The organism is Quadrisphaera setariae, assembly GCF_008041935.1.
In the GTDB taxonomy this organism is placed as follows: domain Bacteria; phylum Actinomycetota; class Actinomycetes; order Actinomycetales; family Quadrisphaeraceae; genus Quadrisphaera; species Quadrisphaera setariae.
Map to the genome: position 1 here is coordinate 570,833 of NZ_VKAC01000001.1, position 113,493 is coordinate 684,325.

A 113,493-nucleotide genomic window follows, 5' to 3' on the forward strand; every position below is an offset into this window, starting at 1 on the left:
ACCACTTCTGCATCGTCGACGAGGTCGACTCCATCCTCATCGACGAGGCCCGCACCCCGCTGATCATCTCCGGCCCGTCGCAGGGCGACGCCTCGAAGTGGTTCGCCGAGTTCGCGCGGATCGTGCGCCGGCTGGAGCGCGAGGTCGACTACGAGGTCGACGAGAAGAAGCGCACCGTCGGCATCCTCGAGCCGGGCATCGAGAAGGTCGAGGACCAGCTCGGCATCGAGAACCTCTACGACTCGGTGAACACGCCCTACGTCGGCTACATCAACAACGCGGTGAAGGCCAAGGAGCTCTTCAAGCGCGACAAGGACTACGTCGTCGCCGACGGCGAGGTGCTCATCGTGGACGAGCACACCGGCCGCATCCTCGCCGGGCGCCGCTACAACGAGGGCATGCACCAGGCGATCGAGGCCAAGGAGGGCGTCGAGGTCAAGGCCGAGAACCAGACCCTCGCCACGATCACGCTGCAGAACTACTTCCGCCTCTACGACAAGCTGTCGGGGATGACCGGCACGGCCACCACCGAGGCCGCCGAGTTCCACGGCACCTACAAGCTCGGCGTGGTGCCGATCCCCACCAACAAGCCGGTGGCCCGCACCGACCAGCCCGACCTCGTCTACAAGACCGAGGTGGCGAAGTTCGACGCCGTGGTCGAGGACATCGCCGAGCGCCACGGGACCGGGCAGCCGGTGCTGGTGGGCACCACGAGCGTGGCCAAGAGCGAGTACCTCTCCCAGCAGCTGGTGAAGAAGGGCATCCCCCACGAGGTGCTCAACGCCAAGCAGCACGCGCGGGAGGCGGCCATCGTGGCGATGGCCGGTCGGGCCGGCGCCGTCACCGTGGCCACCAACATGGCCGGCCGCGGCACCGACATCATGCTCGGCGGCAACGCCGAGTTCCTCGCCGTGGCGGAGCTGTCCGAGCGCGGTCTCGACCCCGTCGAGGACGCCGAGGCCTACGACGCCGCCTGGCCCGAGGCGCTGCAGCGCGCGAAGGACGCCGTGGCCGCCGACGCCGCGAAGGTCACCGAGCTGGGCGGCCTGTACGTGCTCGGCACGGAGCGGCACGAGTCGCGCCGCATCGACAACCAGCTCCGCGGCCGCTCCGGCCGCCAGGGCGACCCGGGCGAGTCCCGCTTCTACCTGTCCATGGCCGACGACCTCATGCGCCTGTTCAACTCGGGGCTGGCGGAGTCCATGCTGACCCGCGCCGGCATCCCCGACGACGTGCCGCTGGAGTCGAAGCTCGTCAGCCGCGCCATCCAGAGCGCGCAGAGCCAGGTGGAGTCCCGCAACTTCGAGATCCGCAAGAACGTCCTCAAGTACGACGACGTCCTCAACCGCCAGCGCGAGGTCATCTACGCCGAGCGCCGCCGCGTGCTCGAGGGCGAGGACCTCCACGAGCAGGTGGGCCACTTCGTCCGCGACGTGGTCACCGGCTACGTCACCTCGGCGACGTCGGACGGCTTCGCCGAGGACTGGGACCTCGACCAGCTCTGGCAGGCCCTCAAGACCCTGTACCCGGTGTCCATCACCGTCGCCGACGTCGAGCAGGAGGCCGGGGGCCGCTCAGCGGTGACGCAGCAGATGCTCCTGGAGGAGCTGGTCTCCGACGCCGAGCAGCAGTTCCTCGAGCGCGAGCGCACCCTGGGGCCGGCCGTCGTCCGCGAGCTGGAGCGCCGGGTGGTCCTCAGCGTGCTCGACCGGAAGTGGCGCGAGCACCTCTACGAGATGGACTACCTGCAGGAGGGCATCTCGCTGCGCGCGATGGCCCAGCGCGACCCGCTGGTCGAGTACCAGCGCGAGGGCTTCCTGCTCTTCCAGGCGATGCTCGAGGGCATCAAGGAGGAGTCGGTCGGGTACGTCTTCAACCTCGAGGTGCAGGTCCCGGCGGAGCCGGTCCGCGACGACGAGGCAGCGGTGGCCGGCGAGCAGGCTCCGGCCCTCGTGGCTCCCGGCCTCGAGGGCGGCGGGGCTCCGCAGCAGCTGCAGTACACGGCGCCGTCCGCTGACGGCGACGTCGAGGTCACCGGCGGACCCACCGCCGAGGGCGGTAGCCGCCGCGAGCGGCGCGCCCGCAAGAAGGCCTGAGCCGGGAGGCAGCGGCCTCCCCGCTCCTCGCGCCACGCCCGCCCTCCGGACCGGCTGCTGCACCGTCGGTCAGCCGATCTGGAGGGCGGTGACGCGCCAGCGACCGTCCACGCCCTCCAGGCGCAGTGCGGCTGCGCGCACGCGCTCACCGTCGCGCACCACGACCGCCGCCTCGACGACGTCGTCGCGCGGGCAGCTGACGAGGACCCTGCGGACCACGGCCCGCGTGTGCCGGCGACGTCCACGGACCCGCTGCGCCAGCGCTGCTCGCTGCTGCAGACCGGCGTAGACGTCAGCGGTGAGCCAGCGCAGCAGCTGCGCGGCGGGTCGGGTCCCAGCGAGGACCTCGACGGCGGCGACCACCAGCCCGGCGCACAGGGGCTCCGGGTCGGGCAGGGAGGAGGACGCCGTCGGGCGGGGGGCGACCGCCGGGTCGACGCCGCGCGGGAGCCGCCCGTCCAGCACCAGCGGCAGCACCCCCTGCAGGGCGATGACCGGGGGACGACGGCGCTCGACGGGAGCCCCGAGCGCCTTCGGCTCCGACCGCGGTGCAGGGACGACGCGCAGCGCGGGCAGCGGTGCCGCGGGCACTGCGAGGTCGTCGGTGAGGGGTGTCGCTGCGCTGGAGGTGCTCACGGCGCCACCAGCCGCTGGCCGGGACGCAGGTGGTCGGGGTCGGAGCCGATGACGGCGCGGTTGGCGGCGTACCAGCGGGGCCACGCGGCGGCCACGGCTGCGCGGGTGCTGCCGGCGGGCAGGTTGCGGGCGGCGATGGACCACAGGGTGTCGCCGCTGCGGACCACCACCTCGGTGGTCGTGCGGCCCGTGGCCGGGACCTGGCTCGTCCTGGGCGGTGCGGTCGAGGTCTGTGCGGTCGAGGTCTGTGCGGTCGAGGTCTGTGAGCTCGGGGTCTGTGAGCTCGGGGTCTGTGAGCTCGGGGTCTGTGGGTTCGAGGCCTCGGCAGCACGGGGACCCGTGCCCGGACGAGCGGCCGGAGCGCTGGTCGCGGGAGCCGTCGTCGAGGTGGCGGGTGCCGGGGCGGACGTGGTGGTCGGACTGCTGCTCGGGGTGGTGGCCGGCTCGCTCGACGTGCGGCTCGTCGAGGGCCAGCTGAGCCCGCTGGCGCTCGCCGCCGCGGCAGGAGCGGGGCGGCTGCCGGCGAAGGCGGGAGCGCTGACCCCGCCGAGCACCGCGGCTCCCACGGCCGCGGCGATCAGGCGCCGAAGCAGCAGCGGGGTGGTGGCGTCGGCGACGGCGCGCAGGGCGGCCCCGGTCCTCCCGGTGGTGCCGAGCAGCACGGCGCCCACGGCGGCCGCCGACCCGGCGCACCACACGAGGAGCACCGTGCCCAGTGCCAGTCCCGCCAGGGCGGCGACGGCGGAGTCCAGGTCGGCTGGGACGTGGTCGAGGTCGCGCAGGGCCTCGACGGCCAGGAGTCCGCCCGTGGCGCCGAGCAGTGCGACGGACCCTGACGTCAGCAGCGTCGCCATCGGCCTGGGTGTCGCCCTCATGCGCTTGCCTTCGTTTGATGCAGTTTGCTGTTGTTCGGTGCCATGTGCGGATCATGCACGAGCGCTGGCGGCCGATCGTGGAACGGAGGGCTCCCTGTGGACGGCGTCCACCGCGAGGAGCAGCGCCCCTACCGTGGGCTCATGCGCTGGGACGCTCTGTTCGCCGACCTGGAGGCCCAGCTCGTCGCCGCCGACGACGACGTCGCGGCCATGCACGCCGAGCGCGTGCGCGCCGAGGTCGCCGGCGTGGAGCTGCGGGACAGGCTGCGCGCTGCCCTGGGGCAGCGCGTGGCGCTGCGGCTGGCCGGCGGCGAGCGCGTCGACGGCGCGCTGCGGGCGGCGGGCCCCGACTGGCTGCTCGTCGAGGAGGTAGCGGGGGAGGCCCTCGTCGCGCTGCCGGCCGTGGTGCTCGCCGAGGGGCTGACGAGGTCGCTCGCGGCCCCCGCGGGCGCCGTCGAGGGTCGGCTCGGGCTGGCTGCGGCCCTGCGCGGCGTGGCGCGAGACCGGTCAGCCGTGCGGATCTGGCTGCGCGCCGAAGGGAGCGGTGTGCTGACCGGCACGGTGGACAGGGTGGGGGCGGACCACCTCGACCTGGCCCGTCACGCCGTGGACGAGGCGAGGCGCGCGGGTGCCGTGCGCGGCGTCGTCACGGTGCCGCTGCCGGCCCTGGCCTGCCTGCGGCGCTCAGCGACCTGACGGGCGGCAGGCGCGCGTCAACTGCGCAGCGCGTCCTCGTGCAGCGCCTCGACGTCGCCGAGGTCCGACTGCGAGGCCACGAGGGCGCGCGTCTCGGCGTACTTGCCCTGGATGTAGTCCTCCAGGACCGAGATCTCCACGCGCCACTGGCCGCGGCCGCCCACCTTGATGGCGGGCAGCTCGCCGCTGCGCACCAGCGCGTACGCCTGCGCCGCCGACACCTGGAGGGTGTCGGCCACGTCGGCGAGGGTCATGAAGCGCGCGGCCACCTCCGGATGGTCCCACGCCAGGAGCTTCCCGCGGCCTCGGTCCCCGGGTGATCACCCGCAGTGACCAGGCGCTGCCGGCTGTGGCGTCTCCCTCCGGAGAGACGCAGGCGAGATCATCCGGTCGGGGGCGGTCGCCACCCGGACGGAGCGATCCGGCGTGCACGTCCTCGGATCCGCGACCAGCCGGCTGCCACGCTCCGTGACGTCCCTCCCGTCTCTTCCCCCGCCAGGAGCCGCCATGGCCGCCACCCGCCCGACAGCGCTCACCCCGGCCTCGCCGCCTGCGGCCCGCCTTCGCGCTCCGTCGTGGCGCGACCCGCGCCTCGTCGTCGGCCTGCTGCTCGTGCTGGCCTCGGTGCTGGCCGGCGCCAGGGTGGTCTCCGCGGCGGACAGCACGGTGCCGGTGTGGGTGGCGGCCAGCACCCTGGTGCCGGGCCAGGAGATCACCGCCGCCGACCTGCGCGCGGTCCGCGTCCACCTCGAGGGTGGCACCGGCGGCTACCTCCCGGCGGACGAGCGGGCTCCGCAGGGCGCCGTCGCCCTGCGGGAGGTCACCTCCGGTGACCTGCTGCCGCGCAGCGCGGTCGGCAGCGCCTCCGCTCTCGCCACCCGCCCCGTGGGCCTGCCGGTCACCGGTCCGCTGCCCTCCGGCCTGGTCGCCGGGGCGCTCGTGGACGTCTGGGTGACGCCCGCCCCCGCGCGGCTCGGCGCCAGCCCGGTCACCGCAGCCGGCACCTCCACCACCACCGGTGCTGGTGCGCAGGGCGCCAGCGGACCCCACCAGCTCGCCACGAGCGCGGTGGTGCACGAGGTCGTCACCGACGGGGGGTCCTTCGCCACCGGTCGCGGCGGTCTGGTGCAGGTGGACCTGCCGCCCGCCCAGCTGCAGCAGGCGCTGCAGGCCCTCGCGGCCGAGGCGACGGTCTCGCTGGTGCTCGTGCCCGGCTCGTCCCCGGCGGGCCGCTGAGTGTCCGCCGTCCCGCGCCGCGGCCCGTCGCCGCTGCCGCTGCTCACCGCTGTGCCCGGGCCCGAGGAGGCGCAGCTCGTCGCGGCCCTGGGCCGCACCCCCGGTGTCTCGGTGGTCCGCCGCTGCGCGGACCTCGGCGAGCTCCTCTCCGCCAGCGCCGCCGGCCACGGCCGCGCCGCGCTGGTCTCCGCGGACCTGCACCGGCTCGACCGCGAGGCGCTGGCCCGCCTCGAGGCGCAGGGCACGGCCGTGGTCGGGGTCCTGCCCGCCACGGGCGAGGGGGCTGCAGCCGCCCGCCTGGTGGCGCTCGGCGTGGGCCGGCACGTCGCTGCCGGTGCCTCCGGCGAGGAGGTGGCTGCAGCGGTCACCGCCGCTGTCGCCCGCCTCCTCGTGGGCCGCGCCGCCCCGGGCGGCCCTGCGCCCTCCGCCTCGACCAGCACCCGGGACGCTCCTCCGGCCGGGTCCGGCGCCGCCCCCGTACCCGCCCCCGCGCCGGTCCCCACCGCCGAGCGGGTGCGCCCCGACTCCGCGGGCGCGGCCGGCGCGTCCTCCCTCGGCGCGGCCGAGGACGACGACGAGCTGGCCGAGGTGCCGCTGCCGGAGCGGCCCGGGCGCCTCGTCGCCGTCTGGGGCGCCCCCGGAGCCCCGGGCCGTACGACCGTCGCGGTCTCGCTGGCCGCGGAGCTGGCGGCGCTGGGCGAGCGGGTGCTCCTGGTGGACGCCGACACCTGGGCCGCCAGCACCGCCCAGGTGCTCGGCCTGCTGGACGAGACGGCCGGCGTCGCCGCCGCCTGCCGCGCCGCCGCGGCCGGCACCCTCACCCCGGGACGGCTGCTGCAGCTCGCACCCGAGGCCCTTCCGCGGGTGTCGGTGCTCACCGGGCTGCCGCGCGCTGAGCGCTGGCACGAGCTGGGAGCCGCCGCCCTCGAGGAGCTGTGGTCCACCTGCCGCTCAGCTGCCCCCTGGACCGTGGTCGACTGCGCCGCACCGCTCGAGCAGGACGAGGAGCTGGTCCTCGACACCGCCGCTCCCCGCCGCAACGCGGCGACCACCACCGCGCTGGCGGCCGCCGACGAGGTGCTCGTGGTGGGCCAGGCCGACCCCGTGGGACTGCAGCGGCTCGTCCGTGCCCTCGGCGACCTCGCCGAGGCCCAGCCGGACGTCGTCGAGCGGCGCCGCACCGTGGTCACCAAGGTCCGCTCCGCGGCCGTCGGGCACGGACCCGCCGCCCGCGTCCAGGAGGCGCTGGCCCGGTACGCCGGGGTGCGCGACGCCGTGCTCGTCCCCGACGACCGCGCCGCCTGCGACACCGCCCTGCTCACCGGCCGCACGCTGCGCGAGTCCGCCCCCGGGTCACCCGCCCGCGCCGCGCTCGCGGCGCTCGCCGCCCAGCTGGTGGGCGCCTGCCGCGAGGAGGGGAGCACTGGCACCCGGACCGGCGGTGGCGCGGCCCCTGCGCGCACCCGGCGCCGCGGGTGGGCCAGGATGCGCGGGTGAGCCCCTCCCTCGGCAGCCCTCCCGAGCGCGTCTACGCCGCCCTGCGGCCGGACCAGCTCGCCGAGTGCCTGCGCAGCGGGCGCCTGCCCGCCGACGCGCCGGTGCACGCCGTCACGCCCGCACTGCGGGAGCACTACACCGAGGGCGACGCCGAGGAGCTCGAGCTCGCGGCGATGCTCGACGCCGCCGACTCCTCGCTGCGCCTCCTCGCTGACGGTCCGGCCCGGGCCGACGGGGGTGGCGGTGGAGCGCCGGGCCGGGTGGTCGCCCGCCGGCTGGTCCTCGCCGCTGACGTCCCCGGCAGCGTGGTCTCGCCCCGGCCGGTCGGTGACGGCGACCCCGCCGAGGCCCTCTCCCGCGTGGAGCTGGCGCAGCCGCTGCAGGTGTCCGCCGTCGTCAGCGCGCACGTCGACGAGGCGGAGGCCGTCGCCGACGTGTCCGCCGCGGCCGCGGCGCTGCCTGCCGCTGACGCCGGCGACGACGACGCCGCCTTCGCGGTCGACGGCGCGCAGGGGCACGACCTGCTCTGGTACGACGCCACCGAGCTGGAGGCGCTGGCCGACGAGCTCGGCTGACCCACCGGGTCAGCCGGGCCGGTCGGCAGATCAACCGGTCGGCAGATCGGCCGGTCGGCCGGTCGGCTCAGGCCAGCAGCTGGCCGATCTCGCGCTCCTGGTCGCGCAGGGCGCGCACGACCGGCTCCTCGGCCGCCCGCTCGATCTTGCCGCCCAGCAGCGGGACCGCCGCTGTCAGCGTGCCGCTCACGGAGTGCTCCGTGTGCACCCCGCGGCCGGGCACCACCCCCGTGCGCACCGGCCGCAGCCCCGTCGTGGCCGTCGCGGTCACGGGCGCACCCGGCACCTGCAGCTCCGTCGTGCCGGTGCGCGAGCCGTCAGCGGCCGGGGCCTCCCACGTGTCGACCTGGCGCAGCCGCATCGAGGCGCCCACGAAGCGGCGGGCCATCTCGGGCAGCTCGTCGGTGGGCAGCACGCGCTCGATGGTCACCACGAAGCGTCCCTCGGGTCCGCCCTGGACGTCCACCTCGTGCGACAGCGCGTCGCTGGCGGTCAGCAGCCGGTCCAGCACGGCGGGGTCCGCCAGGAGCTGCGCCACCCGCTGCGGGTCGCCGGGGTAGCGGAGCAGGACGTCGAGGCGCACGGCCCCACCGTAGGCCCGGTGCCGCGGACCGCCCGCCCTGAGCACCCGCGGGCTGCCTCTAGGGTTGTCGGGTGCCGACCCTGAGCTCTCTCGTGCGCAGGCTGGGAGTCCTCGACGCCGCTGACGAGGAGTGGCTGCACCTGCTCGTCGGCGACTGGCAGATGCTCTCGGACCTGTCCTTCGCCGACCTGCTGCTGTGGGTGCCGGACCGCGAGGGCGGCTTCGTCGTCGTCGCCCACTGCCGCCCCAGCACCGGCGTCACCGTCCACGACGAGGACGTCGTGGGAACGCACATCGCCCCCGGCCAGCGCGAGCAGGTCGACAGGGCCTTCGCCGAGGCGCGCATCTGCCGCGACCACGACCCGGAGTGGCTGGACGGCTCCCCGGTGCGCGAGGAGACGGTGCCGGTGGTGCGCCAGGGCCGCGTCATCGCGGTGATGTCGCGCGACACGAGCCTGTCGGTGCCGCGCGCCCCCTCGCGGCTGGAGCGCAACTACCTGCAGTGCGCCGACGCCCTGGCGCGCATGGTCTCCGAGGGCACGTTCCCCCACCAGGGGGCCCCCACGGGCACCCGCCGCGGCGCCCCGCGCGTCGGCGACGGCCTGGTCCGCCTCGACGTGGAGGGCGTGGTGGTCTACGCCAGCCCCAACGCCCGCTCCGACTACCGCCGCCTGGGCTTCACCGGAGACCTCGTCGGCAGGTCGCTGGCCGAGGTCACCGCCAGCTGCCTGGACAGCACCCACCAGGTGGACGAGACGCTGCCGCTGGTGGTCACCGGTCGCGCCCCGTGGCGCTGCGACGTGGAGTCGCGCCAGGCCGCGCTGTCGCTGCGCGCGGTGCCGCTGCTGGAGGAGGGCGTGCGCACGGGCGCGCTGGTGCTGTGCCGCGACGTCACCGAGCTGCGCCGCCGCGAGCAGGAGCTGCTCACCAAGGACGCCACCATCCGGGAGATCCACCACCGGGTGAAGAACAACCTGCAGACCGTGTCGGCCCTGCTGCGGCTGCAGACGCGCCGCATCGAGTCCGACGCGGGGCGTGCGGCCCTCGAGGAGGCGATGCGGCGCGTCAGCACCATCGCGCTGGTCCACGAGACGCTCTCGGCGGGGTTCGAGGAGGTCGTCGAGTTCGACGACGTCATGGAGCGCGGTCTCCAGCTCATCGTCAGCCTGGCCGCCAGCCACGGAGCGGCCAGCGTCCGGCGCATCGGCACCTTCGGGCAGGTGGGTGCCGAGGACGCGACGGCCCTCGCGCTGGTGCTCACCGAGCTGGTCACCAACGCCGTGGAGCACGGACTTCGCGGCGGCGACGGACGGGTGGAGGTGCGCGCCGAGCGCGACGGCACCGCCCTGGTGGCCACCGTCGCCGACGACGGTGCCGGCCTGCCCGAGGACTTCTCCCCGCACGCCGGCGGGCTGGGGTCGCAGATCGTGCAGGCGCTCGTGCAGGGCGAGCTGCGCGGCAGCATCGTGTGGCGCAACCGTCCCGACGGCGGCGCGGAGGCCGTGGTCAACGCCGAGCTGCACGAGCCCCGCGGGGACCGCGCAGCCGCCTCGGCCGCTGTGTGAGCACGTGACGAGCGCCGTGACGACGACGAAGGGCCGCCCCCAGCAGGGGACGGCCCTTCGTGCAGGCGCTGCGCGCGCCCGGCGTCGCGTGCCGCGGGGGGCTGGTTCAGCCGGCGCGGCGGGCGCGGGCGGTGCGGCGCTTGAGCGCGCGGCGCTCGTCCTCGGAGAGGCCGCCCCAGACGCCGGAGTCCTGACCGTTCTCGAGCGCCCACTTCAGGCAGGTCTCCACGACGTCGCAACGCCGGCAGATGGCCTTCGCCTCCTCGATCTGCAGCAGGGCCGGGCCCGTGTTGCCGATCGGGAAGAACAGCTCGGGGTCTTCCTCGAGGCACGCTGAGCGGTGCCGCCAGTCCATCAGTGAGCTCCTCAGTGGATCGGGGTCTCGTCCGGTCGCTCCGCTCTTGTGAAGCGGTTCACGAGTCCGAACACGTATATGGGGCGCTCAGTGGCGCCCCGTCCGCAGGTATCGTCACAGAGTCCGCTGCGTTGCACAAGGGTCAACTGCGGCGAGTCACTCGCGGGGTGTCGGGTTCTGGTACAGGTCGTGCGCGGAACATCATCGGGACGTCTCGTGCTCTGATCTGACCAACGGTGGAGCACCCCGGAGTGTTCCGCCAACCGGGAACCGATCTCGGCAGCGCTCCGGCGGGCGGACCGCCGGGCGAGCACGGGGAGGGTGGACGCGTGACGAGCGGGAAGCGGCCCACGGCGCTGGTCGTGGCCGTGGAGGCGGTCGCCGTGGAGGTGGTCGCGCTGGCCGCCGTCGTGGTCTTCTACGGCATCGAGCTGACGCGCGCCGAGGACCCCACCGGAGCAGTCGCCACGGCCGTCCTCCTGGCCGCACTCGCCGTCGGGCTGGCGCTGTGCGCCCGGGCGCTGCTCGCCGGCCGTCGCTGGGCGCGTGCGCCGCTGCTCACCTGGCAGCTGTTCCAGGTGGTGCTCACCGCACCGCTGTTCCTGCGGCCGCAGTGGCCGGTGGCAGCGGTGTTCGTGCTCGTGGCCGTCGCGGCCGGCGTGTGCCTGGCGTCGCGGCCGCTGTCGGTGTGGGTCGGCGACGACGACGCGGAACCGCCCGTCCACTGACACCGGGGACCGCCCGGGCCCGCGGGCGCGGCTCAGCCCTGGGCGCCGTCGCCCAGCTCGGCGCGCATGGTCGCCAGCGTCCGCGTCAGCAGCCGCGAGACGTGCATCTGGGAGATGCCGACCTCCTCGGCGATCTGCGACTGCGACATCCCGCGCACGAACCGCAGCGCGATGATCCGCCGCTCCCGCGCGGGCAGCCGCGCCAGCAGGGGGCGCAGGGCCTCGCGGTCCTCCACCACCCGCAGCGCCTCGTCGTCGGTGGCGAGCCAGGCGCCGGGGGCGTCGACCTCGCCGGTGTCCAGCGGCACCGTCGTGTACGCACCGGCCGACTCCATGCCCTCCAGCACGGCGTCCTCGTCCACCTGCGCCCGCTCGGCCAGCTCGGAGACGGTGGGCGCGCGTCCCAGCTCCTGCGTCAGCTCGGTGCGGGCGTCGGCGAGCGTGCGGGAGAGCTCCTGCAGGCGGCGCGGCACGCGCACCGCCCACCCCCGGTCGCGGAAGTGCCGGCGGATCTCGCCGAGCACGGTCGGCACGGCGAACGCCGAGAACGGCACGCCGCGCTCGGGGTCGTAGCGGTCCACGGCCTTGAGCAGCCCGATGGTGCCGACCTGCACGAGGTCGTCCATGGGCTCGCCGCGGTCGGCGTAGCGCCGCGCCAGGTGGCGCACCAGCGGCAGGTGCGACTCCACCACGCGGTTGCGCAGCGCCGTGCGCCGCGGGTCGTCCTCGGCCATCCGGGACAGCTCCAGGAGCTCCGGCGGCAGGTCGGGGTGGGGGCCGGGGTTCTGCTCGGGCACGGCCGCCCGCACCACCGACGAGGGGGAGCCCTCGGATCCCTGAGCGCTCACGGCGGTGCCGCGCTACCCGCGTCCGGGTCCGTCGTGGCGCAGCCGGATCCAGTGGCGCCCGGCGTCGTCCCGGCCGGTCTCCAGACCGCTGACCAGCGCCTCCAGCACCGCCCACGCGAAGCTGTCGCGACCCGGCAGCGTCTGCGCCGGCCCGCTGACCTGCACCTTCATACCCGGGGCCACCAGCTCGAAGACGGCCGTCAGCACCGGTGCCGAGGCGTCGGGCGCTGCGCCGGGCTCGACGGCGTGCAGGTCGGGTGAGCCGTCCAGCGCCTGCGGGCCCAGCACCAGCGCGCACGCCTCGTCGACGGCGATGCGCAGGTCCTCGATCTCGTCGATGGTGAGGTCGAGCCGCGCGGCGAGCCCGGCCGTCGCCGTCCGCAGCACCGACAGGTACTCCGGGGCGGCGGGCACCACCAGCTCGACCCGGTCACCGGACGAGGCCGTCGGGGCCACCTGGGCCGCCTGTGGCGACGCGGCTGCGGGGGCGCTGGCGGGCCGGTCTGCTGGAGCTGTCACGCCGTCGCCTCCTCGGATCGGCTCGCGCAGCCCATGACTGCACCGCGTCGTCGTCGTGTCGTCGAGGTCGTCATCGTCGCACCCGTCCTCAGGGGCGCGCAGGTGGGCCGCGCCAGCCGCCAGCGCCACGTCGACGGGTGGGCCGTCGGAGCAGACCGGCTGAGCGGGCCTGCTGATCAGCTCGGCACGCTGCCGGACGCCGCGAGCGCCTCCAGCTCGGGGCCGGCGAGGCGCCAGCGCGTCCACTCCTCCAGCGGCTGGGCGCCGATGGCGGTGTAGACGGCCTGCGCGGGGGTGTTCCAGTCCAGCACCGACCACTCCAGCCGGCGGTGCCCGGCCGCCACGGCATCGGCGGCGAGGGCGGACAGCAGCGCCCGGCCCAGCCCCAGACCGCGGTGCTGGGGCCTGACGAAGAGGTCCTCCAGCCAGGTGCCGTGGCGACCCGTCCACGTGGAGTAGGTGGTGAAGGAGATCGCCGTGCCGGCCACGACCCACGTCTCGCCCTCGAGGACCTCGGCCACCAGGGCCCGCACGCGCGGGTCGGGGCCGAACAGCGCGGCGCGCAGGTCGTCCGGGGTGGCCTCCACCGCGTCGGGCTCGCGCTCGTAGACCGCCAGCTGGCGGATGAGGCCGTCGATGGCCTCCACGTCCGCCGGTCCGGCCCAGCGGACCCTCGTCCTCGGTGCCACGCGTCCTCCGTCGTGCCCTGGTCGTGCCCTGGTCGTGCCCTGGTCGTGCCCTGGTCGTGCCCTGGTCGTGCTCGGGCCGGTCCCGCTGGCGGGTGCCGTCTTCCCGTGGGAGGAACCGTAGAGGGCGGCGGGCGGCGTCTCACGCAGACCGCCCCCGGCGCGTCGCCCCCGGCTCGCCGACGTGGCCTCTCGCATCAGGGCAGGGCGAGCTGGACGACGACGAGAGCGCCCGACCGGACCAGGCTCGCCCTTCCGCGTGGCCCGCCGCGCACCACGGGGGCCCGGGCGCCCACCACCTCTGCGTCTCCGGGGGCGAGCGGGTGCAGGAGCAGGCCGGTGCGGTGGCGGCGCAGCGCCGCTGCCAGCCCCCGGTGAGTGGGCAGCAGGCCGCTCGTGCCCGCCGCCACGACGGCGCACGCGGGCCCGTCGCCGTCGGCGAGGTCGAGGAGGAGGGCCTCCAGCGGGCTGCCGAGCAGCAGCTCGGCGTCGTCGACGAGCACGAGCGGTGCGGGCGCGGGTCGGGACGGCGGCGCGGCAGCCGCTGCGAGAGCGGCGAGCAGGGCCCGGCCTGCGGCGGTGTCCGTCCCGGTCACCACGGGGACGCCCCCGGCGGCGGTCGTCGTGCGCGGGGCGCTCGTCGTGCCGGCGGTGATGGGCAGGGGCAGGCGCGGCTGCACCAGGACGCACGGCCGACCTGCAGCTGCGGCCTGGGCGGCGAGCAGACGCAGCGCGCTGGACCTGCCGGAGCCCGGTGGCCCCACCACCAGGGCGCCCGAGCCGGCTGCGAGGGGGATCTCCGTGGGAGCGGCCCGCAGGCCACCGAGACCCACGACGGGTGAGGCGGCGCCCGAGGAGGGAGCGGAGGACGGGGCGAGCGCGCGCAGCTCGGCCAGCGCCAGGTAGCTCGGCAGCGCACCGAGCCGCACCGCGCCGTCGGGGCTGGGCAGCCCCGGGCGAGGTGCCGCTGGGACCAGGGCCCCGGGGCGGAGCAGGTCTGGGTCGAGCAGGGCCAGCTGGACCTCCCGCAGCGGCCCCGGGCGCAGGCGCAGCGCCCGCCCCGGCGGCCAGTGGACCGGCGTCGCCGCCGACGGGACCCCGGCCAGCACCGCGGCCGTGCGGTCCGCGGGCGCCAGCAGCAGCACCTCCCGCACGCTCGCCAGCGCGCGCGACGTCAGCGAGGCGGCGTCGCAGGTGAGGAGCACGGGGGCGCCGGCGGTGACGAGACCTGCCAGCAGGTCGGCTGCGGCCTCCGCCTCGTGGCGCTGGCCGGCGGCGGCGCGCCCGGCCAGCACGCGGTCGGCGGCGTCGACGAGCAGCAGCGGCCGGGGCCCGCACGCACCGTTCCGGCGGCTGCGGGGCACGTCGGTGAGGTGCTGCAGGACGCGCAGGAGGTGCTCGCCGTCATCGGGGTCGACGGTGCTCGCGACCTGCGGCAGCGCAGCCAGGTCCGCCACCTCGGCCGGGTCGCCCACCACGTGGACCTCGCCGGTGCTCGCCGCCGCGACCCAGCGCAGGGCGGCGGTGCGCCCCGAACCCGGACCTCCGCACACCGCCAGCGGCGCGGTGGCGTCCCAGCGCAGCACCCGCTGGGCGGGCACCTCGGGTTCGTCCAGCAGGCCGAGCGCCGTGCCCGCGGCGTCGGGCTGGTCGTCGTCGGCATCGCCGTCCTGGGCGTCGTGCGGGTGGCGCCAGGGCAGCAGGTCGGGCAGGGGCGGCAGCCACGGGGAGCTGACCCGGGGCCGCCCGGCCGCGGCTGTCCGCAGCGACGCCACGAGCAGCGGCACCTCGTCCACGGCCTCCCCTCCCGGCGGAACCACCTGACCCACCGCCAGCACGCGCACCGGAACGGATGGCGGGCGCACCAGCGACGCCACCTGGACCGCCTCCAGCCCGCCGCCGCCGCGGCGCACCAGGGCTGCCCCCGGTCGGTCCGGCGGCAGCGCAGCAGCGCCCGGGTCGTCCAGGACGTCGAGGGAGTCCGGGGCGTCGCGCACCCGCAGGGCGATGCGCAGGTTGGTGTTGGCCCTCGCATCCGGGCTCACCGCTCCCGCCGGGCGCTGCGTGGCCAGCACCAGGTGCACCCCCAGCGACCGCCCGACGGTCGCCAGGCGCACCAGGCCCGGCACGAGGTCCGGGACCTCGTCCACCAGCACCCGCACCTCGTCCACCACCACGAGCAGCCGCGGCAGCAGCCGTGCGCCGTCGACGCGGCAGCGCAGCAGCTCCGCCCTGTCCGCCACCCCGTGCTCGGCCAGCACCCGCTCGCGGCGGCGCACCTCGGCGGACAGGGACGTGAGCGCCCGCTGGGCCAGGTGCTCGTCGAGGTCGGTGACGCAGCCCGCCAGGTGCGGCAGGCTCTTCAGCCGCCCCGCTGTGGCGCCGCCCTTGTAGTCGACCAGCACCACCGACAGCTCCTCCGGCGGCACCGCCACCGCCAGCGCCAGCAGCCACGCCACGAGCAGCGAGCTCTTGCCCGCCCCCGTGGTGCCCGCGACCAGCGCGTGCGGGCCGTCGCGGTCGAGGTCGAGCACCCACGGACCCCCACTGGCGCGCACGCCGACGGCCACCGCGAGGTCCCGCCCCCGCGGCCCGTCCCACCCCCGCGCCACCGCTCGCGGGTCCAGGGCGTCCAGGCCTGCCGCCCCCTCCAGGACCTCGGTCAGCGGAGGTGACGCCGGCGCGACCTGCCCCTCGGCGCTCGCGGCGGGACGCAGCGGTGCCAGTGCCCGGGCGAGGCGCTCCGCCCGCTCCTGCGTGAGGAGGTCGGTGACGAGGGCCGTCGTCGTACCCGCGGTCGACCAGGTGGCGGCGCCGCCGCTGTCCACCAGCAGGACGGCGTCCGGCGCACCCGCACTGCGCCCGCCCTCACCACCGGGCAGGACGACGACGGTGGTGCCCGCCCCCGTGGACGTCCACGAGCCGTCCAGGCAGTCCTGGCCGTCGCCCACGGCCACGCGGGCGACGGCGCCACCGCGGTCGTGGCCGCCCTGGCCGTCCCGACCTCCAGCGGTGGTCCCGGCGCCCGGCGGCAGGACGTGGGGGAGCCAGCGCGCCCAGCGCCACGGCCCCGGGACCGCGGGCAGGACCAGCTCGAGGCGGTCGGGGCCGTGCAGCACCGCCAGCTGGCAGACGAGGGCACGCGCCGCGGCGTGCGCGGCCTCGGCGTCGCCGCGCACCTCCACGCGCCGCAGTCCGCCGAGGTCGACCACCAGGGGACCCGCCTCGTGCTCGATCGGGCTCGGCGCGCCACCACCGTCGTCGTCCTCGGCAACGTCGCGCACCACCACACCGCTCGGCACCCGAGCCGTGCCCAGCCGGACCCTCAGGGCGCCGCCGGCGGAGCGCGGCTCCGCGGGACGGGACCACAGCAGCGGGTCCCGTGCCTCCACCAGGGCGAGCAGGGCGCCTGCAGCGGGGTGCAGCAGCTCCAGCGCGGAGCGCTCGCGGACCAGGGCCCGTTCGGCGCGTGCGTGGTGCCGGCGCACCGCATCGCGGTGGTCGGCCAGGGCGCGCACGTGGTCGCGGCGGCGGCGCCGCCGGTCTCCGGCGGCCGTCACGAGGGCCACCAGGGGGCCGGTGGTCGCCAGGAGCAGCGCCACCGGCGACCACAGGAGCGCCAGCGGCACCGCGACGAGGGCGGGGGCGAGCACCGCCGCCCAGGCCACCGGGGTCCCAGCTCTGGGCTGCGGTGGCTCAGGGAGCACCACCTCCACAGTATCCGGCGCCTCCTCGGCCGCAGGGACCTCGGAGGCGCCGAGCACGAGACGTCCGTGGCCGTCGGGTGTCGCGGGAGGGGGCGGCGGCAGCCCTGGGCCGGGAGCGGCCACCACCTGGAGCACGCCCGCGCCCACCTGCAGGAGCGCCCCCGGTGCCAGGACGGTCCACGCCTCGCCCAGGAGACGTCCGTCCAGGCGGGTGCCGTTGGCCGAGCCGGCGTCCCGCACGCGGGTGCCCGCCGGCGTGCGGTCGAGCTCGACGTGGCGCCGTGAGGCGGTCGGGTCGGTCAGGGCCACGAGCCCACCCGCGTCACGGCCGACCCAGGACCTGCCGAGCGGAACCCGGGCGCTGGAACCGGCGTCGGGCCCTGAGAGCACGCGCAGCGCGCCCCCGGGGGACGGCGCAGCAGCGGCGCTCTCGTCGTCGTCGCCCAGCACCAGTCGCGCCCCCCGCACCAGCGGTGGCGCCCCCAGCGGTGCGTCGTCCGCCACGCACGCCCCGCCGACCAGCACGCGAGCCGCTCCCAGTCCGCCGAGCCCCGCCGCAGCGGCCAGCTGGGGCAGCACCTCGCGCAGCGGCGTGCCGGCGGGGGCTTCCACGACGACGTCGGCGCCGGGGCCGCAGCACCCGGCGCCACCGGCGGTCAGCTCCAGGCGCACCCGTCGACCCTGCACCGTCGGGAGCTGGTCGCGCTGGGCGCTGCCCGCGGCCTGTGGACGACCGGTCCGCTACGCCGCTGACGTCCCGTTTCGTGGCGCAGTGTCACGGTTGCGTCCGATCCACCCCGATGTGCGGGGTCGCCGTGATCACGGTGAGTGATCACCCGTCGTCTCTCGGTCGGGGGACGCCCGGCTCGGGCGTGACCCGTCACCCGCACGCCTGCGGTCGTCGCGCCGACCTGCCTAGCGTCCGCTGCACGCCGTCCTGGGAGCCGCGCGCCGCCGGGGACGGCGTCGCGCTGCATGGGGCTGCGTCGCTCCGCGACGCAGCGCCAGGCGGACCAGCCGACGGGTCAGCACGACGAGCAGCAGGAGGAGGACGGACGTGGAAGCCACCGCGATCGTCGAGGACGAGGTCCGCGAGCTGGTGCGCCGCCGCGCCCTCGACCCCGCAGCTGACGCCGAGGTGGTGCGCCGCCTCGTCGAGGAGGTCGTCGCCGACTACGACGAGCGGTCCCTGCTGGGCGTCCTGCCCGGCCTCGTCGACCGCAGCGGCACCGTCCGCGCCGTCGTCGACGCCGTGGCCGGCCTCGGCCCGCTGCAGGTCCACCTCGACGACCCCGAGGTCGAGGAGATCTGGATCAACGAGCCCGGCAAGGTCTTCGTCGCCCGCGGCGGCCGCTCCGAGCTCACCACCACCATCCTCACCGAGGCCGCCGTCCACGACCTCGTCGAGCGGATGCTGCGCACCACCGGCCGCCGCCTCGACCTCAGCTCGCCGTTCGTCGACGCCGCCCTGCCGTCCGGCGCGCGCCTGCACGTGGCCATCCCCGACGTCACCCGCCGCCACTGGGCGGTGAACATCCGCAAGTTCGTGGTGAAGGCCTCCCGCACCGAGCACCTCGTGCAGCTGGGCACCCTGACGGCGAGCTGCGCGGCCTTCCTCGACGCCGCCGTCGCGTCGGGCCTCAACGTGCTGGTCGCCGGCGGCACGCAGGCCGGCAAGACGACGATGCTCAACTGCCTGTCGGGTGCCATCCCCTCCCGCGAGCGCGTCATCACGGTCGAGGAGGTCTTCGAGCTGGCCTTCCACGGCCGGGACGTGGTCGGCCTGCAGTGCCGCCAGCCCAGCCTGGAGGGCACCGGGGAGATCACGCTGCGCCGCCTGGTGAAGGAGGCGCTGCGGATGCGCCCGGACCGCCTGGTGGTGGGGGAGGTGCGCCAGGCGGAGAGCCTGGACCTGCTCATCGCGCTGAACAGCGGTCTTCCCGGCATGGCCACCGTGCACGCCAACAGCGCCCGCGAGGCCGTCACCAAGCTGTGCACGCTGCCCCTGCTGGCGGGCCCGAACGTCACGGCGGACTTCGTCGTCCCGACGGTGGCCTCCGCGGTGGACCTCGTGGTGCACGTGGCGCTGGAGGCCGACGGCCGCCGCCGCGTCCGCGAGGTGCTGGCGGTGCCCGGCCGCGTCGAGGGCGGTGTCATCGAGACGGGCACGGTCTTCGGCACCGTGCTCGACGGCGGCAGCCCGCGTCTGGTGCGGGGCACCGGGAGCGCACCGCACGAGGAGCGCTTCGCCCGCGCCGGCTTCGACCTGACCGCCCTGCTGCGCCCGGAGGCCTGAGTGGGCGCGCTGACCGGGCTCCTGCTGGGGGCTGGCCTCTTCTGCCTCTGGTGGGCCTGCTGGGTGGACGCCCAGGACGACGACGCGACCGGGGACCGTCCCGGGCTGCGCGACCGCGCCGAGGACCTCCTGGGCAGCGCCGGCCTGACGGGACTGCCGCCGGCGGCGCTGCCCACGGCCTGCGCCGCGACCGCGCTGGCCGTGGCGGTGGCGGCCCTGCTGGTGTCCGGCTCCGCGGTGCTGGCGCTGCTGCTCGGCGCCGGCGCCTCCTGGGGGCCGGTGGCCCTCCTGCGCGCCCGTGCGCGCAGCCGCGCCGCCGCCGTGCGGGAGCTGTGGCCCGACGCCGTCGACCACCTGGCCTCCGGCGTGCGCGCAGGGCTGTCCCTGCCCGAGGCCCTCGCCGCGCTCGCGGTGCACGGCCCGGAACCGCTGCGCCCCGCGTTCGCCGACTTCGCCGACGACCACCGCGCCACCGGCCGCTTCCTGCCCGCCCTGGACCGGCTCAAGGAGGCGCTGGCCGACCCGGTGGCCGACCGCGTGGTCGAGGCGCTGCGCCTGACCCGCGAGGTCGGCGGCAGCGACCTGGGCCGGGTGCTGCGCTCGCTGTCCGCGTTCCTGCGCGACGACGCCCGCACCCGCGGGGAGCTGCTGGCCCGGCAGAGCTGGACCGTGGCCACCGCGCGCCTCGCCGTCGCCGCACCGTGGGTGGTCCTGCTCCTGCTGTGCACCCGGCCCGGGACGGTGGACGCGTTCCGCGAGCCCGCGGGCGCGCTGGTCATCGGCGCGGGGGCGGCGTGCTGCGTCCTCGCCTACGTGGTCATGCGTCGCGTCGGGCGGCTGCCCGAGGACGAGCGGGTGCTCCGGTGAGCGCGGTGCTGGGTCCTCTGGTGGGTCCGCAGCTGAGCCCCCTGGGGGCCGGGCTGGGCCTGCTGGCGGGTGCGGGGCTGTGGCTGGTGCTGCTGGGCGTGCCGGCGTGGGCGCGGCCCTCCCTGGACGCCCGCCTGGCCCCGCACCTGGCGGACCGGCCGCGCGGGTCGCGGCTGCTCGCACCCGGCCGGGCGCCTGCAGGGGTGCTGGCGCGCCTGCTCGGCACCGCGCCCGGCGGTCTGCTCGCCCCGCTGGCCCGCGCGGCCGCGCGGCGCTCCCCGAGCACCGCCGCCGTCTCGCGGCGCCTGCTGCAGGCCGGCAGCGCCACCACGGTGGAGCACTACCGCGCCGAGCAGGTGGTGTGGGGAGCCCTGGGCGGCGCGGCGGGGCTGCTGCTCGCGCTCGGCGTGGTCGCCCGGGGCGGTCCGCTGCTCGCCGCGGTGCTCCTGGTGCCCACCGGTGTGCTCGGCGGGGTGCTGGGCCGGGACCAGGCGCTCGGACGCGCGGTGCGCCGCCGCGAGGAGCGCCTCCTGGCCGAGCTCCCCACCGTCGCGGAGCTGCTCGCGCTCGCCGTCGGCGCCGGTGAGGGCGCCGTCGGTGCGCTCCACAGGGTCGCTCGCACCTGCCGCGGGGAGCTGTCGGCGGAGCTGGGCGCCACCCTCGCCGACGCCCGCTCGGGCACCCCGCTGGTGGCGGCGCTGGCGCGGATGGGGGAGCGCACCTCCGCGGAGCCGCTCACCCGCTTCGTGGACGGCATCGCCGTGGCCGTGGAGCGCGGCTCGCCGCTGGCCGACGTCCTCGCCGCGCAGGCCCAGGACGTGCGCCAGCTCGCCCGTCGCCGGCTCGTGGAGGCCGGAGGCCGCAAGGAGCTGGCCATGATCGTCCCGGTGGTGTTCCTCGTGCTCCCGGTGACCGTCGTCTTCGCCGTCTACCCCGGTCTGGCCGTCCTGAGGATGTCGCCCTGACCCGGCCCTGACCTCGACCCGCCCCGCTCACCCCCTCGAGAACCCGCAGAGAACCACGGAGGACCCGATGTCCCGCCTCACCGCCCTGCTCCTGACCGCCCTCACCGCCGCCTCGGCCACCTCCGCGACCGCTCTGGCGCGGCCCGCCGACCGCGAGCGCGGTGACGTGCCCGGCTGGGTGCTCGTCACCGTCATGACGGCCGGCATCGTCGTCGGGCTCGCGGCGGTGGCCCAGCCGATGCTCGTCCAGATGTTCCAGAGCGCCATCTCCGCCGTGACGGTCAAGTGAGGCGGCCTCCGGCCGCCGGTCCTCCCCGCGCCCAGAACCCCTCCGGGAACTGCTCCGAGGCGCCTCGCGGCGACGCGGGCGCCGCCGTCGCCGAGTCCGTCATGGTGATGGCGCTCGTCTCGGTCCTCTTCGCCGGTCTGCTCCAGCTGGGTCTCGCGCTCCACCTGCGCGGGACGCTGGTCGACTGCGTCGGCGAGGGCGCCCGCTTCGGGGCCCTGGCCGACCGGACGCCCGCCGACGGCGCCGAGCGCGCCCGCGAGCTGGTCCGCGCCTCGCTGCCGGCGAGCTACGCCGACACCGTCACTGCTGCCGAGGTCCACCGCGGCGGCCTCGACGTGGTGGAGGTCACCGCCACCGTCCCGCTGCCGCTGGTCGGCTGGTTCGGCGGCGGCACCATGACGGTGCGCGGGCACGGGCTCGTGGAGGTGCTCCCGTGAGGCGGCTCCGGGCCGGCCTGCGCCGTGCTGCTCCGCGCTGTGCCCGCGGTGACGGCGGCAGCGCCTCGGTGGAGTTCATCGCGCTGGCGCTGCTCCTGCTCGTGCCCGTCGCCTACCTCGTCATGACCCTCGCCAGGGTGCAGGCCGGCGCGTACGCCGCCTCCGCGGGTGCCCGCTCCGCCGCTCGGGCCTACGTGACCGCGGCCCAGGCCGCCGAGGCGCCCGGGCGGGCGGAGGCCGCGCTGGCCCTGGCGCTCACCGACCAGGGCTTCACCCCCGCCGACGCCACCGCGGCCACCTCCTGCGAGGCCACCGGCTGCTTCGCGCCCGACGCCGCCGTCGTCGTGACGGTCCGGGTGGACGTCCCGCTGCCGTTCGTCCCGCCGCTCCTGCGCGCCGCCGTACCCGCTCGGGTGCCCGTGGAGGCCACCGGCACCGCGGTGGTCGACAGGTTCGCGGCCCTGCCCGCGACGAGGACGACGACGGGCGCGGGCCGGTGAGGCCGGTGCGGCGCGCCCGGCGGGCTGCCGCCGCGGTGGGGGACGACGGCTCGGTGACGCCGCTCGTCGTGGCCGACGCTCTCGTCGTCGTCGCCCTCGTGCTCGTCGGAGCCGCGGCCACCGAGCTGCACCTCGCCCGCACCCACCTGCTGTCCGTGGCCGACTCCGCCGCGCTCGACGCCGCGGACGCCCTCGACGAGGCCGCCTACTACCGCGACGGCGTGGTGCCCGGCCAGGGCGTGCCCCTCGACGACGCCGGCGTGCGGCGCAGCGCCGCGGACCTGCTGGCTCGCACGCCCCACCCGGCAGACCTCCTCGGACTGGCCGTGGTCGCCCCGACCGGCACCCCCGACGGCCTGACCGCCGAGGTGACCCTCGCCGCCAGCGTCAGGCCGGCGCTGCTGCCGGCGTGGGTCGGTGACGGAGTCACCGTGCCGCTGGAGGTGACCTCCCGCGCCCGCCAGGGCCTGGTCCTGCCCTGACCTGGCACGTCCCTGGGAAGCCCCCTGGGACGACGGAGCGCCCGCCCCCACGCGGGGAGCGGGCGCTGGCGCCGGTCGGCGAGCCGGCTGGTCAGCTGGCGGCGGACTGGTACTGCTCGAGCACCGTCTTGGGGATGCGACCGCGGGCCGGGACGGCCACGCCGTTGGCCGAGGCCCACGCGCGGACGGCCTTGGCGTCGTAGTCGGCGCCGCCGGAGGCGGAGGCGGAGCCGGAGCTGCGCGGGCTGCTGGCGCGGCGCGCGGTGCCGCCGCTCGCCTTGCGGGCCACCGAGAGGTAGGGCTCCAGCGCGGCCTCGAGCTTCTTCTGGTTGTCCTCGGAGAGGTCGATCTCGTAGGTGGCGCCCCACAGGCCGAACTTGACGGTCTCGGCGTCCGAGGAGCCGTCGAGGTCGTCGGTGATGTGGGTGATGGTCTTGGTGGCCATGCCGTCTCTCTCGCGAAGGGCTGGGAAGTGCAGCGTCCGCCGCGAGGAGGACGTGCGCAGCATTTATCGCACATCCGGTGATGAATTCGCAATGCGAGCGCGCCGTGTCACCGGATTGGCGGCGATTTCCCAGTGACGAGCGGCATCGCGGAGCTCCGGCACTCGCGAATCTCAGGAGACTTCCGAGTCCTCCAGGTCCTCCTCGGCGAACTCCGGCAGGAAGTCCGACAGCACCTGCACCGCCGGGACCACGCCGCCCAGCTGGCACATGACGCCGATCCCGCCGAACCACACCCGGTGGATGAGCACGTACTCCGGAGGCAGGTTGACCTTGAGGTTGATCGTCCACTCGGGGCGCTCGCGGTCGTTCACGTGCTTGAACAGCGACTGCAGCCACGCCCTGTCGAAGCGGAACTCCTCGTGGCGCAGCGGCTCCACGAAAGGGCTGAGGTAGTCGAGCAGCTGGTCGGGGTCCACCTGGATGCGCTCGCGGATGAAGCCCTCGTCGCGCAGCCCCTCGGCCACCGTCTCGGAATCGCCGTCGAGAGCGGCCCCCAGGAGCCGGCCGATGGCCGGTGGCATTCCGTGCGGAAGGCGGTTCACCGCGCCGAAGTCGAGGATTCCGAAACGACCGTCAGGGGTGAGGCGGAAGTTGCCCGGGTGCGGGTCGGCGTGCAGCAGCCCGGCCCGCGCCGGGCCCAGCAGGAGCACCTCCAGGTAGCGGCGCGCCGCCAGGTCGCGCTGCTCCTGCGTGCCGTCGGCGATGACCTTCGACAGCGGCACCCCGTCGAGCCACTCGCTGACCAGCACGCGGCCGGTGGCCATGACGACCGCCGGGACGACCACCTCGTCATCGTCGGCGAAGGCGTCCGCGAACGCCTGCTGCGACGCTCCCTCGGCGCGGTAGTCGAGCTCCTCGGCCACCCGCTCGCGCAGCTCGGCGATGATCGGGCCGACCTCCATGCCGGGGATCCACCCCGCCGCGACGCGGACGAGCCGTCCCACCTGGTCGAGGTCCCCCAGCAGCGCGTCCCCGGCGCCGGGGTACTGCACCTTGACCGCGACCTGCCGACCGTCCGACCACACCGCCCGGTGCACCTGCCCCACGGACGCGGCAGCGGCGGGCTTCTCCTCGAAGCTCGTGAACAGCGAGCGCCAGCCCGGTCCCAGCTCGGCGGCGAGCACGGCGCGGACCGTGGCGGCCGGCATGGGGGGAGCGGCGTCCTGCAGCTTGGTGAGCGCCGCGCGGTACGGGCCCGCCTGCTCCTCGGGCAGGGCCGCCTCGAGCACCGACAGCGCCTGCCCGACCTTCATGGCGCCGCCCTTGAGCTGACCGAGCACCTTGAAGACCTGCTCCGCGGTGGCCTGCTGCACCGAGGCCTGCACGTCGGCCTGCGAGCGGCCGCCCAGCCGGCGCCCCAGCCCCACCGCCTGGCGCCCTGCGAACGCGGCGGGCAGCTGGGCCAGCCGCAGGCCCCTGCTCAGGGAGCCACGAGGGATCGCGCCTCCCCGGCGGGCGCCGCGCTCGTCGTCGTCCTCCGCGGGGCCGTCCGGCTGGCGGTCCAGGGGGTCCTCGGCGGGTGCGTCCACCCCGCCATCCTGCGACGGCTCCCCGACTCTCGCAGCGGGGGACCGATCACGGCTGACCGGCCCCCTGCCACCCGCCCGCCCACCGAGCCGGCCGCCTCGCCGGTCAGAGGAGCGCTGGCGCCCCACCGGCCCAGCCGTCGCTCAGCCCCTCACCCAGGTCGTCGGCCCAGGTGCAGCCGCAGGCGGGGTGCGCCGACCAGGGCCGCACCCCCAGCGCACCGGTGAGGTCGAGCTCCACGGTCGCGTCGAGAGCGGCCGGGTCGTGCCCGAGCAGCTGTGCCACCGCCTGCTGCACCGCCACCGCGGCGGCCAGCGCCGCCAGGTGCGGGGGTTCCGGCCGGAGCGGCCCTCCCGGCGGCGCGGCCAGCTGGGGCAGCAGGCGCGGCCACTCCGGGTCGCGGTCGGTGCGGTGCAGGTCCAGGCAGCGCAGGCACGCCCCGGCACCGGGGCGCACGAGAGGTCCCACCACGGCGGAGGTGCCCAGCTGCAGCACTCCCAGGTGCGGCACGCCCTCGCGCACCAGCGGGTCGGCGCGCCGGGCGTCGTGGGCCCCGGAGGCCACGAGGACGACGACGTCGGGGCGCACCGGTCCGGTGTTCGGCGGCCGTGTGCGCACGGCCGGGTGGTGGTGCGCCAGGGCGCGAGCGGTGGCGGCCCCGCGGGACAGGTCGAGGTCGCCCGCGCAGAACGCGCCCGGCCCCACGTCGGCCCCCGTCACGGGGGCCTCGTCCTCGACGAGCACGGTGCCCGTCCCGGCGGCCGCCAGGCCGAGGGCCACGGCCCGCCCGGTGGGGGAGGCGCCCACGACGACGGCGCACGCCCGAGCGAGCCGACCCGACGAGGCCGCCGGCGCGCTGCGGCGGGCGTCGGCGGCGCGCGGGGCGGAGTCGTCCAGGGCGCCGGCGGAGGCGAGGGCGTCGACCAGGGCGCGCGTGCGCTGGGGCGTCCCCCCGCGCAGGGCGGCGAGGCGCTGGAGCGAGGTCGGGTCGGCGCCAGCGGTCAGCGCGTCGACCACCAGCTCGTCAGCGGCGGTGAGGCCCTCCAGCACGTGGGCGCCGGTGCCCACACCGAGCTGGAGCCGGCCGGGGGAGCGCCACGCGGTGAGGAGCCCGGGGCGCAGGCGCAGGGGAGTCGTGCCGGTCACGGTGCGAGCGTGGCACCGACGGGCCCTGCGCCGCTGGCGCCGTCCACAGGGGAGCGGCGCCAGCGGGGCGGTGCAGGAGGGCTCAGGCCTTGCCGAGGATGCGGTTGAGGTTGGTGCCGCAGACGGGGCACTTCGCCTTGGCCATGCGACGGCCGTTGGTCTCCACCACACCGCCCTCGGCGTCGCGCTTCTCCTTGCACTTCACGCAGTAGAACGAACCCGAGTAGGTCTCGGCCACGGGGGCCTCCTCGTGTCTGGGCCCGGGCGGGGCCCGGACCGGTGGTGCGGTCCGCGCCACCGTAGCGGCTGGTCCGGACACCACCGGCGGAACAGAAGAGTCCTCCGGCCGAGGAGCCGTGCCGCCTTCCCCTGCGGTGGGCTCCTCGACCGGAGGACTGGTGATGACGGTAGGGCCGCCAGCAGGCACCGTCAACGCGGAGACGCCCGTCTGGCCCTGTCCGCCCCGGACCGGCGGTCACGCTCCGTGGTGATCGGTGGCCCCTCGTGAGGTGCTCGCCCACCAGGCGCCCGTGCGCGGTCGCGGCCTCGCCGACCGGGGCCCCACGAGGGTGTCGTGGCCGGTGGAGAGCCCCTCGGGGCAGTAGCGTTGGTCCATGGCGGCGCAGGGGGCGCGAGTGGCCGGGGGTGACCCTGTGCCCGTCCCCGCGCGCTCGGAGGCCCCCGCCCTCCCTCCCGTGGAGGTGCGCCGCAGCGCCCGCCGCCGACGCACCGTGACCGCCTTCCGCGACGGCGGCACCGTGGTGGTCTGCATCCCGGCGGGGTTCACCCGTGCGCAGGAGCGCGTCTGGGTGGACCGGATGGTCACCAAGCTCGCCGCGCAGGACCAGCGCCGCCGCCCCAGCGACGACGCCCTCGCCCGGCGCGCCGCCGAGCTGAGCGCCCGCTACCTCGGGGGCCGCGCACGACCCTCCAGCGTCCGGTGGGTGGCCAACCAGACCACCCGCTGGGGCTCCACCACCACCGCTGACGGCACCATCCGCCTGTCCGACCGGCTGCAGGGCATGCCCTCCTGGGTGGTCGACTACGTGCTCGTCCACGAGCTGGCCCACCTGCTCGAGCACGGCCACGGCGACCGCTTCTGGGAGCTCGTGGAGGCCTACCCGCGCACCGAGCGGGCCCGCGGCTACCTGGAGGGGTTCGCCACCGCGCGCGACCTGCCCATCGCTGACGTCGACGACGGCGCAGACCCCGCCGCGCAGCTGCCCGGCTGACGGGTCCGGGGTCCGCCGGTCGGGCCCCGGTCCTCGGCCCGCCGCGGGTGACCGAGGTCAGGTCCGGGACTGACCGTGGTCAGGTGCGGTGGACTGGTCCTGGGCCGACGCCTCCGCACCTGACCGAGGTCACGTGCGGTGCGAGGCTGGTGCGGTGGTGACCACCGACGCAGCCCACCAGTCCGACCAGCTCGACGCCGAGCACGTGCGGACCGCCGCCGCGGCGGCCGCTGACTGGCTCGAGGCCCGGCGCGACCACCTGCGCGTGCCGGGCGTGCAGGCGGCGCTGTCGCTGCGCGGGGAGCTGCTGCTGAGCACCGCGTCGGGCGTGGCGGACGAGGGGACCGGCGAGCCGCTGCGCACCGACCACCTCTTCCGGGTGGCCTCCCACTCCAAGGCCTTCGCGGCCACCCTCGTGCTGCGGCTGGCGGACGCCGGGGCGCTGTCCCTCGAAGACCGGCTCGGCCGGTGGGTGCCCGAGCTCGCCGCCGCCGGGAGCCCCGCCGCGACCGTGCCGCTGCGGGCGCTGCTGGAGCACACGGCGGGCCTGGCGCGCGACAGCGTCGAGGGGGCCGGCCACGGCGACGCCGACCACTGGCAGGGCGAGCGCCCCTTCCCCGACCGCGCCGAGCTCGTGGCGGTGCTGTCCGCGCCCGGCGTCGCCGTCCTGGGGGTCTACGAGCGGTTCAAGTACTCCAACCTCGGCTACGCCGCGCTCGGACTCGTGCTCGAGGCGGTGACCGGGCGACCGTGGGCCGAGCTGGTGCGCACCGAGCTGCTGGAGCCGCTCGGCCTGCGCCGCACGGAGCCGACGTGGGTGCCCGAGCGCGCCGCCGAGCACGCCAGCGGTCACGCCCTGCTGGCCCTCGGCGGTGCGCGCCGGCCCGTGCGCTGGGAGTCCCTCACCGCCGACGCCCGCGCCATGGACGCCGCCACCGGCGTGTCCAGCACCGCCGAGGACCTCGTCCGGTGGGCCACCGCCCACTGCGACGCCCCGGCCACCGCCCGCCGGGTGCGCCAGGACCCCGACGACGAGCGCCCGGTCCTGCCGGCCCACCTGCGCCGCCTGGCGCGGCAGGGCGCCTGGGCCACCGACGACCCCAGCGGTGGCGGTCCCGCCGCCAGCGGTGACGAGTACGGCCTGGGCTGGCAGCGGCTGACCGCCGGCGGGCGCCGCACCGTCGGCCACGGCGGGGGCTTCTTCGGGCACGCGACCCGCACCGCCTTCGACCCGGTCACGGGCCTGGCGGTGGCCGTGTGCACCAACGCCGTCGACGGGCCGGCGCTGCCGCTGGCACGCGGCGTGCTGCGGCTCGTGGAGCTCGCCACCACCGGCACCCCCGACCCGGCCGCCGCGCGGCCCGGAGCGCTGGAGCGCTTCACCGGGCGCTTCGCGTCGCAGTGGGGCGTGCTCGACGTGGTCCGCCTCGGAGACCGGCTGGTGGCGCTCGACCCGGCAGCCGACCTCCCCGGTCCCAGCGCCGAGCTGCGGGTCGCCTCTGACGACGCGCTGCTCGTGACGGCCGCGCCGGGCTTCGCCGCCCCGGGGGAGCTGCTGCGGTACGCCTTCGACGTCGACGGCCGCGCCGCGGCCGTGCGCGGCGCCGGTGGCATCACGCACCGCCCCGTCTCCCGCCCCTGAGCCCCTCCGAACCGCAGCCGGGCGCGCGGCTGCGGTTAGGACCCCTCCGGGACCGCGCCCGGGCGCCCGGCTGCGGGGACGGGGGGACCGGAGGTCAGGCCCGCAGGAGCGCTGAGGCCAGCGCCAGCCGCGGGGGCAGGTCGGGCGCGGTGCCGTCGGGCAGGTCGTCCACGGCGAACCACGCCAGCCCCTCGCTCTCCTCGGAGACCACCAGCGGTGAGCCGTCGGGCACCACGAACACGTGCGCGACGTCGAGGTGCGCGGTGCACCGGCCGTACGAGGTGGCCAGCTCGTGGCGCTGCACGTCGAGGGGCATCCCTCCGAGCGCCAGCTCCAGCAGCCCGCCCAGGCCCGTCTCCTCCGCCGCCTCCCGACGCGCCGCCGCCGCGAACGAGGCGTCGCCGGGCTCGAGGTGGCCGCCGGGCTGCAGCCACATCCCCAGGCGGCGGTGGGCCACCAGGGCAGTCCGTCGACCTGACCGCTCGAAGACGAACGCCGTGGTGGTGAGGTGCTCGGACGTGCCGTCGCGGTCGAGCGCGCTGCCCGCGAAGGACCCTCCGGACCCGCTTCCGCCGTGCCCGGGGAAGCGGGCCAGGCGCTCGCGGAGCACCTCGCGCAGCGCCGCCTGGGCGGCGTCGCGCGGGTGCACCGCGGCGAGCTCGGCGTCGGCCTGCTCCGGAGTCATCGGTCGAGGGTCATCGAGACGTCACCGGGCCGGGCCGCCCGGCTCGTCGTCCCGGGTCTCCTCGGGGCGGGGGTCGTCGTCGCGGGCCTCCTCGCCGCGCAGCAGCGCCTCGAGCGCGGCGTCGACGTCGGCCGATGCGGCCTCGGCGTCGCTGCGCCGGGTGGCGAAGCCGTCGGGGTCGTCGAGGTCCGCGGCGGTGGGCAGCAGGTCGGGGTGGGCCCACACGGCGTCCCGCCCGTCCGAGCCGCGGGCGGCCTCCACCGCCTCCCACAGGCGCGAGGCCTCTCGCAGCCGGCGCGGGCGGAGCTCCAGGCCCACCAGGCCCGCCATGACGTGCTCGGCCGGCCCGCCGACGGCGCGGCGGCGGCGCACGGCCTCCCGCAGCGCCGCGCTGCTCGGCAGCGTGGACCTGGTGGCGAGGTCCACGACGTGGTCGACCCAGCCCTCCACGAGCGCCAGCGCCGTCTCCAGCCGCTCCAGCGCCGCCTGCTGCGCGGGGGTCTTCTCCGGCTCGAGCATCCCCGAGCCGAGAGCCTCCTGCAGGGCGGTCGGGTCGGAGGGGTCGATGCTGCGCACGGCCTCCTCGATCCGGCTGGTGTCCAGGGTGATGCCGCGGGCGTAGGCCTCCACCGTGCCGAGCAGGTGGCCGCGCAGCCACGGCACGCCGGCGAACAGGCGCGCGTGCGCGGCCTCGCGGGCCGCGAGGAAGAGGCGCACCTCGCCGGCGGGCACGCCCAGGCCGTCGGCGAACGCCGCGACGCCCGTCGGCAGGAGGGCGGTGGTGCTGCCGGCCACCAGCGGGATGCCGACGTCGGTGGCCGAGACGACCTCGCGGCTCAGCCCCCCGACCGCCTGGCCCAGCTGGGCGCCGAAGACGGTGCCGCCGATCGAGCGCATCACCGACGACGCGCCGGCGACCATGCCGCGGGCCTCCTCGGGCACCTGCTCGGACATGGCGGAGGCGACCGCGTCGGCGACGTGGGCGGCCACCGGCTCGGCCAGGCGCTTCCAGGTGGGCAGGGTGGCCTCCACCCACTCCGAGCGCGACCACGCACGACCGGCCGCGGCGGCGGAGGTGAGGTCGGTGACCGGGTCGAGCCACAGGTCGGCGAGGCGCAGCGCCTCGGAGACCTCCCGCTCCTCGGCGGAGCTGGGGGTCGGGTCACCGTCGGCCACCGCGGCCTGGCGAGCGACGTCGTGGGCCAGCTGCCAGTTCACGGGGCCGTCTCCGGCCGAGGCCATGAGCTGCTGGACGGCGGCCATCGCCTGGGCCATGGCCTGGGGGTCCTTCTGGAGCTGCTCGAAGAGCTGCGCCGGGTCGATGCCGCCGGCGCCGCCCGGGCCTCCCAGCCCCCCGGCCAGACCGCCCAGGCCACCGAGCCCGCCGGGGAGCCCTCCGGCGCCTCCGGGCAGGCCGCCGCCGAGGGCGGAGAACAGCTGGGACAGCGGGTCGGTCGGGCCGTCGGAGCCACCGGCGGGACCGCCACCGGGGCGCTCGCCCTTCGCGCCCTCCTCCGGGTCCTCGTCGGGACGAGGGGGCGGCGGGGTCTCGGGCACCGGGTCCTCCAACCGCGCGTGAGGGGGAGCCGAGGGCGGTGCGGCGGCCGCCGCCGGGGCGAGGCGGCAGGATGTGCCTGACGCCGTCTGCCCCCACGGTACCCAGGGGCGGCGGACGGCGACCGCCCCGGAGTGACGCTCGCAGCGAACGCACGGCGCACGCCCACCGGTCGTGCGGCGGACCCGCCGGGCGGGCGGCGGTGGGGGCTCGGTCGGAGCTCGCAGCAGCAGGGAACGGCGGAGGAGCGCGAGTGGCGGACCTGGTCGACGGCGGGGCAGCGGTCCCGCTGTCCCTGGACGGCCACGTGGTGGTCACGGGCGCGCAGACCCCCGCCGGGCGGGCGCTCGCCCGCAGGCTCGCGGCGGCGGGCGCCGTCGTCGTCGCGCTCGAGGACTCCCCGGGCGCCCCCGCGGCCCGGGTGGAGGACGACCACGAGAGCCCCGCCGACGACGACGGCGCCCACCGGCCGCTGCGCGTCGCCGTGGACCTCACCGCCCCCGACGTGCTCCCCGCCATGTCCGGGGGCCCTGCGGGTGCACCGGTGGTGACCGGTGCACCGGCCGCGGTGGTGCACGTGGCCCTCGACAGCGACCTGCGCGCCGCGCTGGCCGCACCCGCCGCCCGGCGGCGCGAGCGGGCGGAGGCGTCGGTGCGGGCCGTGGTCACGGCGGCAGCGGCGGCGGGGTCGGGTCGCCTGGTGCTCGTGAGCAGCGCGATGGTGCACGGGGCGCTCCCGGACGCGCCGGTGCCGCTGCCTGACGACGCCCCGCTGCTGGCGGCCCCCGACGACGGCCTCGTGGGGGACCTGCTGGCCGTGGAGGACGTGTGGGAGCGCGCCGCGCGGGCGCTCCCGGGCGTGCCGACGGCGGTGCTGAGGCCCGCGGCCGTGGTGGGGCCCGGCGTGGACACGGTGGTGACGCGCTCCTTCGAGGTGCCGCGGCTGCTGGCGCTGCGCGAGCGGGCCCCGGTGTGGCAGTTCTGCCACGTCGACGACCTCGCCGACGCCGTCGCCGTCGTGCTGGCCGAGGGGTTGAGCGGGGCGCTGGGCGCCGGCGCCGAGGGGGTGCTGCCGCACGAGGCGCTGGAGAGGTCCTCCGGGCTGCGCTCGGTGGAGCTGCCGGCGCGGCTGGCGCACGCGACGGCGGAGCGGCTGGCGCGGCTGGGCCTGCTGCCGACGCCCGCCGGTGACCTCGCGTACGTGGTGCACCCGTGGGCGGTGTCGTCGGAGCGGCTGCGCGCGGCGGGGTGGCGCCCGGCGCGCACCAACGAGGAGTGCCTGGCCGTGCTGCTGGAGGGCGTCGCCGAGCGCCGCTCGGGCCGCCGCAGCGCGGCGGGCGGTCCCCGGCTGCCGCGCGAGGCCGCCCTGGGCGCCGCCGGTGCCGCGGGAGCCGCCGTGGCGGTGGTCGCCACGGCCGCGGTGCTGCGCCAGGCGCGGTCGCGGCGGGGGCGGTGATCCGCCGGTGAGCGAGCCGCGTCCGGAGGAGCCGGTCGAGGAGCCGGCCGAGGAGCGCGGCGCCGAGCCGGACGACGCGGACGACCTGCCCCCGGCGACGCGGGCGCAGGTGCGCGCGTCGGCGCGTGCGGTCGCCGCGCTGGTCTGCGGCGCCGCGTCCGTCGCCCTGGTCTCGGTGGTCGCCCTGCTGCCGGTGCCGTTCGCCGTGGAGGGCCCCGGGCCCGTGCGCGACGTCCTGTCCGGCGAGGGCGACCAGCGCCTGATCACCATCACCGGCGCGCAGACCTACCCGACCACGGGCTCGCTCGACCTCACCACCGTCAGCGTCCGCGGCGGCCCGGGCCGCTCCCTCGACCTGGGCGGCCAGGTGGCCGCCTGGCTCGACGACGACAGCGCCGTGCTGCCGGAGGCCGCGCTGTTCCCGCCCGGGGCCACGGAGCAGCAGGTCGACGAGAGCAACGCCGCGGCGTTCACCGACTCCCAGCAGTCGGCGACCGTCGCGGCGCTCACCGAGCTCGGCTACGACGTGCCCGTGCAGGTGGTCGTCACCGACGTCGTCGACAGCTCCGGGGCGGCCGGGAAGCTGCGCGACGGCGACGTCGTCACCGCCGTCGACGGCGGCGCCGTCACCGACGCCGCGGTGCTGCGCGACGCCGTGAGGGCGGTGGGGGTCGGGAAGGACGCCGACGTGCGCGTGGAGCGCGACGGGAGGGCGGTGGACGTCGCGGTCCCGGTGGGGGCGGGGCAGGACGGCTCGCCCGTCCTGGGCGTGCTGGTGCGCGAGCGCGCCGAGCCGCCCGTGGACGTGAAGATCGCCGTCGACCAGATCGGCGGGCCCAGCGCCGGCATGGTGTTCGCCCTCGGCGTCGTGGACCTGCTGACCCCGGGAGACATGACCGGCGGGAAGCGGTTCGCGGGCACGGGCACCATCGACTCCGCCGGGACCGTCGGCGCCATCGGCGGGATCCGGCAGAAGCTGCTCGGGGCGCGCGCCGCCGGCGCGGAGGTCTTCCTCGCCCCGCAGGCGAACTGCGGCGAGGTGACCGGGCACGTCCCGGACGGGCTGCGGGTGGTGGCGGTGTCCACGCTCGCGGACGCTCGGCGTGCGGTGGAGGAGCTCGGGAAGGGGCAGGGCCAGGACCTGCCCGGCTGCTCCTGACTCCCCGGCGTCCGCAGCACCGAGCACCTCCCAGCGACCCCGAGAGCCGTTCTCAGCGAGCCGTGACCCTCCTGTGATGCGAGGACGGGCCTCTGCGGCGGAGGGGGCCAGGTGGCCGTGCGACGATCGGACCCCGCCCCGAGCCGCCCGTCGCAGGTCTGACGGGCTTGATGGAGGAAGAGCCCGGTGACGTCGCCACCGCCCCGCCCACCACGACCGGGCGCGCCCGGCACGCCTCGGGGGGGCCCGCAGCGGCGCCGCCCTCTCGTGCCCGTGCTCGTCGGCGTCGCCGTCCTGGTGCTGCTCGTCAGCCTGGTCGCGTCCGTGGCCACCGAGGTCCTCTGGTTCAACCAGCTCGGCTTCAGCAGGGTCTACCTGACCCAGCTGGCCCTGCGCGTGGGCCTGTTCGTCGTGGCCGGCGCGCTCATGGCCGCCGCCGTGGTGGTGAGCATGACGCTCGCCTACAAGCACCGGCCCGTCTACGCGCCCGTGCCCGGGCCCGCCGCAAGCCTCGACAGGTACCGCGAGGGCCTGGAGCCGCTGCGCCGCGTGCTCACCGTGGTGCTCCCGCTGCTGCTCGGCCTGTTCGCCGGGTCCGCCGCGTCCAGCCGGTGGGAGACCGTGCTGCTGTGGTGGAACCGCACCTCGTTCGGCCAGGTCGACCCCGTGTTCGGCCACGACATCGGCCTGTACGTCTTCACCATCCCGTTCGTGCGCTTCGCCGTCGGGCTGCTCACGGCGGTCGTGCTGCTGGCGGGCATCGCCGGCGCCATCACGCTGTACCTGTACGGCGCGCTGCGCCTGTCCGGCCCCGGTGCTCGCACCACGGTGGCCGCCCGCGTGCAACTGGCCTCCACCGCAGCGGTGCTCGTGGGCCTGCAGGCCGTCAGCTACTGGCTCGACAGGTACTCCACGCTCACCAACACCCACGTCCGCTTCGCGGGCGCCAGCTACACCGACGTGGCCGTGGTGGTGCCCGCTCGCGGCATCCTCGCGATCGCCGCGGTCATCTGCGCGGTCCTCTTCGTCGTCACCGCCGTGCGCGGCGGCTGGCGCTTCCCGGCTGCGGGCGTGGGCCTGCTCGTCGTCGTCGCCGTGGTGGCCGCGGGCATCGTGCCGGCGGTGGTCCAGCGCGTGCAGGTGGTGCCCAACGAGGCCCGCGTCGAGGCGCCGTACATCGAGGACAACATCCGGGCCACGCGGGCGGCGTTCGGCCTCGACGGCACCGACGTCACCCAGTACGACCCGGCGCAGACGGCGGCCCCCGGTGCGCTGTCCGCGGACGCCGGCACCACCGCGAGCATCCGCATCATGGACCCCGCCGTGGTGAGCCCCACCTTCGGCCAGAACCAGCAGGTCAGGAACTTCTACCAGTTCGCCAGCCCGCTGGACGTCGACCGGTACGCCATCGAGGGTCGCGACCAGGACGTCGTGGTGGCCCTGCGCGAGCTCAACCTCAACAACGTCGGCAACCAGTCGTGGGTCAACACCCGCACCCAGTACACGCACGGGTACGGCCTCGTGGCTGCAGCCGGCAACCAGCAGGGCACCAACGGCCTGCCCGACTACCTCGAGGGCGGCATCCCCAGCACCGGCTCGCTGCCGGAGTACGAGCCGCGCATCTACTTCGGGGAGTACAGCCCGGAGTACTCCATCGTCGGAGGCCCGGCGGCCGCGCCGGGCGACGGCAACGAGATCGACTACCCCACCGAGAGCGGCGAGGCCCGCTACACGTTCCAGGGGAGCGGCGGACCCGGCGTGGGCAACATCGTGGAGCGGGCGCTGTACGCGATCAAGTTCCGCGACGCCAACATCCTCCTGTCCAGCGCCATCAACCCCCAGAGCCAGATCCTCTACGACCGCAACCCCCGCGAGCGGGTGCAGAAGGTCGCGCCGTTCCTCACCCTCGACGGCGACCCGTACCCGACGATCGTCGGCGACCGGATCAAGTGGGTCGTCGACGGCTACACCACGTCGGAGGAGTACCCCTACTCCCAGCCGCAGGTGCTGCAGGACGCCACGCAGGACACGCTCACCACCCCCACCGGCACCATCGCCGCCCTGCCCCCCAACCAGGTCAACTACCTGCGCAACTCCGTCAAGGCGACGGTGGACGCCTACGACGGCAGCGTGGAGCTGTACGCGTGGGACGAGTCCGACCCGGTCCTGCGCGCCTGGCAGAAGGCCTTCCCCGACGCCGTGAAGCCGCTGCAGCAGATGTCGGGCGACCTCATGGCGCACGTGCGCTACCCCGAGGACCTCTTCAAGGTCCAGCGCACCGTGCTGTCCAGCTACCACGTGACCGACCCGGGCTCGTTCTTCTCCCAGCAGGACTTCTGGCGCGTCCCCGACGACCCGACGCGCCAGGGGACGGCCCCCGGCGGCGGCACGGAGGCCGCAGCGCAGCCGCCGTACTACCTGACGCTGCAGATGCCCGGCCAGGGCGAGGAGGCGTTCTCGCTGACCTCGACCTACATCCCCCGGAGCCAGCAGGGACAGGCGGGGCGCAACATCCTCACCGGCTTCCTCGCTGTGGACGCCGACGCCGGCTCCACGGACGGGCAGAAGAAGCCCGGTTACGGGCAGCTCCGCCTCCTGCAGATGCCGACCGACGGCACCGTGGAGGGTCCCGGCCAGGTGCAGGCGGACATCAACTCCAACACCGAGATCTCCCAGGAGCTGAACCTGCTGCGGCAGGGAGGCACCGAGGTCATCAACGGCAACCTGCTGACGCTGCCCGTCGGTGACGGCCTCCTCTACGTGCAGCCGGTCTACATCCGCTCCACCGGAGAGACGTCCTACCCGGTGCTGCGCCGGGTGATCACCTCCTTCGGAGACCAGATCGGCTTCGCCCCCACCCTCGACGAGGCGCTGGACGAGGTCTTCGGCGGCAACTCCGGGGTGACCGGTCCGGATGCCGGGCAGGGCTCGGGCGACCAGCCCGCGCCGGGTGCCTCGGGGTCGCCGGGAGCCTCGCCGAGCCAGGGCACCTCGCCCTCGCAGGCGCCGAGCAGCAGCGCCACCGGGGCACCAGTGCCCGAGAGCGTCCGCGCGGCGCTGCAGGAGGCCGTGGCCGCCGAGGGCGAGGCGCAGCGCGCCTTGCAGAACGGCGACTTCGCCGCGTACGGGCAGGCGCAGGCGAAGCTCAAGGCGGCGCTCGACAAGGCGGTGGCCGCTGAGGCGGCCGCCACCGCCTCGCCGTCGGCGACACCCGCCGGCTGAGCCGGTCGAGCACCTCCGCGTGCACCCGAACGGGCCCCCTCGGCAGCTGCCGAGGGGGCCCGTTTGGTTCTCCGCCAGGGGTCGGGTAATGTTCTGTTCACCGACGCGGGGTGGAGCAGCTCGGTAGCTCGCTGGGCTCATAACCCAGAGGCCGCAGGTTCAAATCCTGCCCCCGCTACTCCTGACGAAGGCCGCCGATCCTCTGGATCGGCGGCCTTCGTGCTGTTCGGGCTCCCTCACCTGCGGAACCCGGTACCGGTCCGTCCCGGGAGGTCCCGTGTCCGGTGAGCACCCCTGGCGCTGGCGGCTGGCCGCAGCGGCGTTCGCGTTCTGGGCCACGATGCTCGGCACCACGCTGCCGACCCCGCTCTACGGCCTCTACACGCAGCGCCTCGGGCTGTCCGCCCTGCTGCAGACCACCGTCTTCGCCGCCTACGCCCTCGGCGTGGTCGCCGCGCTCGTCGCCGCCGGGCAGGCCAGCGACAGGTTCGGCCGGCGCCCGGTGCTGGCCGTCGGCCTGGGCTTCGCCGCGGCGTCCGCCGTCGTCTTCCTCCTGCCGCCGACGGTGCCGGGGCTGCTGCTCGGGCGGGTGCTGTCGGGGGTGTCCGCGGGCCTGTTCACCGGTGCCGCGACCGCGCTCGTCTCCGAGCTGGCACCCCCTCGCTCGGCCCGCGCCGCCTCCCTCGTGGCCACCGCCGCCAACATCGGCGGGCTCGGCTCCGGGCCGCTGCTCGCCGGCGCCGTGGCCCAGCTCGACTGGGCCCCGCTGGTGGTGCCCTACGCGGTGCACCTCGCGCTGCTGGCGCTGGCCGGGGCCGCGCTCGTCGTCGTCCCCGAGACCGTCAGCGGACCGGTGGGGGAGCGCCCCGCCTGGCGCCCGCTGCGACCGGCCGTGCCGAGCCGGGCGCGGGCGGCGTTCGTGCCGGCGGCCGTGAGCGGCTTCGCGGGGTTCGCCTGCCTCGGGCTGTACTCCGCGGCGGAGCCGCGCGTGCTGGGCCAGCTGCTGGACGTCAGCGCCCCGCTCGCCGCCGGAGCCGTGGCAGCGCTCATCTTCGCGGCCTCGGTGGGCGGCCAGGTCGCCACGGCGCGCCTGGCGCCCGCGAGCGTGCTCCCCGCCGGCTGCGCCGCCCTCCTGGCGGGCACCGCTCTGCTCGCGGCGAGCCTCGAGCTGGTCTCGCTGCCGCTGCTCCTGCTCGCCACCGCGGTGCTCGGTGCGGCGCAGGGCGCGTGCTTCCGCGCCGGGGTGGCCGAGGTGGGTGCGGCGGCACCGCCGCAGCGCCGGGCGGAGGTGGTCTCCACGCTGTTCGTCGTCTTCTACGTCGCCATCTCCGTGCCCGTGGTGGGGGTCGGGGCCCTGGCCGACTCCGCGGGGCTGCGCGTCGCCGTGCTCGCCCTGGCAGGGCTCGCGGGCGGGCTCGCGGCGGCCGCCCTCGTCCTGCTGCTCGTGCGCCGCCGCCGGACCGCGGTGACGCAGGGGTAGGGGACGCGCGGCCGCAGGGAGGGCGGAAGGGGCTTGACCCGCCCCGCCGGGTGTCCCTACGGTGATCGACGTCGGTCATGAGTGGCAGCGGCAAGCCCTGGCTCGCTGTCCAGCAACCCCCCTCCGCGGCGGGGTGCTCCAGGTGAAGACCGGGCAGGACGCAGCCGCGATCCTGTCAGCGCGAGGTCCCCCAGAGGGACGAGACAGGAGCTCCCCATGAGCCTTCCTCCCCGCACGTCCGAGGTCCTCACCCGCAGGCTCGTCGTCGACCTGGGCCGGACGTCGTCCACGCGCTGTCGCGCCTGACGACGCCACCGAGCCCTCCCCCCGACGACCACCCTCCCGGCGCCCCCGCGTGCGCCCCGACGACCTCCGGAGCACCCGATGACCCTCCTCGACGACGCCCTGTCCAGCACGTCCTCCCGCACGGCGCCCACCTCGACCGCGTCGACCGCGTCGACCGCCGGCACGGGCCCGGTCCGCAGCGGCCGGCCCGCGGTCGGCCACCTCATCGCCGGCGCCGAGCACTGGCGCACGTCACCCCGCCCCTCCGACGCCGCGGGCTGGCTCCTGCGCGCCGAGGACGTCGCCGCGCAGCTGCGCCGCGGCGCCGTCGAGCGCGACCGCGCCGGCGGGCACCCCCGCGAGGAGGTCGACCTGCTCAAGGCCTCCGGCCTGGTCACCCTCCTCGGCCCGGCCGAGCACGGCGGAGCCGCCCAGAGCTGGGAGACCGCCCTGCGCGTGGTGCGGACCGTGGCCCGCGGCGACGGCTCGATCGGGCAGCTCCTCGGCTACCACTACCTGTGGGCGTGGGCGGCGAGGCTGGTCGGCACCGAGGAGCAGATCACCGCGGTCGAGCAGCTGTACACGGCAGGGGAGCTGCTCTTCGGCGGAGCCGTCAACCCCCGCGACGGCGACCTCGTCATCACCGAGGACGGCGACGAGCTCGTCTTCCACGGCCGCAAGTCGTTCTCCACCGGTGGCGTGGTCTCCGACCTCACCGTGCTCGAGGGCGTCGTCGACGGCACGGACACCCACGTCTTCGCGATCGTGCCGACCGACCAGCCCGGCATCGTCTTCAACGACGACTGGGACAACCTCGGGCAGCGGCTCACCGAGAGCGGCTCGGTGCGGGTCGACGGGGTCCGCGTGCCCTGGGCGGCCGCGGCCGGGTTCGTCGACGGGGTGTTCCAGCCGCTGACGTACAACACGCTCAACGTGCCGACCATCCAGGTCGTCTTCGCCAACTTCTACCTGGGCATCGCCCAGGGTGCCCTGCAGCGGGCCGCGGAGTACACCCGCACCACCACCCGCGCCTGGCCGTACGGCGGTGACGACAAGGAGTCCGCCACGCAGGAGTGGTACGTGCTGGAGGGCTACGGCGAGCTCGCCACGAAGCTGTGGGCCGACGAGGCCCTGCTCGACGCCGTGGGCGCCGAGGCGAGCGCGGTGCTCCACGCACCGCGCGAGGGGCTCACCGAGCGTCGCCGCGGTGAGCTGGCGGTCCGCATCGCGGCCGCCAAGGTCCGCACCGTCGACGACGGCCTGGAGGTGGCCACCAAGGTGTTCGAGCTGACCGGAGCCCGGGCCAGCGCCAACGCCGTCGGGCTGGACGTGCACTGGCGCAACCTGCGCACCCACAGCCTCCACGACCCGCTGCCGTACAAGAAGCGGGAGGTGGGGGGCTTCGTGCTGCTCGACGAGGTGCCCGAGCCGACCTGGTACACGTGACCTGCTGACCGCGCTCGTCGTCGTCCTGGGCCGTCCCCGGGGGACTCAGGACGACGACGAGCGTCAGCGCCGCTGCAGCAGCCCCAGCACCTCGTCGTGCAGCAGCCCGTTGGTGGCCACCGCGTTGCCGCCGTGCGGACCGTCCTCACCGGCCAGCGACGTGAACCGGCCGCCCGCCTCGGTCACCACCGGGACGAGCGCGGCCATGTCGTACAGCTCCAGCTCGGGCTCGCAGGCGATGTCCGCGGCGCCCTCGGCCACCAGGACGTAGCTCCAGAAGTCGCCGTAGCCGCGGGTGCGCCACACCTTCTTGGTGAGGTCCAGGAAGCCCTCCAGCCGGCCCGCCTCCTCCCACTCCCAGATCTCGGAGTGCGACAGGCTCGCGTCCGACAGGGCGGCGACCCTGGACACCTGCAGCCGCTTCGCCGAGCTCAGCCGCGGCCCGGTGTACGCGCCGGTGCCCTGCGCCGCCCACCAGCGCCGGTTCAGCGCCGGGGCGGACACCACGCCGAGCACGGGCACACCGTCGTCGAGGAGGGCGATGAGCGTGGCCCACACGGGTACTCCGCGCACGAAGTTCTTGGTGCCGTCGATCGGGTCGACCACCCACTGGCGCCCCGAGGAGCCCTTCGAGACCCCGCTCTCCTCGCCCACGAAGCCGTCGCGGCTGCGGGTGCGGCTCAGCTGCGACCTGACGATCTCCTCCGCCGCCCTGTCGGCGTCGGTGACGGGGGTCAGGTCGGGCTTCGTGTCGACCACGAGGTCGCGGGCCTTGAAGCGGGTGGTGGTGAGGTTGTCCACGGCGTCGGCGATGACGTGCGCGAGCCTCAGGTCGTCGTCATAACCGGGCACACCTCGCACCGTATCGGTCGCTCCTACCCTGGGTGACGTGGTCCCCGCACCTCACGGCAGCTCGAGCGGCAGCACCGACGGCGCCATCGGCGAACCGCTGCAGCAGGCCCTGGCCGCTCGGGAGAAGGTGCTGCGCGCCTTCCTGGACGCCGACGGGCGCCTGACCTCCATCCCCGTCAAGCGCGCGAAGCGCCTCGTGGTGCTCGACCTCATCGCCAGGGTCTTCGAGCCGGGGGAGCGCTACCCCGAGCTGGAGGTCAACGCGCTCCTGCGGGCCTTCCACGACGACGTCGCCGCACTGCGCCGCTACCTCGTCGACGAGGGCTTCCTCGACAGGGCCGACGGCGTCTACTGGCGCACCGGCGGTTCGGTCGACCTCTGACCCCTCGCCGTGGTCGTGGACTTCCCGAGCGCTTTCCAGTCGTGATCATGGACCTCCGGAACAGGATCGGGGGGTGCCGCTCCAGCCGTACGCCGCCAGCACCGCCCGACGCGCCCGCCAGGTGACCGCCGACGTCGCCGTCCTGGTCTGGGCGGTGGTCTGCGCGGGCACGGGCGTGGTGGTCCACGGCGCCGTCGCCGCCCTCGCCGACCCGGCGCGGTCCCTGTCGAGCGGGGCCGGGGGGCTGCGCGACCAGCTGGGCGGGGCTGCCGACGCCGCGGGGCGCGTCCCGCTGGTGGGCGACCGGCTGTCGGCCCCGCTCGACGGTGCCAGCGGCTCCGCGGGCGACCTCGCCACCGCCGGCGCCGACCTGGCGACGACGATCGACCACCTGGCCGCCGTGCTGGGCCTCGCGGTCGCGGTGCTCCCCGTGCTGCTGGTGGTGGCGCTGTGGCTGCCGGTCAGGCTCCGCTTTGCGCGCCGGGCGGGCGCCGCGCGGGCCTGGCTCGAGGGCGACGCAGCCACCTCCGCCTCGACCGGGCGCAGCCGCACCGAGCTGCTCGCCTGGCGCGCCCTGGCCAGCCAGCCGCTCTCGGCGCTGGCCGCCGTCAGTCCCGACCCCCTCGCCGACGTCCGCGGCGGGGACCCGCGCACCACGGCGGCGCTGGCCGCGCTGGAGCGCCGCTCGCTGGGCCTGGCCCCCTGAGCGGGAGCGGAGGGTGTTCTGGAAGTCCACGACCACGGTCGGTCAGCGGAGGTCGGCCTCCCCGGAGCGGCTGCGCAGCAGGCGCCGCAGCGAGTCCAGGCGCGCCGGGCCGGCCTCCCCGGCCGCCCCGGAGGCCACGTAGGCGTCGAGCGCGCACCCGGTGCTCTCGGCGTCGTCGTGGGTGCACCCGCGCGGGCAGTCGGCCGTGCCGGGCTCCAGGTCGCTGAAGGCGCGCAGCAGGCGCTCCGGCGTGAGGTGGGCCAGCCCGAAGCTGCGCACGCCGGGGGTGTCCACCACCCAGCCGACGCGCCGGCCCGAGGCGTCGCGCAGCGACAGGGCCACGGCCGAGCTGGACGTGTGCCGACCCCGCCCCGTGTTCTCGTTGACGGTGCCCGTGGCCCGGCCCGCGCCGGGCACGAGCGCGTTGACCAGCGTCGACTTCCCCACGCCGGAGGGGCCGACGAGCACGCTCTCGTGGCCGGTCAGCCGCTCGCGCACGGCGTCCACGCCCTCCAGCGCGCGCGTGCCGTCCTCCAGCACCCGGCGGCGCACCACGAGGACGGGCACGTCGAGCGCCGACCACGCGGCCAGCGCCTCGGCGGGGTCGCCGAGGTCGGCCTTGGTGAGCACGAGCACCGGCTGCAGCCCGCCGTCGTAGGCGGCGGCCAGGCACCTGTCGACCATGCGCTGCACCGGTGCCGGGTCGGCCACGGCCGTCACCACGAGCAGCTGGTCGGCGTTCCCGACGAGCACCCGCTCGACCGGGTCGGTGTCGTCGGCGGTGCGCCGCAGCACCGAGCTGCGCTCCTCGATCCGCACGATGCGGGCGAGGGCGTCCACCTCGCCGCTGGTGTCGCCGACCACGCCCACGCGGTCGCCCACCGCGATGCCCGCCCGCCCCAGCTCACGGGCCCGCATCGCGACCACCTCGCGCTCGCCTCTGCCCCCGGACCCCTCGGCTCCTTCATCGACAAGGGTGGTGATGCGGCCCCTGTCGATGGTGAGCACGCGCGCCGGCACGGCGTCGGCGTGGTCGGGACGGTCCTTGGTGCGCGGTCGCGAGCCGCGCCGGTTGGGCCTGACCCGCACGTCGCGCTCGTCGTACCCGGAGGCGCGCCGGCGCTCGTCGCCCATCTGCCTGTCGGAGCGTCCGGCCATCAGCCCGCGAGCATCCCCGTCCACAGGCCCGGGAAGTCGGGCAGCGTCTTGGCGGTGGTGCCCACGTCGAGGACGACGACGCCGGGCACGGCCAGCCCGAGCACGGCCGCCGCCGTCGCCATCCGGTGGTCGCCGTAGGTGGAGAACCTGCCGCCGTGCAGCGGGCGCGGCCGGATGAGCAGGCCGTCCTCCGTCTCGGAGACGTCGCCGCCGAGGGCGTTGAGCTCGGTGGCCAGGGCCGCCAGCCGGTCGGTCTCGTGCCCGCGCAGGTGCGCGATGCCCCGCAGGCGCGTGGGGGTGTCGGCGAGGGCCGCCACGGCGGCCAGCACGGGGGTGAGCTCGCCGACGTCGTGCAGGTCGGCGTCGATGCCCGAGACGCCGTCCCCGCCGCGCACGGTGAGGCCCTCGGGGGTGAGGTCGACGTCGGCGCCCATCTCGTCGAGCAGGTCGCGCAGCGCGTCGCCGGCCTGCGTGGTGCGCTGGGGCCAGCCCGGCACCGTGACGCGGCCGCCCGTCACCAGGGCGGCGGCCAGGAACGGCGCGGCGTTGGACAGGTCGGGCTCGACGTCCACGTCGAGGGCGCCCACGCGTCCGGGCGCCACCCGCCAGCGGGTCCCCGAGGCGCCCCCGGTGGTGGCGAGGTCGGACTCGACCTCCACGCCGGCGTCGCGCAGCACCTGCTGGGTCATGACCAGGTGCGGCGCGCTCGGGACGGGCTCGCCCTCGTGCACCACCTCGACGCCGGCGTCGCTGCGCGCCGCCGCCAGCAGCAGGGCGGAGACGAACTGGCTGGAGGCGCTGGCGTCCATGACCGTGCGACCGCCGGGCAGGTGGCCGGTGCCGCGCACGGTGAAGGGCATGAGGCCGCGGCCGTCGTCGTCGACGCGGGCACCGAGGTCGCGCAGGGCGCCGAGCAGGGGAGCCATGGGGCGGGTGCGGGCGTGCGGGTCTCCGTCGAACGTCGTGCCGCCCGAGGCCAGCGCCGCCACCGGCGGCAGGAAGCGCATGACCGTTCCCGCCAGGCCGCAGTCGAGCGGGCCGGCACCGCGCAGGGCTCCGGGCTCCACCCGCCAGCCGGGGACCTCGGTGGGGTCGCTCGCGGGGACGTCGCTGACGCGCGCCCCCAGCGAGGCCACCGCCGCCGCCATGAGCAGCGTGTCGCGCGAGCGCAGCGGAGCGCGCAGCTCCGAGGGGCCCTCCGCGAGGGCCGCCAGCACGAGGTAGCGGTTGGTCAGCGACTTCGAGCCCGGGAGGCGGACGTCGGCGTCGACGGGGGCCTCGCTCAGGGGCGCCGCCCAGTCGAGGGGGGCGCCGCCCGTGCTGGTCGCGGTGCTGGTCGTCGTGCTGGCGGAGGGGCTCATCACCGCCGAGCCTACGGCGCGGCCGGTGCCCTCGGCCACGAGCGAGCGGCCGCGCGGGTGGGGGAGGGGCCAGGGACGACGACGGGCCGGCCCCCGCGGCGCTGCGCGGGAGCCGGCCCGTCGGCCGGAGGGGTCGGCGTCGGGTCAGTCGAGGGCCTTGTGCAGCCTCTTCTGGGCGCGCTGAGCGCTCTTGCGCGCCTTCTTCTGCGCCCGCTTGGCCGAGGCGGAGCCCGCGGCGGTGGCGACCTTCACCGAGCGCTGCGTGGTCTTCGCGGCGTGCTGCGCGCGCCAGGCCAGGCCCGGCTTGCCGTCGAGGTCGACGGCGGCGATGAGCAGGCCGCCGAAGAGCGCGGCGTTCTTCAGCGCCTGCACCAGCTGCAGCTGGCGGGTCTTGGCGTCGGGGGCCTCCCAGAACCGGTGCCCGGTCAGGGTGGTGGGCACGAGCGAGGCGGCCAGCACGGCGGAGGACACCCGCGGCGCCTTGCCCACCGCCAGGGCCAGGCCGGCGGTGGTCATGAGGGCTCCGTTGAGGCGCACCAGGCCGGCGTCGTCGCTGGGGAGGGTCACCGGCCCCACCGACAGGCCCTTGAGCGCCGGGATGACCGGGCCGCCGCCGTCGGTCTTGGCGGAGGGCTTGCGGAGCTGGTCGATGCCGCCGTAGACGAACGGGGCCGCGAGCAGCGGTCGGGCGAGACGACGGACGAGGCTCATGCAGCCGGTCTACCGCACCGGCGGACCGCTCGCCACCACGGGTGGTCGACTCCGGCGGGCGGGGCGCGGGCCCGCCCGCCGGACCCGGCGGGGCGAGGGCCGCGACGAAGGCCGGAACAAGGGCCGGGCGGGTGGCGTTGCACGGCGTGGCGGACACCCGACCCGCCGGAGCAGGAGGAGCGCGTGCTCGTCGCCGAACCGCTGGGAGAGGCCCTCGTGCCACCCCCGCGACTACTGTGGGGGTCGATGAGCGACGACCCGGCCACCCGTGCTGATGCCGGCACCGACGAGACGGTGCGGGCACCCGAGGAGACCACGCAGGAGCGCACGGCCCGGTTCGAGGCCGAGGCGCTGCAGCACCTCGACCAGCTGTACTCCGCCGCGCTGCGCATGACGCGCAACCCCGCTGACGCGGAGGACCTGGTGCAGGAGGCGTTCGCGAAGGCCTTCGCGAGCTTCCACCAGTACCGGCCGGGGACCAACCTCAAGGCCTGGCTCTACCGGATCCTCACCAACACGTACATCAACACCTACCGCAAGAAGCAGCGGCAGCCCCAGCAGGCGGCCACCGACGAGATCGAGGACTGGCAGCTCGCGCGCGCCGAGGCGCACAGCTCCACCGGTCTGCGCTCGGCGGAGACCGAGGCGCTGGACCACCTGCCCGACTCCGACGTCAAGCGCGCCCTGCAGGCCGTCCCCGAGGACTTCCGCATGGCGGTCTACTACGCGGACGTCGAGGGCTTCGCGTACAAGGAGATCGCTGAGATCATGGGAACGCCGATCGGCACCGTGATGTCGCGCCTGCACCGCGGACGCCGCATCCTGCGCCACCAGCTCGAGGACTACGCGCGCGAGCGCGGGCTCATCCCCGCCGCGACCGCTTCCGCAGGATCGGGGGACGCGTCGTGAGCGCCGAGTGCGACGGGGTGCTGGCCCGCATCTACGACGCGATCGACGGCGAGGCGACCTCCGCCGAGCTGGAGGAGATCCACCGCCACCTCGAGGCGTGCCCTCCCTGCCTGGAGGAGTACGAGGTCGAGGCGGCGCTGAAGGCGCTGGTGCGCCGGTGCTGCGCGGAGCAGGCCCCCGAGGCGCTGCGGGCGAAGATCGTGGCGTCCATCACCACGGTGCAGACGGTGACGACGGTGCAGGCGCACGCCGGTGACGGCTCCGCCGTGGTCACCCGGGTGACCCGCACGACCACCGTCGAGGGCTGACCCCACCGGCGACCCGCGCGGCAGGACGACGACGAGAGGCCGGGACCCCCGACGGGGTCCCGGCCTCTCGTGCTCACAGCGGCGGGTCGCCGCCCCTCCCTCAGGAGTTGGGGCGCTTGCCGTGGTTGGCGCCGCCCTTCTTCCGGTCGCGGCGCTTGCGTGCACGCTTGCTCATGGGGGACCTCCTCTCGAGACTCAGCTGGTGCCGTCAGGCTCCTCCGATGGTCCCACAGGCTCAGGGGGGCGCCGTCACGAGCCGATGGCCGTGGGGTGAGCCAGGTCAGCGAAGGGGCGCGCGTGCCCGCCCAGGTCCCGCCCTCCGCGCCGCCGTCAGCGCCGGTCCCACCGTCAGCGCCGGTCGCGGCCGCTGCGCCGCTGTCGTTGGACCAGCACCTGCGCACCCTGGTGGAGCTGTCCGGCTCCGACCTGCACTGCAAGGTGGGGTCGCCGCCGCGGGTGCGCATCGACGGCCGTCTGCGCCGGCTGCGCGCCCCGGAGCTGAGCCCCTCCGACACCGAGCGCATGGCGGCGCAGGTGCTGCGCGCCGACCTCGTCGAGGAGTTCGCCCGCACCAACGAGGCCGACTTCGCCCACTCCGTGCCCGGCCTGGGGCGCTTCCGCGTCAACGCCTACCGCCAGCGCGGCACCGTCGGCCTGGTGTTCCGCCGGGTCTCCACCCAGCCCGTGCCCCTGCACGAGCTGGGCCTGCCCGACGTCGTCTCCTCCCTCGCGCTGGAGCCGCGCGGGCTGGTGCTCGTCACCGGCCCCACCGGCTCGGGCAAGACGACCACGCTCTCGAGCATGATCGACCACGTCAACAGCACCCGCGAGTGCCACATCATGACCCTGGAGGACCCGATCGAGGTCCTGCACCCGGACAAGCTGGGCATGGTCAACCAGCGCGAGCTGCGGGTGGACACCCGCGACTTCGCCAGCGCGCTGCGCGCCGCCATGCGCCAGGACCCGGACGTCATCCTCGTGGGGGAGATGCGCGACGCCGAGACCGTGCGAGCCGCCCTGTCCGCCGCCGAGACCGGGCACCTGGTCCTGTCCACGCTGCACACCACCGACGCCACCGAGACCGTCACCCGCATCGTCGACTTCTTCCCCCCGCACGAGCAGCAGCAGGTGCGCCTCGGGCTGGCCGGGTCGCTGCGGGGCGTCGTCTGCCAGCGCCTCGTGCAGCGGGCGGACGGGCAGGGCCGCGTCGTCGTCCTCGAGGTGGCGGTGAGCACACCGCGCGTGGCGCAGGCCATCGCCGACCCCTCGCTGACCGCCGGCATCCACGACGTCGTGGCCGACGGCGCCTTCTACGGCATGCGGACCTTCGACCAGTCCCTCGTGGCCCTGGTGCGCGACGGCGTGGTCGCGGAGGCGGACGCGCTGGCCGCGGCGAGCCACCCGCACGACCTCGCGGTCGAGCTGCGCCGCCTCGGCATCGGCGGCTGAGACGGCCCTCGGTCACGACGACGACGACGCGCCGGTGGCGTCCTGCGGCTCCGCCGCCGCGCGCGCTGCCCGGACAGGAGAGCATGGGCGTGTGAGCACGGTGGTGGCGCGGCAGGAGCGCCGGTCGGGCCGAGCGGCCTGGCGGGAGGTGCTGGGCGCGCTGCCCTGGGCCGTGAGGTCCCAGCTGAGCCGGCAGGACCTCCTCCTGCACGGCGCCGCCGTCACCTTCTACGCCGCCATCGCCGGCGTCCCCATGCTCATGCTGGCCGTGCGCCTGGCCACGCTCGTCGTCGGCGAGGAGCGGATCAGGTACCTGTCCACCACGCTGGAGGCCGCGCTGCCTCGCGGGTCCGGTGCGGGACCGGTGGCCCGCACGGTCATCGACCAGGCGGCCTCCACCAGCTGGTTCGTGGCGCTGTTCGCGGCCTTCGCGGCCAGCCTGTACGGGGAGGGCCTGCGGCGCGCGTACGGGTCGCTGGACCGGGTCACCGAGAGCCGCACCGGGTGGCGCGGGCGCATCGCCGTCCTCCCGGTCCTGGCAGCCGCCCCGCTGCTGCTGCTGGCGGTGCTGGGGATCACCCCGCTGCTCGCCACCCTCTTCTCCGAGGGGCGGCCCGCGGCCACGGCGCTGGGCGTGTACGTGGCGCTCAACGTCGACTGGATCGCGGTGTCCGTGCCGCTGGCGTGGTCCTTCCGGGTGGTGGCCCCCGACCCGCCGTCCTGGCGGCTGGCGCTGGTGGGCGGGTTCGCCACAGGGGCGTTCATCTCCGGGTTCCTCCAGGGCTTCACGCTCTTCCTGTGGCTGCCCATCGACCTGGGCGCGCCGTTCGGCGGCAACCAGGCCGTGGGCGGGTGGACGGCCGTGCTGCTGTGGGTGTGGCTGCTGCACCTCGTGGCGCTGCTCGGGTACGTGGCCACCCAGCAGGCCGGGCGGCTCATCGCCACCCGCCGGGAGGTGGCCGAGATCGTGCGCCGGGGCGAGCCCGTCCCCTGACGGCTAGCGTGGCCGGATGCTGGCTGCTCGCGCCGTGCGCCCCCTCGACGCCCCGCCGTCCACCGGAGCCGACGACGACCCGCTCCAGTTCCTCGAGGTGGCCGAGCGCGAGCCCGCTCCCGTCCCCGACGCCTGGGTGCCGGTGCGGGTGCGCGCTGCCGCCCTGAACCGCCACGACCTGTGGACCCTGCGCGGGGTGGGCGTGCACCCCGAGGCGCTGCCGGTGGTGCTGGGCTGCGACGCCGCCGGCACCACCGAGGACGGGCGCGACGTGGTCGTCCACGCCGTGCTGTCGGACGCGGACTGGGCGGGGGAGGAGACCCTCGACCCGGGGCGGACGCTGCTGTCCGAGCGCTGGCCCGGCACGCTCGCACCGGTGGTGCGGGTGCCCGCGCGCAACCTCGTGGACAAGCCGGCCGAGCTGAGCTTCGAGGAGGCCGCCTGCCTGCCCACCGCGTGGCTGACCGCCTACCGGATGCTCTTCACGAACTCCGGGACGTCACCGGGGGACACGGTCCTGGTGCAGGGCGCCGGAGGCGGCGTCTCCACCGCGCTCGTGGCGCTCGGGGCGGCCGCCGGGCTGCGGGTGTGGGTGACGAGCCGCTCGGAGGAGCGCCGCGCCCGCGCGCTCGAGCTGGGCGCGCACGCGGCCTTCGCGCCGGGGGAGCGGCTGCCCGAGCGCGTCGACGCGGTGCTCGAGAGCGTGGGCAGGGCCACGTGGGCCCACTCGCTGCGCTCCCTCAAGCCCGGCGGGACCGTGGTGGTGTGCGGCGCGACCACGGGTGACGCCCCCGCCGAGCTCAACCGGGTGTTCTTCACGCAGCTGCGCGTGGTCGGCTCGACGATGGGCAGCCGCGACGAGCTGCGCCGCCTGGCGCAGCTGTGCGCCGCCACGGGGGTGCGCCCCCTCGTCGACGACGTGCTGCCGCTGGCGGAGACCGCCGAGGGACTGCGCCGGCTGGAGGCCGGCGAGGTCTTCGGCAAGCTCGTCATCCGCCCCTGACCCGACCCCCTCCTCGCACTTGCCGCGGAAAGTGCGAGACGGGAGGCGTGGGAGCCGCACTTGCCGCGGAAAGTGCGGCTCCGAGGAGGCGGGTGGCGCACTTGCCGCGGAAAGTGCGGCTCCGAGGAGGCGGGTGGCGCACTTGCCGCGGAAAGTGCGGGCAGAGGTGTCAAGGGGTGAGGGGCAGGCCCAGCCAGGCGTGCCAGCCGCCGTGCAGCACCAGCCACGCCAGCAGGCCGTAGCCCACCTGGCCGGGGTGCACGCCGTCACCCGCCTCGAGGTCGGCGATCCACTGGTCGTGGGACAGCAGCGGGCTGAAGCAGTCGACGTAGGGCACGCCGCGCCGGCTGGACACGTCGGCCCAGCCGCCCGCCAGCTCGGACACCGCCGCACGCAGCGACGGGTCGAGCGGCGGCGGCGGACCCACCACGAACGCCGGCACGTCGGCGGCAGCAGCGGTGTCGAGCACGTCGGCGAGGTTCAGCCGGCTGCGGGCCAGCGACGACCCGGCCGCCGCGTCGGCGTGGCCCAGAGCCACCACCAGGCGGTCGTCGGCACCGCCCCAGCGGCGAGCCGCCTCGGGGTACCAGCGCTCGCGCAGGGCCGAGGTCGACTCGCCGGGCACGCCCAGCGCCATGACGGTGGCGGCGACCGCGTCGTGCTCGGTGCGGGTGCGGGCGGCGACCCGCCCGACCCACCCGAGCGCGCGCGGGTCGCCCACCCCGGCGACGAGGTCGTCACCGACCACGCAGACCCGCGTGGCCGGTGCCCTCACCTGGAGTCACCCCGGGCGAGGGCCGACGACCGGGTCAACGGTCGAAGGCTTCCGAGACCAGGCTCTTCTGCTCCACGGCGTGCACCTTGGACCGCCCGGTGGCCGGCGAGGCCGACGCCGGACGGCTGATGCGCCGCACCGACCTGTCGGCCAGCACCTCCGCCAGCGCGTAGCCGAGGAACGGCCACGCGCCCTGGTTGGCCGGCTCCTCCTGGACCCACACCAGCTCGGCGGAGGACGGGAAGGCCGACAGCGCCTCGTCCAGCGCGCGGGCGTCGAGCGGGTACAGCTGCTCGAGGCGGACGACGGCCGTGCGCCGGTCGCCGCGGCGCTCGCGCTCGGCCAGCAGGTCGTAGGCGACCTTGCCCGAGCACAGCAGCACCCTGTCGACGGAGGAGGCGTCCACGGAGCCCGGGGCGTCACCGAGCACGGGCTGGAACCCGCCCTCGGTGAAGGCGGACACCGGCGAGCCCGCGGCCTTGAGCCGCAGCATCGACTTGGGCGTGAACACCACCAGTGGACGGCGGGGCCGCGCGTACGCCTGGCGGCGCAGCAGGTGGAAGTGCGACGCGGGCGTGGAGGGCATCGCCACGGTCATGTTCTCCTCGGCGCACAGCTGGAGGAACCGCTCGATGCGCGCCGAGGAGTGGTCCGGCCCCTGCCCCTCGTAGCCGTGGGGGAGCAGCAGCACCACGGAGGAGCGCTGCGCCCACTTCTGCTGGGAGGAGGAGATGAACTCGTCGATGATGGTCTGGGCGCCGCCGGCGAAGTCGCCGAACTGGGCCTCCCACATGACCAGCGCGTCCGGCCGCTCCACCGAGTAGCCGTACTCGAAGCCCATCGCGGCGTACTCGGACAGCAGCGAGTCGTACACCCAGAAGCGCGCGTCGCCGGTGGCGAACTTCTGCAGCGGGGTCCACTCGTCACCGGTGACCCGGTCGATGAGCACGGCGTGGCGCTGCGCGAAGGTGCCGCGGCGGCTGTCCTGGCCGGACAGGCGCACCCCGGTGCCCTCGTTGAGCAGGGAGCCGATCGCCAGCAGCTCGCCCATCGCCCAGTCGACGCCGCCCTCGCGGGTCATCTGCGCGCGCTTGTCGAGCATCGGCTTGAGCTTGGGGTGCACCGTGAAGCCGTCGGGCAGCTCGGTGTGCGCCGCACCGATGGCCTCCAGCAGCTGGCCCTCGATGGCCGTCTGGGAGGGGTCGGCCACCGAGTCGTCCCGCTGGGAGGCGGGACGGTCGAGGCCGGCCGTCGTCGAGGAGCTGTCAGACCCGTCGCCGGCGCCGGAGCGTGCCGGCGGCTCCGCGCCGTCCTTGGTCTCCTCGAAGGCGCGCTCGAGCTGCTGGCGGTAGTCGTCGAGGACCTTCTCGGCCTCGTCGACCGTGATGTCGCCGCGGCCGATGAGCGCCTCGGTGTACAGCTTGCGGGTGCTGCGCTTGGCCTCGATGAGGCCGTACATCAGCGGCTGCGTCATGGACGGGTCGTCGCCCTCGTTGTGACCGCGGCGGCGGTAGCAGACCATGTCGATGACGACGTCCTTGGCGAACTCCTCGCGGAAGGCGAAGGCCAGCTTGGCCACGCGCACGCACGCCTCGGGGTCGTCGCCGTTGACGTGGAAGATCGGCGCCTGCACCATGCGCGCGACGTCGGTGCAGTAGAAGGACGAGCGCGAGCTCGCCGGCGCCGTGGTGAAGCCCACCTGGTTGTTGATGACCACGTGCACCGTGCCGCCGGTGCGGTAGCCGCGCAGCTGGGACAGGTTCAGCGTCTCCGCCACCACGCCCTGGCCCGCGAACGCGGCGTCGCCGTGGACGAGCACCGGCAGCACCGGGAAGCGCGAGCCGCCGAGGTTGATGCGGTCCTGCTTGGCGCGCACGATGCCCTCGAGCACCGGGTCGACCGCCTCCAGGTGGGAGGGGTTGGCCGCCAGGTAGACCTTCGTCTCGGCGCCGTCCTCGGCGGTGAAGACGCCCTCGGTGCCGAGGTGGTACTTCACGTCGCCCGAGCCCTGCACGGACTTCGGGTCCTGCACGCCCTCGAACTCGCGGAAGATCTGCGCGTAGCTCTTGCCGGCGATGTTGGCCAGGACGTTGAGGCGGCCGCGGTGGGCCATCCCGATCCCGACCTCCTCGATGCCGGCGTGCGCCGCCTCGGACAGCACCGCGTCCAGCAGCGGGATGACCGACTCGGCGCCCTCGAGGCTGAAGCGCTTCTGCCCGACGTACTTGGTCTGCAGGAACGTCTCGAAGGCCTCGGCGTCGTTGAGGCGCTTGAGCACCCGCAGGTGCCCCTCGCGGCTCAGCGGGGTGTACGGCCGCTCCACCCGCTCCTGGATCCAGCGGCGCTGGGCCGGGTCCTGGATGTGCATGTACTCGAGGCCGACGGTGCGGCAGTAGGAGTCGCGCAGGACGCCGAGGATGTCGCGCAGCTTCATGAGCGGCTTGCCGCCGAAGCCGCCGGTGGGGAACTCGCGGTCCAGGTCCCACAGCGTCAGGCCGTGGTTGCGGATGTCGAGGTCGTAGTGGCGGCGCTGGCGGTACTCCAGCGGGTCGGTGTCGGCCATGAGGTGGCCGCGGACCCGGTAGGCGTGCACCAGCTCGACCACGCGCGCGGTCTTGCCGATCTCGTCGTCGTGGGAGACGGAGATGTCCTGCACCCAGCGGACCGGCTCGTAGGGGATCCGCAGGGCGGTGAAGATGCCGTCCCAGAAGTCGTCACCCAGGAGCTTGCCGTGCACCAGCCGCAGGAACTCCCCGGACTGGGCGCCCTGGATGATCCTGTGGTCGTAGGTGCTGGTCAGCGTGAGGGTCTTGCTGACGGCCAGGCGGGCGAGGGTCTCCGCGGAGGCTCCGGAGTACTCAGCCGGGTAGTCCATCGCGCCGACGCCGATGATCGTGCCCTGGCCCTGCACCAGGCGCGGCACCGAGTGGACGGTGCCGATGGTGCCGGGGTTGGTCAGGCTGATCGTGGTGCCCGCGAAGTCCGGCACGCCGAGGGCGCCGGAGCGCGCGCGGCGCACGAGGTCCTCGTACGCGGCCCAGAAGTGCGCGAAGTCGAGCGTCTCGGCCTTCTTGATGGACGGGACGAGGAGCTGGCGCGAGCCGTCCTTGGCGGGGAGGTCGATGGCCAGGCCGAAGTTGACGTGCGCCGGCTGGGAGATGCCGGGCTTGCCGTCCACCTCGGTGTAGGCCCAGTTCATCTCGGGCATCTCGCGCAGCGCCTCGACCACCGCGTAGCCGATGAGGTGGGTGAAGGAGACCTTCCCGCCCCGGGCGCGCTTGAGGTGGTTGTTGATGACGATGCGGTTGTCGATGAGCAGCTTGGCCGGCACGGTCCGCACGCTCGTGGCGGTCGGGACCGCCAGCGAGGCCTCCATGTTGGTGACCACGCGCGCGGCGGGGCCGCGCAGGCGCACCTGGGTGGGGGCCTCGGACGGCTCCTTCGCGGCGGGGGCCGGTGCCGGACGGCTCGGCTGGGCCGGCTGGGCGCTGCTGCTGCGGGTCTCGGGCCGCTCGGCCGGGCGCGACGGTCCGGGGGCGCCCGGGGTGGCGGGTGCGTCCGTGGCGGACGCGGGCGCCTTGGCGGGGGCCGTGCGCTGCGCGGCCGCCGGCTGCGGGGGCGCGACGGCCTTCGGGGCCTGCTGCGCCGGGGCCCGGGACGCCTCCTCGGATGCCGGGGCCGGCTGCTGGGCCGCCGGGGCCGAGGGCTGCGCCGGCGCGGCAGCACTGCCGCCGTTCCCGTTCCCGCCGGACCCGTTCGCCGCGTAGCCGGCGAAGAAGTCCCACCAGGCGGGGTCGACCGAGGTCCGGTCTCGGAGGTACTGCTGGTAGAGGTCCTCGACCAGCCATTCGTTGGCGCCGAACGCGGCAGCGGGGTCGAACCCCGGCCCGTCCTGGCGTCCACCGGTCGTCGGTGTCTGCGTCACGGCGAGGATCGCCCACTTCCACGTGTCAGCGCTGGCGAGGTTCTTGGTGAGCAACCCTACCCTCACGCCGCTGGGCCCTCCGAGCGAGGCGGTGTCGTGGGCGCGCCGCTCGGCTACCCTGGGTCCACGTGCGATTCCTGCCCGGCCAGCGGCCCGCGACGGACCTGACCTACAACGACGTCTTCCTCGTCCCGTCCCGGTCGGCGGTGACCTCCCGGCTCGACGTGGACCTCTCCAGCGACGACGGGACCGGCACCACCGTCCCCGTCGTCGTCGCCAACATGACCGCGGTCTCCGGGCGCCGCATGGCGGAGACGGTCGCCCGCCGCGGTGCGGTCTCGGTGCTCCCGCAGGACCTCCCCCTCGACGTCGTCAGCGACGTCGTCGCCTGGGTGAAGGGCCGCCACCCCGTGCTCGAGACCCCGGTGGAGCTGAGCCCCACCCACACCGTCACCGACGCGCTCCACCTGCTCCCCAAGCGCTCCCACGGCGCCGCCGTCGTCCTCGACGCGCAGCGCGCGCCGGTGGGCGTGGTCACCGAGGCCGACTGCCGCGGCGTGGACAGGTTCACGCAGGTCGGCGAGGTGATGACGCGGGAGCCGTTCGTCCTGCGGGGTGAGGACGTGCTGGGCGAGGGCGGCCTCGAGCGCGCCTTCACCGCCCTGGACTCCTCCCGCAGGTCCTTCGCCCCGGTCGTCGACGGCGACGGGGTCCTGCTGGGCGCGCTCACGCGCACCGGGTGCCTGCGCTCCCGCATCTACGCGCCCGCGCTGGACGCGTCCGGCCGGCTGCGGATCGGCGTGGCCATCGGCCTGGGCGGCGACGTCGCCGCGACCGCCCGCGCCGTCCTGGAGGCCGGCGCAGACGTGCTGGTGGTCGACACCGCGCACGGGCACCAGGAGCGGATGGTGTCCGCGCTGCGGGCGGTCTCCTCGGTGCGGGGCGCCTTCCCGGACGTCCCCGTGGTGGCCGGCAACATCGTCACCGCCGACGGCGTGCGCGACCTCGTCGAGGCCGGGGCCGACGTCATCAAGGTGGGCGTGGGGCCGGGCGCGATGTGCACCACCCGCATGATGACCGGCGTCGGCAGGCCGCAGTTCTCCGCCGTGCTCGAGTGCGCCGCCGCGGCGCGCGAGCTCGGCGCGCGGGTCTGGGCCGACGGCGGGGTGCGCCACCCCCGTGACGTGGCCCTCGCGCTGGCCGCCGGTGCCAGCCAGGTGATGGTCGGGTCGTGGTTCGCCGGCACCCACGAGAGCCCGGGCGACCTCATGGTCGGTGCGGACGGGCGCGCCTACAAGGAGAGCTTCGGCATGGCCTCGGCCCGGGCGGTCGCGGCGCGGACCCGCACGGACAGCCCCTTCGAGCGGGCCCGCAAGGCGCTGTTCGAGGAGGGCATCTCCTCCTCGCGCATGCACCTCGACCCGCGTCGGCCGGGCGTGGAGGACCTGCTCGACCAGATCACCTCCGGGGTTCGCAGCGCCTGCACCTACGCGGGCGCCCGCGACCTCGCGGAGCTGCGCGACCGCGCCGTGGTGGGCCTGCAGTCCGACGCCGGCTACCAGGAGGGCCGCCCGATCCCCGCAGGCTGGTGACCCCGTCCGGCACCGGGCCGGGGGCGGGTGGCCAACCCCTGGCCCGGTGCCGCGGCGCGTCGGCGTGGCGTGTCGCAGCGTCACAGGTCTGTGACCTGCAGTGAACGACAGTGGTGCAACTCCTTTTCCACAGGAAGTCCCGAAGTCCCCGACCCGAGGGCGCCCTTCACCTAGTCTCGCAGTCGTCGAAGCCCCGGCCGAGACGCTCCGCCGCACGTCAGGGGCGGGGCGCGGCCGTGCGCTCCACCCGCTGTCGAGTCCCGTGGAGGTCCCGCTGTGCCGTCTCACCGCGGAGCTGAGGGAGGACTCGCGGAGTCGCCCGCTGCTCCGGTGGACGTGCGCGAGCGGCCCTCCGGCGCTCAGGCGCGCAGCAGCTGGCCCAACAGCCGCGCCTCCCGCGAGGACCTCGCCGCCCGTGGCGGTCGCCGCCCAGCGGTGAACGGCCCGCGGGCCCTGGCGGACGCGCCGCTGCCGGTGCCCGCTCAGCGCTCGACGACTGCGCTGGCCACGCCTCCCGACGGGTTCGCCGAGCTGGCGGCGCTGCTGGGCGTGCCCGGCCAGCGCACGGCCCCGCCGTCGTGGGCGGGGGACTGGTCGGACGGCATGCCCGCCGCCCACCCCTCGGCGCCGGTGCCGACCCCCGTCGCGCGGGCCGCGTCCGCCGCCCCGAGCACCACGAGCGCACCGACCCCCTCGAGCGCACCGACCCCCTCCAGCGCGTTCGGCACCGGCTGGCCGACGACCGACGAGATCGCCGCGATCGAGGCCCCCCTGCGCCGGCGCCGGCGCGCCGCCTCGCTGCCCGCCGACGGCACCACCACCGCTCTCGCTGCCGCCACCACCGCCTTCACGACGACCGCGCCCGTCGAGGCCCGCGCCGCCGCGCCGTCCGCGCCCGTCGCGCCGCCGGCGCCCGCCGACCCGGCCGCGCCCCTCACGCGCCGCGCCCGGCGCGCCGCCCAGGGCCCGGTCGACCTGCAGCCTCGCGCCGCTGAGCCCGCCCGCCCGGGGAGCCGCCGCGCACTGCGGGAGCAGGCCGCCCTCGCCCAGCAGCAGCCCACCCGCTCCGACGCCGACGTCCTGGCCCAGCTCGAGGCGCTCCTGGCGGAGCCCCTGACCGGGCGCTCCACCGAGCTGCTCACCGCCTCCGGCCCGGCGCCCGAGCTCGACCTGCGCACGGACCCGCTGTTCCCCGGCGTCGGCTGGACCCGCCACCACCCGGGCACCGAGGCCCCCCAGCACCCGCTGGCCGCCCCCGCTCCTCGCCCCGCCGGACCGCTCGACCCCGTCGACTCCGTCGACGTCGCAGAGCTGCTCCCGACGCCCGCTGCCCCGGAGGCCCCGGCGCCCTCGGCGCCCCGGACGGCCCCCTGGACCCCGCCGGTCGGGATCACGCCCGTGGTCCTCGCGCCCGCGCCGGTCGCCGCCGCCGTGGCGGGTGCGCTGCTCGCCCAGGACGACGAGGCGACGACGGAGGCCGACGCCTTCGCACCCCGCCGCGGTCGTGGCGCCCACCGCCTTCCCCGCCGCGTCCGGGTCGCCCTGCCCCACGTGGCGGTGGTGAGCGCCCTCGGCGTCGCCACGCTCGTGGCGCCGCTGGTCGGCACCCACCTGCGGGCCGAGGCCGACACCGCCACCGGGACCACCGTCGACGCCGGCGCCAGCACCGCCCGGGCCGCGGCCGCCGCGAGCCTCGCCAGCGCCACCGACCTCGTGGCCGAGCGAGCGTCCCAGGCGCTGACCCTCTCGCGCACCTCCGCCCGCCAGGCCGCGGCGGAGGCCACCGCGGAGCGCGCCGGTGCCGCCAAGGCGGCCGCTGACCAGGCCGCCCTGGACCAGCAGGAGGAGCTGCAGCGCCAGCTCGCCCAGCAGGAGGCGGCCGCCAAGGCCGCCGCCGACCACCAGGCCGCCCTCGAGTCGCTGGTCGGCCAGTGCAGCGGGGACCGCCCGGACGTCAGCGGCACCCGCAACGGCCGCCTCACCGACGGCCAGATGTGCGACCTGTGGACCGGGGGGCACCAGCTGCGCTCGGACGCGGCCGTCGCCTTCGCCGAGCTGAACCTCGCCTACCGCGAGCACTTCGGCAAGGACATCGTCATCACCGACTCCTACCGCTCCTACGCCGCGCAGGTGCAGGTCCGCCGCAAGAAGCCCGGCCTCGCCGCGGTCCCCGGCACCAGCGAGCACGGCTGGGGCCTGGCGGTGGACCTCGGCGACGGCGTGCAGAACAGCGACGAGCACTACGACTGGCTCATCGAGAACGCGCCGAAGTACGGCTGGGACCACCCGGGGTGGGCACGCCGCGGTGGTGGCGGCCCCTACGAGCCCTGGCACTGGGAGTTCGTGGCCGGCGAGTGAGCCGCGTCGGCGGCCCACGGGCGCGCTGGTAGTCTCGTCAGGCCGCAGCAGTGCGGCAGCTGCCCCCGTAGCTCAGGGGATAGAGCACCGCCCTCCGGAGGCGGGGGCGCAGGTTCGAATCCTGCCGGGGGCACCGATGGAGGTCCGGTCAGACCGCGAGGTCGGGCCGGGCCTCAGTCGTCTGCCGGAGCAGCTCGCGCGGCTGCCGCCGCCGTCGAGCGGCGCGCGTCCCGGCAGTCCCTTCCGATGCCCCGGAGGCATCGCCGGACGGGTGAGCAGGCATTGGACGGGTCCTGCCGCCTCGATCCACGCTGCTCCGCAGTGCGCGACGGCGTCGTCAGCGCAGCGACCCGGAGGACCGCCGCCGCCGGGTCCCGTCGGCGCCGCCGCGCGGCGCGCTCGCAGCGAGCGCCCCGACACCAGCGGAGGACCCCGTGCAGCACAGCCAGCACACCGTCGAGCGCGACGTCGACGTCGTCGTCGTGGGGGCCGGCGCCGCCGGCCTGACCGCCGCCACCGACCTGCGCCGGGCGGGCCTGAGCGTCGTCGTCCTGGAGGCCCGCGACCGCGTCGGCGGTCGCCTGCACACCGACGTCGTCGACGGCGCGGTGCTGGAGGTGGGAGGCCAGTGGGTGTCCCCGGACCAGACGGCGCTGCTCGCCACCCTCGACGAGCTCGGGCTGCAGACCTTCCCGCGGTACCGGGACGGAGCGAGCGTCTTCGTCGACGCCGACGGCACGCGCACCCGCTACACCGGCGAGGTGCTGCCCTGCGACCCGCGCACCGAGGCCGAGGTGAGCCGCCTCACCGCCCTGCTCGACGTGCTCGTGGCGCAGGTCGACCCCGACCGCCCCTGGGAGCACCCGGACGCCGAGCGCCTCGACGCGACGAGCTTCGAGGCCTGGCTCGCCGACCAGACCGACGACGAGCAGGCCCGGGTCCAGGTCGCCCTGTTCGTGGCCGGCGCCATGCTCACCAAGCCCGCGCACGCCTTCTCGGTGCTGCAGGCGCTGCTCATGGCGGCCAGCGCCGGCAGCTTCTCGCACCTGGTGGACCCCGACTTCATCCTCGACCGCCGCGTGGTCGGCGGGCTGCAGCAGGTGCCGCTGCTGCTGGCCGGGCAGCTCGGTGACGACGTGCTGCTGGGCCGGCCGGTCCGCACGCTGCGCTGGTCGGCGGGGGAGGACGGCGACGACGACGGCGGGCGCGTGGTGGCCGAGGCCGAGGGCGTCGTCGTGCGCGCCCGTCGCGCCGTGCTCGCCCTGGCGCCCGTGCTGCTGCCGCGCATCACCTTCGACCCGCCGCTGCCGCGCCGCCAGCAGCAGCTGCACCAGCACCTGTCGATGGGCTTCGTGATCAAGGTGCACGCGGTGTACGAGACGCCGTTCTGGCGCGCCGACGGCCTGTCGGGCACCGCCTTCGGCCCGCACCAGCTGTGCCACGAGGCGTACGACAACACCGGCCACGGTGAGGCCCGCGGAACGCTCGTCGGCTTCGTCTCCGACGCCCGCGCCGACGAGGTCTTCGCGCTGTCCGCCGACGAGCGGCGCGAGCGCGTGCTGGCCTCCCTGGCCGCCTACTACGGCGAGCCGGCGTTGCACCCGGTCGTGTACTACGAGAGCGACTGGGGCTCGGAGGAGTGGACCCGCGGCGCCTACGCCGCCAGCTTCGACCTGGGCGGGCTGGGCCGCTACGGCCCCGACCTGCGCACCCCCGTCGGACCGATCAGCTTCGCGTGCTCCGACCTGGCGGGGCTGGGGTACCAGCACGTCGACGGGGCCATCCGCATGGGCCACCTCGTCGCCGAGCAGATCACCGCCGAGCTCCGCGCACCCGTCGGCGCCCTCCGGTGAGCGGCCCCGTGGGCCGCACGGTCGTCGGGTACACCTCCACCGAGGCGGGCCGGGCCGCGGTGACCGCCGCCGCCCGGCTGGTCAGCGCCCTCGGCGGCGAGCTGCACCTCGTGCTGGTCCTGCCCGACGCCGGCCGCGGCGCCGTCGTCCCGCCCGACGCCGGCTACGAGGCGCTGCTGCGCTCCAGCGCCGACGCGTGGCTGGCCGAGGCCGCGGCGCTCGTGCCCGCCGGCGTGCCACACGCCTCCCACGTGCGCCGAGCGGAGTCCGCCGCCGAGGGCCTGCTGGAGGTCGCCCACGAGCTGGGCGCCGCGCGCCTGGTGGTCGGCTCGGGCGCCGAGCGGGGTCTGGGCCGGATCGGCGTCGGCACGGCCGCCAGCGAGCTGCTGCACAGCGCGGACCTGCCCGTCGTCGTCGTCCCGGTCACCGCGGTCGAGGGGGACGACGACGGTGTCGACGGTGGAGGGCCCGCGCTGAGCCGCGTCACCGTGGCCGTCGGCACCCGTCCCGGGGCCGACGTGCTGCTGGAGGAGGCGCTCGCCCTCGCGCGGGCCTCCGGGGCGCCGCTGCGGCTGGTGTCGCTGCAGGTGCTCGACCTGCCGGGGCGCCTGGACCGCGTCGCGGCGGCGGACACCGCCGACGCCCACCTGCGGGGCGTGCTCGAGGAGGCCCGCGCAGCCGTCGGCGCGGCCCAGGTGCAGGACGCGCTGCTGGTGCGCGGCCGCGACGTCGCCGACGCCGTCGGAGGGCTCGGTTGGCTGCCGGGGGAGGTGGTGGTGGTCGGCTCCAGCCGGCTCGCGGCGCCGCACCGCTTGTTCCTGGGCGCCACGGCCGCCAGGCTGCTGCGCGCGGTGCCCGTGCCCGTCGTCGTCGTCCCCCGCACCCGCCCCCAGGGAGGCCGTCCGTGAGCGCCCAGCAGGTCGCACCACCCACCGGAGACCTGTCCAGCAAGGGCCTGGGCGCCGGCACCGTCGGCCTGGTCGGCGCGGTGGTCATCGGGCTGTCGTGCATCGCGCCCGCCTACACGATGACCGCGGCGCTCGGCCCCACCGTCTCCGAGGTCGGCTACCAGGTGCCCGCGCTGGTGCTGGTGGGCTTCGTGCCGATGCTGCTGGTGGCGCTCGGCTACCGGGAGCTCAACCGGGCCATGCCCGACTCGGGCACCACCTTCACGTGGGCCACCCGGGCCTTCGGCCCGTGGGCCGGGTGGATGGCGGGCTGGGGCCTCGTGGCGGCGACCGTGCTGGTGCTGTCCAACCTCGCGGGCATCGCCGTGGACTTCCTCTTCCTCCTGCTGGCGCAGGTGACCGGGAACGGCTCCCTGGCCGACCTCGCCTCGAACACGCTCGTCAACGTGCTGGTGTGCCTGGCGTTCATGGCCGCCGCCACCGCCGTCGCCTACCGCGACATGCAGACCACCCAGCGGGTGCAGTACGCCCTGGTCGGCTTCCAGCTGCTGGTGCTGCTGCTCTTCGCGGGCGTGGCCCTGTACCGGGCCCTCACCGGTGTGCCGGGGAGCGCGACCCCCTCGCCGGAGTGGTTCGACCCGACCGCCGTGCCGAGCACCGCGGCGCTCGCCGCCGGCCTGTCGCTGTCGATCTTCATCTTCTGGGGCTGGGACGTCACCCTGACGATGAACGAGGAGACCAAGGACCCCGACCGCACGCCCGGACGGGCCGCCACGGTGACCGTCGTGGTCATCCTCAGCGTCTACCTGCTGCTGGCGGTCTCGCTGCTCGCCTTCGCCGGGACCGGCGGGAGCGGCCACGGGCTGGGCAACCCCGAGATCCAGGACAACGCCTTCTTCGCCCTCGCGGGCCCGGTGCTGGGTCCGCTCGCGGCGCTGGTGTCGCTGGCGGTGCTCACCAGCTCGGCGTCGTCGCTGCAGTCGACGTTCGTCTCACCGGCCCGCACCCTGCTGGCGATGGGCCACTACGGCGCGCTGCCGGCGTGGTTCGCGCGGGTGCACCCCCGCTTCTTCACGCCCGGCAACGCCACGGTGGCGGCCGCGGTGGTGGCCTCCGCGTTCTACGCGGTGATGCGCGTGGTCAGCGAGAACGTCCTGTGGGACACCATCACCGCGCTCGGCATGATGATCTGCTTCTACTACGGCACCACCGCCTTCGCCTGCGTCTGGTACTTCCGCCGGCAGTGGTGGACGTCCGTGCGCTCGGCCCTGTTCACGCTGCTCTGCCCGCTCGTGGGCGGCGTGGTCCTGGCGGTGCTCTTCGTGACCACGCTGGTGGACAGCACCGACCCCGAGTACGGCAGCGGCTCCTCCGTCGGCGGGGTCGGCCTGGTGTTCGTCCTGGGCGTCGGGGTGATCGGGCTGGGTGCCGTCCTCATGGTGGCCCAGCGCCTGGTGTCACCCGCCTTCTTCCGCTCTGAGACGCTGCGCCGCAGCGACAGCACCGCTGACCTCAGCCCACACCTCAGCCCAGACCGCACCGACAGGGAGCACGCATGAGCGCCACCAGCGAGTACCGGGTCGTCAACCCCGCCACCGGCGAGGAGCTGGACTCCTACCCCACCGCCACCGACACCGAGGTCGAGGCGGCGATCGCCGCCGCCGCCGACGCCCACCGCGGCTGGTCGCGCTCGGCCACCGCCGCCCAGCGCGGCGAGCTGGTGCGCCGCGTCGCCGCGCTGCACCGGGAGCGCCGCGAGGAGCTGGCCGACGCGATCGTGCGCGAGATGGGCAAGCCGAAGGAGGCCGCCCTCGGCGAGGTCGACTTCGCCGCGGACATCTACGAGTACTACGCCGACCGCGCCGAGCAGCTCACCGCCGACCAGCCCATCGACCTGCTGGGCGGTGAGGGCACCGCCGTGGTGCGCCGCGCCTCCCTGGGCCCGCTGCTGGGGATCATGCCGTGGAACTTCCCCTACTACCAGGTCGCCCGGTTCGCGGGCCCGAACCTCGTGGTGGGCAACACGATCATCCTCAAGCACGCCCCGCAGTGCCCGGTCTCGGCGGAGCTGATCCAGAAGGCGTTCGACGACGCCGGCGCCGAGCTCGGCGTGCCGCGCGGCGCCTACGTCAACGTGCGCCTGTCCAACGACCAGGCCGCCGCGGTCATCGGCGACCCGCGCGTCGCCGGGGTCTCGCTGACCGGCTCCGAGCGCGCCGGCGCCGCCGTGGCCGAGATCGCCGGGCGGCACCTCAAGAAGGTCGCCCTGGAGCTGGGCGGCTCCGACCCGTTCGTGCTGCTGTCCACCGACGACCTCGACTCCGTCGTGGAGTCCGCCGTGGCGGCGCGGCTGGACAACACCGGGCAGTCCTGCAACGCCGCCAAGCGCTTCATCGTGGTGGACGACCTCTACGAGCCCTTCGTCGACAAGCTGACCGCCAAGATGGCCGAGGCGACCACGGGAGACCCGTTCGCCGACGGCACCGACCTCGGACCGCTGAGCTCGCTGGCCGCCGCCGAGCGCCTGGCCGACCAGGTGGACCGCGCCGTGGCCGCCGGGGCGACGCTGGTGACCGGCGGCACCCGCGACGGCGCCTTCTACGCACCGACCGTGCTCACCGACGTGGTCCCGGGCAACCCGGCCTACTCGGAGGAGCTCTTCGGTCCGGTGGCCGTGGTGTACCGCGTGGCGGACGAGGACGACGCCGTGGAGCTCGCCAACGACACCGCCTACGGCCTGGGCTCCTACGTCTTCACCACCGACGCCGAGCAGGCCGAGCGGGTGGCGGACAAGATCGAGGCCGGCATGGTGTTCGTCAACTGCGTGCTCGCCGACTCCCCGGAGCTGCCCTTCGGCGGTGTGAAGCGCAGCGGGACCTCCCGCGAGATGGGAACGCTGGCCGCTGACGAGTTCGTCAACAAGAAGCTCATCCGCACCGCCGGCTGAACCCTCCCGCCGTGATCACAGGTCGCCGACCACCTGCCCGGTGTGAGGCGACCTGTGATCACGAGGGGTAGCGGGCGAGGACGAAGTCGCTGATCCGCGTGGCCAGTGCCGCCAGCACCCCGGCCGCGGGGTGCCGCGGGTCCCAGGCGCAGTGCAGCAGGACGCGCAGCTCGTCGTCGTCATCGTCGTCGCCGGTGCCGGTCAGGGAGACGGCGACGCGGGCCAGGTCGAAGCGCGGGTCGTCGGAGACCACGGCCACCCCGCGACCTGCCGCGCTGAGCGCCTGCGCCACGGTGCCGTTGCTGGCCTCGAGCAGGCGGGGGGCGTCGAGCCCGGCCGTGGTCAGGGCCGCGTCGAGCACCCGGCGCGCCGGGTGGCTGGTGGGCAGGACGACGAGCGGCTGCTCGGCCAGCGCCGCCAGGCCCACGCGCCGCACGCCGTCGACGCCGTCGCCGCCGGCCCAGGGGTGGTCGGCGGGCAGGTAGGCCCACACCGGCAGCGGCGGCAGGGCGCGGGACGCCAGCGGGCGCGGCGGACGACCGGCCACGATGACGAGGTCGGCGCCGGCGCGCAGCGCCTCCTGCGCGGACGCGCCGTCGGTCTCGCGCACGGAGGGCACCGGGTCGTCGGGGGCCAGCGTGGTGAGGAACGGCGAGACGACGTCGGTGAGCGTGGTGGTCGGAGCCGCCACCGTCACCCGCTCCAGCGCCCCGCGGGCGTGGACGCGCGCGGCGCGGCGCAGCGCCTCGGCGTCGTCGAGCAGCGCCCGGGCGCGCGGCAGCAGCGCCCGCCCGGCCGAGGACAGCTCCAGCCGCCGCTGCCCCCGCTCGAAGAGGGCCACCCCCAGCTCGCGCTCGAGGCCGCGCAGCTGGCGGGACAGCGACGGCTGCGTCACGTGCACGCGCTCGGCGGCGGCGCTGACCGTGCCGGCGTCGGCCGTCGCGACGAAGTAGCCCAGGGTGCGAAGCTCCACGACCGCTGTTCTGCCAGAGCGCGGGCCGCCGCGTCCAGGCGGTGACCGCCCCTCCACCCGCATGCCCCGCAGGCATGGTGGAGCGAGACCGCCGGCATTGGACGGCATGACCGGCGCAGCTCCACGCTGACCGAGGACGGCGAGCGCGGCACAGCGACCAGCCGCCCGCCCGACCAGACCTCGACGAGGAGCGCCCCGTGACCCAGCTCGCCGACCGCACGCCCTCCGGCACCACCGGCTCGAACGGCGCGCCCCTCCTCGACGCGCTGCCGCAGTCGCGCCACCTCGCCACCGAGCTGCCCGGCCCGCGCTCGCGAGCGCTCATGGCCCGCAAGACCTCCGCCGTCGCGGGTGGCGTCGGCACCACGGTGCCCGTCTTCGCAGCGCGCGCCGGCGGCGGGATCGTCGAGGACGTCGACGGCAACCGCTTCGTCGACCTCGGCTCCGGCATCGCCGTGACCACGGTCGGCGCGAGCAACCCGGCCGTGGTGGCCGCCGTCCAGGAGCAGGTGGCGGCCTTCACCCACACCTGCTTCATGGTCACCCCCTACGAGCCGTACGTGGCCGTGGCCGAGAAGCTCAACGAGGTCACCCCCGGTGACCACGCCAAGAAGACGGCCCTGTTCAACTCCGGCGCCGAGGCGGTCGAGAACGCCGTCAAGATCGCCCGGCACGCCACCGGGCGCGACGCCGTCGTCGTCTTCGACCACGCCTACCACGGCCGCACCAACCTCACGATGGCCATGACCGCCAAGGCCATGCCCTACAAGAGCGGCTTCGGCCCCTTCGCCGGCGAGGTCTACCGCGCCCCGATGAGCTACCCCTTCCGCGACCCCGAGGGCATGACCGGCGAGCAGGCCGCGGCCCGCGCCATCGCCGTCATCGAGGCGCAGGTCGGCGCCGACCAGGTCGCCTGCGTGGTCATCGAGCCCGTCCAGGGCGAGGGCGGCTTCATCGAGCCCGCGCCCGGCTTCCTGCCCGCGCTGGCCGCGTGGTGCCGCCAGAGCGGCGCGCTGTTCGTGGCCGACGAGGTGCAGACGGGCGTCGCCCGCACCGGGGACTGGTTCGCCTGCGACCGCGAGGGCGTCGTCCCCGACCTCGTCGTGGTGGCCAAGGGCGTCGCCGGGGGCATGCCGCTGTCGGCCGTCACCGGCCGCGCCGAGCTGGTCGACGCCGTCCACACCGGCGGGCTCGGCGGCACCTACGGCGGCAACCCCGTCGCCTGCGCCGCGGCGCTGGCGGCGCTGGACAGCGTCGAGCGCGACGGACTGCTGCAGCGCGCCCGCGCCGTGGAGGCGCTGGTCACGGGGCGCCTGCACGCGCTGGCCGCCCGTGACAGCCGCGTCGGGGACGTGCGTGGCCGCGGCGCGATGCTGGCCGTGGAGCTGGTCGGCGCGGACGGCCTCACCCCCGACCCGGCGCTCGCCGCGGCGGTCGCCGGCGCCGCCAAGGCGCAGGGCGTCATCGTGCTGACCTGCGGCACCCACGGCAACGTGCTTCGCTTCCTGCCGCCGCTGACGATCAGCGACGAGCTGCTCCACGACGCCTTCGACGTGCTCGACGCCGCCTTCGCGGCCACCTCGACGACGACGGCGAGCGCCCGGTGACCGCCGTCGAGCACCGCCCGGCCGCGCCGGCCGGTCCCGGCGCCGACCTCGCGCACGGCCCCGCCCTCGAGGTCCTGATCGCCGAGCTCGAGCCCGCCCGCGCCGTCCTCGTCGGGGGTCGCGCCCTGTCCGGAGCCGGCACCTTCCCGGTGGAGGACCCGGCCACCCTCGAGGTGCTCGCGCACGTCTCCGACGGGACCGCCGCGGACGCGACGGCCGCCGTGGACGCCGCCGCGGCCGCCTTCGACGCCTGGCGGCGCACCCCGCCGCGCGAGCGCGCCGAGGTGCTGCGCCACGCCTTCGAGCTGCTCGTGCGCGACGCCGACCGCCTCGCCGCCCTGGTCAGCGCCGAGAACGGCAAGTCGCTGGCCGACGCCCGCGGCGAGGTCCTCTACTCCGCGGAGTTCTTCCGCTGGTACGCCGAGGAGGCCGTGCGCCCCCACGGGGACTTCGGCAGCTCGCCCGCGGGCGGCACCCGCACGGTCGTGACCCACCGCCCGGTGGGCGTGGCCGCGCTCGTGACGCCGTGGAACTTCCCGGCGGCCATGGCCGCCCGCAAGATCGCCCCGGCGCTCGCCGCGGGGTGCACCGCGGTGCTCAAGCCCGCCGCCCAGACGCCGCTGACGGCCGTGGCCGTGGTGCGCCTGCTGGCAGAGGCGGGCGTGCCCGACGGCGTCGTCAACCTCGTCCCCACCACGGACCCCGGCGCGGTGGTGTCCACCTGGCTGACCGACGAGCGCGTCCGCAAGCTGTCCTTCACCGGGTCCACCGGCGTGGGCCGGCTCCTGCTGCGCCAGGCCGCCGACCGCGTGCTGACCACCTCGATGGAGCTCGGCGGCAACGCCCCCTTCGTCGTCCTGCCCGGAGCGGACGTCGAGGCCGCGGTTGCCGGTGCGATGACCGCGAAGTTCCGCGGCGGGGGCCAGGCCTGCACCGCGGCCAACCGCTTCTACGTGCACGCCTCCCTCGCGCAGGAGTTCACCGCGCGGTTCGGCGCCGCCGTCGAGGCGCTCACCGTGGGGCCGGCGAGCACGGGCGCGCAGGTGGGCCCGCTCATCTCCGAGCGCGAGCGCGCGGGCGTCGAGGCGCTCGTGGACGGCGCCCTCGCGCAGGGCGCGCGCGTCGCCGCGCGCGCCGCCGTCCCCGGGCACCTCACCGGCCACTTCCTCGCCCCGGTGCTGCTGGTCGACGTGCCCGCCGACGCCGACGTGCTGGACGAGGAGCTGTTCGGACCGGTGGCCCCCGTCGTCGTCTTCGACGACTCCTGGGGCGCCACCACCGGGTGGGACGGGCTGCTGGAGCGCGTCAACGGTTCCGAGATGGGTCTCGCGGCGTACGTGTTCGGCCCGCTCGGCGAGGCGCTGCGCTTCTCGGAGGAGGTCGAGGCCGGCATGGTCGGCGTCAACCGCGGGCTGGTCTCGGACCCCGCGGCGCCGTTCGGCGGGATGAAGCAGTCCGGGATCGGCCGCGAGGGCGCCCGCGCGGGCGTGGAGGAGTACCTGGAGACCCAGTACCTCTCCGTCGCCTGGTGACGGGTCGTTGACGGACCGTTGACGGGCCGTTGACAGGTCGCTGACGGGCGGGGCTCGGAGGCGGCTCCTATCCTCGGCTCGTGGCCCTGGTGCTGGTCGTCGACGACACGGCGCAGATCCGCATGCTCATCCGCCTCAACCTCGAGCTCGAGGGGCACGAGGTCGACGAGGCGGCTGACGGCGAGGAGTGCCTCGTCCGCCTGCGCGACCCCGCCGCGCCGCGCCCGGACGTCGTGACCATGGACGCCGTCATGGAGCCGCGCGACGGGTGGAGCGCCGTGGCGGAGATCCGCCGCGACCCGGCCCTGGCCGACATCCCCGTGGTGATGGTCACCGCCAGCGTGCAGGCCCACCAGCGCGCCCGCGCCGTGCAGGTGGGCGTCGACGCGCTGGTCGCCAAGCCCTTCGAGCCCACGGCGCTCATCCAGGTCGTCGAGGACCTCGCCGCCGCCGGCAGGCCCCCGCGGGGCGCCAGCGCGGCACCGGTGCGCCAGTAGGCGCCAGTAACCTGGGGGAGTGACCCCCGAGGAGCTGTCGGCAGCCATCCGCGCCTGCCTCACCGGCGCCGTCGACGCCGGTGAGCTGAGCCTCCCGGCGGGCGCCGTCCCGCAGGCCGTCAAGGTCGAGAGGCCGCGCAACCGCGACCACGGCGACTGGGCCACCTCGGTGGCGCTGCAGCTGTCCAAGCCCGCCGGTGTGCCGCCCCGGAAGGTCGCCGAGGTGCTCGCCGTGCGCCTGTCCGGCGTGGCTGGCGTGAAGAGCGTCGACGTGGCCGGTCCGGGCTTCCTCAACGTCGTCCTCGACGCCGCCGCCGCTGGCGAGCTCGCCCGCACCGTGGTGGAGGCGGGTCCCGCCTACGGCCGCACCGAGGCCCTGGCCGGACGGAGGGTCAACCTCGAGTTCGTGTCCGCCAACCCCACCGGCCCGGTGCACCTGGGCGGCACCCGCTGGGCCGCCGTCGGAGACTCCCTGGCCCGTGTGCTCCAGGCGGTCGGCGCCGACGTCACCCGTGAGTACTACTTCAACGACCACGGCGCCCAGATCGACAGGTTCGCCCGCTCGCTGCTGGCCCGCGCGCTCGGCCAGGAGGCCCCCGAGGACGGCTACGGGGGCGACTACATCGAGGAGATCGCCTCCACGATCGTCCGCGACGCGCTCGCCGCCGGGGCGCCGGACCCGAGCACCCTGCCCGAGGCGGAGGCGCTGGAGGCCTTCCGCAGCCGCGGCGTGGCGCTCATGTTCGACGAGGTCAAGGGCAGCCTGCACGACTTCCGGGTCGACTTCGACGTCTACTTCCACGAGGACTCCCTGCACACCTCCGGCGCGGTGGCGTCGGTGGTGCAGCAGCTGAAGGACTCGGGCCGCCTCTTCGAGTCCGACGGCGCGTGGTGGCTGCGCTCCACGGAGTTCGGCGACGACAAGGACCGCGTCGTCATCAAGTCCGACGGCAACCCCGCCTACGTGGCCGGTGACCTCGCCTACCTGCGCGACAAGCGCGCCCGCGGCTTCGACCTGTGCATCTACCTGCTGGGCGCCGATCACCACGGCTACGTCGCCCGCCTCAAGGCCGCCGCTGCCGCGTTCGGTGACGACCCCGCGGTGGTGGAGGTGCTCATCGGTCAGATGGTCAACCTCGTCCGCGACGGCGTGCCCGTCCGCATGAGCAAGCGCGCCGGCACCGTGGTGACGATGGAGGACCTCGTCGGGGCCGTGGGCGTGGACGCCGCCCGGTACGCCCTGGTCCGCTCCAGCGTCGACTCCCAGATCGACGTCGACCTCGACCTGCTGGTCAAGCGCACCAACGACAACCCCGTCTTCTACGTGCAGTACGCCCACGCCCGCACCTCCGGGGTGGGCCGCAACGCCCGCGACCTGGGTGTGCGCACCGAGGACGGCTTCGACCCGTCGGTGCTCGACCACGCCACCGAGTCCGCGCTGCTGGCCGCCATCGGCGACTTCCCCCGCGCGGTGGCGCAGGCCGCCGAGCTGCGCGAGCCGCACCGCGTGGCCCGCTACCTGGAGGCCCTCGCCGGCAGCTACCACAAGTGGTACGACGAGCGCCGCGTGACGCCGATGGGCGAGGAGGCCGTCACCGACGTCCACCGCACCCGCCTGTGGCTCAACGACGCCACCCGCACGGTGCTGGCCAACGGCCTGGCGCTGCTGGGCGTCTCCGCCCCGGACCGCATGTGATCGAGGAGAGCGTCCTGTGAGAGCACACCCTGCCGGGCCGCAGCACGCCGCGGGCCTCGGTGGCCCCGGCTGGCTGACCGAGCCCGACGACCCGAACGACCTCCTCCCCTCGCTGTGGCCGAGCACGGCGCGGCGCGGCGCCGACGGCGTCGTCAGCGTCGGCGGTGTCCCCGTCACCGAGCTGGCCGCCCAGCACGGCACCCCCGCCTACGTGGTGGACGAGGCGGACTTCCGCGCCCGCGCCACGGCGTTCCGCGACGCCTTCGCGGAGGCGTTCGCCGACGCCTGCGGCGGCGCCGACGTGTACTACGCGGCGAAGGCCTTCACGTGCACGGCCGTGGCCCGGTGGCTCGCCGAGGACGGCCTGCGCTACGACGCCTGCACGGGCGGGGAGCTGGCGGTGGCGCTGCGCGGCGGCACCGACCCGGCGCACGTGCTGCTGCACGGCAACAACAAGTCCGACGACGAGATCACCCGCGCCGTGCGCGCCGGGGTGGGCAAGGTCGTCGTCGACGGCTTCCACGACATCGACAGGACCGCCGACGCCGCCCGCGACGCCGGTGTGCGCCAGGGCGTGCTCATCCGCACCACCGTCGGCGTCGAGGCGCACACCCACGACTACATCGCCACGGCCCACGAGGACCAGAAGTTCGGCCTCTCCCTGGCCTCCGGGCAGGCCGCCGAGGCGGTCCGCCGGGTGCTCGCGCGCCCCGAGCTGGAGCTGCGCGGGCTGCACAGCCACATCGGCAGCCAGATCTTCGACGTCTCCGGCTTCGAGGTGGCCGCCCGCCGCCTCCTGGGCCTGCACGCGCAGGTGCTGGCCGAGCACGGGGTGGAGCTGCCCGAGATCGACCTGGGCGGCGGCTTCGGCATCGCCTACACCACCCAGGACGCCCCGCTGAGCCCGGCGGACCTGGCGCGCGGCATGGCCGAGGTCGTCACCGCCGCGTGCGCGCAGCTCGGGGTGGCGGTGCCCAAGGTCTCCGTGGAGCCCGGGCGGGCCATCGCCGGCCCGGCCGGCGTGACGCTGTACCGCGTGGGCTCCACCAAGGACGTCGCGCTGGACGGCGGCCTGCACCGGCGCTACGTGGCCGTGGACGGCGGGATGAGCGACAACATCCGCACCGCCCTGTACGACGCGGACTACTCCGCCACGCTCGGCGGGCGCCGCTCGGGCGAGCGGCCCGTGCTGAGCCGCGTGGTGGGCAAGCACTGCGAGAGCGGTGACGTGGTGGTCAAGGACGAGTTCCTCCCGGAGGACCTGGCCGCCGGCGACCTGCTCGTGGTGCCCGCCACTGGCGCCTACTGCCACAGCATGGCCAGCCAGTACAACCACGTGCCGCGCCCGCCCGTGGTCGCCGTCAAGGACGGCCAGAGCCGCGTGCTGGTCCGCCGCGAGACCGAGGACGACCTGCTGGCCCTCGACGTCGGCTGAACGGCCCCGCGGGGCGCGCGAGCGCTGCGGGGGCCGCACCTGGCAGGATCGGGGGCGTGGCGATCGCTTACTGGCTCATGGGTGTCGGGTCCGTGCTGGTCTTCCTGGGCCTGCTCAACGGCGACATCTCGACCCTGCACAACATCTCGAAGTTCGGCGGCATCGTGATGATCGCGGTCGGCCTGGTGGCCTCCGCGCAGATCGCCTCCAAGCGCCGGCAGCAGGAGCGGCTGGCCCGCATCCAGGCCGGGCTGCCGCAGGCCGAGCCGCTCGGGCGCGGCGGCGCAGCCCACTGACGCGCCGCCGCTCCGTCGTCGTCGTCGGTCTCCTCAGACCGGCGGGAGCACGCGGGTCGGCACGGCCGGGTCTCCCTTGGACAGGGCCAGGCCCTCCCACGGCAGGCTGACGAGCACCTCTCCGAGGTGGTCGCGCGCTGCCTGCAGCCCTGAGCCGCTGGAGGCGGGGCCGACGCGCTCACCGCCACGCACCAGCGGCACCTGCAGCGCGCGGTCACCCGGCTCGGCGGGCGGGGGACCTCCGGCGCTGACGACCTCCTCGGTCGCGGTGCCCGAGCTGCGGTGCCGGCGCACGGCCCACTTGCGCCCGCCGTGGCTCGCCTTGGACTCCGAGCGCTTGGCCACCGGGCGCCCGTCGACCTCGACCAGCTTGTAGACCATGCCCGCGGTGGGTGACCCGGAGCCCTGCACGACCGAGGTGCCGACGCCGTAGGCGTCGACGGGGGCGGCGCGCAGCGCGGCGATGCCGAACTCGTCCAGGTCTCCGGACAGCACGATCCGGGTGCCCGTGGCGCCCAGGGAGTCGAGCTGCTGGCGCACCTGCACGGCCAGGACGGCGAGGTCGCCGGAGTCGATGCGCACCGCACCCAGCTCCGGCCCCGCCACCCGCACCGCGGTCTCGACGCCGGCGCGGATGTCGTAGGTGTCCACCAGCAGCGTGGTGCCCGTGCCGAGCGCCGCCACCTGCGCGCGGAACGCCTCCTCCTCGGAGTCGTGGAGGAGCGTGAACGCGTGCGCCGAGGTGCCCGAGGTCGGCACGCCGTACCGCCGGCCCGCCTCGAGGTTGCTGGTGGACGCGAAGCCCGCCAGGTGCGCTGCCCGCGCGGAGGCCACGGCGGCCTCCTCGTGGGTGCGGCGGCTGCCCATCTCGATGATCGGCCGGTCACCGGCGGACACCACCATGCGGGCGGCGGCGGACGCGACGGCCGAGTCGTGGTTGAGGACCGCCAGCACGAGGGTCTCCAGCACCACGGCCTCCTCGAAGGTGCCGGTGACGGTCAGCACGGGGGAGCCGGGGAAGTACACCTCGCCCTCGGCGTAGCCGTCGACGTCGCCGGTGAAGCGCCAGGCGGCCAGGTGCTCCAGCGTCTGCTGCGACAGCCGGCCGGCCGCGCGCAGGGCCTCCAGCACCGGCTCGTCGAAGCGGAACCGCTCCAGCGCGTCGAGCACGCGCGCGGTCCCCGCGACCACGCCGTAGCGGCGGCCGTCGGGCAGGCGCCGCGCGAAGACCTCGAAGGTGCAGTGCCGCTGGGCCGCGCCGCTGCGCAGGGCGGACTCCAGCATGGTCAGCTCGTACGCGTCCGTCAGCAGCGCGGTGCTGGGCAGGGTCGTCTCCACGGGGTCACCGTAGGATGGGCGCGCGTGAGCACCCACCGGACGGACGCACGGTGATGGCCTGTCGACAGCCCGTGCTGGTCGCTGCTGCTGCAGCGCCCGTCGTCGCCACCGCTGCACCGGCCGAGGCCGAGGAGCGCGTCGCGGCGCCCGACGGCGAGCTGGCCAAGCCCTGGGTCACCATCGTGTGGAACGACCCCGTCAACCTCATGTCGTACGTGACCTACGTCTTCCAGACGTACTTCGGCCACCCGAAGGAGAAGGCCGAGAAGCTCATGCGCGACGTGCACGAGGCGGGCCGCGCGGTGGTCTCCAGCGGCAGCCGCGAGGAGATGGAGCGCGACACCGAGGCCATGCACGCCTACGGCCTGTGGGCCACCTTCGCGAAGGACTCCTGACCGTGGCGCGCCGCTTCGAGAGCACCCGCCGCGGGGTCACCGCCACCCTCGACGACGACGAGCGGGCCCTCCTGGCCGGCCTGCTGGCGGAGGTGGCCGAGCTCCTCGACGACGGCAGCACCCCCTCCGCGGACCCGCTGGAGGCGCTCGTCGGCATCGGCGGCCCCACCACGCCGCCGGCCGACCCGGCCGTGGCGCGGCTGCTGCCGCAGGGCGCCAAGGACGACCCCGACGCCGCCCGCGAGTTCCGCCGCCTCACGGAGAAGGGCCTGCGCGCCCGCAAGCGCGAGGCGCTGGAGCGCGCCCGCGCCACGCTCGCCCGCCCCGGTGCCTTCGTGCTGGACCCTGACGAGGCCCACGCCTGGCTGGTCTCGCTCACCGACGTGCGCCTGGTGCTGGCCGAGCGGCTGGGCCTGCGCGCCGACGACGACGCCGAGCTGGTGCTCGCCGAGGCCGCCTCCCGCGACCCCGAGGACCCGCGCGTGTGGATGGCGTCGGTCTACGACTTCCTCACCTGGCTGCAGGAGTCCCTGGTCTCCGCGCTGACGTCCCGGCGGGGGCGGGCCGCGCGCTGAGGCGCCGCGGGCCGGGCTCGGCGCGCCGGGACCGGCCCGCGCGGGTAGACAGGTCGGGTGCGAGCGATCCAGGTCAGCGGTCAGCAGTCCGGTCTCCAGCTGGTGGAGCGGGAGGTGCCCTCGCCGGGGCGCGGGCAGGTGCTGGTGCGTGTCGCCGCGTGCGGCGTCTGCCACAGCGACGCCATGGCGGTCGGCGGGATGGGCGGCTTCCCGCGGGTGCCCGGGCACGAGGTCGCCGGCCGCGTCGAGGCGGTCGGTGAGGACGTGCCGCAGTGGCAGGTGGGCCAGCGCGTCGGCATCGGCTGGTTCGGCGGCGCCTGCTACCGCTGCGACCCCTGCCGCCGCGGTGACTTCATCTCCTGCGTCGAGGGCCGCGTCACGGGCCTGTCCTCCGACGGCGGCTACGCCGACCACGTGCTGGCTCCTGCCGATGCCCTTGCCGCGGTGCCGGACGCGCTCACCGACGCCGAGGCCGCGCCGCTCATGTGCGCCGGCGTCACCACGTTCCACGGCCTGCGGACCTCCGGGGCGCTGGCGGGCGACCTCGTGGCCGTCATCGGCCTGGGCGGACTGGGGCACCTGGGCGTGCAGTACGCCGCGAAGATGGGCTTCGAGGTGGTCGCGGTGGCCCGCGGGGCCGAGAAGGGTGAGTTCGCCGAGCGCCTCGGCGCGCACCACTACGTCGACTCCACGGCTGCCGGGGACGGGGGCGTGGCCGGTGCGCTGCAGCGCCTGGGCGGCGCCGCGGCCGTGCTGGCCACCGTCACCGACGCCGACGCGATCACCGGCACCGTGGGCGGGCTGCGCCCGCGCGGGCGCCTCGTCGTCGTCGGGGTGCCGCAGCAGCCGCTGGCGCTGGGCGCCGCCGACCTCATCCTCGCCAGCCGCACGGTCGCGGGCCACGCCAGCGGCACCTCGAAGGACTCCGAGGACGCGCTGCGCTTCGCCGCGCTCACCGGCGTGCGCCCGATGGTCGAGGAGGCGCCGCTGGAGGACGCCCAGGACGCGTTCGACGCGATGATGGCGGGCCGTCCGCGCTTCCGGATGGTGCTCACCGCCTAGGTCCGGCCTAGCCTTCCCCCGTGCACCCCGGCTCCGCCGCGCCCATCGGCATCTTCGACTCCGGCGTCGGCGGCCTCACCGTGGCGCGCGCCGTGCTCGACCAGCTGCCTGCCGAGGCCGTGGTCTACCTCGGAGACACCGCGCGCGCGCCCTACGGTCCGAGACCGCTCGCGCACGTGCGCGCCTACGCGCTGGAGTGCCTCGACGAGCTGGTCGCCTCCGGAGTGAAGCTGCTGGTCATCGCGTGCAACACCGCCAGCGCCGCGGTGCTGCACGACGCGCGGGAGCGCTACTCCGTGCCCGTCGTCGAGGTGATCCGCCCGGCCGTGCGCCGCGCGGTGGCGAGCACCAGGACCGGTCGGGTGGGCGTCATCTGCACCTCCGCGACCGCCACGTCCGGCGCCTACGCCGACGCCTTCGCCGCCGCACCGGGGATCACGACGACGACGACGCCGTGCCCGCGCTTCGTGGACTTCGTCGAGGCGGGTGTCACCTCGGGCCCGGAGCTGGTGGAGGCGGCGCGCGAGCAGCTGGCGCCGGTGCAGGCGGCCGGGGTCGACACCCTGGTGCTGGGCTGCACGCACTACCCGCTGCTCACCGGCGTCATCTCCTACGTCATGGGCGACGGCGTCACGCTGGTCTCCAGCGCCGAGGAGACCGCCAAGGCCGTCTACCGGGAGCTCACCGCGCGCGACGCGCTGCGCCCCGACGGGCTCCCGGAGCCGGAGCACCGCTGGCTCACCACGGCGGACCCGGAGCGCTTCGCGGTGCTGGCGCGGCGCTTCCTCGGGACGGCGGCGCCGGCGCAGCTGCGGGCCGAGCGGCACCGCACGGTGCTCCACACCGGGCTGCTGCCCAAGATCACCGCGCCGCTGGCGCGCAACCGGTAGAAGGAGGCGTGGCGTGAGGCTGACGGTCATCGGGTGCTCGGGGTCGGTGCCGGGGCCGGACTCCCCGGCGTCCTGCTACCTGCTGGAGGCCGAGGACCCCGCCGACCCGGCGGGCAGGACCTGGCGGGTGGTGCTCGACCTGGGCAGCGGCGCGTCAGGGCCGCTGCAGCGGCACCTGCCCGGTGGTGACCTCACGGCGCTGGACGGCGTGCTGCTCTCCCACCTGCACGCCGACCACTGCCTCGACGCCTGCTCGCTGTACGTGGCGATCAAGTACGGTCCCGCCGCCCACCGCGGCGAGCCGCGCGCGCCGATGCCGCTGTGGGCGCCCGCCGGCGCCGCGGGACGGCTGGCGCGGGCCTACGACCTCCCCGACGACGGCCCGGGCATGACCGAGCAGTACGCCTTCGGCACCTGGGCGGACCGCGTGCCGGTGCAGGTGGGGCCGTTCACGGTCGAGCCGGTTCTGGTCGAGCACCCGGTGGAGGCCTACGGCCTGCGGGTGACCGGCCCGGCGGAGGCCGGCGGTGGTGCCACCGCGGTGCTGGCCTACACCGGCGACACCGACGACTGCCCCGGCCTCGACCACCTCGCCGAGGGAGTGGACCTGCTGCTCGTCGAGGCCAGCTTCACCGACGACCTGCCCTTCGAGCGGGGGATCCACCTGTCGGGCGCCCGCGCCGGCGACGTCGCCGCCCGCGCGGGGGCCCGTGCGGTGCTGGCGACGCACCTGACGCCCTGGGCCGACCCCGACGCGGTGCTGGCGGAGGTCCGCTCGCGCTTCGACGGCCCCGCCGACCTCGCTCGTCCCGGCGCCACCCACCACCTCTGACCCGGAGCTCCCTCTCCGGACGCCACCCCCGTCGTCGTCCTCTTCTCGCACTTGCCGCGGAAGGTGCGGTTCCGGGCCCCTCCTTCTAGCACTTGCCGCGGAAAGTGCGAGAAGGCCGGGGTGAGGGGGAGGACGACGGCGGGAGCGGGGGCGTCGGGGGCGGGTCCTAGGCTCGTGAGCATGGCTGAGAGCACCAGCAGGCCCGGTGGACGACGTCCCGACCAGCTCCGCGACGTGACGATCACGCGCCGCTACCTGGAGGCCGGCGAGGGCAGCGTCCTCGTGGAGTTCGGCCGCACGAAGGTGCTCTGCGTCGCCTCCCTCACCGAGGGGGTCCCGCGCTGGAAGAAGGGCAGCGGCTCCGGCTGGGTCACCGCCGAGTACGCGATGCTCCCGCGCGCCACGAACACCCGCAGCGACCGCGAGTCCGTCAAGGGCAAGGTCGGGGGCCGGACCCAGGAGATCAGCCGCCTCGTGGGCCGCTCCCTGCGCGCCGCGGTGGACGTCGCCAAGCTGGGCGAGAACACCGTCGTGCTCGACTGCGACGTCCTCCAGGCCGACGGCGGCACCCGCACCGCCGCCATCACCGGCGCCTACGTGGCCCTCCACGACGCCGTGACCTGGGCGCGCGAGGAGGGCATCGTCAGGAAGGACCCGCTGCGCGGCTCCGTCGCCGCGGTGAGCGTCGGCATCGACCGCGGGCAGCCGGTCCTCGACCTCGAGTACGTCGAGGACGTCCGCGCCCAGACGGACATGAACGTCGTCATGACCGGCGACGGGCGCTTCGTGGAGGTGCAGGGCACCGCCGAGGGCGAGCCGTTCGCCAAGGCCGAGCTGGACGCGCTGCTGGAGCTGGCCGCCGGCGGGTGCGCCGAGCTGACGCGCCTGCAGCGCGAGGCCCTCGGGCTGTGAGCGGGGCGGTGGGGGAGGGCGGCAGTGCTGCGGACGACCGCGCCCACGAGCTGGACGAGCCGGTGCGCGTGGTGCTCGCCACGCGCAACGCCCACAAGGTCGGCGAGCTGCGCGCCATCCTCGCGCCGCACCTGCCCGCCGACGTGCGGGTCGAGCTGCTCGCCGTGGGAGACCCGTCGCTGCCGGAGGTGCCGGACGTCGCCGAGACGGAGGTGACCTTCGCCGGCAACGCCCTCCTCAAGGCCCGCGCGGTGGCCGCGGCCACCGGCCTGCTGGCCGTCGCGGACGACTCGGGCATCGCCGTGGACGTGCTCGGCGGCTCCCCGGGCATCTTCTCGGCGCGGTGGGCCGGCCGCCACGGCGACGACGCGGCGAACCTCGCGCTGCTGCTCGCCCAGGTCTCCGACGTTCCTGACGAGCACCGCGGCGCCGCTTTCGTGTGCGCCGCCGCGGTGGTGACCCCGGATGGCGGAGAGCACGTGGAGCTCGGTGAGCTCCGCGGCTCCCTGGCGCGCGAGCCGCGCGGCGAGGGCGGCTTCGGGTACGACCCCGTGCTCGTGCCGGAGGGCTCGCAGGTCAGCTGCGCCGAGCTGTCACCGGAGCAGAAGGACGCCGTCAGCCACCGCGGCCAGGCGTTCCGCGCCCTCGCGCCCCACCTGGCCGACGCCGTCCGCGCCCACCGCCGACCGCCCCGCTGAGCCGGACAGCCGACGCCCGGGGCGGCCGCTGCGCCGTGCGGTCGGTCTCCAGCGCGGCCGGACCCGCGCGCTGGCAGGATGGCGCGGCCCTCGTCACCACGTCCCGTGGCGGCGCGGTGACCGCACCACGGGGGAGGAGGACCGGCGTGCCCGACCAGGAGCACCTGCACGACCTCCCCGACGCCGTCGCCCCCTGCTGGGTCCGCCTCGACGCCGACGACCGCGTGACCGGCCTCAACCGGCCCGCGGAGGCGCTGTTCGAGACGCCCCGCGCGCAGGTGCTCGGCCGGTCGCTCTGGGACCTCTTCCCCCACTCCCGCGACCACGACTTCGGACCCGCGTACGAGCAGGCGCGGCGGACCGGGGCACCGCTGGCCTTCGAGGCCTGGGGGACCACGGTCCAGCGGTGGCTGTCCGTCCACGTGGTGCCCGAGGGCGACCAGCTGAACGTCCACCTGATCGACGTCACCGAGCGCCGCCGGGCCCAGGAGGAGCTCCTGCGCACCGTGAGCAGGCTGGAGCTGCTCGGGGCTGTGAGCGAGCTGCTGTCGCACGGCTCGGACCAGGGCATCGCCGTGGGGGAGCTGGCGCACCTCGTGGTGCCGGAGCTGGCGGACTGGTGCACGGTCACGCTCGTCCAGACCGGCCGTCTGCGCCGCACCCTCGGCTTCGCCCACCGCGACCCCGGGCTCGAGCCGGTCCTCGAGCGCTACGCCGGCTACCAGGCGGCCACCATGAGCCGCGAGGCGGCGATCGCCGTGTGCCTGCGCACCGGCCGCGAGGTGCTCGTGCCCGCGCTGCCCCCGCTGGGTGACTGGGTGGGGGACGACGGGGCCAGGTCACTGCTGGAGGTGCTCGCACCGGCGTCGGTGCTGGTGGTGCCGCTCAACGCCGGGGGCCGCACGCTCGGCGCGATGGCGCTGGTGCGCACCGCTCCTGGGGCCGAGCGCCCCGAGGCGGAGCTGGAGACAGCCCGGGAGGTGGCGCGCCGCGCGGGCCTGGCGCTGGACAACGCCCGCCTCTACGGGGAGCAGGCCGAGCTCAACGCGGCGCTGCAGCGCAGCCTGCTCACGGCGCCACCCAGCCCGCGCGGTGCGCAGCTGGCCGTCCGCTACGTCAGCGCCGCCGTCGAGGCGAGGATCGGCGGGGACTGGTACGACGCGTTCCGCCAGCGCGACGGCAGCACGGTGCTGGTCATCGGCGACGTCATCGGCCACGACTCCCGCGCCGCCGCGGCCATGGGCCAGGTCCGCGGACTCGTGCGCGGGATCGCCCACGCGACGGGTCAGAGCCCGGCGCAGGTGCTCACCAGCGTGGACGAGGCGGTGGAGGGGCTGGAGCTGGCGACCTCGGCCACCGCCGTCGTCGCCCGCCTCGAGCCCTGGCCCGGCTGCGCGGACGTCCCGGCGGACGCACCGCGTCGGCTGGTCTGGTCGAACGCGGGCCACCCCCCGCCGATGCTCCTGCGGCCCGACGGGTCCGCGGTGGTGCTGGAGGACGCCGAGACCGACCTGCTGCTGGGCATCGACCCGGGCACCAGCCGGCGCGAGCGCACCACGGAGCTGGCTCCGGGCAGCACCGTGCTGCTCTTCACGGACGGCCTGGTGGAGCGGCGGGGCACCTCGCTGGACACCGGCCTGGAGGACCTGCGCCAGGCGCTGGAGGCGGAGGGCCACCTGCCGCTGGAGGAGCTGTGCGACGCGGTGCTGGCCAGGGTGCTGCCCGAGGAGCCCGACGACGACGTCGCCGTCCTCGCACTGCGCGTGGTCGGCGGCGGCTGACAGCGGTCTGCCGTCGCTGGTGTGCGCGAGGCGGGACTCGAACCCGCACGCCGTGAGGCACAGGGACCTAAACCCTGCGTGGCTGCCAGTTTCACCACTCGCGCCCACCCCGCCGGCGCGTCGGCGGGGTGCTGGTGGGTCAGTCGACGCCGAGCTCCTTGCGCAGCCGCGCCACGTGCCCGGTCGCCTTGACGTTGTAGGACGCGTGCGTGACCACGCCGTCCGGACCGACGACCACGGTCGAGCGCAGCAGGCCCGTGGTGGTGCGGCCGTACATCGTCTTCTCGCCCCAGGCGCCCCAGCGCTGGACCACGCCGCGCTCGGTGTCGCTGGCGAGGGGGAACGGCAGCTGCTCCTCGGCCGACCAGGCGTCGAGCTTCGCCAGCGGGTCGGGGGAGACGCCCACGACGTCGTAGCCGGCGGCGCTGAGCGAGCCGAGGTTGTCGCGGAAGTCGCAGGCCTGCGTGGTGCAGCCCGGCGTGCCCGCCGCGGGGTAGAAGTAGACGACGACGGAACGGCCGCGGTGCTCGGAGAGCGTCCAGCTGCCGCCGTGGGTCGCGGGGAGCGTGAAGTCCGGGGCGAGGTCACCCGGCTCGAGGCGGTCTGCCACGTCCAGGAGGTTATCGGACGCCCCCTGTCGGGCGCCTCGCGCGTCGTCGCGCGTCCGAGCAGGTGGGCCGGGGCTGCCGGAGGCCGCCGGAGCCACTAGCGTCGCCGAGCATGAGCGTCCCGCCCGACGAGCCCGCGCGCCTCGAGCGCGAGATCAGCCTCCACCAGCAGCACCTCGCGTCCACGGTCGACGAGCTCGCCGCCCGCGTCGCGCCCAAGGCGCTGGCGCAGCAGGGCGTGGAGAGCGCCAAGAGCAAGGCCAAGGAGCTGGTGCTCGACTCCGACGGAGCGCTGCGCGTCGAGCGCCTCGCCGCCGTGGGCGGTGCCGTCGTGGCGGTGGTCGGCCTGTTCACAGGGCTGGCCGTCAAGCGCAGGCACTGACCCCGGCAGCGGTAGTTTCGGCGGGTGAGCACCACGCCCGCCAGCTCGTCGCCCTCGCGCGCGGTCCCCGGCGACGACGGTCGCCTGCCGATCCGCATGCTGCACGACAGGGTGCTCGTCGCCCTCGACCGCGAGGCGGGGGAGCGGCGCTCGGGGTCGGGCATCGTCATCCCCGCCACGGCTGCCGTCGGCAAGCGCCTCTCGTGGGGCGAGGTGTCCGCGGTCGGCCAGCACGTGCGGCAGGTCCAGCTGGGTGACCGGGTGCTCTTCGACCCGGAGGACCGCGCCGAGGTGGAGCTGTCCGGCCGCGACTACGTGCTGCTGCGCGAGCGCGACCTGCACGCCGTGGCGGCCCCGCGCGTGGAGGCCGGCTCCACCGGCCTGTACCTCTGAGCGCGTCCCAGCGCCCGGCGCAGCGGGGCGAGCGGCCGGGCGCTGCGCGACCCAACGCGCGCTACACCGTGCTGGACGCCCCCGGGCCGCTCCCGCGGGACATGCTGCGCGACCTGCTGGGCATCCGCCGCGACCCGCTGGGGTACCTGCGCAGCGCCGTCGAGCGCTGGGGCGACCACGTCGCCTTCCCCCTGCCGACCACCCCGGTGCTGTTCGTCAACACGGTCGCGGGAGCCCGCCGCGTGCTCGTGGAGAACGCCGGCGGCTGGACCAAGCAGACCGTCCAGTACGGGGCGCTCTCACTGGTCACCGGCAGCGGGCTGCTCACCAGCGACGGCAGCGCCTGGCGCGAGGCGCGCCGCGTGGCGCAGCCGGCGTTCCACCGGTCCGGGCTCGCCGCCGTCGCCGAGCAGTCCGTCGCGGCCGCCGAGCGGCTGCGCGCCCGCTGGGACGCGGGCGCGGCTGCGGCCGGGGACGGGCCGGGTGGAGCCGGTGGGGGCGTCGTCGACGTCGACGCCGCCGCCCTGCAGGCGACGCTGGAGGTGGTCGGCCGCACGCTCTTCGGCGGTGACGTCACCGCGGAGGGCGTGGACGACGGCGAGCGCGTGGTCGCCGCCGTCCTGGAGGCCCTCGGCGTGGTGGTGTCCCGGGCCCGCACCCCGGTGCCGGGCTGGCTGCCCACACCGTCGCGGCGCCGGCTGCGGCGCGCGAACCGGGTGATGGACGAGGTGGTGGAGCGCGTGGTCGCGCGGCGCCGCGCGACGGGGGAGCTCGGTGACGACCTGCTCGGCCTGCTGCTGGCCGCCGTCGACGAGGGCCGCCTGCCGCCCGAGGCGGTCCGCGGCGAGCTGGTGACCATGGTGATCGCCGGTCACGAGACGGTCGCCTCGTGCCTCACCTGGACGCTGCACCTGCTCGCGCAGCACCCCGAGGCCCAGCAGCGGCTGCACGCCGAGCTCGACCGGGTCCTCGGCGTCCCCGGGAACCCCGGCGGCCCCTCGGCCCCTGCTCCGCGCAGGGCTCCCACCTGGGAGGACCTGCGCGAGCTGCCGTGGACGCGGGCCGTGGTGGACGAGTCGCTGCGCCTGTACCCGCCGGCCTGGGTGGTGACGCGCCGCTCGGAGGCCGAGGACGTGGTCGACGGTGTGGCCGTGCCGGCCGGGACGCTGGTGATCGTCAGCCCGTGGCTGCTGCAGCGCCGGGCTGACGCGCACCCCGACCCGGAGCGCTTCGACCCGGGCCGCTTCACCGGCGAGGGCCCGGAGGTGCCGCGCGGCGCCTACCTGCCCTTCGGCGCCGGGGCGAGGCTGTGCATCGGGCGCGACTTCGCCCTCACCGAGGCGGTCCTCGTGCTCGCGGCGCTGCTGCGCGACCGCGCGGTGCGGCCGGTGCCGGGACGTGAGCCGGTGCTGGAGGCCCTGGTGACGCTGCGGGCCCGGGACGGGCTGGAGCTGAGGCTCGAGCCCCGCTGAGCCCCGCTGAGCCCCGCTGAGCCCCGCTGAGCCCCGCTGAGCCCCGCTGAGCCCCGCTGAGCCCAGTAAAGCCCCGCAGCGGGGGCCATCTGCGCGGTCTCTGCGGGGGTGGCCGGGGAGGCCGACGGGTGGAACCCTCGCCCGAACGGGCCCTTCGCGGCTCAACCCGGTGCCTCGCGGTGCCGATGCGCTGCTGCGGTTCGAGCACAGGGCCGTGACGAGTCCGGGGGGTCTTGTGGCACGACCAGGTGGGCACCCCGACCGCGTGCTGGGGCTGCCTCGCGGCGCCGTCCTCGCCGTCGTCGGCGTCGCGCTGTCGGTGGTCCTCCTCGGTGACGTCCTCGGCCACCTCTCGGGGGGCGCAGGAGGTCGGGTCGGCCCGGCGACTCCTGGCCGCACCGCTGCCGTCGCGGTGACGACGACCGGTCTGGCCGTGCTGTGGCTCGTCGGCACCGCCGCCGTGGCGAGCCGCGCGCGCCGGGCGTCGACCGACCGGCGCCTGTGGCGTGCGGTGGCGCTGCTGGTCGGCACCCTCGGGGCGGGCCTGGTGGCGCAGCCCCTCCTCGTGGGCGGCCTGCCCGAGCAGGCGGGCACCGCCCTGCCCTGGGTGCCGGCCGCGGCGGCGGTGCTGGTGTGCTTCCTGCCGGTGTACGGCGCCTTCGTGCGGTGGAACCTCACGCGGACGCACTCCGCGGACCCCGACGACCGGCTCAACGCCGTGAGCGCCGTGCTCACCGGCCAGGCGCTGTTCGGGCTGCTCGCGGAGCAGCTGGGCGGCCCGCTGGAGCGCCTTCCGTGGTGGCAGGCGCAGCTGCTGCTGGCGGCCAGCGCCGCGGGCGTCGTGCTGGGAGGGACCGTGCTGTCGACGGCGCTGCTGGCGCGCCGCGGGCGCGACCTGAGCACCTGGCTCGTCTGCGCCGCCGGCGTTCCCGCGACCCTGGGGGTCTTCGGCCTGGTGCTGTCCCCGAGCGGCAGCCCGTTCCCCGGCACTCTGACCGCGCTGGCAGCCGCCCTGCTCCTCCTCGTCGTGGCGAGCACGCAGCGGGCGGCGCTCGCCGCCCCCGAGGTGGTGCGGGGGGCACCCGCCACCGTGGGGGCCTACGGCGTCGTCGTGCTCGCTCTGGCGGTCGTGCTCGTCGCGGGGCTCCAGCGCACCGGTGGCGACGGCAGCGCCCCGCTGGCGTGGGCGCTGGCGACGGCGGGGCTCGGAGCGGCGGGCGCGGCGACCCGGCTGCTGCTCAACCTCGGTGAGCTCGACCAGCTGGCCGAGACGCTCCGCCAGGCCCGCACCGACGACCTGACGGGCCTGGCCAACCGGCGCGGCCTGCTCGGCCGCATCGACGCCGTGCTGGCCCAGGGAGTTCCGTTCACCGTGGTGCTGGTGGACCTGGACAGGTTCAAGGAGGTCAACGACGGCCTCGGCCACGCCGCCGGGGACGAGCTGCTCGCCGCCGCGGCGGTGCGCCTGCGCGACGCCGCGGGGCCCGGCGCGGAGGTCGGGCGGCTCGGGGGTGACGAGTTCGCCCTGCTGCTGCCGGGCACCGGCTCGCCGCACCCCGGCGAGGCCGGGGCGGCGTCCGCTGCGTCCTGGGGCGCCCACCTGGTGCGGGCCCTCGAGGCGCCCTACCGGGTGGGGCCGGGCTCGGTGCACGTCGGCGGCAGCGTCGGCCTGGTGGTGCACGGGGGCGACCCCCGCCCAGCCCCCGCCGGAGACGGCCGTCTGGCGGCGCTGCGCTCGGAGCTGCTGCGCCGCGCCGACGCGGCGATGTACGCGGCCAAGCGCAGCGGCGGCGGGTGGGTGGTCTACGACCCCGACGTCCACGGAGACGGCGAGGACGCCCTGCGCACCGCCGAGGACCTGCGCCGCGCGCTCGTGGCGGGGGAGCTGGTGCTGCACTACCAGCCGCAGGTGCGGGTGTGCGACGGGGCGCTCACCGGTGTGGAGGCCCTGGTGCGCTGGCAGCACCCCGAGCTGGGCCTCCTGCCGCCGGCGCGGTTCCTGCCCGTGGCGGAGGACCACGGCCTCATCGGCCAGGTCACCGGCGCGGTGCTCGCGCAGGCCGTGGCGCAGGCCGCGGCCTGGCGCCGGCAGGGCCTCGACCTGCGGGTGTCGGTCAACGTCTCCGCCACCGACCTCCTCGACACCGGTCTGGCCCGCGAGCTGGGCGCCCTCCTGCTGGGCCACGGGGTCCCCGCCTCGCGGCTGGTGCTGGAGGTCACCGAGACCGAGCTGGTGCGCGACACCGAGCGCGCCTCCCAGGTGCTGGCGGAGCTCGCGGACCTCGGCGTGGCCACGAGCATCGACGACTTCGGCACCGGCTGGTCGTCCCTGGCCCAGCTGCACCGGATGCGGTTCAGCGAGCTCAAGCTGGACAGATCCTTCACGCAGCACCTCCTCACCGACCCCCGGGCGGCGGCGATCACCGCGAGCACAGTGGACCTGGCCCACGCCCTGGGGCTGCGCGTGGTGGCCGAGGGCGTGGAGGACCCGCAGACCCTGGCGCGCCTGGCCGACCTGCAGTGCGACGAGTCGCAGGGCTACTGGCACGCGCCCCCGATGCCTGCGGGTGCGCTGCTCGGGTGGACGTCCACCACCCGGGAGGGGGCACGGGCCGAAGGCTGGTAGTATCTTCCTCGCACCAAGCGCTTCTAGCTCAATTGGCAGAGCAGCGGACTCTTAATCCGCGGGTTCTGGGTTCAAGTCCCAGGGGGCGCACAGCAGTCGAAGGGCCCGACCTCACCAAGTCGGGCCCTTCGTCGTCGTCAGCCCAGCGACTGGCGCAGGAAGGCGAGCACGGCGTCGTACGTCGGGTCGGGGTCGGTCCCGGACGTCGTCTGACCGGCGCGCGTCGTGCGGACCTCGCGGTCGGGCGCGCCGTCGGCGAGGTAGGCGTCGGTGTGCCCCGCGCCCGCCACGAGCGTGAGCGCGGCCGAGGCGCCGGCGCGCTCGCACGCGGCGAAGAGCAGCTCTGACTGGCCCGGCGGCACGGACTGGTCAGCGGTGCCGTGCGCGATCCACAGCGGCGGGCTGCTCGCCGTGACGTAGCGGCTGGGGTCGGCGCGGTGGGTGGCCTCGGGGTCGGACTGGATCGGGAACCCCATGAGAGCGGACTCGGGGGAGTCGGCGCCGTCGTGGCTCGCCCCGCCCGGGACGCGCTGGGAGTCCATCGCCGTGAAGTCCGTCGGGCCGAACAGGTCCACCACGGCCTGCACCGCGCTGCTCTGGTCGGCGTGGCCGAGGTCGGCGCCCTCGAGCTCGGGGACGCCGGTGACCACCCCCGCCATCGAGGCGCACCAGCCGCCGCTGCTCGTGCCCATCGTCACGACGCGCCCGGCATCCAGGCCGAGCTCCGCGGCGCGCGAGCGCACGTACCGCACGGCCGCCTTCGCGTCGTGCAGCTGCGCGGGGAAGGTGGCCTGGGCGCTGCTGCGGACGTTGACGCCCGCCACCGCGAACCCCGCGGGTCCCCAGCGCTGCGCCAGCAGCGCCGCCGTGGTGCCGCCGCTGAGCTCGGTGGGGCCGCCCTTGGCGTCACCGCTGAGCCAGGCGGAGCCGGGGAAGAACAGCACCACCGGCCAGGGCCCGGGCGCTGCGGCGGGGTCGGGCAGGTAGAGGTCGAGCAGGTGCGCGCGGTCCACCGGGTCGGCGTAGGCCTGGTCGGCGAGGACCCGCGCGCCGCCCTCGGCAGCGGACCCCGTCGGCACGGAGCTGCTCGTGGACGGAGCCGGTGGGGACGACGACGTCGTCGTCGTCCGAGAGGGCGACGGGCTGGAGCCACCGGAGCCGCAGGCGGCCAGGACGGCTGATCCGACGGCCGCCGAGGCGGCCATCAGGCCGCGGCGGGTCATCACCGCGCCGCCGCCGGGGCGTCCCGCTCGCCGGAGCCCAGCGTGACGTCGGCGGCCGCGGCGACCTCCGCGGTGCGCCCGGGCGCGCTCTGGAACTGCCAGTACAGGTTGGTGTGCGCGACGACGTCCGCCACCGGGGGAGCGCCCCAGGCGCTCTTGTCGCCGGCGGTGTGGGCGTCTGCCACCAGCGTCACGTCGTACCCGCGGGTGAAGGCGCCGTGGATGGTGGAGCGGATGCAGGCGTCGGTCTCGGCCCCCGTCACCACCACCCGGCCGACCCTCCGCTCGGCGAGCACCTGCTCGAGGTCGGTGGCCTCGAAGCTGTCGCCGTAGCGCTTCTGCACCACCGGCTCCCCGCTGGCGGGCCGGAGCTGGTCGACGATCCTCCAGGCGTCGCTGCCTTCCGGCATCCCCTCGTCGGAGTGCTGCACCCAGACCACCGGCACGCCCTCGGAGCGCGCGCGGTCGACGAGGCCCGCGATCGCGCTCACCACCTCGTCGCGCCGCGGGGCCTCGCCGACCACGTCGTTCTGCACGTCGACGACGAGCAGCGCGGTGCCCGGACGGTCTTCCAGCGTGGTCATGGCGTCTCCCCACCTCGGTCCGGCCCTGGTCGCAGTGACGCTAGACCCGTCCTCCGACACCACCACCCCGGTGCTGACGTCCGCGCGCTCAGGCGGGGAGCTGCGCCAGCAGGGCGGCCATCTCAGCGACCTCCGCGGTCTGGTCGGCCTCGATGCGCTGCGCGAGGGCCCTGGCCTGCGGGTCGCTGCCGCTGACCTGCTCTTCACGGGCCATCTCGACGGCGCCCTCGTGGTGCACCGTCATCTGCTGGAGGAACAGCCTGTCGAAGGCGGTGCCCGTCGCGGCCTCCAGCGCGGCCGTGTCCTGCTCCGACATCCCCATCGAGCTCGTGTCCGCGCCGTGGCCGCCGTGCTGGTCCCCGTGCTGGCTCTCGTGCTCACCGCCGGCGGGGTCCTCGCCCCACGCGGCGAGCCAGCCCTGCATGAGGTCGATCTCCGGCTGCTGGGCCGCGCGGACCCGCTCCGCCAGGGCGCGGACCTCAGGCGTCGACGCGCGCTCGACGGCGAGCTCCGCCATGTCGAGCGCGCCCTCGTGGTGCACCACCATGTCGCGGGCGAAGGCGGCGTCGACGTCGCTGTGCGCTGCCGACGTGCTCGGGCTGGCCGAGGTGGTGGAGGCGGGAGCGCTGTGCTCGGCTCCCGCCCGGTCGTCGTGGCCGTCGTGGCCGGCCGCCGACGAGCCGGCGCACCCGGCGACGAGCAGCGCGGTGGCCGCCGCAGCGGCGGCCAGGGCGGCCTTCGTGCGGGACCGCCGGGTGCGGGGGGACGGCGCGGACGTGGACGGCACGGGCGTGGTGGTCATGGGGTCCTCCGGGGTGCTGCGGGTGGTCGTGGGCGCGCGGCGACGCCGGCCAGCGCTCGTGCGCGGCCGGTGCCGGGGCGCTCCTACGTCCGCAGCACGCAGGAGGTGGCGTGACCTGGTGGCCCCGTGGTGGGAGGGAGCCCGTGGGTGCTGCAGGACGACGACGACGGCGCCAGGACGTCGCCGGTCGCTCCAGAGGTGTGGGCCGCCAGGGCGGTCACCAGCGGCGCCACGCCGCTGGCGGCGCCGCCGGCCTTGAGGTCGCACGCGGTGGGGCCGTCGCCGTGGTGGGAAGGGGCCGGCGAGCCGGGCGGCTCGTGCGCCCCGTGCACTCCGTGGTCGAGGTGGACGGCGTCGACCGCGTCGAGAGCGTGCCCGGACGGCGCGGCGTGCCCGGCAGCGCTCGTGCTGGCGGCGGCCGTCGGCGGTGCCGCCGCCAGCGCGTGCATCGCCACCACGCCCAGCAGCACCACCAGCCGCCGCAGCGGCGCGCGACCGGCGGCGCTCGCCGTCGTCATGATCCCGGACCGGGGCGGCTGTCCTTCACGAGCGGACGAGGCGGGCGATGGCGGCCGACGCCTCGCGGACCTTCTCCTCGGCCTCGGGGCCGCCGCGGCGGGCGGCGTCGACCACGCAGTGGGACAGGTGCTCCTCGAGCAGCCCGAGCGCCACCTGCTGCAGCGCCTTGGTGGCCGCGGAGACCTGGGTCAGCACGTCGATGCAGTACTGGTCCTCGTCGACCATGCGCTGCAGGCCGCGGACCTGGCCCTCGATGCGGCGCAGGCGCTTGAGGTGGGCGTCCTTGGCGTGCGAGTACCCGTGGTGGGGCGCCTCGGCGCCGGCGGGGTCGTCCACGGGGTGGTCCACCCGCGCAGGATACCCCCCGGGGGTGTTGCTCAGGCCCGCACCACGAGCTCCGCCACCTCGATGACCACGCGGTCTCCCTCCACGTGCGCCTGCCCGACGAAGACCGTGGCCGTGAGCCAGTGCAGGGCGGGGTCGACGGTGCGGAAGCGCGGCGTGGTGAGGAAGTACGGCGCCGCGCCGTCCTCGGCGGGCCGCAGCACTCCGGTGTTGTGGACGTCGACGAGGCCGCCCGACGCGGTCCGCACGAGGTAGCGCGCCTCCACGGCCACGACGCCGTCGCTGCGGGTGCAGCACCAGTCGCCGCCCCCGGGGACCACCTCGCCGGTGAGGTCTCCGCGGACCTCGCCACCGGTGATGGGGATGAAGTCGAGCCGGTCGCCGCGGTCGACGAGCGGCTCGGGCGGTGCGATGAGGGCGGTGATGGTGAAGCGGGGCTCTGCGGCGATGGCGTGCACGGCTGCTCCTCACGGGCGCTCCGGCGGTGGAGCGGGACTCGGATCCCACTCGACGGGCGGCTGTCACCGACAGGGCAGCGGTCCCACCATGGCCGGTGGTGCACAGATGGTGACCGCTGTGGTCAAGTGGGCCACCCCGCGGCGGGTCATCTTCTGAGCCTCGTCGACGAAGGAGTCGTGTGATGACCAGCCACCCCAACCGCACCGCCCGCCGGGTGCGCACCGCCCCGACGCGCACCGCCCGGGGGCTCCTCGCCGCGGCCGGGGCCGCTGCAGCCGCCGTGCTGCTGGCCGCCTGCACCTCCGCCTCGGGAGCGGCCCCTGGTGAGCCGGACGCCTCCGGGAGCGCAGCCGCCGTCCCGGCCGCCGTGACCGCCGCGGTGGCCGCCGGCTACGAGGGCCTGGCCACCGCGCCGCCCACCAGCTCCCCGGCGGTCTCGCCCGGCCACGACCTGTGGGTGGTCTCCGCCTTCCAGCAGGTGAGCGGCCTCGCGAAGATCGCCTCCGAGGCGCAGTCGGCCGCCACCGCCATCGGGTGGAGGACCACCGTGTGCGACGGGCAGAACAACCCCGCGCAGTGGTCCACCTGCGTCCGCCAGGCCACCGCAGCGGGTGCCGACGCCATCCTGCTGGCGGGCGTCGACTGCGCCCCCGTCTCCGAGGCGCTCGCAGAGGCCCGCCGCGGCGGCGTCAAGGTGACCGGGGTCGCCTCCTTCGACTGCGACGACCCCACGCAGGGCGGCGGCGCCTCCCAGTTCGACGCGAAGCTCGGGTACACCGAGGGCGTCACCGGCACCGGCGACTTCTACGAGAAGGCCGGCAGGCTCCGCGCCGACTGGGTCATCGCCCAGACCGGTGGTTCCGCGAAGGTCCTCCACGTCGCCTTCAAGGGCGTCTCGATCGGCGAGTACCTCTCCAAGGGCTTCACCGAGGAGCTGGCGGCCCAGTGCCCCGGCTGCAGCGTGGTCGACACCGTGGCCATCACCCCCTCGGAGATCGGGCAGCTGCGCCAGCGCTTCGACTCCGCCCTGCTGAAGAACCCCCAGGCGAACGTCGTCGTCACCGACCTCGACTTCATGCTCTCCGCCGGCGTGCAGCAGTCGCTGCAGCAGAACCCCTCCAGCGGCCGCGTGGTGCTCGGTGGTGAGTGCGTGCAGGAGACGCTCGACTACATCCGCGCCGGCGGCGGCGCCCAGGCCTGCGTCGGCTTCTCCAACGGGCGCGCCGCCTGGTCCGCCGTCGACCAGCTGAACCGCGCCTTCGACGGTCAGCCCGGCGTCGTGGACGGCGTCGGCTCGCAGATCATCGACGCGAAGCAGAACCTGCCCGCCGCCGGCAGCCCCTACGAGGGCGCCCTCGACTACCGCGCCACCTACACCCAGCTGTGGAAGGCCGGCGCCTGATGGCCGCACCCGCTCCGTCACCGCAGGTGCAGCCGCAGCCGCTGGCCAGCGTCTCGGCGCTGTCCAAGACCTACGCCACCCGGGTCGTCGACCGCGTCGACCTGCAGGTGCTGCCCGGCCAGGTGCACGCGCTGCTCGGCGGCAACGGCTCCGGCAAGTCGACGCTGCTGAAGATGGTCGCCGGCGTCGTCGTCCCCGACCCGGGCGGCACCATCACCGTGGGCGGCGTCGAGCACCCCAGCGAGGCCCACTCCCCGGCGCTCGCGGCCGCCGGCGGCCTGCGCTTCGTCCACCAGGACCTCGCCCTGGTCGACCAGCTGTCCATCGCGGAGAACTTCGGCCTGGCCGCCGGGTTCCCCCGCGGCCGCACCGGCCTGGTCAGCGCCCGCCGGCTGCGGGAGCGGACCGCGCGGGCCCTGGCGGCCTCCGGCCTGGACCTGCACCCCGACACCCCCGCGGGGGTGCTGCGTCCCAGCGAGCGGGCCCTGGTGGCCATCGCCCGGGCCCTGCGCGGCTCAGGACCCGTCGACGGCGCCGACGACGACGGACCGCTGGCGCTCGTGCTGGACGAGCCCACGGCGAGCCTGCCCGTGGACGAGGTCGAGAGGCTGCTCTCGTCCATGGCCGCGCTGCGCGAGGAGGGGCACGCGCTGGTGTTCGTCAGCCACCGCCTCAGCGAGGTGACGGCTGTGGCCGACCACGTCACCGTGCTGCGCGACGGCCGCGTGGCCGACGAGGGGCCCGCTGCCGGCTTCGACGAGGCGCGCGTGGTGCACGCCATGACCGGGCACGCGCGCACCGGTGCCGAGCGGGCGCGCCGGTCCGCGCCCACTGGGGCGTCCACCGGAGCGCCCCGCCTGCGGGCCACCGGTCTGGCCGGTGGTGCGCTGCGCGGGGTCGACCTGGAGGTGCGCGCCGGGGAGGTGGTCGGCATCGGCGGGCTCGCTGGTTCGGGGCGCACCTCGCTGCTGCGCGCGCTGTTCGGTGACCTGCCCGCCAGCGGCGCGGTGGAGCTCGACGGCGCGCCGCTGGCGCTGCGGTCGCCGCGCGACGCGGTGCGGGCGGGCATCGCCCTCGTCCCCGAGGACCGGCTGCGCGAGGCCGCCTTCCTCGACCGGCCGATCTGGGAGAACCTCGGCGCCCGGCGGCTCCTGTTCGGCGGCACCCGGCGCTCGCTGGTCGGATCCGGTGCTCGTGAGCGCCGTGCCGCGCCCGGGCTGGTGCGGCGCTTCGCGGTGCGCGCCCCCTCCTCCGACGCGCCGCTGGGTGCGCTGTCGGGGGGCAACCAGCAGAAGGTGGTCATGGCCCGGTGGCTGTCCACCTCGCCCCGCGTGGTCCTGCTCGACGAGCCCTCCCAGGGCGTCGACGCGGTGGCCCGCGAGGAGATCCACCGGCTCGTGCGGGAGGCCGCCGAGGGCGGCGCCGCCGTCGTCGTCGTCTCCAGCGACCTCGAGGAGCTCGAGGCGCTCAGCGACCGCGTGGTGGTGCTCGCCGACGGGCGCGTGGTCGCCGAGCTCACCGGCGACGCCGTCACCCGGCACGCCGTCACCGTCCACATGCAGGGCACGACCCACGGATGCGAGGTCGCAGCATGACCACCACGGACCCCACCCCCCGCACCGAGGCTCCTGCGCGCGCCTCGCAGACGTCCCCGCCGGGCCCGTCGGAGGTGGGGCGCCCGGGGACCCGGACGGGGCTGGCGGGCCTGTCGGGGCTCGGCGAGCGCTACGGGCTGCTCCTGCTCGTGGCGGGCATGGCCGTGGTCTTCAGCGTGCTGCCGGAGTCGGGGGAGGCCTTCCGCAGCGTCGGCAACGCCCGGGCCATCGCGGCCAACCAGGGCGTCGGGCTGGTGGTCGCGCTCGCGCTGCTGCTGCCGCTGGCCGCGGGCCACTTCGACTTCTCCGTGGGGGCCGTCGCGGCGTCGTCGTCGCTGGTCACCGCGGCGCTCAGCGCGCAGCACGGCCTGCCGCTGGTGGTGGCCGTGCTCGTGGCGGTGGCGTTCGGCGCGGCCGTGGGCGCGGCGCTCGGGTGGCTGGTGGCCTACCTGGAGGTCAACCCGTTCATCTCCACCCTGGGGGCGGCCACGCTGCTCGGGGGCGCGATCTTCGCGTACACCGGCGGGCTGCAGATCACCAGCGGCATCCCGCCCCAGCTGACCGCCGTCGGGTCCTCCCAGGTGCTCGGCGTGCCGGTCATCGCCGTGGTCGCCGCGGCGGTGGCGGTGGCGGTGTGGCTGCTCACCGCGCGGACGGCGTTCGGCCGCCGCCTGTACGCGGTGGGCTCCAACGCCCGCGCCACCCAGCTGCTCGGCGTGGACGTGCGCCGCACGCAGCTGCTCGCGTTCGTCGGGTCGGGCACCGTCGCGGCCGTCGGCGGGGTGCTGCTGCTGGCCCGCCAGGGCGCTGCCACCTCTGACAGCGGCATGTCGATGCTCTTCCCGGCGCTGACGGCCGTGCTGCTCGGCACGATCGTCGTGGACCTCGGCAGGCCCTCGGTGCCGGGCACCGTCATCGGCATCCTCTTCGTGGCCGTCATCGTCAGCGGACTGGCGCTGGTGGGCGCACCGGCGTGGGTGAGCCCGGTGTTCAACGGCGCGGCGCTGCTGCTCGCCGTGGGGTTCGCCCGGCTGGCCCGCGCGCGCCGAGGCCCTCGCCGCGTCCGACGGGCCCGCCGTGCCTGACGGGGGAGCCGTGCCCGAGCAGCCCGACCAGCGCGAGGCGGCCGCCGCCCACGAGACCCTCCTGTTCGCGTGGCTGCGCGCCGACGACGACGCCACGCGCCCGCAGGACACCTCCGACGCCATCGTCGTGCGCTCCACCGGGCCGGCGCCGCGGATCTCGCGGCGGCTGGAGCTCGACACCGTGGAGTGCGCGGTGGTCGAGGGCGAGGAGGTGGACGTCGAGCCGTTCCCCACCACCCGGGCCTGGCGCGGCGTGCTGCTCGGCTACCTGGACGACGGCGAGCTGTCCGTCGACCAGGAGGGGCGCCGCGTGGACCTGCACCGCGGTGACTTCGTCTTCTACACCGCCGCGCAGCGGTACCGGATCCGCTCGTCGGCGGCCCACCGCTTCCTGGTGGTGCGCATCCCCACCTCCGCGCTGGTGCTGCGGCACGGCCTGTTCACCGACGTGCTGTCCACCGACCTCAACGACCTGCCGTCGGCGCCGCTGCTGCGCAGCCTCCTGGCGGTGCTCGCCGACCCCGGGTTCGCGCCGAGCCTGCCCGCGCGGGCGCACACCGCCGACGCCCTCGTCGCCGCGGCGCACGCCGTCATCGCCGACGCCCGCGAGCCGGGCACCGCTGAGGCGATGTCGCAGTTCCACCGCATCGTCGTGTGGATCGACGCCCACCTCGCCGACGACGACCTGTCCACCGACCGGGTGGCCGCGGGCAGCTTCGTCTCGGCGCGCACGGTGCGCCGGGTGTTCGCCCTCAACGGCACCACGGTGTCGGCGCTGGTGCGGCAGCGGCGGCTGGAGCGGGTCCGCAACGCGCTGCTCGACCCCCGGGAGCAGGGGACGTCGATCGGCGCCCTCGCGGCCCGCTGGGGCCTGCGGGAGCCGTCCAGCTTCAGCCGGGCGTTCACCCAGCAGTTCGGCATGCCGCCTCGCCGGTACCGCGCGCTGCACCTGCACCAGGGCACGGCGGGCGGGCCCGCCGGCGCTGGTGCAGACGGGCCGGCGGGAGCGGCACCGCAGCCCGTGCCCGTCTCCTGACCGACCCCGACCGCACCCGAACGCACCCGACCCGCCGTTCCACCGAGGAGCCCCGATGACCCTGCTGTCCCGTCCGACCGTCGCCCGCTTCGTGGCGCGCCGGCTGCAGACCGTGATGCCGAAGGTGCTCGCGAAGCAGACCGGTGGCCGCGACCCCCGGGACCGGCTCCCGCAGTTCCGCACCGAGCGCACCGAGCTCGTGGTGCCCGCCAGCCCGCCGGCACCCGTGGTCGTGCACCGCGCGCCCGGCACCGGGCCGGACGCGCCGGTGCACGTGAACTTCCACGGCGGCGGGTACATCCTCGGCCAGGACCACGGCGACGACGCGCTGTGCCGGGTGGTGGCCTGCCAGGCCGGCGCGGTGGTGGTGGACGTCGACTACGCCGTCGCCCCCCAGCACCCGTTCCCGGTGCCGGTGCACCAGGCGGTCGAGGTGGTGCGGTGGGTGGCTTCTCACGGGGCGGCCCACGGCTGGGACGGCGCCCGGCTCACCGTGGGTGGTCAGAGCGCTGGTGGCGCCATCGCCGCGGCCGTGGCGCGCACCCTGCTGCGCGACGGCGGTCCGCAGCCGCTGCTGCAGGTGCTGCACTACCCGCCGCTCGACCTCACCGTGCCGGTCACGGCCAAGCACAGCCCGTTGCCCAAGCCGGTGCTCACCCCGTGGATGGGGGAGGTGTTCGACACCGCGTACGTGCCCGACGCCGCACGCCGCAGCGACCCGCTCGTCTCACCCGCCGCCGTCGGAGACACCGCGGACCTGACCGGCATCGCCCCGGCCCTGGTCATCGCGTGCGCGGACGACGTCCTGCACGACGAGGACGTCCGCTACGCCGCCCGGCTGGAGGGCGCCGGAGCGCTGGCCGAGCTCATCGAGGTGCCTGGCGCCGACCACGGGTACGACATGGGCGACGACGTGCGCGGCCTGGCGACCTACGAGGCGATCGCCCGGCACGTCGCGAAGGCGACCGCTGTGTGAACCACGGCTCTTCCGCACGACGCGGGGAGACCACCCCCAGCTCGCCGACGGCGAGACCCGTGGGGCGTCCCTCGAACGGGCCGGAGGTCCGACAGCCCGTCCGGACACCACCGGTGGCTCGCGGCCGGTCGGTGCCGCCGGCCCGTGCGCCCTGTCACCCGTGCGGAGCCAGCCGCGCCGCCAGTCCCGTCAGCAGGACCTCGAGCCCCTCGTCCAGCTCGGCGGCCCCGTCGTAGTCGGCCAGAGCCCCTGCCAGGGAGCGCAGCCGGGGGAACTCGCGCAGGGGGAGGTGGTGCAGCCCCAGGCGGAGCAGGGCCTCGTCCTCATCGGGGTCGGCCACCAGCTCCTGCAGCTCGTTCAGGACGTGGCCGTTCAAGAAGCCGAAGTAGAGCCGGTAGACGTGCAGGGCGCCGACGGGGTCGAAACCCGCAGCCACGAGCACGTCCAGCAGCTGCTCCAGGGGGCGCAGGGTGCCCAGCGGTCGCAGGCCCAGAGGCGTGGAGAGGGGGCGGGTGACCAGCAGCGGCACCACGTGCGGGTGGGCCAGGGCCAGGCGGCGGTAGGCGTGCGCCACCTCGCGCAGCTGCTCGCCCCACCGGGTCGAGCTCGCTCCAGCGCTGTCCTGCTCACCGCCGGCGGTCCGCTGCACCTCGTGGACCTCATGGCCCTCGGTGCCAGACCCCGCGACCTGCAGACGTGACAGGACGAGCTCGACCACGCCGTCCAGCACGTCGTCGCGGTTGGCCGTGTGGCGGTACAGCGCCATCGGGTCCCGCCCCAGCTGCTGGCCCAGGCGTCGCATCGTCAGCGCGTCCAGGCCCTCGGCGTCGATGAGGTCCAGGGCCGCCTGCAGCACCAGCTCGCGGCTCAGCGGGCTGCGGTCCCGCCCGCGGTCGCGGCGACTGCTCGCCGCGGGCGGCGGCGTCGATGACGCAGGGGCGAGCCTCCCCGCACCACTGCTCCCTGAGTGACCTGCGGTGCTCATCGGGGCGGCTCAGCTCCTGGGGTCGAGGACGCCCGCCGGGCGGCGGGCTCATGGCCGACAGATCAAGTCGTGCTCGACTTGCTACAGCGTAGACCTACGCTAACATCTACAACGTAGACGCAGTGCGTGACCACGACCAGCGGTGCCGCCCGACGGCAGCGTCGGCGCGGCTCGACACCACCTGCGCTGCTGCTCATCCGGTAGGAGGTGAGCTTCCGCCCTCGACCGAGGAGAACGCCATCACCGCCACCGACCTGCGCGGGTCCGCACCGGCCGAGGACCGCGCCGCACGCCCCACCCGAGCCAGGGACCGCGCCACCACCGCCTACGCCGAGCTGGCCGGCCAGGTCCGCGCCGCTGGGCTCATGGGGCGCCGCCGCGGCTACTACGCCGTGCGGGCGACCGCAGCGCTGCTCGCCTCAGCCGCCGTGGTCACCGGCGTCGTGCTGGTCGGGGACTCGTGGTGGCAGCTCGGGCTGGCCGCGGCGGTCGGCGTCATCGTCACCCAGTTCGCCTTCCTCGGGCACGACGGCGCCCACCGGCAGATCTTCGACTCACCCCGGCGCAACGACTGGGCCGCGCGCCTCTTCGCCGGCCTGTTCGCCGGGATGAGCTACGGCTGGTGGATGCGCAAGCACTCCAAGCACCACGGCGCTCCCAACCAGCTGGGCAAGGACACCGACATCGAGTCCACGGTGATCGCCTTCCACGAGCAGGAGGCACGCGCCCGGCGCGGCCTGCGCGCCCGGTTGACCCGTCACCAGGGCTGGCTGTTCCTGCCGCTGCTCCTCCTGGCGGGGGCCAACCTGCACGTGGACTCCGCCAAGGCGCTGCTCTCGCGGGACGCCAAGGGGCGCTGGACCGACGTCGCCCTGCTCACGGCGCACTGGGGTCTGTACCTGACGGGCCTGCTGCTGGTGATGTCACCGCTGACCGCTGCCGCCTTCGTCGCGGTCCACCTCGCCGTCCTGGGTGTGTGCATGGCCGGGGCCTTCGCCCCCAACCACGTCGGCATGCCGATCATCGCCCGCGGCGCCCGGACCGACTTCCTGTCCCGGCAGGTGCTCACCTCCCGCAACGTCACCGGCGGGGTCTGGGTCGACTTCGCCATGGGCGGGTTGAACCGCCAGGTGGAGCACCACCTGTTCCCGAGCATGCCCCGGCCCAACCTGCGCCGGGTGCAGCCGCTGGTGCGCGCGTTCTGCGTCGAGCGCGGCATCGTCTACACCGAGCAGACCCTGGTGGGTTCCTACCGCTCGATCATCACCCACCTCAACGAGGTCGGGCTGAAGGCCGGAGACCCCTTCACCTGCGCCTCCGCGGCGCAGCTGCGCGCGTGACGGACCTCCTCACCGCCGGAGCCGGCGCAGCGCTGACACGGCGATCACCCGAGCCCGCACCTAGCGCGTCCTGCGTGAGCGGAGACGGGGCCGGGAACGGGGACCGGGGCGCGCCCGGCGCGCCCGGCGCGCCCGGCTCGGGTCCTCCGGCATCCCACCAGCACGAGCCAGGGGACGGGCGCGCGGACGGAGACCCGCTCGCCGGCCAGGGGAGCACGTCCTCGCTCCTGGAGGAGCAGGACCGCCTCAGGCGCCGCCTGCACGACCTGCAGGAGCGCCTGAGCGCCGGTCCCACGGCCGTCGAGCGCGAAGCCCTCGTCCACGACGTCGACGGCACCGCCGACCGGCTCGACGAGGTCGCTGACGCGCTGGACGCCACCGCTGACCGCCGTGACGCCGCCGCCGAGGCCCGTGACACCCGCGCCGTGGACCGCGACCGCTTCGCGAGAGACCGCGCCACCCCTTCTCCCGAGCGAGGAGCAGGGGCTGTCGACCGCCACCACGCCGCTGTGGCCCGGGACTGGGCAGCCAGTGACCGGCTCGACGCCCGGGAGGACCGCCGGCGGGCCGCCAGCGCCCGCCGCAGCGCTGCGGACGCGCGACGCCACGCGGCCCAGCACTCACGTCCGCTCAGCGACCAGGACGAGCGGGACGACTGCCGCTGAGCCTCGGTCGCACGTCGCTGTTGAGGTGGTGCCCGTCTCCCGCTCCGGGGACTCTGGAGCTGTCCGCGGGGTGGTCCTGGACCTGGTCCAGGTCTCCTCGGTGGACTCCGCAGGTCTGGGCGTGCTGGTGTGCGGTCACCGACGAGCGCGGCGCAGCGGTCCCACCCTGCGCCTGACCGGCGCGTCGGACCAGCTGCAGGCGATGCTGTCCGTCACCGGGCCGACCGAGGTGCTGGAGGTCTTCGCCGACGTGGAGGCCGCGACGGCGTGAGGCCCCCGGCCCTCGCGACGGTGGTGGGCGAGGCGCTGACCTCGCACCGGTGGCGCGCTCCCGCCGCGGAGGTCCCCTGCAGGGACGTCGCAGCCCGAGGCCGGTGCGCAGCGGGGCCGGTCCACCTCGGGGGGGGCGAGGCGCTCGCGCTCACGAGGCCGGACCGGGCTGGACGCCGTGTGCGGGCCGCGCGAGCACCGTCTGGGCGGCAGCCCTCGAGGTCCGCAGGCGGCAGGTGGTGTCAGGCGGCGCCGCCGCGGCTCAGGACGGCCGGGACCTCGAACGCGGGGACCGGTCGCCCTGTCAGCCAGCCCTGCGCGTGGCGGCAGCCGAGGGAGACGAGCACCGCGCGCTCATCGGCGGTCTCCAGGCCCTCGGCCACCACCGACAGGCGGCCAGCGCGGGCCAGCACGAGGATCGCCTCGACCAGGCCGCTGTCGAGGGGGTGGGCGTCGGGACTGGTGGACAGGCCGCTGACGAGCGACCTGTCGATCTTCAGGCCGTCCACCGGGAGCGACTTCAGGCGCGCGAGGTCGGAGTGGCTGACGCCGAAGTCGTCCACCACCACCCTCACGCCCGCGCGGCGCAGCAGCTGCAGCTGCTCCACCTCGGGTCCGCCCAGCGGCAGCCCCTCGGTCACCTCGACCACCAGGCGGGAGCTGGCGAGGCCGTGGTCCGCCAGGACGGCGAGCACTCCGGCGGCGTACTCCGGGCGGCGCAGCTCGACGGGGGAGGCGTTCACCGACAGGCGAGCTCCCGCCGCCACGGGTCCCCACCCGACCAGGTCGGAGCAGGCGCGCCGCAGCACCAGGGAGCCCAGCGCCACCACGGCGCCGCTGCGCTCGGCCAGCGGCACGAAGACCTCCGGCGAGATCCACCCCTGCGTCTCGTGACGCCACCTCACCAGCGCCTCGACACCGGTGGCGCGGTCCTCCACGAGGTCCCACACGGGCTGGTAGTGCACCTCGAGGGACTCCTCCCGCAGCGCCCGGGCGAGGTCGGCGTCGAGGGCGCTCATCCGCTGCGCGGCCACGGCGGCGTCGGCGTCGAAGAGGCGCACCCGGTGCCCGCCCGCCCGCTTGGCCTCGGACATCGCGGCCTCGGCGTCCCGCAGGGCCGCGGCGGCGCGCTCGGAGGCCGTCCCGGTCGGCGGCTCGGTGGGCTGCTCGGCGGGGCCGCCGCGCGTGACGAGCGCGCCCCCGAAGCACCCGCCGACCGTCACGCTCGCCCGCCGCCCGGAGGCACCGACGACGTCGACCGGCTGCCCGACCACGCGCAGCAGGCGCTCGCCGACGGTCGCCACCAGTGCGGCGGAGGGCAGGCCGTCCACGACGACCACGAACTCGTCCCCGCTGACCCGGGCGAGCAGGTCGTCGGGGCGCAGCGCCGCCGCCATGCGGTGGGCCACCCGCTGGAGCAGCTGGTCTCCGGCGTCGTGCCCGTGGTGGTCGTTGACGGACTTGAAGCCGTCCAGGTCGCAGAACAGGACGCCGACGTGCCCGGGGCGGCCGGGCTGCGCCAGCCGGCGCTCCAGCTCCTCCAGGAGCAGGGCGCGGTCGGCGAGCCCGGTGAGCGGGTCCAGCGCGGCGCTGCGGCGCGGGAGGTGCGGCCCGTGGAGCCCGTGCAGCACGTGGAGGTCGTGCGCGCTGCGCTGCAGCTCGGCGTGCAGGCGGAAGGACTCCAGCGCGTTCGCGGTGGACCCGGCCAGGGTGCACACGGCGTCGACCACCGCCGGGGAGAAGGCGCCGGGGTCGGTGTGCAGCGCGTAGAGGAGGGCCTTCGGGGCGCCGTCGACGAGGACGGGCACCCGCAGCACCGAGCGGACGGGAGCGCCCTGCAGCAGCGATCCGGGCCCGACCGCGGCGTCGTGGACGAGCAGCACCTGCGCCAGGTCGGCGCCCGCCTCCGCAGCGCCGCGCCGGCTCGGCCACCCGCTCTCCGCGGCCAGGCGCGTGCCCGAACCGCCCGCGAGCGCGGCCGCGCCGTCGTCGTCGAGCTCGACCACCCCTGACCACGTCGATCCCGTGAGGTCTCCGAGGATCTCGGCCACCTCCGAGCTCAGGGGGGTGCGGTGCGCCCCGAGGCGCTCCCCGGCGCGGGCGAGCACCTCGGTGCGCCGGCGGTTCTCGGCGCCGCGGGCGGCGCTCAGCAGCCGCTCGGCCAGCGAGGACAGCACCTGCACCTCGGAGGTGGTGAAGGGGGCGTCGTGGTGGCGCAGCAACAGCACCGACCCCTTGGTCGGGTCCTCCGGCACGGGTGCCAGTCGCACGCCGGCGAGCACCTCCACGCCGTCCACGACGAGCCGGCCGCCGTCGGCGCCCGCCGACCAGGACGCGGCGGGCGCCAGGAGGCCGTGGGGGGTGGCGAGCGCACCGGGCAGGTCCGGCAGCGGCTGGGGGCCGTCGTGGGGGAAGCCGCGGGTGAAGGCGGCCACGTCGCGCGGGACGTCGGCGGAGCCAGCCGAGCCCGAGCGCACCAGGCAGGCGAGGTCCGCCTCGAAGGCGTCGGCCATCGCCTCCAGGCCGGCTGCCAGCACCGCCTCGGGCGTCTCCACGGGGCGGGCCAGCGCCTCCAGGCACTGCATGATGCGCGCGGTGTCCCGGTGGGCCTCCTCCGCGAGCTGGCGGGCGTGCCGCAGCTCCTCGACCAGCGCGGTGCTGGGAGCGGTCGGGGGAGCCGTCGTCACGCGCTGCTCATCGGCGCCGCTCCGGTACCACCTGAGCGTCCCCCGAGGGGAGCGCCGGAGAGGTGGGCCGAACAGGTGAGGGACGTCCGCGTCAGGCGGCGCCGCCCACCTGGACGTCTCCCATCCAGGGCTCGAAGCCGTCGCTGCGGCCCGCCCAGGACGCGAGCCCGCGGACCAGCTCCGCCTCGGTGAGCAGGCTCGCGGAGAACGCCTCGCGCACGCGGGCCGGGTCCTCGTCCACCCCCGTCACCACCAGCCGCGTGCTGCGCTCCACCGGTGCCCCCGTGGCGCTCCACGGGCCGGCGTCGCCGACGCTGAGCTGGCCGCCGGCGCCGTCCCAGGCGCCCACCGACCCCGGGCGGGTCGGCAGCCAGAACCGGCCGCGGCCCACCAGCCGTCCACCGGCCAGCGCCTCGAGGTTCTCGCGCAGGCGGTCGGGGTGCGCGGGGCGCCAGTCGTGCAGGTCGAGGGTCCACACGCCGTGCGCGTCGGGAGCGCCGCTGGGGGCCGCGGTGCGCGGGTCGTCCCAGTAGCGGGAGGCGGAGGGGTCGTGGCGCTGGCGCAGCAGGTGCGCGGCGCCGGTCTCGCTGGCGCCGCGCGGGTCCACCGCGCCGGGCAGGGCCAGGTGCTCCAGGAGGGCGCGCGTGCGCTCGTCCGCGCCCGGGGCCAGCACGAGGTCGGCGCCGCGCAGCTGGCGGGCCAGCACCTCGCCGACGCTGCGCGCGTCGTCGTCGCCGTGGGCGAGGTCGCGCTCGTCCAGCAGGTCGTCGCCGAGGAGGTCGTCGGTGGCGGCGGCTCCGTCGACGGCGAGGACCACCCCGGCGAGGCGGAGGCGCTGGCGCACGGAGCGTCCAGCGGCGGCGCCGCCGAGCTCGCCCAGCAGGCCGCGGACCACGGACACCGGCTCGCTGGCCAGCGGGAGCGCCAGCAGCGCCGCGCTCCAGCGGCCCTCCTCCGCCAGCCGGACGAGGGTGGGCAGCAGGTCCTCGCGGACCGCGCAGCCCATGCAGGTGTGCTCGAGGGGGACGACCACGTCCTCCAGCACGCCCGTGCCGTCGCTGACCACGCGGCGCAGCAGGCCCTGGCCGGCGCTGGAGAGGTCGTGGCGGACGACGACGGCGTCGGGCGCGTCCAGCTGGACGCTGAGGACCGCGGCGTCGCGGGAGGCGGCGTCGACGGCGGTGACGGCGGTGACGGGCAGGCGGGTCGCAGCGCTCACGGGGTGCTCCGGGTGTCGAAGTGAGAACAGTTCTCGCCTAGAGTGGCACATCGCGAGAACGGTTCTCGTCTCGCGTCGGCACTGCCGGTCACCCCCGAACCCCGGAGGTCCTCGTGAAGGTCCGCTCCTCACTGCGCTCGCTCGCGCGCCAGCCCGGCTCCAAGGTGGTCCGCCGCCGCGGCCACCTCTACGTCATCAACAAGGCCAACCCGCGCTTCAAGGCGCGCCAGGGCTGAGAGAGGTCGACCAGCCGTGACCCGTCCCTGCCAGGTGACCGGGCGCCGCGGGCGCTCCGGCCACGCCATCTCCCACTCCCACCGGCGCACCAAGCGCCGCTTCGAGCCCAACACGCAGTCCAAGCGCTACTGGGTGCCCTCCCTCGGCAAGCACGTCCGCCTGGACCTCACCCCGGCCGGCATGCGCGTCATCGACAGGCGCGGCATCGACGCCGTCGTCGCCGAGCTCGCCGCCCGCGGGGAGGTGGGCTGACCGTGGCCAAGGCCCAGGACGTCCGCCCGGTCATCAAGCTCCGCTCCACCGCGGGCACCGGCTACACGTACGTCACCCGCAAGAACCGCCGCAACGACCCCGAGCGCATGGTCCTGCGCAAGTTCGACCCCGTTGTGCGCCGCCACGTCGACTTCCGCGAGGAGCGCTGAGATGGCCAAGAAGAGCAAGATCGCCAAGGACGCCCAGCGCCGCGAGGTGGTCGCCCGCTGGGCCGAGCGCCGCGCCGAGCTCAAGCGCCTGGCCACCGCGGCCACCGCCAGCGAGGAGCAGCGCGCAGACGCGCGCGCCGCCCTCCAGCGCCTCCCGCGCGACGCCAGCCCCACCCGGCTGCGCAACCGCGACGCCGTCGACGGCCGCCCCCGCGCGTACTACCGGACGTTCGGCCTGTCCCGCGTCCGGCTGCGCGAGCAGGCCCTCGCGGGCGAGCTGCCCGGCGTGACCAAGTCCAGCTGGTGACCCCCCCCGAGCCCGAGGAGTCTGAGGAGACGTCTGTGAAGAGCGACCTGCACCCCGAGTACGGCCCCGTCGTGTTCCGCGACAGCACGGCGGGCACCGCCTTCCTCTCCCGGTCCACCGCCGTGTCGAGGGCGAGGAGCACCGTCGAGTGGGAGGACGGGAACACCTACCCCGTCATCGACGTGGACGTCTCCTCCGCCAGCCACCCCTTCTGGACCGGGCGCGCCCGCGTGCTCGACTCCGAGGGGCGCGTGGAGAAGTTCCGCCGCCGCTACGGGCAGCGGCCCTCGGGCCGCTCGTGACCGGGCCCTCGTCGTCGTCGTCCTCGTCGGGTCCTCCCGCGGGGCCGCTGGTGGCGGTGTGCACCGGCCACCGGTGCGCCGCGCTGCGGCGCCTGGACGGCGAGGACGACGCCCTCGGCGCCTCGCTGCGGGAGGCCGTCCGCGCCTCCCGCGGCGGGGTGCTCGTCTCCAGCCCGTGCGCGGGGGCGTGCGCCCGGGGTCCCGTGGCCGCCGTGGGGCAGCGCGAGGAGGGGCAGGAGCAGCCGGCCGCCGTCGTGTGGCTCGGAGACCTGGACCGCGCCCGCCGCGAGGCGCTCGCCGCCTGGGTGGGGGAGCTGAGCGGTGCGACGGCCCCGCCGGCGCAGGCGGCGCTCCCGGAGGCCCTGCGGGCCGCGGTGCTGGGGGTCCGCAGAGCCCGCCCGGGCCACCGGCGGACGTCGCCCGCGCGGGCGCGTCCTGCGCCACCCGGGTGAGCCCGGTCGGGTGGCGCTCACTGCGAGGGGCGCACCCGCCGAGGTCCAGGTGTGGGTCGAGCAGAGCGCGTCCGGGGGAGGCCCGTGTGGGTCCACCTCGCCGCGCTCGTGCTCGCACCGCTGCTGGCCGCCCTGGGGGCCGGTGCCGCGGCCGCGCTGCCGCGGGCCGAGGAGGTGCGCCACCTGCGGGCCGCGGAGGCGCTGCTGCACGACACCGCCCTCTACGACGACCTGCGCCGGGCCGTCGACCAGGAGCTGCTGCCCACGGTGGTGCTGAGCGTGCTCCGCGACGACGCGCGCTCGCAGGACGCGCTCCTCACCGGTGGCCTGCGCACCGAGCTCCTCGAGGACGACGAGCGGCGGCTGCGGGATGCGCGGGCGCGCACCGACGGGGCCCTGGCCCGCGTCGCCGCGACATCCACCTCCCTGCCCACTGCCCGCCAGGTCGCGGACCTCAGGGCCGCCGCCGACGCCGGCCGCCTGGCCCCGGGCCTGCTGACCCAGAGCTTCCTGGCCACCTCGGACGAGCTCGTCGTGGCCGAGCGCACCGCCGCGGTGCGAGCGGGCGCCGCCTCCACCAGCTCGGCCACGGCGATGGCGGTCTCCGACGTGAGCCAGCTCGGGGAGCTCACCAGCCTCGCCAGCCGGCAGCTGCCGCTGCTGTTCGCCACCCTCGTGAGCACCGGGAAGGAGCGGCAGGACCTGCGCGTGGCCTGGCGGGCGGCTGCCGGAGCCTTCGACAGGGCCAGCGACACCGCCGCGAGCCTGTCCGACCCGCACCTGCGCGAGGGCGTCCACGCCGTCAGCACCTACGGCGCCACGGCCCAGCTGGCGACCCGCCTGTCCTCCCCGAACGCCCTGGACGGCACCGGTGTGGGGGCGCTCGTGCCGGGCCAGGTGCTCGACCTCGTGCCGCCCAGCGCAGCCCGCGACGCCGCTCTCGCCCAGCTCCTCCAGGACGCCGTGGCCACGGCGACGACGTCCGCCACCGCCGAGCGGGTCAGCGCCCAGGAGGAGCTGCGCCTCACGACGGCGCTCGTGGTGGGCGCGGTGCTCCTGGCGGTCGGTGCGACCGCCGCGGCGGGGCGCGCGCTGGCCCGCTCGCTCGGCCGCCTGCAGCTGGTCGCCGACCAGGCCCGTGACGGGCACCCGGTGGTCGTGCCGGACCGCGGGCCCCGCGAGGTGCGCCGCGCCGCGGCGGCGCTCGCCCACGCCGCCACCGGTCTGCACCGGGTGCGCGTGCAGCTCGAGGCGGTCACCCGCGGGGACCTGGCCGCTGCCAGCGCCCAGCACGCGTCCGCCGGAGGCCTGGAGGAGGCGGTGCACCGGTCGCTGCAGGAGGTGGTCCGCACCGTGGAGGCCAACGAGGCGCTGCGCGCCGAGCTGGCGGTGCGCGCGTCCACCGACGCCCTCACGGGACTGCCCAACCGCGTGGCGGCCGTGGCGGCTCTGGCGGCGCTGTGCGAGGGCCCCTCAGAGCCCGGCGCCCCGGGGGCGCTGGTCTTCCTCGACCTCGACGGCTTCAAGGCGGTCAACGACTCCCTCGGCCACGCCGCGGGCGACGAGGTGCTGCGAGCCACCGCGCGGCGCCTGCTCGCGACGGTGCGGGCCGGTGACGTCGTGGGTCGCCTCGGGGGTGACGAGTTCGTGGTGGTCGCGTCCGGCGCGGACGCGGCCGCGGCCACCGAGCTGGCGCAGCGCCTCGTCGAGGCGGTGGCGCCGCCCGTCCCGGTCGGCGGTGGGCGCACCGCCCGGATCGGGGCGAGCGCCGGCGTGGCCCTGGCCTCCGCCGGCCCCTGCGACGCCGAGCAGCTGCTCGGCGAGGCCGACGCCGCCGTCTACCGCGCCAAGGCGGCGGGCAGGGGCTGCGTGCAGGTCGCCGGCAGCACCGGCCCGGCCGCGACGACCACCCGCCCGGCCGCGACCAGCGCGGCGTCAGCCGCGACGAGCACCGGCCCTGCCCGCGGTGCCGGCTGAGCGGCGTCCCCGCCGTCCCGGCTGAGCGCCCCCGACCGACGCGCTGGCCACCGCGGCGGCGGCCACGGCCGTGGTGATGGGCACCGACAGGGCCACGCACGCGCCGCCGATGGCGGTGCGCACCAGCTCCTCCGCGAGCGCGCTGGAGCCGACGGCGTCCACCCAGCGCGGGTCGGTCACCGCGAGGATCACGAGCACCGGGAGCGCCGCACCGGCGTAGGCGAAGGCCACCGTGTAGACGGTGGAGGCCAGGTGGTCGCGCCCCACGCGCATGCCGGAGCGCACCAGCGTGGTGAACGACGCGCCGGGAGCGTGCTCGCGGACCTCCCACACCGCGCTGGCCTGCGTGATGGTGACGTCGTTGAGCACCCCCACGCCCGCCAGCACGATCCCGGCGACCACCAGCCCCCGCAGCGTGCTCATCGAGGTGAGCTGCCCGAGGTAGGCCGAGTCCTCGTCGGACAGGCCCTGCAGGTGGGTGGCGCCCACCGCCACGTGCGCCGCGACGCCGACCAGCAGCAGCCCGCTCACGGTGCCCAGGTGCGCCGCCGCCGTCCGCAGGCTGAACCCGTGGGTGAGGTAGAGCACCACCGACATGATCGCCGTGCAGCCGACCACGGACACGAGCACTGCGGGGCGCCCCGCCAGCAGCGCCGGGATCATGAAGAAGGCCAGCACGGCACCCGCCATCACCATCCCCCCGAGGGCCGCGAGCCCGCGCTTGCGGGCCACGAGCACCGTGAGCAGCGCGAAGGCGCCCACCGCCAGCGCCAGCGGGCGGGTGCGGGAGAAGTCCACCCACTGCCACGTCGCGTCGTAGCCCGGGGTCGGCGGGAAGTAGCCCAGGTCCACCCGGTCACCGGGGCTGATGCCGCCCTCGGCCACCTGCGCGGGCACCTCCACCTGCACCTGCTGGCCCTTCGAGGGGCCCTGCAGCACGGTGGCTGTGAGGGTCGGGCAGCTGGCGGTGGCCGGGACCGTGCCGTCGGGCAGCCGGTCCAGCGTGGTGCCGGGGCACGTCTTCTGCACCAGGGAGTCCGCCCGCGCCTCGACGTCGGTGACGACCGACCCGCCGGCGCTGACCTGGTCGCGGAGCTCGGCCAGCGTTCCCGGGGGCGGCCACAGCAGCGCCACCCCCACCACCGACGCCAGGGCGCACACCACCGCGAGGACGACGACGACGCGCCGGGCGAGCGCGCCCACGCGGACGTCGTCGCCGGGGCGGGAGCCGTCAGGGCGGACGTGCCCGTGGCCGGTGTGCTCGTGCAGGTCTGAGGCCACCCGCCCATGGTCACCGCCGTCCGCGCCGGGCGTGGCCGACTCGGGAACTTCCCAGCCAGCAGATCGGCGCCGCGGCTTCAGGTCGGCTTCAGAGCCGCGTCGCAGGCTCGTCGCATGGACCAGACCCGATCCTCACGCCGTCGGCGGTCGCGGTGACCGCCGCGCCGCCGGCGCAGGTGCTGCTCGACGTCGCCGTCGCCGTCCTCGTGGTGGCGGTGGTGCTCCTCGGAGCCCGGGCGGGGTGGCGCACCGGCGCCAGTCGCTCCGTGCTCTCCCTCGCCGGGCTCGTGGCCGGCGCCGTGGTGGGCCTCGCCCTCTCGACGTGGCTGGTCGGAGAGCACCTGTCCGCGCTGGTGCACCTGCTGCTCGTCGCCGTGTGCGTGCTCGGCGGCGCGCTGGTCGGGTCTGCGCTCGGCGGTGCCGTCGGTGACCTGCTCGGGCGTGGTCTCGCGCGGCTCCACCTGGGGCTGCTCGACCGGACCGCCGGTGCTGGCGTGCGCGCCGTGGTCGCGCTGGTGGTGTGCTCGGTGCTGGCGGGGCTCGTGCTGGCGTTCGCGCCGCCCTCCAGCGCCGTGGCGCGCAGCGGCGTGGTGTCCGGCCTGGCTGGCGTCGTGCCGCAGGCGCGCTCGCTGTCGGGGGTCGTCCCGCCGGCGCGCAGCGTCGTCGACGACGTGCGCACCGCGCTGCCCAGCGGCGCCGGGGACGACCTGCTCGCCCTCGTGCCCGCGCCCGCCAGCGCCGCGGCGGACGCCCCGGGGGAGTCGGTGCTGCGCTCCGTGGCGGGCCGCGCCGCGTCCAGCGTCGTGGAGGTGCAGGCACCCTCCTGCACCCCGGGACGCACCTCCCAGGGCACCGGCTTCTACGCAGAGGCCAGCTCCGGGCAGCGCTTCGTGGTGACCAACGCGCACGTGGTCGGCTCCGCCACGCGCGTCACCGTGGAGGGGCAGCACGGGAGCGAGGCGGCTCGCGTCGTCGTCGACGACCCCGCCGCCGACATCGCGGTGCTGGCCGTGGACGGGAAGACCGGACCCGCGCTGACCCTCGCGAGCGGGAACGCCGCCAACGGCACGCCCGCGGTGGTGCTCGGGCACCCCGAGGGCGGCCCGCTGACCGCGACCGGCGCGGTGGTGCTGCAGCGGCTGCCCGTCGTCGAGGGCACCGACGACGGCGCGGGAGCAGCCGGGCTCGTGCCGGGGATGCGTGAGGCGTTCCGGTTGGCGGCCGACGTGCGCCACGGCAACAGCGGCAGCCCGCTGCTCGACACCTCCGGGACGGTCATCGGCGTGGTCAACGCGGTGGGGCTGACCGGTGACGGCACCGGGTACGCGCTGACGCTCCCGTCGGTCCGCGCCGACCTCGAGGCCGCCGCCAGCGACGGTGCCTCTGCGACGACCACGACGACCACGACGACCACGACGAGCGGAGCGACCGGTGGCTGCTGACCCACGAGGCCCTGGCGACTCGCTGGAGCAGCTGCGCGCCGACCGGGAGCGCCACCGCGCCGAGGAGCGCGCCGACGCGCCGTCGTCGTCCTCGGTGCCGCCGCCGGACTGGCGCCACGACACCCTCGAGCTGGACCTCGACGGCCTGGGTCACGAGCCCGCGGGGCCGCCGCCCGTGGTGGACGGCAGCGTGCTGCGGTCCAGGACGCACGGCGGGGGCTGGCGTGCTGTCCGACAGGGCTCCAGCGCCGCGGCGAAGAAGGTCCGGAGGGTGAGGGTGCCGGCCGGGCTGGTGGTCGGGCTCGTGCTGGTCGTCGGGGCGGGCGCGACCAGCGCCGTGCTCGACGGCAGCGGGAGCGGCCCTCAGACGTCACCGCTGCAGACGACCACCCAGACGGGCACCGGGACGACGCAGGGCAGCACGACGACGGCGGGTGACCGGCCGCAGGGCTCCGTCCGCGTCGAGACGGGTGGCTCCGCCGACGGCTCCGACGCCGGCCGGGCGCCCGAGCAGGACGCTGGGCTGCCTCCTGACCCGCAGGCGGGTCCGGCTGCTGGTGCCCCCGGCGGTCCGGGGGCGGCCGTCGACCAGGCGGCTGGCCCGGGGGCTGGTACCGGCGGTGGTGGCCCCGCGGGTGGACCGCGCGACAGGCCCGCAGCCGGACCCGGCGCTGGCCCGGTCGGAGCGCCCGGCCGCCCCTGAGGCCACCCCCGCGACCCGCCACGAGCACGGGCCCCAGGGCCACCTCGCCGCCCCGGGCGGCCTCTGGTGTGCTGGGACGGTCCTGCTCCACCGACGAGGGGTGCCCCGAGATGGCCCTGCTGCGCTGCGACTTCTTCTCCGACGCCCTGCGGCTGTCGACGTCGATGCAGGTGGTGCTCCCGCAGCCCGTCTACTCCCAGATCGGGATGGGAGGCAGCGGCGGTGACGAGCCTCCGCCGGTGCTGTACCTCCTGCACGGCCTCTCCGACGACTGCACCACCTGGACCCGCCGCACCTCGATCGAGCGGTACGCCTCCGAGCTGGGCCTGGCGGTGGTGATGCCGCAGGTGGCGCGCAGCTTCTACCTCGACGGCGCGCACACCGGGGCGTACTGGGAGTTCCTCTCGGCCGAGCTGCCCGCCGTCGTCCAGAGGTTCTTCCGGGTCTCGCACGCCCGTGAGGACACCTTCGTGGCGGGCCTGTCGATGGGCGGGTACGGGGCGCTGCTGTCGGGGCTGCGCCAGCCCGAGCGGTTCGCCGCGGCGGCGAGCCTGTCGGGGGCCCTCGACGCGGCCGAGCTGCAGCGCGAGGACGTGCACGGCGTGTTCTCGCACGTGACGGACGCGCCGCTCGGCGGCACGTCCGCTGACCTCTTCGCCCTGCTCGACAGCGTGGAACCCGCCACCGCGCCCCAGCTCTACGTGCGGTGCGGCACCGAGGACGGCCTCGTCGGCTCCAACCGCCGCTTCGCCGCCGCCGCCCGCGAGCGGGGCCTGGACGTCACGGACGGCTTCGACCCCGGCGCCCACACGTGGGACTACTGGGACCGCACCGTCCAGGACGTCCTCGCCTGGCTGCCGCTGCGCACCCGCTGACCAGGAGCTGGCGGCCAGCTGGTCACCAGCGCAGGGCGAGGTAGGCGTCACCGTGCTCGGCCAGGGCGTCGAGCGTCGATCCCGCCGGTACGGTGAGGCCCATCGCGGCGACGTCCACCAGGCACCGGGCGTTGTAGGCGAGCGTCCACGCGACCACCGCGGCGGCGGTGACCTGCTCCTCGCCGGTGAACGGGCGTTGGCGGGCGGCGTCGAGGTCGGCGAGGAAGGCCCCGGCCTCCTCGGGCGTCGGTGACTGCGCCCCGCTCGTGCTGCTGTCGGTGAAGGACGCGGCGGCCATGCCCGCGATGACCGCCTCGGACTCGACCACCACGCTGTCCCAGTCCCACGCGCTGGTCACACGGACCCCGCCGTGCTCGCCGTCGTCGTCCTGAGCGGTGGGGGAGAAGCGGACGTTGCCGCAGTACCAGTCGCTGTGGCCGACCACGCGCTCAGCGGGTGGGACGTCGCGCCGGTTGATGACGGCCGAGGCGCGTGCGGCGACCTGGTCGATCCAGGCGTGCTCGCGCGGCGTGGTGGTGAAGTCGAAGACCGGGTCGTGCGGGGTCGGCCACGGCCCGTGCTGGTGGACGGCCCAGGCCGGCGGGTGCCGCAGCGCGTCGCGGTGGTGCGCGGGCAGGGCGCGCAGCAGCTGGACCTGCTCGGCGAGGCTGCGGGCGAGCGCGCGGCGCACGGGCGGGCGGTGGGCGTTCCCGGCGACGCCGTCGTCGAGCCAGGTGTCCACCACAGCGGTCAGGCCGTCGGTGGCCGCCGGCCCGTCCAGCGGCTCCGGGCACGGGTAGCCGGCGCCCGCGAGGAGCCGCTGGGCCTCGACGGCCGCCGCCAGCGACGCGGTCCGCCCCTCGTCCAGCCGACCCCGGTGGACCTTGACGACGACGCGGTCCCCGCCCGCCAGCCGCAGCGCGAACACGGCGCTGACGCGGCCGGAGCGCAGGACCACTTCGTCGAGGTCCGTGCCGAGACGGGCGCGGACGTGCCGGCGCAGCCAGTCGTCGACCTCGGCGACGGGCACCGCGCCGAAGGTCGCGCGCTCGACGCCGTCGACGGGGTCTTCGGCCACGCCACCAGCATGCCGCAGCGGAATACTTCAGACTTCAACTATCTTGTGGGTGGCGACTGCACGCCCCGCCGAGGAGGACCCCATGAGCGAGACCACCAGCACGACGACGACCGCTGCCCCGGCCTCTCCGGCGCCGCTGGCGCTGACGTACGTCTTCGACGCCTACTGCGGCTGGTGCTACGGCTTCGGCCCCTCCGTCCGCGAGCTGGCGCAGTCCGACGACGTCAGCGTCGAGGTGATCAGCGGCGGCCTGTTCAGCGGCGCCCGCGTCAGCGCCCTGGCCGACCACCCGTACATCCCCGAGGCCAACGCCCGCATCTCGGCCCTCACCGGCGCGCACTTCGGCCCGGGCTACCAGCGCGCGGTGGCCGACGGCACGCTGCGCATGGACTCCGACGACGCGAGCCGCGGCCTCGTCGCGCTCAAGGCAGTCGCACCGCAGCGCCGCCAGGTGGAGCTCGCCGGGGCGCTGCAGCGCGCGTTCTACGAGGACGGCCTCAGCCTGTCGTCGCCGCAGACCTACCGCGTCATCGCCGAGCGCGAGGGTCTGGACGCCGACGCGCTCGTCGCGGCCTTCGAGGACCCGGCCACCGCCACCGCGGCTGCTGCCGAGCGCCAGCGGGCGCGCGCCCTCGGCGTGGACAGCTACCCCACCCTGCTGGCCCGCACCGACCGTGGACTCGTGAAGATCGGCAGCCCCGTCGCGGGAGCGGAGCACCTGCGTCAGGCCGTCGAGGCGCTGCGCGGCTGACTCCCGTTCCCCCTCGACCGCGCACGTGCGAGACGATCCTGCGCGTGAGCCAGACCGCTGCCCTCCCGGCCCGCAGCCTCGCCGTGCAGGAGGCGCTCGCGGCGGCAGGTGTCGACGCCGCCGTCCGCGTCCTCGACGACTCCGCCCGCACCGCCGCCCAGGCGGCCGCGGCGCTGGGGTGCGAGGTCGGTGCCATCGCCAACAGCCTCGTGCTCGTCGCCGACGGCGAGCCGCTGCTCGTCATGACCAGCGGCAGCCACCGCCTCGACCTCGCCGTGGTGGCCGCGGCGGTCGGAGCCACCGAGCTGCCGATGGCGAAGCCCGCCGAGGTCCGCGACGCCACCGGCCAGGCCATCGGCGGCGTCGCCCCGGTGGGCCACCCGGCGCCGCTGCGGACCCTCGTCGACGAGGCCCTCGCCGACCACCCGCTGCTGTGGGCGGCCGGTGGGACGCCGCACACCGTCGTCCCGCTCACCCACGAGCAGCTGCTGGCCGTCACCGGCG

The 113,493-nt window shown here is 76.1% G+C and carries 108 protein-coding genes, 4 tRNA genes and 1 riboswitch (2 of these 113 only partly in view); of the genes, 75 read left to right on the top strand and 37 right to left on the bottom strand.

Features of this window, described 5'->3' with window-relative positions:
- Nucleotides 1-2,096 carry the 3' portion of a preprotein translocase subunit SecA gene (secA, locus tag FMM08_RS02510; protein ID WP_147924896.1) on the top strand. Its footprint begins 604 nt before the window's first position, so 2,096 of the gene's 2,700 nt are visible here — the last part of the coding sequence; the start codon falls outside the window, past its left edge; it ends in the stop codon at nt 2,094-2,096.
- Nucleotides 2,097-2,165: 69 nt separating this feature from the next.
- Here secA and FMM08_RS02515 read toward each other — a convergent pair whose 3' ends face one another.
- On the bottom strand, nt 2,166-2,732 hold the full coding sequence (locus FMM08_RS02515) for an Rv3235 family protein (protein ID WP_147924705.1): 567 nt from the start codon (nt 2,730-2,732) through the stop codon (nt 2,166-2,168).
- Nucleotides 2,729-3,586, bottom strand: a complete 858-nt coding sequence (locus FMM08_RS23270) for a LysM peptidoglycan-binding domain-containing protein (protein WP_222710310.1) — start codon at nt 3,584-3,586, stop codon at nt 2,729-2,731. The genes FMM08_RS02515 and FMM08_RS23270 overlap by 4 nt, the downstream gene beginning before the upstream one ends.
- A gap of 162 nt (nt 3,587-3,748) precedes the next feature.
- Between FMM08_RS23270 and FMM08_RS02525 the strand changes: the two genes are divergently transcribed.
- On the top strand, nt 3,749-4,303 hold the full coding sequence (locus FMM08_RS02525) for a hypothetical protein (protein ID WP_147924706.1): 555 nt from the start codon (nt 3,749-3,751) through the stop codon (nt 4,301-4,303).
- A gap of 17 nt (nt 4,304-4,320) precedes the next feature.
- On the opposite strand, the gene FMM08_RS02530 is transcribed toward FMM08_RS02525, so the two are convergent.
- Nucleotides 4,321-4,572, bottom strand: coding sequence for a helix-turn-helix domain-containing protein (locus FMM08_RS02530; protein WP_147924707.1), 252 nt, complete (start codon nt 4,570-4,572; stop codon nt 4,321-4,323).
- Between the two features lie 238 nt (nt 4,573-4,810).
- Between FMM08_RS02530 and FMM08_RS02535 the strand changes: the two genes are divergently transcribed.
- The 3 genes from FMM08_RS02535 to FMM08_RS02545 are packed head-to-tail and all read left to right on the top strand — an operon-like array spanning nt 4,811 to nt 7,611.
- A complete protein-coding gene (locus tag FMM08_RS02535) occupies nt 4,811-5,539 on the top strand; it encodes an SAF domain-containing protein (RefSeq protein ID WP_147924708.1) in 729 nt (242 codons plus the stop codon).
- A complete protein-coding gene (locus FMM08_RS23920) occupies nt 5,540-7,036 on the top strand; it encodes a CpaE/TadZ family protein (RefSeq protein ID WP_187279486.1) in 1,497 nt (498 codons plus the stop codon).
- Nucleotides 7,033-7,611: a DUF6912 family protein gene (locus FMM08_RS02545; protein WP_222710311.1), complete on the top strand. Its 579-nt coding sequence runs from the start codon at nt 7,033-7,035 to the stop codon at nt 7,609-7,611. The genes FMM08_RS23920 and FMM08_RS02545 overlap by 4 nt, the downstream gene beginning before the upstream one ends.
- 67 nt (nt 7,612-7,678) lie before the next feature.
- On the opposite strand, the gene FMM08_RS02550 is transcribed toward FMM08_RS02545, so the two are convergent.
- Nucleotides 7,679-8,194: a DUF2505 domain-containing protein gene (locus tag FMM08_RS02550; RefSeq protein WP_187279487.1), complete on the bottom strand. Its 516-nt coding sequence runs from the start codon at nt 8,192-8,194 to the stop codon at nt 7,679-7,681.
- Between the two features lie 71 nt (nt 8,195-8,265).
- On the opposite strand from FMM08_RS02550, the gene FMM08_RS02555 reads away from it, so the two are divergent.
- Nucleotides 8,266-9,759 (top strand): sensor histidine kinase, encoded by a 1,494-nt coding sequence (locus FMM08_RS02555; protein WP_147924710.1) that lies wholly within the window; start codon nt 8,266-8,268, stop codon nt 9,757-9,759.
- A gap of 106 nt (nt 9,760-9,865) precedes the next feature.
- On the opposite strand, the gene FMM08_RS02560 is transcribed toward FMM08_RS02555, so the two are convergent.
- Entirely contained in the window at nt 9,866-10,114 is a 249-nt protein-coding gene (locus FMM08_RS02560) for a WhiB family transcriptional regulator (protein ID WP_109773353.1), read from the bottom strand.
- A gap of 329 nt (nt 10,115-10,443) precedes the next feature.
- Between FMM08_RS02560 and FMM08_RS02565 the strand changes: the two genes are divergently transcribed.
- On the top strand, nt 10,444-10,842 hold the full coding sequence (locus FMM08_RS02565; protein ID WP_147924711.1) for a hypothetical protein: 399 nt from the start codon (nt 10,444-10,446) through the stop codon (nt 10,840-10,842).
- 32 nt (nt 10,843-10,874) lie between these two features.
- On the opposite strand, the gene FMM08_RS02570 is transcribed toward FMM08_RS02565, so the two are convergent.
- The 4 genes from FMM08_RS02570 to FMM08_RS02585 form a co-directional block, all read right to left on the bottom strand.
- A complete protein-coding gene (locus FMM08_RS02570) occupies nt 10,875-11,690 on the bottom strand; it encodes a SigB/SigF/SigG family RNA polymerase sigma factor (protein WP_255471960.1) in 816 nt (271 codons plus the stop codon).
- Between the two features lie 12 nt (nt 11,691-11,702).
- Complete coding sequence (locus tag FMM08_RS02575; RefSeq protein WP_187279514.1) at nt 11,703-12,146, bottom strand: ATP-binding protein; 444 nt, start codon at nt 12,144-12,146, stop codon at nt 11,703-11,705.
- Nucleotides 12,147-12,385: 239 nt separating this feature from the next.
- Entirely contained in the window at nt 12,386-12,898 is a 513-nt protein-coding gene (locus FMM08_RS02580; protein ID WP_222710312.1) for a GNAT family N-acetyltransferase, read from the bottom strand.
- 194 nt (nt 12,899-13,092) lie between these two features.
- Nucleotides 13,093-17,274, bottom strand: coding sequence for an FtsK/SpoIIIE domain-containing protein (locus FMM08_RS02585; protein ID WP_147924714.1), 4,182 nt, complete (start codon nt 17,272-17,274; stop codon nt 13,093-13,095).
- A 385-nt stretch (nt 17,275-17,659) separates the two neighbouring features.
- On the opposite strand from FMM08_RS02585, the gene FMM08_RS02590 reads away from it, so the two are divergent.
- The 7 genes from FMM08_RS02590 (at nt 17,660) to FMM08_RS02620 (ending at nt 22,438) form a co-directional block, all read left to right on the top strand.
- A complete protein-coding gene (locus tag FMM08_RS02590; protein WP_147924715.1) occupies nt 17,660-18,898 on the top strand; it encodes a TadA family conjugal transfer-associated ATPase in 1,239 nt (412 codons plus the stop codon).
- Nucleotides 18,899-19,765 carry a type II secretion system F family protein gene (locus tag FMM08_RS02595; RefSeq protein WP_147924716.1) on the top strand — a complete coding sequence of 289 codons (867 nt, stop codon included), beginning with the start codon at nt 18,899-18,901 and terminating at the stop codon, nt 19,763-19,765. It abuts the gene before it with no gap.
- Nucleotides 19,762-20,730, top strand: a complete 969-nt coding sequence (locus FMM08_RS02600; RefSeq protein ID WP_222710313.1) for a type II secretion system F family protein — start codon at nt 19,762-19,764, stop codon at nt 20,728-20,730. Before FMM08_RS02595 ends, FMM08_RS02600 begins: the two co-directional genes overlap by 4 nt.
- Nucleotides 20,731-20,797: 67 nt before the next feature.
- Nucleotides 20,798-21,019, top strand: coding sequence for a hypothetical protein (locus FMM08_RS02605; RefSeq protein ID WP_222710357.1), 222 nt, complete (start codon nt 20,798-20,800; stop codon nt 21,017-21,019).
- A complete protein-coding gene (locus FMM08_RS02610; protein WP_222710314.1) occupies nt 21,016-21,456 on the top strand; it encodes a TadE/TadG family type IV pilus assembly protein in 441 nt (146 codons plus the stop codon). The genes FMM08_RS02605 and FMM08_RS02610 overlap by 4 nt, the downstream gene beginning before the upstream one ends.
- Nucleotides 21,453-21,956 carry a pilus assembly protein gene (locus tag FMM08_RS02615; RefSeq protein WP_147924717.1) on the top strand — a complete coding sequence of 168 codons (504 nt, stop codon included), beginning with the start codon at nt 21,453-21,455 and terminating at the stop codon, nt 21,954-21,956. Before FMM08_RS02610 ends, FMM08_RS02615 begins: the two co-directional genes overlap by 4 nt.
- Entirely contained in the window at nt 21,953-22,438 is a 486-nt protein-coding gene (locus FMM08_RS02620; RefSeq protein WP_147924718.1) for a hypothetical protein, read from the top strand. Before FMM08_RS02615 ends, FMM08_RS02620 begins: the two co-directional genes overlap by 4 nt.
- A 91-nt stretch (nt 22,439-22,529) precedes the next feature.
- On the opposite strand, the gene FMM08_RS02625 is transcribed toward FMM08_RS02620, so the two are convergent.
- The 4 genes from FMM08_RS02625 to FMM08_RS02640 all read right to left on the bottom strand — a co-directional run bounded on the left by FMM08_RS02625 (nt 22,530) and on the right by FMM08_RS02640 (nt 25,855).
- Nucleotides 22,530-22,883, bottom strand: coding sequence for a histone-like nucleoid-structuring protein Lsr2 (locus FMM08_RS02625; RefSeq protein WP_147924719.1), 354 nt, complete (start codon nt 22,881-22,883; stop codon nt 22,530-22,532).
- A gap of 171 nt (nt 22,884-23,054) precedes the next feature.
- On the bottom strand, nt 23,055-24,383 hold the full coding sequence (locus FMM08_RS02630) for an ABC1 kinase family protein (protein ID WP_147924904.1): 1,329 nt from the start codon (nt 24,381-24,383) through the stop codon (nt 23,055-23,057).
- Nucleotides 24,384-24,576: 193 nt separating this feature from the next.
- Nucleotides 24,577-25,617 (bottom strand): TOMM precursor leader peptide-binding protein, encoded by a 1,041-nt coding sequence (locus FMM08_RS02635; protein ID WP_147924720.1) that lies wholly within the window; start codon nt 25,615-25,617, stop codon nt 24,577-24,579.
- A gap of 82 nt (nt 25,618-25,699) precedes the next feature.
- Nucleotides 25,700-25,855, bottom strand: a complete 156-nt coding sequence (locus tag FMM08_RS02640) for a DUF5679 domain-containing protein (protein WP_109773365.1) — start codon at nt 25,853-25,855, stop codon at nt 25,700-25,702.
- A gap of 376 nt (nt 25,856-26,231) precedes the next feature.
- On the opposite strand from FMM08_RS02640, the gene FMM08_RS02645 reads away from it, so the two are divergent.
- Both FMM08_RS02645 and FMM08_RS02650 read left to right on the top strand, forming a co-directional pair.
- Nucleotides 26,232-26,849 carry a M48 metallopeptidase family protein gene (locus FMM08_RS02645; RefSeq protein ID WP_187279488.1) on the top strand — a complete coding sequence of 206 codons (618 nt, stop codon included), beginning with the start codon at nt 26,232-26,234 and terminating at the stop codon, nt 26,847-26,849.
- 157 nt (nt 26,850-27,006) lie between these two features.
- On the top strand, nt 27,007-28,491 hold the full coding sequence (locus tag FMM08_RS02650; protein WP_187279489.1) for a serine hydrolase domain-containing protein: 1,485 nt from the start codon (nt 27,007-27,009) through the stop codon (nt 28,489-28,491).
- 94 nt (nt 28,492-28,585) lie between these two features.
- On the opposite strand, the gene FMM08_RS02655 is transcribed toward FMM08_RS02650, so the two are convergent.
- Both FMM08_RS02655 and FMM08_RS02660 read right to left on the bottom strand, forming a co-directional pair.
- On the bottom strand, nt 28,586-29,176 hold the full coding sequence (locus FMM08_RS02655) for an NUDIX domain-containing protein (protein ID WP_147924722.1): 591 nt from the start codon (nt 29,174-29,176) through the stop codon (nt 28,586-28,588).
- Nucleotides 29,177-29,197: 21 nt separating this feature from the next.
- Complete coding sequence (locus FMM08_RS02660; protein WP_255471962.1) at nt 29,198-30,733, bottom strand: zinc-dependent metalloprotease; 1,536 nt, start codon at nt 30,731-30,733, stop codon at nt 29,198-29,200.
- 251 nt (nt 30,734-30,984) lie between these two features.
- On the opposite strand from FMM08_RS02660, the gene FMM08_RS02665 reads away from it, so the two are divergent.
- From FMM08_RS02665 to FMM08_RS02690, 6 genes are all read left to right on the top strand, one after another.
- Nucleotides 30,985-32,187, top strand: a complete 1,203-nt coding sequence (locus FMM08_RS02665; protein ID WP_187279490.1) for an NAD-dependent epimerase/dehydratase family protein — start codon at nt 30,985-30,987, stop codon at nt 32,185-32,187.
- 7 nt (nt 32,188-32,194) lie between these two features.
- Complete coding sequence (locus tag FMM08_RS02670) at nt 32,195-33,346, top strand: YlbL family protein (RefSeq protein WP_187279491.1); 1,152 nt, start codon at nt 32,195-32,197, stop codon at nt 33,344-33,346.
- Between the two features lie 267 nt (nt 33,347-33,613).
- A complete protein-coding gene (locus FMM08_RS02675; RefSeq protein WP_255471963.1) occupies nt 33,614-36,568 on the top strand; it encodes a UPF0182 family membrane protein in 2,955 nt (984 codons plus the stop codon).
- Between the two features lie 104 nt (nt 36,569-36,672).
- Nucleotides 36,673-36,746: transfer RNA gene (locus FMM08_RS02680), tRNA-Met, on the top strand.
- Nucleotides 36,747-36,845: 99 nt separating this feature from the next.
- Nucleotides 36,846-38,048, top strand: coding sequence for an MFS transporter (locus FMM08_RS02685; protein WP_222710316.1), 1,203 nt, complete (start codon nt 36,846-36,848; stop codon nt 38,046-38,048).
- 73 nt (nt 38,049-38,121) lie between these two features.
- Nucleotides 38,122-38,235: riboswitch (SAM riboswitch) on the top strand.
- Between the two features lie 197 nt (nt 38,236-38,432).
- Complete coding sequence (locus tag FMM08_RS02690; protein ID WP_147924726.1) at nt 38,433-39,779, top strand: acyl-CoA dehydrogenase family protein; 1,347 nt, start codon at nt 38,433-38,435, stop codon at nt 39,777-39,779.
- A gap of 63 nt (nt 39,780-39,842) precedes the next feature.
- Here the strand turns inward: FMM08_RS02690 and hisN are convergent, their stop codons facing one another.
- Entirely contained in the window at nt 39,843-40,631 is a 789-nt protein-coding gene (gene hisN, locus FMM08_RS02695; protein ID WP_147924727.1) for a histidinol-phosphatase, read from the bottom strand.
- Nucleotides 40,632-40,668: 37 nt separating this feature from the next.
- Between hisN and FMM08_RS02700 the strand changes: the two genes are divergently transcribed.
- A complete protein-coding gene (locus tag FMM08_RS02700; RefSeq protein ID WP_222710317.1) occupies nt 40,669-41,013 on the top strand; it encodes a DUF2087 domain-containing protein in 345 nt (114 codons plus the stop codon).
- 73 nt (nt 41,014-41,086) lie between these two features.
- Nucleotides 41,087-41,719 (top strand): hypothetical protein, encoded by a 633-nt coding sequence (locus FMM08_RS02705; protein ID WP_147924729.1) that lies wholly within the window; start codon nt 41,087-41,089, stop codon nt 41,717-41,719.
- Between the two features lie 42 nt (nt 41,720-41,761).
- On the opposite strand, the gene rsgA is transcribed toward FMM08_RS02705, so the two are convergent.
- The 3 genes from rsgA to FMM08_RS02720 all read right to left on the bottom strand — a co-directional run bounded on the left by rsgA (nt 41,762) and on the right by FMM08_RS02720 (nt 44,949).
- On the bottom strand, nt 41,762-42,877 hold the full coding sequence (gene rsgA / locus FMM08_RS02710) for a ribosome small subunit-dependent GTPase A (protein WP_147924730.1): 1,116 nt from the start codon (nt 42,875-42,877) through the stop codon (nt 41,762-41,764).
- Entirely contained in the window at nt 42,877-44,238 is a 1,362-nt protein-coding gene (gene aroA, locus FMM08_RS02715; RefSeq protein WP_147924731.1) for a 3-phosphoshikimate 1-carboxyvinyltransferase, read from the bottom strand. The genes rsgA and aroA overlap by 1 nt, the downstream gene beginning before the upstream one ends.
- Nucleotides 44,239-44,382: 144 nt before the next feature.
- Complete coding sequence (locus FMM08_RS02720; protein ID WP_147924732.1) at nt 44,383-44,949, bottom strand: DoxX family protein; 567 nt, start codon at nt 44,947-44,949, stop codon at nt 44,383-44,385.
- Between the two features lie 246 nt (nt 44,950-45,195).
- On the opposite strand from FMM08_RS02720, the gene FMM08_RS02725 reads away from it, so the two are divergent.
- Together FMM08_RS02725 and rsrA are read left to right on the top strand one after the other, a co-directional pair.
- Entirely contained in the window at nt 45,196-45,858 is a 663-nt protein-coding gene (locus FMM08_RS02725) for a sigma-70 family RNA polymerase sigma factor (RefSeq protein WP_147924733.1), read from the top strand.
- Complete coding sequence (gene rsrA / locus FMM08_RS02730; protein ID WP_147924734.1) at nt 45,855-46,166, top strand: mycothiol system anti-sigma-R factor; 312 nt, start codon at nt 45,855-45,857, stop codon at nt 46,164-46,166. The genes FMM08_RS02725 and rsrA overlap by 4 nt, the downstream gene beginning before the upstream one ends.
- A 100-nt stretch (nt 46,167-46,266) precedes the next feature.
- Here the strand turns inward: rsrA and FMM08_RS24220 are convergent, their stop codons facing one another.
- Nucleotides 46,267-46,341: a 50S ribosomal protein bL37 gene (locus FMM08_RS24220; protein ID WP_370591786.1), complete on the bottom strand. Its 75-nt coding sequence runs from the start codon at nt 46,339-46,341 to the stop codon at nt 46,267-46,269.
- Nucleotides 46,342-46,541: 200 nt separating this feature from the next.
- On the opposite strand from FMM08_RS24220, the gene FMM08_RS02735 reads away from it, so the two are divergent.
- The 3 genes from FMM08_RS02735 (at nt 46,542) to FMM08_RS02745 (ending at nt 49,612) form a co-directional block, all read left to right on the top strand.
- Nucleotides 46,542-47,615: a type IV pilus twitching motility protein PilT gene (locus FMM08_RS02735; RefSeq protein ID WP_147924908.1), complete on the top strand. Its 1,074-nt coding sequence runs from the start codon at nt 46,542-46,544 to the stop codon at nt 47,613-47,615.
- A 91-nt stretch (nt 47,616-47,706) separates the two neighbouring features.
- Nucleotides 47,707-48,609: a YhjD/YihY/BrkB family envelope integrity protein gene (locus FMM08_RS02740; protein WP_222710319.1), complete on the top strand. Its 903-nt coding sequence runs from the start codon at nt 47,707-47,709 to the stop codon at nt 48,607-48,609.
- 16 nt (nt 48,610-48,625) lie between these two features.
- The gene (locus FMM08_RS02745) at nt 48,626-49,612 is read left to right on the top strand and encodes a zinc-binding dehydrogenase (RefSeq protein ID WP_147924735.1); all 987 of its coding nucleotides are present in this window, start codon (nt 48,626-48,628) and stop codon (nt 49,610-49,612) included.
- A 169-nt stretch (nt 49,613-49,781) separates the two neighbouring features.
- On the opposite strand, the gene FMM08_RS02750 is transcribed toward FMM08_RS02745, so the two are convergent.
- Together FMM08_RS02750 and FMM08_RS02755 are read right to left on the bottom strand one after the other, a co-directional pair.
- On the bottom strand, nt 49,782-50,387 hold the full coding sequence (locus FMM08_RS02750; RefSeq protein WP_147924736.1) for a GDSL-type esterase/lipase family protein: 606 nt from the start codon (nt 50,385-50,387) through the stop codon (nt 49,782-49,784).
- A gap of 34 nt (nt 50,388-50,421) precedes the next feature.
- Nucleotides 50,422-54,312 (bottom strand): multifunctional oxoglutarate decarboxylase/oxoglutarate dehydrogenase thiamine pyrophosphate-binding subunit/dihydrolipoyllysine-residue succinyltransferase subunit, encoded by a 3,891-nt coding sequence (locus tag FMM08_RS02755; RefSeq protein ID WP_147924910.1) that lies wholly within the window; start codon nt 54,310-54,312, stop codon nt 50,422-50,424.
- Between the two features lie 128 nt (nt 54,313-54,440).
- Between FMM08_RS02755 and FMM08_RS02760 the strand changes: the two genes are divergently transcribed.
- From FMM08_RS02760 to FMM08_RS02790, 7 genes are all read left to right on the top strand, one after another.
- Nucleotides 54,441-55,904: a GuaB1 family IMP dehydrogenase-related protein gene (locus FMM08_RS02760; protein WP_147924737.1), complete on the top strand. Its 1,464-nt coding sequence runs from the start codon at nt 54,441-54,443 to the stop codon at nt 55,902-55,904.
- Nucleotides 55,905-56,234: 330 nt separating this feature from the next.
- Nucleotides 56,235-58,262 (top strand): M15 family metallopeptidase, encoded by a 2,028-nt coding sequence (locus FMM08_RS02765; protein WP_147924738.1) that lies wholly within the window; start codon nt 56,235-56,237, stop codon nt 58,260-58,262.
- Between the two features lie 61 nt (nt 58,263-58,323).
- A tRNA-Arg gene (locus FMM08_RS02770) sits at nt 58,324-58,395 on the top strand.
- A 301-nt stretch (nt 58,396-58,696) separates the two neighbouring features.
- Complete coding sequence (locus FMM08_RS02775; RefSeq protein ID WP_147924739.1) at nt 58,697-60,115, top strand: flavin monoamine oxidase family protein; 1,419 nt, start codon at nt 58,697-58,699, stop codon at nt 60,113-60,115.
- On the top strand, nt 60,112-61,023 hold the full coding sequence (locus tag FMM08_RS02780; RefSeq protein ID WP_147924740.1) for a universal stress protein: 912 nt from the start codon (nt 60,112-60,114) through the stop codon (nt 61,021-61,023). Before FMM08_RS02775 ends, FMM08_RS02780 begins: the two co-directional genes overlap by 4 nt.
- Nucleotides 61,020-62,582, top strand: coding sequence for an APC family permease (locus tag FMM08_RS02785; protein WP_147924741.1), 1,563 nt, complete (start codon nt 61,020-61,022; stop codon nt 62,580-62,582). Before FMM08_RS02780 ends, FMM08_RS02785 begins: the two co-directional genes overlap by 4 nt.
- Nucleotides 62,579-63,970 carry an NAD-dependent succinate-semialdehyde dehydrogenase gene (locus FMM08_RS02790; protein ID WP_147924742.1) on the top strand — a complete coding sequence of 464 codons (1,392 nt, stop codon included), beginning with the start codon at nt 62,579-62,581 and terminating at the stop codon, nt 63,968-63,970. Before FMM08_RS02785 ends, FMM08_RS02790 begins: the two co-directional genes overlap by 4 nt.
- Nucleotides 63,971-64,028: 58 nt before the next feature.
- Here FMM08_RS02790 and FMM08_RS02795 read toward each other — a convergent pair whose 3' ends face one another.
- The gene (locus FMM08_RS02795; protein ID WP_147924743.1) at nt 64,029-64,943 is read right to left on the bottom strand and encodes a LysR family transcriptional regulator; all 915 of its coding nucleotides are present in this window, start codon (nt 64,941-64,943) and stop codon (nt 64,029-64,031) included.
- Nucleotides 64,944-65,140: 197 nt separating this feature from the next.
- On the opposite strand from FMM08_RS02795, the gene gabT reads away from it, so the two are divergent.
- The 6 genes from gabT to FMM08_RS02825 all read left to right on the top strand — a co-directional run bounded on the left by gabT (nt 65,141) and on the right by FMM08_RS02825 (nt 72,006).
- Nucleotides 65,141-66,550, top strand: coding sequence for a 4-aminobutyrate--2-oxoglutarate transaminase (gabT, locus tag FMM08_RS02800; RefSeq protein ID WP_222710320.1), 1,410 nt, complete (start codon nt 65,141-65,143; stop codon nt 66,548-66,550).
- A 74-nt stretch (nt 66,551-66,624) separates the two neighbouring features.
- Nucleotides 66,625-68,082, top strand: coding sequence for an NAD-dependent succinate-semialdehyde dehydrogenase (locus FMM08_RS02805; RefSeq protein ID WP_439653543.1), 1,458 nt, complete (start codon nt 66,625-66,627; stop codon nt 68,080-68,082).
- Between the two features lie 80 nt (nt 68,083-68,162).
- A complete protein-coding gene (locus FMM08_RS02810; RefSeq protein ID WP_222710322.1) occupies nt 68,163-68,579 on the top strand; it encodes a response regulator in 417 nt (138 codons plus the stop codon).
- A 19-nt stretch (nt 68,580-68,598) separates the two neighbouring features.
- Nucleotides 68,599-70,275: an arginine--tRNA ligase gene (argS, locus tag FMM08_RS02815; RefSeq protein ID WP_147924744.1), complete on the top strand. Its 1,677-nt coding sequence runs from the start codon at nt 68,599-68,601 to the stop codon at nt 70,273-70,275.
- A gap of 16 nt (nt 70,276-70,291) precedes the next feature.
- On the top strand, nt 70,292-71,710 hold the full coding sequence (gene lysA, locus FMM08_RS02820; RefSeq protein ID WP_147924745.1) for a diaminopimelate decarboxylase: 1,419 nt from the start codon (nt 70,292-70,294) through the stop codon (nt 71,708-71,710).
- Nucleotides 71,711-71,766: 56 nt separating this feature from the next.
- Complete coding sequence (locus FMM08_RS02825; RefSeq protein WP_147924746.1) at nt 71,767-72,006, top strand: hypothetical protein; 240 nt, start codon at nt 71,767-71,769, stop codon at nt 72,004-72,006.
- Between the two features lie 33 nt (nt 72,007-72,039).
- Here the strand turns inward: FMM08_RS02825 and FMM08_RS02830 are convergent, their stop codons facing one another.
- Nucleotides 72,040-73,290 (bottom strand): nicotinate phosphoribosyltransferase, encoded by a 1,251-nt coding sequence (locus FMM08_RS02830; RefSeq protein WP_369431652.1) that lies wholly within the window; start codon nt 73,288-73,290, stop codon nt 72,040-72,042.
- Between the two features lie 128 nt (nt 73,291-73,418).
- On the opposite strand from FMM08_RS02830, the gene clpS reads away from it, so the two are divergent.
- The 8 genes from clpS (at nt 73,419) to FMM08_RS02870 (ending at nt 80,489) form a co-directional block, all read left to right on the top strand.
- Nucleotides 73,419-73,739 carry an ATP-dependent Clp protease adapter ClpS gene (gene clpS / locus FMM08_RS02835; RefSeq protein ID WP_369431653.1) on the top strand — a complete coding sequence of 107 codons (321 nt, stop codon included), beginning with the start codon at nt 73,419-73,421 and terminating at the stop codon, nt 73,737-73,739.
- Nucleotides 73,740-73,741: 2 nt separating this feature from the next.
- Nucleotides 73,742-74,314, top strand: coding sequence for a DUF2017 domain-containing protein (locus FMM08_RS02840; protein ID WP_187279492.1), 573 nt, complete (start codon nt 73,742-73,744; stop codon nt 74,312-74,314).
- A 57-nt stretch (nt 74,315-74,371) separates the two neighbouring features.
- Nucleotides 74,372-75,376 (top strand): alcohol dehydrogenase catalytic domain-containing protein, encoded by a 1,005-nt coding sequence (locus FMM08_RS02845; RefSeq protein ID WP_147924749.1) that lies wholly within the window; start codon nt 74,372-74,374, stop codon nt 75,374-75,376.
- A gap of 20 nt (nt 75,377-75,396) precedes the next feature.
- On the top strand, nt 75,397-76,266 hold the full coding sequence (gene murI, locus FMM08_RS02850) for a glutamate racemase (RefSeq protein WP_147924750.1): 870 nt from the start codon (nt 75,397-75,399) through the stop codon (nt 76,264-76,266).
- Nucleotides 76,267-76,279: 13 nt separating this feature from the next.
- Nucleotides 76,280-77,098, top strand: a complete 819-nt coding sequence (locus FMM08_RS02855) for an MBL fold metallo-hydrolase (protein ID WP_147924751.1) — start codon at nt 76,280-76,282, stop codon at nt 77,096-77,098.
- A 180-nt stretch (nt 77,099-77,278) separates the two neighbouring features.
- A complete protein-coding gene (gene rph, locus FMM08_RS02860) occupies nt 77,279-78,010 on the top strand; it encodes a ribonuclease PH (protein WP_147924752.1) in 732 nt (243 codons plus the stop codon).
- A 50-nt stretch (nt 78,011-78,060) separates the two neighbouring features.
- Nucleotides 78,061-78,708 carry an RdgB/HAM1 family non-canonical purine NTP pyrophosphatase gene (rdgB, locus tag FMM08_RS02865; protein ID WP_147924915.1) on the top strand — a complete coding sequence of 216 codons (648 nt, stop codon included), beginning with the start codon at nt 78,061-78,063 and terminating at the stop codon, nt 78,706-78,708.
- A 146-nt stretch (nt 78,709-78,854) separates the two neighbouring features.
- Nucleotides 78,855-80,489, top strand: coding sequence for a SpoIIE family protein phosphatase (locus tag FMM08_RS02870; RefSeq protein ID WP_147924753.1), 1,635 nt, complete (start codon nt 78,855-78,857; stop codon nt 80,487-80,489).
- 22 nt (nt 80,490-80,511) lie between these two features.
- Here the strand turns inward: FMM08_RS02870 and FMM08_RS02875 are convergent.
- Nucleotides 80,512-80,593: transfer RNA gene (locus tag FMM08_RS02875), tRNA-Leu, on the bottom strand.
- Nucleotides 80,594-80,628: 35 nt separating this feature from the next.
- The gene (locus tag FMM08_RS02880; protein ID WP_147924754.1) at nt 80,629-81,099 is read right to left on the bottom strand and encodes a peroxiredoxin; all 471 of its coding nucleotides are present in this window, start codon (nt 81,097-81,099) and stop codon (nt 80,629-80,631) included.
- 110 nt (nt 81,100-81,209) lie between these two features.
- Between FMM08_RS02880 and FMM08_RS02885 the strand changes: the two genes are divergently transcribed.
- The 5 genes from FMM08_RS02885 to FMM08_RS02905 all read left to right on the top strand — a co-directional run bounded on the left by FMM08_RS02885 (nt 81,210) and on the right by FMM08_RS02905 (nt 86,060).
- Nucleotides 81,210-81,479 carry a DUF3618 domain-containing protein gene (locus FMM08_RS02885; RefSeq protein WP_147924755.1) on the top strand — a complete coding sequence of 90 codons (270 nt, stop codon included), beginning with the start codon at nt 81,210-81,212 and terminating at the stop codon, nt 81,477-81,479.
- A gap of 96 nt (nt 81,480-81,575) precedes the next feature.
- Nucleotides 81,576-81,872, top strand: a complete 297-nt coding sequence (locus FMM08_RS02890; RefSeq protein WP_147924916.1) for a GroES family chaperonin — start codon at nt 81,576-81,578, stop codon at nt 81,870-81,872.
- Nucleotides 81,873-81,940: 68 nt separating this feature from the next.
- Nucleotides 81,941-83,344: a cytochrome P450 gene (locus tag FMM08_RS02895; RefSeq protein ID WP_147924756.1), complete on the top strand. Its 1,404-nt coding sequence runs from the start codon at nt 81,941-81,943 to the stop codon at nt 83,342-83,344.
- Between the two features lie 265 nt (nt 83,345-83,609).
- A complete protein-coding gene (locus FMM08_RS02900) occupies nt 83,610-85,970 on the top strand; it encodes a putative bifunctional diguanylate cyclase/phosphodiesterase (RefSeq protein WP_147924757.1) in 2,361 nt (786 codons plus the stop codon).
- A 17-nt stretch (nt 85,971-85,987) separates the two neighbouring features.
- A tRNA-Lys gene (locus FMM08_RS02905) sits at nt 85,988-86,060 on the top strand.
- 47 nt (nt 86,061-86,107) lie between these two features.
- Here the strand turns inward: FMM08_RS02905 and FMM08_RS02910 are convergent.
- From FMM08_RS02910 to FMM08_RS02935, 6 genes are all read right to left on the bottom strand, one after another.
- Nucleotides 86,108-87,049 carry an alpha/beta hydrolase gene (locus FMM08_RS02910; protein WP_187279493.1) on the bottom strand — a complete coding sequence of 314 codons (942 nt, stop codon included), beginning with the start codon at nt 87,047-87,049 and terminating at the stop codon, nt 86,108-86,110.
- A 143-nt stretch (nt 87,050-87,192) separates the two neighbouring features.
- On the bottom strand, nt 87,193-87,777 hold the full coding sequence (locus FMM08_RS02915) for an isochorismatase family protein (protein ID WP_147924759.1): 585 nt from the start codon (nt 87,775-87,777) through the stop codon (nt 87,193-87,195).
- Nucleotides 87,778-87,865: 88 nt separating this feature from the next.
- Nucleotides 87,866-88,579, bottom strand: coding sequence for a DUF305 domain-containing protein (locus FMM08_RS02920; protein WP_147924760.1), 714 nt, complete (start codon nt 88,577-88,579; stop codon nt 87,866-87,868).
- An 83-nt stretch (nt 88,580-88,662) separates the two neighbouring features.
- The gene (locus FMM08_RS02925; RefSeq protein ID WP_147924761.1) at nt 88,663-89,097 is read right to left on the bottom strand and encodes a hypothetical protein; all 435 of its coding nucleotides are present in this window, start codon (nt 89,095-89,097) and stop codon (nt 88,663-88,665) included.
- Between the two features lie 25 nt (nt 89,098-89,122).
- The gene (locus tag FMM08_RS02930; RefSeq protein WP_369431638.1) at nt 89,123-89,446 is read right to left on the bottom strand and encodes a metal-sensitive transcriptional regulator; all 324 of its coding nucleotides are present in this window, start codon (nt 89,444-89,446) and stop codon (nt 89,123-89,125) included.
- Between the two features lie 29 nt (nt 89,447-89,475).
- Nucleotides 89,476-89,901, bottom strand: a complete 426-nt coding sequence (locus FMM08_RS02935; protein WP_147924762.1) for a DUF3237 domain-containing protein — start codon at nt 89,899-89,901, stop codon at nt 89,476-89,478.
- 182 nt (nt 89,902-90,083) lie between these two features.
- On the opposite strand from FMM08_RS02935, the gene FMM08_RS02940 reads away from it, so the two are divergent.
- The 5 genes from FMM08_RS02940 to FMM08_RS02960 are packed head-to-tail and all read left to right on the top strand — an operon-like array spanning nt 90,084 to nt 95,996.
- Nucleotides 90,084-91,304, top strand: a complete 1,221-nt coding sequence (locus tag FMM08_RS02940; protein WP_147924763.1) for a sugar ABC transporter substrate-binding protein — start codon at nt 90,084-90,086, stop codon at nt 91,302-91,304.
- Entirely contained in the window at nt 91,304-92,899 is a 1,596-nt protein-coding gene (locus FMM08_RS02945; RefSeq protein ID WP_147924764.1) for a sugar ABC transporter ATP-binding protein, read from the top strand. Before FMM08_RS02940 ends, FMM08_RS02945 begins: the two co-directional genes overlap by 1 nt.
- On the top strand, nt 92,896-93,984 hold the full coding sequence (locus FMM08_RS02950) for an ABC transporter permease (protein WP_187279494.1): 1,089 nt from the start codon (nt 92,896-92,898) through the stop codon (nt 93,982-93,984). The genes FMM08_RS02945 and FMM08_RS02950 overlap by 4 nt, the downstream gene beginning before the upstream one ends.
- Complete coding sequence (locus FMM08_RS02955; protein ID WP_147924766.1) at nt 93,977-95,020, top strand: helix-turn-helix transcriptional regulator; 1,044 nt, start codon at nt 93,977-93,979, stop codon at nt 95,018-95,020. The genes FMM08_RS02950 and FMM08_RS02955 overlap by 8 nt, the downstream gene beginning before the upstream one ends.
- A 55-nt stretch (nt 95,021-95,075) precedes the next feature.
- Complete coding sequence (locus FMM08_RS02960) at nt 95,076-95,996, top strand: alpha/beta hydrolase fold domain-containing protein (RefSeq protein WP_187279495.1); 921 nt, start codon at nt 95,076-95,078, stop codon at nt 95,994-95,996.
- 154 nt (nt 95,997-96,150) lie between these two features.
- Here the strand turns inward: FMM08_RS02960 and FMM08_RS02965 are convergent, their stop codons facing one another.
- Nucleotides 96,151-96,981, bottom strand: coding sequence for a TetR/AcrR family transcriptional regulator C-terminal domain-containing protein (locus FMM08_RS02965; protein WP_147924767.1), 831 nt, complete (start codon nt 96,979-96,981; stop codon nt 96,151-96,153).
- Between the two features lie 122 nt (nt 96,982-97,103).
- On the opposite strand from FMM08_RS02965, the gene FMM08_RS02970 reads away from it, so the two are divergent.
- The 3 genes from FMM08_RS02970 (at nt 97,104) to FMM08_RS22815 (ending at nt 99,257) form a co-directional block, all read left to right on the top strand.
- Complete coding sequence (locus FMM08_RS02970) at nt 97,104-98,321, top strand: fatty acid desaturase family protein (protein ID WP_255471972.1); 1,218 nt, start codon at nt 97,104-97,106, stop codon at nt 98,319-98,321.
- A 74-nt stretch (nt 98,322-98,395) separates the two neighbouring features.
- Nucleotides 98,396-98,986 (top strand): hypothetical protein, encoded by a 591-nt coding sequence (locus FMM08_RS22810; RefSeq protein WP_187279496.1) that lies wholly within the window; start codon nt 98,396-98,398, stop codon nt 98,984-98,986.
- A 28-nt stretch (nt 98,987-99,014) separates the two neighbouring features.
- Complete coding sequence (locus FMM08_RS22815; RefSeq protein ID WP_255471973.1) at nt 99,015-99,257, top strand: STAS domain-containing protein; 243 nt, start codon at nt 99,015-99,017, stop codon at nt 99,255-99,257.
- Between the two features lie 241 nt (nt 99,258-99,498).
- Here the strand turns inward: FMM08_RS22815 and FMM08_RS02980 are convergent, their stop codons facing one another.
- Nucleotides 99,499-101,943 carry a putative bifunctional diguanylate cyclase/phosphodiesterase gene (locus tag FMM08_RS02980; RefSeq protein WP_147924769.1) on the bottom strand — a complete coding sequence of 815 codons (2,445 nt, stop codon included), beginning with the start codon at nt 101,941-101,943 and terminating at the stop codon, nt 99,499-99,501.
- Between the two features lie 91 nt (nt 101,944-102,034).
- Nucleotides 102,035-103,162 carry a GTP-binding protein gene (locus tag FMM08_RS02985; protein WP_147924770.1) on the bottom strand — a complete coding sequence of 376 codons (1,128 nt, stop codon included), beginning with the start codon at nt 103,160-103,162 and terminating at the stop codon, nt 102,035-102,037.
- Between the two features lie 113 nt (nt 103,163-103,275).
- Here FMM08_RS02985 and ykgO point away from each other — a divergent pair, with 113 nt between their 5' ends.
- From ykgO to FMM08_RS03020, 7 genes are all read left to right on the top strand, one after another.
- Nucleotides 103,276-103,398, top strand: coding sequence for a type B 50S ribosomal protein L36 (ykgO, locus tag FMM08_RS02990; RefSeq protein WP_147924771.1), 123 nt, complete (start codon nt 103,276-103,278; stop codon nt 103,396-103,398).
- A gap of 16 nt (nt 103,399-103,414) precedes the next feature.
- Nucleotides 103,415-103,651, top strand: coding sequence for a 50S ribosomal protein L28 (rpmB, locus tag FMM08_RS02995; RefSeq protein ID WP_147924772.1), 237 nt, complete (start codon nt 103,415-103,417; stop codon nt 103,649-103,651).
- A gap of 2 nt (nt 103,652-103,653) precedes the next feature.
- Nucleotides 103,654-103,821 (top strand): 50S ribosomal protein L33, encoded by a 168-nt coding sequence (rpmG, locus tag FMM08_RS03000; protein ID WP_147924773.1) that lies wholly within the window; start codon nt 103,654-103,656, stop codon nt 103,819-103,821.
- A 1-nt stretch (nt 103,822) separates the two neighbouring features.
- A complete protein-coding gene (gene rpsN / locus FMM08_RS03005) occupies nt 103,823-104,128 on the top strand; it encodes a 30S ribosomal protein S14 (RefSeq protein WP_147924774.1) in 306 nt (101 codons plus the stop codon).
- A gap of 35 nt (nt 104,129-104,163) precedes the next feature.
- Nucleotides 104,164-104,430, top strand: a complete 267-nt coding sequence (locus tag FMM08_RS03010; RefSeq protein ID WP_147924775.1) for a type B 50S ribosomal protein L31 — start codon at nt 104,164-104,166, stop codon at nt 104,428-104,430.
- Nucleotides 104,427-104,882 (top strand): hypothetical protein, encoded by a 456-nt coding sequence (locus FMM08_RS03015; RefSeq protein WP_147924776.1) that lies wholly within the window; start codon nt 104,427-104,429, stop codon nt 104,880-104,882. The genes FMM08_RS03010 and FMM08_RS03015 overlap by 4 nt, the downstream gene beginning before the upstream one ends.
- Before the next feature lie 84 nt (nt 104,883-104,966).
- Nucleotides 104,967-106,859 (top strand): GGDEF domain-containing protein, encoded by a 1,893-nt coding sequence (locus FMM08_RS03020; RefSeq protein WP_147924777.1) that lies wholly within the window; start codon nt 104,967-104,969, stop codon nt 106,857-106,859.
- Here the strand turns inward: FMM08_RS03020 and FMM08_RS03025 are convergent.
- On the bottom strand, nt 106,818-108,140 hold the full coding sequence (locus FMM08_RS03025) for a YibE/F family protein (RefSeq protein ID WP_187279498.1): 1,323 nt from the start codon (nt 108,138-108,140) through the stop codon (nt 106,818-106,820). The genes FMM08_RS03020 and FMM08_RS03025 overlap by 42 nt on opposite strands.
- A gap of 152 nt (nt 108,141-108,292) precedes the next feature.
- Here FMM08_RS03025 and FMM08_RS03030 point away from each other — a divergent pair, with 152 nt between their 5' ends.
- From FMM08_RS03030 to FMM08_RS03040, 3 genes are all read left to right on the top strand, one after another.
- A complete protein-coding gene (locus FMM08_RS03030) occupies nt 108,293-109,582 on the top strand; it encodes a CvpA family protein (protein WP_147924779.1) in 1,290 nt (429 codons plus the stop codon).
- Nucleotides 109,572-110,285 carry a hypothetical protein gene (locus FMM08_RS03035; protein ID WP_147924780.1) on the top strand — a complete coding sequence of 238 codons (714 nt, stop codon included), beginning with the start codon at nt 109,572-109,574 and terminating at the stop codon, nt 110,283-110,285. The genes FMM08_RS03030 and FMM08_RS03035 overlap by 11 nt, the downstream gene beginning before the upstream one ends.
- A 110-nt stretch (nt 110,286-110,395) precedes the next feature.
- Nucleotides 110,396-111,160: an alpha/beta hydrolase gene (locus FMM08_RS03040; RefSeq protein WP_147924781.1), complete on the top strand. Its 765-nt coding sequence runs from the start codon at nt 110,396-110,398 to the stop codon at nt 111,158-111,160.
- 22 nt (nt 111,161-111,182) lie between these two features.
- Here the strand turns inward: FMM08_RS03040 and FMM08_RS03045 are convergent, their stop codons facing one another.
- Nucleotides 111,183-112,238, bottom strand: a complete 1,056-nt coding sequence (locus tag FMM08_RS03045) for a phosphotransferase family protein (RefSeq protein WP_147924782.1) — start codon at nt 112,236-112,238, stop codon at nt 111,183-111,185.
- An 82-nt stretch (nt 112,239-112,320) separates the two neighbouring features.
- Between FMM08_RS03045 and FMM08_RS03050 the strand changes: the two genes are divergently transcribed.
- Together FMM08_RS03050 and FMM08_RS03055 are read left to right on the top strand one after the other, a co-directional pair.
- Nucleotides 112,321-112,989 (top strand): DsbA family protein, encoded by a 669-nt coding sequence (locus tag FMM08_RS03050; protein ID WP_147924783.1) that lies wholly within the window; start codon nt 112,321-112,323, stop codon nt 112,987-112,989.
- A gap of 44 nt (nt 112,990-113,033) precedes the next feature.
- Nucleotides 113,034-113,493, top strand: the 5' portion of a protein-coding gene (locus tag FMM08_RS03055; protein ID WP_187279499.1) for a YbaK/EbsC family protein. The gene runs 29 nt beyond the window's last position; only the first 460 of its 489 coding nucleotides appear in the window; it begins with the start codon at nt 113,034-113,036; its stop codon lies beyond the right edge, outside the window.

What these genes read in the sequence shown, in the direction of transcription:
- FMM08_RS02655 (WP_147924722.1), bottom strand. Translation starts at nt 29,176, where the DNA reads ATGACTCCGGAGCAGGCCGACGCCGAGCTCGCCGCGGTGCACCCGCGC.
- FMM08_RS02625 (WP_147924719.1), bottom strand. Translation starts at nt 22,883, where the DNA reads ATGGCCACCAAGACCATCACCCACATCACCGACGACCTCGACGGCTCC.
- FMM08_RS03040 (WP_147924781.1), top strand. Translation starts at nt 110,396, where the DNA reads ATGGCCCTGCTGCGCTGCGACTTCTTCTCCGACGCCCTGCGGCTGTCG.
- FMM08_RS02645 (WP_187279488.1), top strand. Translation starts at nt 26,232, where the DNA reads ATGGCGGCGCAGGGGGCGCGAGTGGCCGGGGGTGACCCTGTGCCCGTC.
- FMM08_RS02535 (WP_147924708.1), top strand. Translation starts at nt 4,811, where the DNA reads ATGGCCGCCACCCGCCCGACAGCGCTCACCCCGGCCTCGCCGCCTGCG.
- FMM08_RS02890 (WP_147924916.1), top strand. Translation starts at nt 81,576, where the DNA reads ATGCTGCACGACAGGGTGCTCGTCGCCCTCGACCGCGAGGCGGGGGAG.
- FMM08_RS02915 (WP_147924759.1), bottom strand. Translation starts at nt 87,777, where the DNA reads ATGACCACGCTGGAAGACCGTCCGGGCACCGCGCTGCTCGTCGTCGAC.
- FMM08_RS02925 (WP_147924761.1), bottom strand. Translation starts at nt 89,097, where the DNA reads ATGACGACGGCGAGCGCCGCCGGTCGCGCGCCGCTGCGGCGGCTGGTG.
- rpsN (WP_147924774.1), top strand. Translation starts at nt 103,823, where the DNA reads ATGGCCAAGAAGAGCAAGATCGCCAAGGACGCCCAGCGCCGCGAGGTG.
- FMM08_RS02690 (WP_147924726.1), top strand. Translation starts at nt 38,433, where the DNA reads ATGACCCTCCTCGACGACGCCCTGTCCAGCACGTCCTCCCGCACGGCG.
- FMM08_RS02885 (WP_147924755.1), top strand. Translation starts at nt 81,210, where the DNA reads ATGAGCGTCCCGCCCGACGAGCCCGCGCGCCTCGAGCGCGAGATCAGC.
- FMM08_RS02945 (WP_147924764.1), top strand. Translation starts at nt 91,304, where the DNA reads ATGGCCGCACCCGCTCCGTCACCGCAGGTGCAGCCGCAGCCGCTGGCC.
- FMM08_RS02830 (WP_369431652.1), bottom strand. Translation starts at nt 73,290, where the DNA reads ATGCTGGAGTCCGCCCTGCGCAGCGGCGCGGCCCAGCGGCACTGCACC.
- FMM08_RS02965 (WP_147924767.1), bottom strand. Translation starts at nt 96,981, where the DNA reads ATGAGCACCGCAGGTCACTCAGGGAGCAGTGGTGCGGGGAGGCTCGCC.
- FMM08_RS02790 (WP_147924742.1), top strand. Translation starts at nt 62,579, where the DNA reads ATGAGCGCCACCAGCGAGTACCGGGTCGTCAACCCCGCCACCGGCGAG.
- FMM08_RS23270 (WP_222710310.1), bottom strand. Translation starts at nt 3,586, where the DNA reads ATGGCGACGCTGCTGACGTCAGGGTCCGTCGCACTGCTCGGCGCCACG.
- FMM08_RS02560 (WP_109773353.1), bottom strand. Translation starts at nt 10,114, where the DNA reads ATGGACTGGCGGCACCGCTCAGCGTGCCTCGAGGAAGACCCCGAGCTG.
- FMM08_RS02950 (WP_187279494.1), top strand. Translation starts at nt 92,896, where the DNA reads ATGACCACCACGGACCCCACCCCCCGCACCGAGGCTCCTGCGCGCGCC.
- rsgA (WP_147924730.1), bottom strand. Translation starts at nt 42,877, where the DNA reads ATGGCCGGACGCTCCGACAGGCAGATGGGCGACGAGCGCCGGCGCGCC.
- FMM08_RS02725 (WP_147924733.1), top strand. Translation starts at nt 45,196, where the DNA reads ATGAGCGACGACCCGGCCACCCGTGCTGATGCCGGCACCGACGAGACG.
- FMM08_RS02720 (WP_147924732.1), bottom strand. Translation starts at nt 44,949, where the DNA reads ATGAGCCTCGTCCGTCGTCTCGCCCGACCGCTGCTCGCGGCCCCGTTC.
- FMM08_RS02960 (WP_187279495.1), top strand. Translation starts at nt 95,076, where the DNA reads ATGACCCTGCTGTCCCGTCCGACCGTCGCCCGCTTCGTGGCGCGCCGG.
- FMM08_RS03050 (WP_147924783.1), top strand. Translation starts at nt 112,321, where the DNA reads ATGAGCGAGACCACCAGCACGACGACGACCGCTGCCCCGGCCTCTCCG.
- rph (WP_147924752.1), top strand. Translation starts at nt 77,279, where the DNA reads ATGGCTGAGAGCACCAGCAGGCCCGGTGGACGACGTCCCGACCAGCTC.
- FMM08_RS02940 (WP_147924763.1), top strand. Translation starts at nt 90,084, where the DNA reads ATGACCAGCCACCCCAACCGCACCGCCCGCCGGGTGCGCACCGCCCCG.
- FMM08_RS02745 (WP_147924735.1), top strand. Translation starts at nt 48,626, where the DNA reads ATGCTGGCTGCTCGCGCCGTGCGCCCCCTCGACGCCCCGCCGTCCACC.
- FMM08_RS02605 (WP_222710357.1), top strand. Translation starts at nt 20,798, where the DNA reads ATGTCCCGCCTCACCGCCCTGCTCCTGACCGCCCTCACCGCCGCCTCG.
- aroA (WP_147924731.1), bottom strand. Translation starts at nt 44,238, where the DNA reads ATGAGCCCCTCCGCCAGCACGACGACCAGCACCGCGACCAGCACGGGC.
- FMM08_RS02920 (WP_147924760.1), bottom strand. Translation starts at nt 88,579, where the DNA reads ATGACCACCACGCCCGTGCCGTCCACGTCCGCGCCGTCCCCCCGCACC.
- FMM08_RS02525 (WP_147924706.1), top strand. Translation starts at nt 3,749, where the DNA reads ATGCGCTGGGACGCTCTGTTCGCCGACCTGGAGGCCCAGCTCGTCGCC.